Raw genomic sequence first — 108422 nt, forward strand, 5'->3', positions numbered from 1 at the left:
GACCTCATCGGCACCGAGGCGCTTGCTGGTGTTGGCGCCACCGGCACCAGGACCTCAGGCAGCTCGAAGAACTGCGTCAAGACGATCGGCTACAAGGGCGGCAAGCGCTACTGCAACATCAGCGTGAAATCGACCGTCACCGCAGCCACACCCGTCGCGGCAACTGCCTTCCTGGATCCGGCTAGCAAGCCGGCTTCTTGATCGCCGCCTACGCCTGGCGCGTCGGCCCCGTCGGCGCGCCGCCCCTCCCTGTCCGACAACAGGAAAACCAATGACCGATCTCAACAACGGCGAGCGCCAGGTCGCTCCGACGCTCGATGGAATTCGCCGCGATCACCGCGCACGCTACGAATTTGCAGCCAAGATCCTCGGCAAGAAAAAGCGGGTGCTCGATCTGGCGTGCGGTGTTGGCTATGGCTCCGCGATCCTGGCTGATGCCGGTCACTCCGTGGTCGGGATCGATCGCAGTGACGCCGCGATTGACTACGGTCGCCAGCATTTCAGGCGAAAAAACGTTGCGTTGCGCGCCGGCGATATCTCCGAAGCCGATGGCTATGAGCCGAACGCCTTCCAGGCCGCGGTATGTTTCGAAACGATCGAGCATTTGCTGGATCCGCTGGAAGCACTGAAGTCTCTGCGGAAAGCGGCGCCCACGCTCATCGCTAGTGTGCCGAATGAGACCGTTTTCCCGCATGGTGGCCGGTACAAATTCCACTATCGCCACTACACCAGGGCGGAATTCACGGCGCTGCTCGAGGAGGCCGGCTACCAGGTGACCGGTTGGTACGGCCAAGCCGGCACCGAATCGGAGGTGGAGCCCAACGTTGAAGGCCGCACCCTCGTCGTCACCGCGAAGAGATCATCGGTCAAACGGGCGGCGCCGGCACCGATAGTGTCGCCAACGGCCGTTCCTGCCGAGAATGCGCCGGAGCACGTCTGCATCCTCGGTCTTGGGCCCTCACTCGAAGCCTATGTGGATCTCGTAAAGCGGCTCGGCGGCCGCCACGCTTTTTGCGACGAGGTCTGGGGCATCAATGCCGTGGGCGGGGTGGTGCAGTGCGATCGCGTCTTCCACATGGACGACGTCCGCGTGCAGGAAGTCCGCGCCGCGGCGAAGCCGGATAGCAACATCGCCAGGATGCTGGAATGGCTGCGGGTTCATCCTGGCCCGATCTACACCAGCCAGGTGCACCGCCGATATCCCGGCCTGGTAGAGTACCCGCTCGAGGACGTCATCAACTCGTGCGGCTGGGCCTACTTCAACAGCACCGCGGCATATGCGGTCGCCTATGCCACCCACATCAGGGTGAAGAAGATCAGCATGTGGGGCTTCGACTTCACCTACGCGAACTCGCATCAGGCGGAAAAGGGTCGCGCCTGTGTCGAGTTCCATCTCGGCATCGCAGCGGAGCGCGGCATTGAGATCGGGTTCCCGGCGATGAGCTCGCTGATGGATGCCAACGCACCGCTCGCCGATCGCCTCTATGGCTACGACATGGTCGATCTCGCCTTCCAGGACACCGGGAAGCGCCACGTCGTCACCATGACGCCGCACGACCGACTACCAGCCGCCGAAGAGATCGAGGCGCGGTACGACCACGCCAGGCACCCCAACCCCCTTGTGCAAATAACCTGAAAGGAAATCCGATGTCTGGAATGAAGGCAGTTTCCGTCCTTATCTCCGTGCGCGTCGCCCAGGAGGGCAATGTGCACGGCCGCGAGATCATCAAGGGTACCGAGGACGAGATCCCGGAGGAGCTCTTCGAGAGTCTCCACGCTGCCGGCTACGTCGAGGCGATCAGCGGTAAAAAGGGCGGCAAGAAGACGAAGCCGACCGCCGACGAGGTCCGCGATGGCATGCTGGCCGACCTCGCAGGGCTGACTGACGACGACCTCGCCGGCATAATCAAGGCCGAGAAAATCGCCGTCGCGGACAGCGACAGCCGCGATGCCGTCATCGGCAAAATCGCCGACGCTCGCCTCGCCGCTTAAAGGGGTCATCCTCTTGCGTTCCTTCCTGGCCATCACCGAAGATGCCGGCGATCTTGCGCTGCTGTCGATCGACGAGCTGCGCGCCGCCGCCGGTGTCACCGGTGAAAGCCAGGATACCGCCTTGAAGGCGCTCGGCCTCAGTGTGGCCTCAGCGATCATGTCGGAGTGCAATGTGGCCGTCGGATCGAGCGCCGATGGCGTCGAGCCGACGCTGAAGCAGGAAACGCTGCAAGAGACGTTCTACCAGGTCGATTCCGACGATCTCTTGTTGTCGCGCAGGCACAATGTCGCCATCTCCAGCTTGGTCGAAGATGGCGTCACGCTCGAGGCTGACGACGACTTCATGGTCGACGCAGAATCCGGCATCGTCACCCGCCTGAGCGCGGACTTTCCGCGCCGGTGGTGCGCACGGAAGGTAATTGTTACCTACAAGGCCGGCTTCGAGACGATCCCCGGCGATCTCAAACAGGCCGCCACCGACTTCTTCCGCTTCGCCTACCTCGAATCGACCCGAGATCCCGCGCTGAAGAGCGAGGTCGTCGACATTCCCGGTGTCGAGCGCACCGAAAAGGCTTGGTGGGTGGGGTCGGTGCCCGGGCAATCGAATGAAGGCGCTGTGCCTGACGTCGTCGCCGGGCAGTTGAAGCGTTTCCGCAATTTCGCAATTGGGTAGCCAGACATGCATATCCTGACGCCGTCCGGCTACAGAGACATTGCCGACTGCGTCGTTGGCGACGAGGTCGCCGCGTTCGACATGGTGACCGGCGCGCCGCTCGTCAACACGATCGAGACGATCCAGTGGGTCGACGCCGACACCTACCGCTATTGGCAAAACCCGCGCTTCCTTATCAACGATGTAGCGCACCTCGTCCATTCATCGCTTTACGTCATGTGCCCGCCGCGAAATGCGCCGCAGCAAAGGCGCATTGCGGACCTCAAAGTCGGCGACGATGTCTATCGCATTGAGGGCGAGGACTTCGTTTTCGACTACACGATCACCAGCATCGTGCAGATCGACCCCTACGAGCCCTTCGCCTTTTACCGGGTCAACGGCCTGTTCGATCTCTTTGCCGAGCAGTCGATCTGGCGCAACGACAACAGCGTCTGCCATGCCAAGGACCTGGTGCTCGGCGACGTCATCTTCGACGATGCCGACCAGGACGTAACGATCACCAGCATCGAACAGGTGACCGTCGAGGGATGGTGGCGCTTCGATATCTCAGGCGATCATTCCTACATCGTCGATGGGCTGACCCTCCACAATGCGTCGCGTTTCTGGGTCGGTGGTTCCGGCGCCTGGGATGCCTCGACCACCACGCATTGGGCTGCGGTCACCAATGGCGCCGGCGGCCAGACCGTACCTGGCTCCGCCGACACCGTCACCCTGGACGGGTCGTCCGGCGGTGGCACCGTCACCGTCAACACCACCGTCACCGTCCAGTCGATCGCCTGCGGCGCCTTCACCGGCACACTGGATTTCAGCGCCAACAACAACAATGTGACGCTGAGTGCGTCAAACAACGCATTCAACGCCAGCGGTACAGGCACGCGAACGATCAATATCGGCAACGGGACGTGGAATTTCACCGGCACCGGCACCGGTACGGCCTGGAGCTTGGCGACAACCACAAATCTGACCTTCAATGCGAACGGCTCGACCATAAGGTTTAGCGGCGTGCTGGGCGCCGTGTCCAACACAAGGACGTTCACTGGCGGTGGTCTGACCTATAATGCACTCCAGATCGATGCCCAGGCAAATGGTGGTGTGACTGCTTTCGCCAGCGCCAATACATTTGCCAGCGTGACGGCTGCAGGGCTCAATGTTCTTGAATTGCAAACGACGCAGACCATAGCAACGCTAGCACTCAACGGCACGGCGAGCGCGCCCATCTTCGTTCGGTCATCATCCGATGGCGCCGCCCGCACGATCTCGGTGGCCAGCAACGCGCCGACAATGACCTATTGCGCTTTCCGCGATTTCACCGGCGCTGGTGGCGCCAGTTTCGTCGCATCGAACAGCTTCGATCTCGGCCACAACAGCGGCATCACCATTAATGGGCCAGGCGCAGTGGCGTCGTCCGGCCTTCATGCGATTGACCAGGGGATAGCAGCCTGATGCGTATACCCTCCGGAAAGACCGACCAGCTGATCTTCTTCGTGGCTCTCGATTCGACCGATCGCGTCACACGCAAGACCGGCCTGTCATCGTTCACCGTATATCGGTCGCGCAACGGCGGCACCGCCACGGTCTACACTACGCCGACTGTTGCGGAATTGTCGTCCGCCAACATGCCTGGCGTGTACTCGCTTACCGTCGACGAGGACACCACTATTGCTTCCGGCTCGGACAGCGAAGAATACTGTCTGCACATTACCTGCGCCACCATGGCGCCCGTGACGCGCACCATAGAGCTATACCGCCGCGACACGACGTCGGGTCGCACGCTGGACGTCTCGGCTGGTGGCGAGGCAGGTCTTGACTGGGCTAACGTCGGTTCGCCGACAACAACCGTTGATCTCAGCAACACAACCATCAAGACCACGCAGAAGGTAGACGTCGAAACCATCAAGACGAATCCGGTGGTCAACGGCGGGACCGCTACATTCCCGACGAATGCAACGCTGGCCTCTACGACCAACATCACCGCCGGCACAATTACAACGGCAACGAACGTAACCAATGCGCCGACAAACGGCGACCTAACGGCAACGATGAAGACCTCCGTCACGACGGCGGCGACGGCAGCAACGCCAACGGCAGCGGCCGTGACGGGTGCTGTCGGATCGGTCACCGGTGCCGTTGGTAGTATCGCGGCGGGAGGCATCTCGACATCATCGTTTGCGGACGGTGCGATCACTGCAGCCAAGTTCGCCGCCAATGCACTCGACGCGGTTTGGTCGGCTGCAACCCGCGTTCTAACAGCGGGGACCAACATCGCACTCGCGAAGGGGACCGGCGTTACGGGCTTCAACGATCCAAGCGCCGCGACCATAGCGCAAGCGGTGTGGGATGCGCTGACCTCGGCACTGACGACCGTGGGCAGCGTCGGCAAGCTACTGGTCGATAACGTCAACGCCACGATCTCCAGCCGCTCGTCGCACGCGGCAAGCGATATCTGGGCCGTCGGCACAAGGTTGCTGACAGCAGGCACCAACATCGTTCTGGCCAAGGATACGGGCGTCACAGGCTTCAACGATCTCAGCGCCGCCCAGGTCAATGCCGAGGCCGACCAGGCGCTGGCCGACGCCGGCGCGACCAGCGTTCGCATGGCGCATCTAGACGCCGACGTTTCGAGCCGCATGGCGTCGTTCAGTTATAGCGCGCCACTTGATGCCGCCGGTACACGCTCGGCGCTGGGCATGGCTTCGGCGAACCTTGACACCCAGATCGCGACGCTGGCGACTGCTGCTGCACTGTCTTCACTCTCATCCGGCATCTCGGCCAGCTTCACCGCGCTTGCGACCTATGGCGATGTCCATTGGACGACAGCGACCGGTTTTGCCTCGCAGACCAGCGTCGACGACCTGCCAACGAATGCCGAGTTTGCCTCGGGCCTGGCCGGGTCCGACGACGCGGTGCTGGCTGAGATCGCGGCTTTGACCATCCCAACGGCCGCTGCGAACGCTGCCGCGCTGCTGGCGACCGCCTTCGAAGGCGCTGAGACGGTGGAGGAGTTCCTGCGATTGTCACGCGCCGCGCTCTACGGCAAGGCCAACGGGCTTGCTGGCACCACGGTTCATTACCGCGATGCCGCCGACACTAAGAACCGCCTCACGGCCACGGTCGATGCCGATGGCAATCGCACCGCCGTCACGGTGGACGCGAGCTGATGTTCGGCCCGCGCTTCTTCGGCGGCCGCTATTTCGGGCGCCGCTACTTCGGTGGCGGCTTCGCGCCAATCGAACTGGTCTTCCCGACCGAAGCCGGGTTTTTCGTTGCGGCGGATGGGGTATCGCGCGTCGCGCCGGCAGCTGCCGGCACCAGAACAGTTGCTGTGGATGCCGTGACGCGCCTTGTAGCCGTCGATGCAGTGTCCAGGAACGGATGAGGCGACAATGGCGTGGGGACCGAAGGACAAGGATGCCATCCGCGATTTCGGCATCGACTGGACCGCCGATCTTCCCGATGGGGTCACGATTGAAGCCTCGACATGGTTGCTCGATGGGGAAGCTTGGGCCGGCGGTGGTGACCTGGTCAAGGAGGCGTCTTCCTTCACGGACACCAACACCACGGTCCGCATCTCGGGCGGCGTCAATGGCACCAGTTATGTCATCACCAACCACATCGTGATGTCAGACGGCGAGGAAGACGACTTCTCGCAAAAACTGAAGATCAAGGAACGTTGAGATGGCGGACGACAACAAGCCTACAATCGTTCCGATGCAGCCGAAGAACGAAATGAGGGCTGCCGGCGATTCGCTTAGGCGCCAGTTGCCCGAGATGATCGCGAACGTCCAAGCGATCGCCAAGCTTCGCCGCGCAGCTTACCTCGCCTACATCGAAGAGGGCTTTACCGAAGATCAGGCCCTGCAACTCTGCAGCCGCTAAGAGCAGAGTAGCGCTGATGCCGTTGACCCCACAAGAAATCAGGGACGCATATCGCGAGGCTCTGCTGCGCGTCGGCGAACTGAACCAGGACGGCACCAGGGCGGTGGCGATCCGGCGCTACACCGGCTCCGGAGCTGACCGGCCATTCACCGATACACCAGTCCTGGCGCGCGTCGTCGGCTACGAGGCCAAGGAGCTCGTCGATCCGATCGTCCAAGGCGACCGTCGTCTCATCGTTTATGGACCCGACCTCGAAGACGCCGGCTTCTCGTTCCCGGTGCGCAAGAACGACAAGGTCGTCATTCGGGGGAAGGAAGTGAACATTGAATCTCCGGATGACAACACTCGGCGCGTCGCCGGCGTGCTGATCGCGATCGAGATGCGGGTGAGAGGCTGATGCGGATGTTCGTAGCGGCCGCCATGCTAAGCGTAGCGTGGGGTTGCTCATACGCGCTTGCCATAGTTGGAGAGCCGCAATCGCATTGGCTTTGGTGCACCATGCTTGGGCTCTGCTGATGGCACGCCTTCAGCCCGGCTCGCTGACCTTCGCGATCGCGGCACAGCAGACCGTCGCTGCTACCCAGAAGATGGTCGTCGCCGTCGCGAAGCGCGAGCATGCCGTTGTCATGAACACGGCACCGCACCCATCGTCATTTATTCGCATCGTCGACGGCCAGCAGGGTGCGCCTGAGGAGGCAGTGAAGCCGTTCGGCGTCATCGTCTATCAGTACCCTCACCTTGAGGAAGTCATCCGTTTCGCGATGCAGACGCTCTACGACCTCTCGCCGGTGCTGTCGGGCGAGTATCGGGGTGCACACAGTCTTTTCATTAATGGCGCCGAGGCCGCCAATCTGGACGGCTATAGGCCCGGCGCCGACGTCGCTATCACAAACTATGTGCCTTACAGCCGGAAGATCGAGGTCGGCTCGATGACGATGCGGGTACCTGGTACCGACGAGGTCTACCAGCGCGCGCGGCGCGTCGTCATGGCCCGCTTTGGAAACATCGCCAAGATCCAGTTCACCTATCGCGGCATCGTCGGCGGCGCACAGATCAACCAGGCCATGGCGGCGTCGAACGGGCAACAATGGTGGCTCGGTGATGGTGTCGCCCGTCCGGCGTCAGGCGTTCTGGAAAGCGCCATCGGCAAGAAGCATGGCAAGACCGCCCACAACAAATCCGGTGCTCGCTTCCCTGCCCTGATCATCACGGAGCGCTGACATGGCCGATTACGCCGGCGCCAAGGCCGCGATCCGCTCGCGGTTCGATACCGGCTGGACGACGACCAGGAAGACTTACCAGAACGAGGATCCCGCGGAACCCTGGCCGCCAGTTCGCCCAAGCGGCAGCCCGGCACCCTGGACGCAGTTACGCATCCGCGACAGGGGCAGCGAGATCTGGACGTTCGGTACCGCTGGCAACAGGGGCTGGCGCTACGACGGCGACATCATCGTCCACGTCTTCACCCCGGTCGGGGAAGGCACCACCCAAGGCGATCAATACGCGGTGGCGATCGGCGAGCTCTTCCGCGCCGCCAAGTTCTATGACGACGGGTTGGGGTCCTACATCCGCACGCTGGCCCCAGAAGTCATTGGCGGCGACGACGCCGTCAAATCGGAAGACGGCAAGTGGTTCGGCATCACCATGACCGTCGAGTTCACCTACTGGCATCGCGGCTGATCCGCACCCCTTAAGGAGACCAACATGGGATATCAGGAACAGTGGAATGGCTACGCCGCGTTCAAGGTGCAGTCCGGCCTCGGCGTGCCGGCTTCCGGATCGGGTGCGAAGGTCCTCCGTCAGACCGGCGGCCAAGGCATCCGGATGACGAAGGCCTCGATCGGCAGCAAGGAGATCCGACGCGACGGCATGTCGACCCGCGGCCGACATGGTCTCCAGAAAACGGCGGGTTCCTACTCGCATGAGCTGTCGATCGGCGGCTTCGACGATATCCTTGAGGCCGTGATGCGCGGCACCTGGAGCGTTGCTGACCTGCAATTGGACGAGGGCGACTTCACTTCGATCACCACCGGCGCCCATACGATCGTGTTTGCCTCCGGCTCGCCGGTCTCGCTTGGCGTCAAGGTCGGCGATATCTGGAGACTGACAAATCATTCGTCGGCGGCAAACAACAACATCAACCTTCGCGTCACCGGGGTGTCCTCGACGACTGTAACCGTCGCTGAAACGCTGGTCGTCAATGCCGTAGCCGACACCGATTGCGAGCTCACCCGTACTGGCCGCGTCCTCGTCAACCCGGGCCCCGGAAACCTGGTGAAGCGCTACTTCACGGTCGAGGAATACGAATACGACACCGACCAGTCTGAGGTGTCGTCTGACGCCGTGTGGGGCTCCTACAAACTCACCATGGCTCCAAATGGCCTTCTGACGCTCGACACCTCGCTCGTCGGCACTGGCCAGTTCGATCCTTTGGCCTCCGGTTCTTCACCGATGTTTACCTCGCCGGTGACCTCGACTGGTGTCCCGCTGGCGGTAGTCGAGGCGAAGGTGCGCCTTGGCGTCGAGGACCTGGTGGCGCTGACGGCGTTCGACATCACGGTAGACATCAAGCCGTCCTCGCCGGACGTCATCAGCCCCAGCCCCTACGCGCCGGACGTCTTCAATGGCTCCGAAACGGTCATGATCAACATGACGATGCTGCGCAAGGATCTGCTGATGCTCGCCGACTTCGTCGACGAGACGCCGCTGTCGTTGCATGTCCTGGCCGAGGAAAACGAGAACTCGCCGAAGGACTTCTTCTCACTGTTCGTCGGCAACTTCACGCTGGGTTCCGTCGACAAGTCGGCGCTCGCCAAGGAAGGCGGTCCGCGCACGCAATCGGTGGCGATTCCGGCCGACCTCGTCGGCGTCGACAACACCGGCGCCGGCTACGACGCCACGCAGGTCAAGATCCAGGTCTCCAACGCGACCTGATAGGCCGCCAAACCCTGAAGGAAGGAAAACAGCATGGACCATCTCGAAAAGGCGGTGCGTGACGCCGCCGTGGCGCTGCGCGACGCAATCAAGGCCGCAACCGACGCCGGCTACCGCGTCGACATGCCGAGGCATGCCGAGCAGCTCGAGGCGATCGCGATCAGCAATACGGCGAAGAACATGAAGCCGAGCGATAAGCCGGCGGAGAAGACCGCCGAAAAGCCAAGTAAGCGCGCGCCGGCGGCCAAGGAAGACTGATCAGAGTTCCCGGCCGGCACCGGGACGATGTTGCGCGCAGCACGGCGGCGGGTTGTCGGACCCGCCGCCACCCCTCCGAACAAGGGATCTCCGACATGCTTCGGTTTGGAAACACCACCGGCTTCGGCAACGACACCAAGATAACCGATGCAGAGACGGGCGACGACATCACACAGATCCTCGCCATCGAAAGCGCTTCTTTCAAAATCGAGGCCAGGCAACCCGTCGAATGTCGCGTAAAACTGGCCTTCATCGCAATCGACCTCGTCCCGGGCAAAACGGTCTTTGAAACGAAGCATCCCGTCACCGGCGAATATCTGCCGGTTGCCGCCATCGAATTCAGCGATGGCACCCGCGTCGAGATCGCCGAGGACGGCACCCCGACCGTGATTTCCAACTAACCTTCCGACAAAGGATGAGACAAATGAGCAAAGATACCCCGATCGCCGAATTTGGTGCCGGCGATCTCGACGCCGCCGACGAATCCAAGATGACCGTCAAGGTTGGAGGTAAGCTGACCACCTGGGTGTGGACGTTTGCCGGCCCTGGCCATCCGAAAGCAGTAGAGCAGGCCAACCGCATCGGCAGGGAAAACCTGCATCTCGAGAAGGAGAAGATGCAGACACGCACCAACGGCAAGAAGTGGATCGAGCCCGAGGAAACCGTCGATGAAGCCCGGCAGCGCAACGTCAAGTTCGTCGTCGACCGCATCATCGACTGGTCGCCGGTCAAAATCGACGGCGAGATGCTGCCCTTCAGCCCCGAAGCCGCCACCAAGCTGCTGATTGATCCCCGCAAGGTCGACATCTATCTGCAGGCGCTCGAGTTCATCGGCGGCGAGCGGTCTTTTACGAAGAGCTCCGCGAAGATCTGATCACCTTCGCGGAGCGCGAGTTCGCGCTGTCTTCCGTCGACAAGGAAGGCTTCAGCTATCGCGATACACTACAGGGGCTGCTTGCCCGTCGCCTTCCTGAGGAACGCCGCGCAGAACTCGAGGCGGAATTGGCCTGCCCACCGATGCCCGAGGCGATGGACTATCTCTGGCGGGCCTTCGCCCGGCTCTCCAATCGTCGCGGCGCCGGCGGCATGTGGTCTTGGTCTGATCTCGATGCCTTCAACCGGCTGGCCGGCCTGCGTCTCGCGCCGTGGGAAGTCGATATCATCGAGCGGCTCGATCGCGCCTATCTTGTTGAAGCCAGTCGCAAGCGCGACGGCTGATCCTTACACCATTCCGGAGCAATCATGGCTGACGAAACGCGAAGCGTCGTCACCGAGCTGACCATTGACGCCCGCGGCGCCGAGGTTGGTTCGGCGACGTACGTGCGCGCCATGAAGGCGGCACAGGCGGCGACCGACAAGGTCATCGAGCGCGAGCAGGCCGCCACAGCCGCTATCGCGCGGCAAGGCGCGGTGATGACCGGCTCCGTCGGATCGATCACCTCGGCCTCCAGGGCGTGGGAACGGCTGCTCGCCACTGTGGATCCCGCCGCTCGATCGACCCAGGCGATGGAACGCGCGCTACTCGTTGCCGATACCGCAGCCAGGAAGCTTGGCGTCAGCGAAGCCGAGGTGGAACGCGTCCTCGGCAAGGTGAGGCTGCAGCATGACGCCGTGGCGCGTGCGGCTGAAGCTCAGGCGCAAAGCTATCGAGAGCTCGCCGCGGCGGGTCGCGAAGCCGCTGCCGCCGACCAGGCACAGTCCAGCATCAACAGGACGCTTGGCATCGGTGCTGCCGACGTCAACTCGGCGCGCGCCTCAGCTGCTGTCTTCGAGGCCGCCGGCCGTGAGGCCGACCAGATGGCGGCCAAGGTTGCAGTTCTGCGCGCCGAGCTGGATCCGCTCGCCGCGGCGCAGCAGCACCTCAACAGCGAGCTCGAGGAATATGCCGTTCTCGCCGCAAGAGGCGCTATTTCGACTGAGGAGCTCGCCGCCGCCCAAGGGCTAGCGCGCACCAGGTTCGACGTCACGGCGGCGTCGGTCGCGCGCGGGAGCAAACTGGCGTCGTTCGAGCTGCGCAATCTCCAGTTCCAGATGATCGACATCGCTCAGTCGATCCCGCTGGCGTTCCAGTCTCCGCTCTACTTCATGCAGAACCTCGGTTTCCAGTTCGCCCAGATCGGTCAGATCTTCATGGGTCGCGGCGGGTTGCGTGCCGGTCTGGTCGAAACGGGCAGCATGCTCGGCGGCATCGTCTCGCGCATGGCATCGTTCATCGCCAGTAGCGTCGCATTGCGCGCACTTGGAACCGCTGCCGGTTTTGCCGCCGCTGGGTTCGGCTCCATTCGCGATCGGGCAAGCGAGGCCGAACATCGCGTCGTCGGCTTCGGGGAAACCTTCAAGGCCATCTTCCAGACCATCGGCACGTACATCGACAATAGCTTTGTAGGCACCGTCTTGAATTCGGTTTCATCGGGATTCGGCTATGTGTTCAGCAAGCTTGGCTCCGCTGCCGTGGACATCGCTGAATTGGTCATCAATGCCTTCCATGCGGCCTTCTATGACATTGTCGCCTACTGGAAGAGCTTCCCCGATCAGCTCGGCGCCATCTTCATCGGGGCGGCGAACGCTGCGATCACGTCGCTCAACTACCTGGTCAAGAAGTCGTCGGATGCTGCCGACGACATCATCGCAGCCTTGAACCGGATCACCGGCAGCGAGATCCCGTTGCTCAACGCTCCGGATCAATCGATCGCACCGCTTGACAACAAGTATCTCGAGAACCTGAAGAGGGCCGTCGAGGATCGCAACGCGGCGGTCGAACAGATCATGCAATCGACGCCGCTGCGCGATTTTGCCAGCGACGTCGTCGACAAGATCGCGACGAACCATGCGCTGGAAGGTCTCGATGCTCTCGGCAACGTCAGCTTCGACAAATCGATCGGCGGCGCCAATGCTCTTGGCACCGCGATCGGTGGGGTTGGCAAGGCCGCAAGCGGCGTCACCGTCGAGTTTGGCGGCATCGGCCAGGAGGTAATCAACGTCACACGGCTGTTCGAAGACGCGAAGCGCTCCCAGTTCATCCAGCTCGAGCAGGCGACGCAACAGCTGCAGACGATGAAGAACCAGGCAGAGGACATCCAGAAGACGCTCAATGCCGCCTCCGAGGCATCGGTGACCGATGTCTTCGGCGCGTCCTTCAAGGGTAACGCCGATGCCGCCGCGGCCGCCATCGACCGCACAGTGACGTCGCTCGATAGGATGTTTTCGGCGATGGACACTGGCAACGTGTCGGTGCGGGACTTCCAGGAGAGCACGGACTTGCTCCGCGAAGCCCTGAAGCAGGTTGGTGGCGACCCCCGCGCCGTCGACGCCTTCATCAACAAGATCATCAACGGTCAGTTGAAGGTCCGAGAGCTGGAATCCGGTGTCGACAGCCTTTCGCAGAGCATCAAGTCGATCCCGAACAAGACGGTGACGATCACTGTCGTTACCAAGCAGGTCGGCAGCGGCACTCAGTCGCTCTATAGCGTCCCGAACAGCAATGGCGGCACGTCGACCGTCGGCGTCACCCGGTATGGCGGTGTGCCAGGCGAGCAGTCTGGCCCATCGATCTCGGCCAATTCGGTGCCACGCACCGGCGGCTTTGGCAGCCTGGGCGGTTCTGGCGATCTTGGCTCTACCACTGTCAATGTCACCCGCTTCGCCACTGGTGGCGTCATCCATCCCGGTGACACCCAGCGCGTCCAGTTCTTCAAGTCGCCAGAGGAGACCGTCGGAATCTTCACGCCGAAGCAGATGGGTGCGCTGGCGGATCCTCAATCCGCCTTCACCGGCCGCGAGGCGACCCGCGAGGAAGACCGCCTCTGGACCGTCCTTATGAACATCGAGGCGAACACCCGCAAGACCTACGAGGGTGTCGAGAAGTGGGCGACGACGAGTAGCTACAACGGCTCGGGCGGCGGTTACTCTGGTGGAGGCTCGTCCTCTGGCAGCAGCGGCGGGGAGCACACGCTTTCGGCGCAATACGCCAAGGTTCTCGCCGGCATCAGGTCGAACTTCCGCGCCGCCGGCATCGTTGGCAGCGGCAACATCGGATATGGCGCGCAAGGCCTGGGCGCCACGCCACAGCAGATCGCCCACAACATCGTCTATGGCGGTGGTGGCGGTCCGCTCGGAAGCGGTGGCGCCAACACCTACGAAAAGACGCTCGCTCAGACTGAGGCCTACCACCAATACATCGAATCCGAGCGGTACAAGCAGCGGTACGGCGGTTTCGCCACCGGCGGTATGATCGGCCCCGGCAACGGCGACACCCAAAAGGTCGAGTTCTTCAAGAGCCCCAGCGAGCGCGTCATCATCGCAAGGCCTGACCAGTATGAGGATCGCCGCGGCGGGTCGTCGGGCAGCGATAAACCGCCAGTGGTCATTTATTTCAGCCAAACGGTCCGCTCGGACGGCGCGCCGCCATCCAAGGAAAGCTCTGCCGAGATCCGCCGGCAGTCGGCGCTTGGCCTTCAAGACGCGCAGGGGTCCATCCTTGGTCGATAATCTCATCATGCCGGAAAGTGTGTCGATCGGCTTCAAGGGCGGTCCACGCTTTATCACCACCAAGGTGAGATCGGACAACCAGTCGATCCGCCGGCTACAGAACACGGTTGTGGCGCGGCACTACTATTCGTGGTCGCAGAAAAACAGGGACGCCGCCCTGATCGAGGTTCTTCGCAACTTCTTTTACGACCGCCGCGGCGACTTCAAGGTCTTTCTCATGAAGGACCACACCGACTTCCAGTGCGTGAACTGCCAGATCGGCATTGGCGACGGCGTCACCGCCGCCTTCCAGGCCGTCAAACCGTACACCGCCGGGTTCAACCCCTATATCCGAGTCATCCGGCACATCAAAGCCGGCACGCTGGTCGTCAAAGTCGACGGCGTCACGAAAACACTGACGACGCACTACACTGTGAGCGCAACCGGACTGATCACCTTCACCGGCGGTAACATTCCGACCGTGGGCCAGATCATCACGATCTCCTGCGATTTCTATGTTCCTGTCGCATTCGAGGGCGACGCGTTCGAACCGTCGATCCCTTATTCGCTGCCCGACGTCCTGGATCTCGACAGTCTGCAGGCGGTCGAGGATATCCCGTGAGGGACTGGTCGCCGACCCTTGTCGCCATGCTGGCGAGCAAGGAAGTCACGCGCTGCTTCCAGATCGAGCTTGTCAACAGCATTACCCTGTGCGGGACCGTGCGGCTGACCAATCTCGACCAGGACCTGCCGGTGTCAGGAAATACCTTCCTGAAGTCTCCCGGCTTCAACGTTACCAAGTTCACCGTGGCCAACGGCGGCCGCCCCGCCGGCCTCGACATCTCTCTGCCGTTCGATGCCGAAGGGCCCATCTATTCGGATCACGTCAAGCGCGGGGCGTGGCGCGGCGCCGCCGCGAAGGTCTGGCTGGCCGATTTTACCAATCCGACGGATCGCGAGATCATTCTGGATGGCTTCGTCGGCAAGACCGGCTTCACCGATCGCCTCGCTGGCAAATTCGAGCTCGTCACCCAGGGCGATGTCTTCGCCGATCTTATCCTGCCGACCGTGCAGCCGAAATGCTGGTATCACTTCGGCAGCGCTCCCTGCCCCGTAGATCTCGGACCGCTGACGCTCTCCGCTACTGTGGCGGCTGTGGTGAACAATGCGAAATTCACCATCACGGTCAGCAACCCCGACGCGCTCAAACTCACCCACGGCAAGGTCATATTCGCCTCGGGAGACAATGCCGGCGCCAAGGGCGAGACGCGCCGCTTCACTTCCGGTACCGGTCTTGTCGAGATGGTGCGAGCCTTTCCTTTTGATATCGAGGTAGGCGATACGTTGACAATCTCGGCAGGCTGCGCACAGGACCGCACGGATTGCGCCGCGTACGGCGCGATCAACAGCTATCCCGGCCAAGACTATACGCCCGGCGAACTTCTCGGTGATGCCTGATGGCGTGGTTCTCGACGCCCGGGCTGGGCACGGGTGGATCTTGGAGTTTCGCCCCCAGGCCGACCTCTGCCGTGCAGCCCGATCCGGTATCCGCCAGTTCGCCCTTTAACGTCGGCAAGGTGCTCGGGCGTCCGATCCCAATCGTAATCGGCACTTACCCTGTCGATGGCATGCCGGTCGTCGGCGGCGCCCTGACCGTATCGACGATCAGCGGCTACAACCAGGTCACGCTCAAGAATTACGAAGGGCTTTCCGACTATCCGCCGGGCTCGAAATGGCTGAACAACGATCCATTCAGCCGTGTCGCACTGGTGCCTATTCCGGGCTCACAGCAGGTTGCCGCCCTGGGCTATCTGCTTGCCTTCGATCCGTTCGGTGACGGCTACGAACTGATCCAGCTCTCGATCGACAACGAGGTCGTATTCGATGCGGAGAACGGCATCGGCGCCTCTGAAACCTTCCGCTTCTATGGCGGCAACCATACCGCCGTCGATCCGATCGCCAAGGGGGTGATTGGCTCCAAAGCCGGAGCATGGCGGCACTTCGCCATGGTCTATATCGACGGGCGGCCCTCAACCAGCGCGCCATCCGTCAAGGCGGTGATTTCGAACGCGGCGAGCAGCAGCCGCGGCAACGAGGAAATCGCCTGGATCACCGATGATGTATCCTCGCTTGCCAGCGATGGCGCCACCGGCGGCACCTTAGGCGCCGCCTACGACATCGCCGACGGCATCATCTACCAAACCCTCACCGCGTCGCAGGTGCCAGGTCTGACGCAGGTCTACCTCGTTGCCCTCGATGTCGATACTCACGTTGAGATCTATCGCGTGCCGCTCGCCGGCAGCGAGGAGTATGTCACCGGCGTCGCCAACACACTCGCCATTCGAGGATCCGGTTTCGTGTTGGTCCGCATGGCTGTGCCGTCGGAGGCGGATTCGCCCACTCGCATCTACAACGCCACAACGGGTGCCATCGTCGCCGAATGGCGTGAGGCCACCGGCGAGACGCTCGACTGGCGCGTCGGGATGCAGTTCGGTGCGAAATATGTCTTCGTCGGCGTCAGCTATAACGGCAGCAACTGGGTCGATTCGTTCTATGCCATTGCTGACCTTTCCCTCGGGACGCTCTTGGTTTCGTCGGACCCCTCTTTTGATATCGGCGTGGTTGTGCGCGGTCGCACCTTGGCCGGATCGATCTCTTTCTTTGTCAACGGCTCGGCAATAGGGGAGGTTGGCAACGTCTATGAACTAACCTTCGATGGCGACACCTGGACGCGTACGCTGGCCTACGACGCGGCCGGCGATGTCTACGGAATCGCCTTCGATCCCAAGACCGGCTATCTCGTCGCGTCGGTTGACGAGGGTGGCGGCACCCATCGCATCGCGTATGTAGATCCTGAGACCGCGACGCTAGTCGACAGCTTTACCGGCCCACAGTCTTACACCGGCGACGGCGGACTCAATGCCGAAGGCTATGAGCGGTTCTGGGCAAAGCCCGGTTTCGCGCTCTTCCAGAAAATGGGCACGAACCAGGTCTATCTGCTCAACATCGAGGCGAAAAGCTTTTCGCTCTATGCGACGATACCGGAAGCGACCACGGGCTACGTTCGCACCGGCATCTATGATCAGGGTCGGCAGGCCTGGTTCTATGGCCGCAATGATGACGTCTGGACGGAACATCGGCTACCGAACACGATCCCCGGCGCGATGGCTCTGGAGGACATTCTCACCAAGGCGGCATTTCTCGGCCGTTACACTCCGGAGCAACTAACGTTCGACGGCGACTTCGTCGGGCGTAAGGGCTACGGCGTCGGCATCCTCACGAATTCGAACATCAGGACTGTCATTCAGTCGATCGCCGACATCTTTGGCTTCAAGTTCGCGGACACCGGCGACGGCATGTACTTCAAACTGCCGGACCGAGACGACGCCTTTACGCTCGATGCTGTTCTGACCACTGCGGATCTGGTGTACGGCGAGACTTCAGCGGTTGAAAGTCAGGATGAAGCGGAAATCCGGCAGGTCTCCCGTGTCGAGCTTCAATACATCTCGAAGGATCAGGGCTATACCCAGCGACCGGCCTCATTCTCCATGCCGTCGATCACCAACGCGATCCGCGTCGAGCAGTTCTCGTCGCCGCTGGTGCTGACCGACGAAGACGCGCAGACCTTCGTCACTGAGAAATATTTCGAGCTGCAGGCCAGCCAGCGCACGCATGCATTTTCGATCACTGGGGAGTCTCGTTTCCTGCCCGGTGATGTCGTCTCCGTGCCGAGCGGGACGATCACCTACAGCGTCCAGATCGACAGCGTAGCTCTCAATCCCTCGGATATGTCGGTCGATATCGCGGCAACCGATTTCCAGACGGCGTTCTCGACGACGATCACGCCCGTTACCAACACCGGGTTCGGCTCGGTGATCGCGGTCAGTCTGGCGACGCAATACATCCATCTCGACGTGCCGCTGTTCCGCTATGCTGACGATCTCGGTGGAACCGGGTTGCGGCAGTACGGGGTGCTTATTGGCCGCGGCCAGGCCGGATGGACCGGCGGCACCCTGTTTCGCGGCAACACGCCGTCCGAGCAATCCGCGCTTTTCGACCAGGCGCCACACGGGGCGGTCATCGGGATTTGCACCGATGCGCTGGGCAACCCAGTTGATCCATTCGCGACGACAGACGCCTCGACGGTCACCTTCCGAAAGACAGCCGGTGATGCGTCTCTGCTGGTCGACAAGACGGAGGCTCAGGTTCTTGCTGGTGCGAACTTCGCCTATATCGGCGCTCCTGGGCGATGGGAGGGTATCGGCTACAAGACGGTCACCGACAACGGCAACGGCACTTTCACGCTCTCTGGCCTGACGATCAGAGGCTATCGCGGGACGGAGGTTTTTGCTGGCCTGCATCAGGCTGGAGACATCTTCCTGATGATTGATCCGGCATGGTTGAAGTCCGCCGTCCACCCGCTTAGCGATCTTGATGCGACCCGCTATTACAAGGCAGTCGGCATCGGGCAGGACCCGGCAACGGGCGTCGTCCTGCCGCGCACGATCATAGGCGCCGCAGAAACCCCGTATGCCAGCATCAATCTCGATGCGGTGGCAGGAACGCCGGACGGCATCGATCTGTCATGGGACTATCGTTCCCGGCTGGCAGCCGGCACCAATCCGGCGAATTTTGGCGAGGCCACGCTCGCCTTTGAAATCGACATCTATGCAACCGATGGCGTCACGTACAAGCGCACGCTGACGGCAACCACGAACTCGGTTCACTACGCCAGCGCGGACGTCGTGGCGGATCTTGGCTCGGATCCGCCGACTGAACTGTTCTTCCGCGTCTACATGATGAGCGCACTTGATATCCTCGTTCCAGGGCAGGACCGGCCAGTCTACGGGCGCGGCTACGAGGCTAGACACCACGTTTACTTCTCAGGGTTCGGCGAACCTCTCGGTCTCCTCCTCACGTTGACAAAGGCTTGATCTCATGGTCGACAACGTAGCAATCACCGCCGGCTCCGGCGTGACAATTGCGACAGACGATATTGGCGGCGGCGTTCAGGTCCAGCGCGTCAAGGCGACGTGGGGCCCGGACGGAACTGCCAACGATACTGACGTCGCCAGCGGCAAGGCGCTGCCGGTCCAGATCCGCAGCAGCGCTGGCTCGGATCTCCTGGCTGGCGAATATGAGACCGTCGCGGCGTCGGTGACCGCACAGGCGCTCGGCGCAACCGGAGCCGCTGGTGATTTCATTGCAGGCATCCTCGTCATCCCGGCCAACGTCAATCCGGGCAACGTCATCCTGCTCGACAACGCGACGTCGATCACCGTCTTCACCGGCGGCGCCGCCAGCGTCTCGAACCTCGTCCCGTTCTTTATCCCGCTTGGAATGATCAGCGTTTCCGGTGCCTGGAAGATCACGACTGGTGCGGACGTGCACTGCATCGCGATCGGGAATTTCACCTGATGCTGCATCTGATCCGCCGCGGCTGGCTCGGGTCACAGGTCGCCGCTCTATCGCCAGCTGCCGGTGGCGGTCCTGTCGGGCCGCTGCTTGCCTGGGCCGACGTTGGCCTCGATTCCTACGGTGTCGGCGAGACCGAATATACATCCAGCGATATCCTTGACCTCACTGGCGGTCCATCGGGCGGCGGCGCGGTCATCGTTCCGGGTCAGTGGCTGGCACATCCTGGTGGCGCAGGGCCAAAATCGTTCGAGTTCAAGACGCTGTTTTCGGATGTCGTCATCGGCCATGAAGTGATCCTGGTCGTCACATTTTATGTCGCCACCGGCGACACCGCCCAGACCAAGATCGCCGGCATCAGCGCCGGCGGCGGAAACAACTTTTCGATTGGCGCCGCCGACAGCAGCGGAGTGGAAGGCTCGGTGTTCGACGACAACGGACCGGATTCGGTCGACTTCTCCGGCGGTTCCCTCGACGCCGAACTCAAGGTCGCAACCGACTATACCGCGGTATCCTACCGCGCCTCCTACAACGGCGGCTCGATAGGGTCCGGAACGATGGGTAGCCCTGAAGTTCTCTTGGACGGCACACTTGCCGGTCGCTTCGGCGGTGCCGCCTCGCCGAAGATCGTCAGTGTCTACGTCTACGAATATGGCGGCGACCTGCAGGCGCTTTCGACCCCTTAGTCGCCGCAATTCCTGATCTTGGCGGAAAAGTCCTTGAGCGATTTTGCGTATTCGACCAGCGCAAATTGAGCCGACACCCTGGCATCGGCGACGTCAGCGGCCGGTGACTTAGCCTTCTCTGGCATGTACGGGATGGCGTTACGGAAGACATCGCCACTGAGGCTTTTGATGACCTCGTCGACCTTGGCGGCGGCAGTGTCAGCGGAAGCACTCAGAGCGTTGCAGCCGACCGGGCTCATCTGAGCGCCAGCCGGGGTTGAGACAAGCAGAATGGCGGCAAGTAGCAGTTTCATCGGTAGATCTGTGCCTCATCTCGCAGAAAGTTGTCGAGCGTTCCATTCCCGGCCCTTGTCGTGATGTCAACGATCTCGCCCCAGATATCGGCAGCCGGCGGGTCGCCTGCCGGCTCGGTAAGAAAGACGCTGGCGAAGGCTTGAACGGGGTAGTTTCCGCCTGAGCCGCGGACCTGATTGTTTACGCAATCGATGATTGCAACATAGATCATTCGGCGTTTCGGGTCCGTCATTGCCTGTTGCGGATTGCATTGCGGGGCCATAGCCTCGGGACCGTTGGCCAAGCCAGGGTGTGTGATCTCGTAGTTGTAGACGTCCCAGCGGCTGGCGTTGGGGTTGAGGTCACTCGGAAGCGTGGCCGTTCCATGGTTCTTGAGCCAATAGCCACTTCGATTCCATGCGCCATTCCCGATCCTGTCAGGGACAGTGGTGGGGCAGTTCGGAAAACATGTGTCTCTCGGAAGCGCCATATAGTTCGGCGCCTGCGCCGCCGTTGGCGCCACATAGGAACATACGCCCTTGACAACCTGCTTCACCATGCCCTTACGGACATTCGGAGCCGGCGGGTAGATCGACGGATTGTAGCCGTTTTTGGCATAGATATCGAAGCGGACGTTGATCCCCTCGTTGACCGGAGGAACGTTTCCAGGCTTCGTGTCGACACCATCATCCTTGTAGCAGGTCAGCGGTTTCGTCGAAGCGAACATGCCAGTCAATGCCGGTGTTGATTGGTCGCCATCTGGGGTTTGAAGAAAGCCGTAGTTACCCGGAGCGTATTGGGCATTATTGCCGCCGGTCTGCTTTTTGAGATAGACAGACGGCCGGCTAGCGCCGTGAAGGGTGGCGCCAAGCGCCTCGACGCTGCTGTACGGATTGCAGATGAACATCGGCGTGAAATCGCACACGCTTGAGGAGAAGCCTGCGACCGACACAGCGCCCATGGTCCACGAATCGGCGGAACCAGCCGACAGGAAGGACACAGGGAAGATTGCTGAGAACCCGACCGGGGTGACCTTGATCTCGACAAAGCGAGCAAGCGGCGCATCGACCGACTCATTGGTGATTACATTGGCGGCGACGATCGGAAGATTGTCGGTCGCCGGCAAGGATCTCAGATAGCGTCTCGTTATGCCGGCAGACTGCAAAGTCACCGGTCCGCCAGATCCCGCGAAGCTATATTGATTTCGGACTAGTGTAGCCAGGGCTCGATCGGCCCGGGTGATGCTATCCGGCTTCCCGTCGAGTTCGGCCGCCGCAGCGATGGAAAAGGCATCGGCGTCCTGCTGTAGATCGCTAGACAGGCTGTTGGCCCGGCTCATGTCGATCACCAGCAGCGAAAAGCCGATGATTGCCGGCAGCATGATGGCTACCAAAACCAACGCGACCCCGCGTTGGTCATTCCAGAATTTACGCAAAACGCGAAGCATAGCTGCGCTCCCCAAAAGCCTTGTGCCGCAAGCTTTCCCCTGCCTGGAAGCATAATCCCACCTTCCAGGTCCAGCAAGGGGCCCATTAGCAAACGGTTAACTGTCTCGAAAACCTGCCAGAGAAGGCGGAAAGGAACTGCCATGGACCGCAAGGCCTTCTACGACCATGCCCGCTCGACGCTCGGCGCGCTCTCGACGCCGAACGTGATGGGCTTCGAGCTTTTCCTCAACGAAGGCGAGCGGCGGCGTGAACCACTGGCCAAACTCGCCTATGTGCTGGCGACGGTATGGTGGGAAACCGCCAAGACCATGCAGCCGGTGCGCGAAGCCTACTGGGTTGGCAACGGCAACGAGGCGATCGCCGAGAACTGGCGCCGCACGCACCTGCGCTATTATCCGTTCTACGGCCGGTCCTATCCGCAGTTCACCTGGCAGCAGAACTACAAGAAGGCTTCCGACGTCTGGAATAGCCAGCACCGCGGCGACGGGCCGATGGTCGACTTCGTTGCCCACCCCGACGCCATCATGAACCCGGCCTATGGTGTGCCGCTGACCTTCGACGCCATGGAAGCTGGTTGGTTCACCGGCAAGAAGCTCGGCGACTACATCGACGACATCGACGAGGGTGCCGCCGAGGATCTGCGCGAGTTCATCAATGCGCGCCGCATCGTGAATGGTGTCGACAAGAACGTCGAGATCGGCCGTCTGGCGCTTGCATTCGAAGCGTCACTCAAGGCTGCCGGGTACTGACAGTGACCAAGAAGCCGTTCACGACAGGCTTCGGCGCCGGCTACAGCCGTTTCGGCAAGCCTTGGAACGTGCGCCGCCGGCTCGCTATTGCCGTCATCATCTGGGGCTGCGGGCTAATCACCTTCCTCGCTCTGTTCGGCAAGCCGGACAGCTTGCGCGAGACCATCGCCAGCTCGGTTGCGCTGCTTGTGGCGTCGACGGTCGGCTCCTTCATCTTCGGAGCCACATGGGACAACAATTCGGAGCGGCGTGCCGAGATCGATTACATGTCGGTCAACGCCGGCATGCCGCCGAACCTGACCGGCGGCGCCAATATCGTCCAACAGAACGTCGGCGGCCCTGCCATGCCAGAACCGCCGCCGGAGCAACAGCAATGACGGACCTTGTCATCGCTTGGCTGCGCGGCTTCGTCCGGGCGGCTGCGCCATTCTTCGTCATTGCTGCAGCCGCGCTGCTGATCTGGGTGCTGAAATGAGCGTGCTCCTCATCATTTGGAAGGTGGTGCGACCGATCCTCGTCTTCGGCATTACCCTGCCGATCTGGGTGTTCTTGGTCGCCGGCGCCTGGCTCTATTTCGACAGGACCTCTGCCGTCCGTGCCGCCGTCAACAGAGCGACCACCGAACTTGTCGCCGGCGCTCAGCTGGACGCCCTGCAGGCCCAGGTCGCGGAAGAGCGGCGGCTGCGCGCATGGACCGACGGCCATGCCGACGAGGCTCGCAGGATCGCCGATGCGGAGCGTGCAGCCCGAGCTGACCTCGAGGAACAGTTGAAAGAATCCGATGCCGACAGAAAGGCCAAGCAAGATGAACTCGATGCGATTGCGGCTGGCTCTCGTGACGGTGTTGGCCGTGTCGGCAAGCCTCAGCTTGACCGGTTGCGGAACCGATAAGGCAAAGCTGCTCGGCGACGCTTACACCGACAAGGCAAAGGTCGATGTCGCCAAGGAGGTGACCGCGGCCGCCGAGAAGATCGTCCAGGAAGCCAGGCGGATGCCGGTCTATCCAGCGCAGTGTCGCAGGCACGGCCATACCGGTGTCGCGCTGAATGACTGGTACGACGTCGCCAACCAGAAGGCCGACAACGCCATGGGCGAAATCAACAAGCAGATTGACTGGTGTGCCGCCTGGTACGACCGCAATCAGAAAGCGAGGGAGCCGAAATGATCATGGCTCACTTCAAGACCAGCTTCGCCGAGGCCTTCTTCCCGCGCTGGGCGGAATGGGCGGCGTCCGGCGTGTTGCTCTCACTGGGATGGATGCTCTGGTTCCACGAAATGCTGATGGCGACAGCAATCGCCGGCGGCTACGGGCAAGGCTATCTCCTCTTGCTGGAGATCACGGATCAGGCGACATGGTCGATGGTGCTCATCTTCTTCGGCGCCGTCCGTCTCTGCATCCTGCTTATCAACGGCGCCTGGCGGCGCAGCCCATGGGGTCGGGCCGGCGCCGCCTTCGTTTCCTGCTTTTTCTGGACACAGATCGTCCTGTCATTCGCGCCGACCTTCGGCTTCGCCTTCATCATGGCGTGCGGTTGGCTGGTGACTGACATGATCAATGTCATGCGCGCAATGAGGGATGCCCGCATCGTGGATGAGGCCTACGCGCGGGGGAAACAAGGTGGAACCATCGGGAAATGAATACTGGGTGCCGATCGGCGTCTTTCTCGGCACCGCGTTTGCCGCCTTCATAGGCTATTTTCGGAAGGTGCCACCGCCGAAGACACCGGATCCTGTCATCGCCGGCATTGCCGTTGGTTTCGGCGACAGAGAACAGTCGGAACGGGTGATCACGGAGATCCGCGCCATGACGGCCGAGGTCCGCGGCTGCAGGGTCGCACTCGAAGTGCTGGCGGACCGTCGCACCGAAGAGATCGAGGACATGCAGCAGAAGCTGCTGGAGCAGCTTGATCGCGCCGAGGCGCTGACCCGGCGGCCGCACCGGCCGACGCGACGGCGAACCTGACCACAAATCGCTCGCATTGAGTGATCCGCGCCGGGCGGTTCCTGGCACCCACTCATGGAGATGAAGAGATGGGCATTCGTGCAAAAATGCGACTTGAGAATGTGTTCGCGCAGGCCTGGGGCGGCGCGAAGGCTATATTCCGATGCGAGTATGATCAGAAGGTCGCTGAGGACGTTTCGTTTCAAAAAGCAACCCCTTCGGGTCACGCCGAATTTCAGATCGACAACCCCAAGGCAGCGGAACAGCTTGTGATCGGCAAAAGCTATTATGTCGACTTCACTCCCGTGCCGGATGCCGCGCCGGCCGCCTGATAAAAACCCGATTATAACCCGGTAATTACTCCCAAGACGGCCCCGTCGGCTCAACGCCGGCGGGGCTTTTTGCGTTTTGGGAACTATTTTAGCGAAAACTGATTGAATCCGCGTTCTCGGAGTTGCGTGCATGAGTGCTGACCGGCTGAAGTTCATCAAGCCGCAGGAGCCGATCCTGGTTGAGACGCCGCCGGTGAGCGATGAGTGGATCCACGAGATCAAGTATGACGGTTTCCGCACCCAGCTAATTCTCGACTGGGCAGGTGCCCGCGCCTTCACCAGAACCGGCATCGACTGGTCGAAACGCTACTGGCCGATCGTCACGGCGGCGGAGAACTTGCCGGCGAAATCGTTCATCCTCGACGGCGAGGTCATCGCGCCTGATCCGGACGGCACGCCGAACTTCCATGAAATGCATTCCCGCATGACCTGGAACGCCGAACTCCTCGCCTTTGTCGCCTTCGATATCATGCATCTGGATGACCAGGATCTCCGCTCACTGCCCGCCGTGGAGCGGCGCGCCATCCTCTGGGATCTTGTGAAGCCTGCCGATGGCATCATCCAGTATAGCCAGCATGTCGAAGGCGGCGGCGCCGAATTCTACGAAGCCGCCGACAAGATGGGGCTGGAGGGTGTCGTCTCGAAACGCCGGAACGCGCCTTATCGCAGCGGCAAAAGCGATTCGTGGGTGAAGATCAAATGCTGGGAGTTCGGCGAGTTCGAACTCCTCGGCGTGAAACGCCAGCCCGGGAAGCGCACCGAGGCGATCGTGGCCAAGGGCGGAAAGTATGCGGGGTCGCCGGCGATTTCGATGACGAGGGAGATCCGTGAACGGCTGCTCAAGCGCATGCGGGATGCGCAGCCGCCACCGGCGGGCCTACCCAGCGCCATCGCCCGCGCCGATGTCGAATGGCTGAAGCCAGGCCTCACCGCCACGGTGCGGTCGTTGCGCGGCGAAGCCAGGCTGCGACACGGCTCCGTCAAAGCGGTCAGGGAAGGAACCTAGTCCTATCTGCGACATTGAAGCTCCATGAGCACGCGCGGTACAAACTTCATCGATAAATGGATCCGAAACGAGGTTCCCGAAACGGTCGGCGCCGATGTCATCTCGGTCGCCGAACTGACGCAGAAGCTGTTTGCCGACGCAAAAGCCGTCGGCATCAGCGAGAAGGAGATCGAGGAGGACACAGGCAGCGTATATGAGGCCATCCTCGACGCCATCGTGCATCACGACGCCGGCTTGGTGGACTGACGCCGGCGTCCTATATCGGCCAGATGCCGTTCAAGCTACCCGAGATCACCTATCCATTGGCTATCGACACCATCGGCAAGATGCTGGCGATGGGGCATGAAGCCGACATCCATTGTCTGAACACCGGCTGCCACCACCAGAGCCGGCTCAACCTGGTCGCCCTGGGGCACCGCGTCGGCTTCGATCACTCGTGTCTCGTCCAGGATCTCGCTCGCTACTTCTACTGCCCGAAATGCCGCGCCGCTGGTCGACCCTACAAGCGCATCGGGATCATCCACCGCACCTTGACAGCCGATCACTGCGAGTGGCCGCGCCAACGCGAGGTGCGGCGGCAGGAGGTCATCAGATCGAGACCCGAATAGCGGACGCGAGTGGGACAGCCGGTCCGAAAAACATAATGAATTTGCACGACGTCGTACTGCCCACTTTTCGGCAAGCCGTTGGAATCTCTCGTTTCAGGTATTCCGTCCGGGGGCACCATCCTTCGCTCTTCGAGCTTCGGATGGCAGGCCACCCGAAGCTCGTTAGCCGTCCTCCGAAGCCTCGGCGAAGGAGGATGATCGGCTGGCAGCACCACAGCAGGCCAACTCGCAACCTTCGACCCAGCCGACCTAAGAGAATGTCGCGGCCTGAGCGGCTGCCGTATCGCCACTGAACGTATTCCTCACTCTCACCGATCTGTAGACATAAGCGGCCCAGATCCCTGTGACTATGAAGGATGCCAAAGGCGCAACCAGCGCCGTTCCGGCAAGCAAACGGTTTACCGGAACACCAAGCACGGTCGATATCCAAACTGTGTCCAGTACGAACAAGAGAGGAATCGCAAACCACAGACATACAAACAGCTGCGGGAAGCGGTGGCTTCGCCGCAACATCGAAACAAGCACGACCAGCTGAAGCGCCAGAAATGCCAGATTGAGGGCGGCCTCGCCATAGATAGCCAAGGCTCCGTTAGGCACGGTAACAAGCTGTTGGTAGGTTTTGACCAAACTGGCCATGTCGACAAGTGTGCGCAGCGGCGAAAGGGACAGACCGATCGCCAGCAGCATCAACCAGCCTCCGATCCCCACCAGTTCCGCCGGGTTCTGCGTCGGTTTGCGAGCAGACCGGACGGCAAGGAATGCAGGCACGCCAATCAGCAGCAGCAGGATTGCCCAATGCCACATTTTTCTCCCCCTAGATACACCTTTGAGTTGCCGAAATGCATCTTTAGATTGTATCTGATTTTCCCCATAGTCAAGGCACCTTGGAGGGATTAGGTTGGGTACGGCGCGTTTCAGCCCCTCTTGATCAGCCAGTCCCTCACCCGAAATCCCGAGGAAACGCCTGGTGCAACAAAAGCAGCATGGTCTTGCGCAGCACGTCGGTGTCGCGCCCGGACGGGTTGAGATGGTCCCAATACCAGGCGCCATGGACCAGATAGTTCAGGCTCTCCGACAGCGTGTCTATGTCGACGCCGGTGTAGCCGCCGTCACGCGCAATTTCGATCAGAAAATCGCGCGCTTCTGCGGTGTAGGCGAGATCGCTGGGCAGGCCGATTTCATTGTAGATCTGCATGCTCTTGCGGTCGCTGGAGAAGGCGACAAAGACCGACACCCATTTCGGGTGCTGCCTTGCGAAATCCTGCGCACAGCCGACCGCGCCCAGGACCCGTTCCACCATCGACAGGCCGGGCGCCCGCACCCGCGTCAGCCACAGCGCGTCATACTGGTCGCTGAGATACTGCAGGACAGCACGGAACAAATTCTCCTTGCTGCGAAAATGAAAGACCACCAGCGCGTTGGATGAGCCGACATGTTCGGCGATGCGCTGCATGGTGACGCTGGCCAGCCCCTCCTCCGCGATGAGCTCAATGGTGGCGTCGATAATGCGCTGGACGCTGGCTTCGCCGCGCTCGCGCCGACGATCCCGGGACGGCGCGGCATCGTTTGCCGCGCCTTTGGTCGTCGTCTTGCGTTTGCCCGCCTCCGCGGTCGCTTTGCGTTGCGCCATGATCGGCCTTTCCTCGGCGGCGGAACTATCCGCCGCTGCTTGACATTGGGCACGCCGGTCCATTGCGGACTCAGATCGACGGGCGTGTCCCGGCATTCGTGTACCATTGACCCTGAGCCGTCTCAAAGGCCATCGCGGCCCGGAAAACATCGGCGTCGCTATAGGTGCGGCCGACGATCTGGATGCCTGTCGGCACGCCATTGGCGGCGCGGCCCGACGGAACAGACAGAACCGGGCAGCGGCTCATCATGTTGAATGGCGTCGTCATCACCCAGCCCAGCGACGGGTCCACTTGCTTCCCGTTGATCTCTACCGTCCCATGGGTCTGATCGAACTCCGCCGGCACTGCGGGAAGCGCGTTGGTCGGGCAGATCAGCACATTGTAGGTCTCCAGCAACGGACCCAGCGTCTGATACATCCTGGCGGCTACGTCGAGGGTCGCGACAAAATCCGTGGCCTTCGACTTCTGCCCATCCTGTGCGAACCGCCTGGCATAGCTGGTCATGTCGCTGCTGTGCTCCGCCAGCAATTGCGACAGCGACGCGCCGAACAGATGCTCAAGATAGGCCATTCCGGCCTTCAGCACCCCGTCATCCCAGCCAAGGTCGACTTCCTCGACGGTGGCGCCGAGCGAGCGGAATACATCGCAGGCGGCGAGCGTGTTCTTGCGCACGTCAGGGTCGACCTCGAAGGAGCCAAGGTCCATCGAGAAGGCGACCTTCCAGCCCTTGATCGGCTTGTAGTCGAACGGCAGGCGCAGTTTGGGACGAAGCGTGGCGATGTCGAGCGGGCTCGGCCCGGCCATGACATTCTGCAGCAGGATCGCATCCCTGACGTTCCGGGCCAGCGGGCCGGTGTGGCAGTAGAAATCGAGGTTGAAGGGCGGTTCGTCCGGATTGCGGCCGTAGGGCGGCTTGAAGCCGACAAGGCCGCAGGCCGAGGCCGGAATGCGGATCGACCCGGCAATGTCGGAGCCGGTGGCGATCGACGACGTGCCGGAGGCCAGCGTCGCAGCGGCACCGCCGGACGATCCGCCCGGCGTAAAATCCGGGTTCCAGGGGTTGCGCGTCACGCCCCAGCGCTTCGACCAGGTATAGCCGGCGCAGCTGAATTCAGGCGTAGCCGTACGGGCGTGGACAATACCTCCAGCCCTCATTATGCGCTCGTTCATCGTCGAGGTATGGCCTCCAATGGCATCCCTGGACAGCAGCGAGCCATGCGATGTCGGCTTGCCCTTGATGTAGCTCTCGTCCTTGATGCCGATCGGCAGGCCTTCCAGCGTGCCGGTGCGGGCGCCCTTGGCGTATTTCGCCTCGGCTTTTCTGGCGAGAGCCATCGCCTCGTCGAAATGGGTGAAGGTGAGGCAGTTGACGACAGCTTTCGTCGCCTCGGCGCGATCGATGGTCGCCTGCATCAACTCGACGGGCGAAAGCTTCTTCGCCTTGAACAGCCGCAACACCTCGCTGGCCGGCATGTAGCAAAGGTCGAGATCGGACATCAAGGTTCTCCCGCGATCGGCGGACCGCTTTTGGCATGAAGGCCGGGCCGCGGCTTCGCGGCCCGATGGTTGTTCGTCAGGTTGGGCTGGCGGGCGATGCTATTTCTGCAGATCGGTCCAGATCTTGGTATACAGCGCCTGCACGTCGGCCGGACAGGCCGGCATGAACTGGCCCTTGGCTGCAAATTCGGCGGGAACATCCACTTCGGGCGCCCCCTTCATATCGTCCGGCAGGAAGGCCTCGGAGCCCTTGATGCCATTGGCGTAGCGCGCGAAGGCCGAAATCAGCGCGGCATTCTTCGGGTCCATGATGAAATTCTGGAAGAGCTTGGCGTTCTCGACGTTTTTGGCGTCCTTGAGCACCGCGACATTGTCCATCCAGATTGGAAAGCCTTCCTTGGGATAGCCGTAGACGATCTTGTCGTTCTCCAGCCGCTCGCGCAGCGATATGCCGTTCCAGTTGACACCCGCTGCAATGTCGCCTCTGCCGAGACCATCGACGGCGGCGTAATCGAGCGACAGCCATTTCGCCTTCGCCTCGACCAGCTTGTCATGCACCTTCTTCAGCACCTGCATGTCGTCGGTGCAGTACTTTCCGCCCTCATAGGCGATGGCGAGGAACATGATGTCCCCCATTTCGGGCACGACATTGATCTTGCCGACGAGCTCCGGCGGCGGGTCGAGGAAAAGTGCTGAGGTGTTCGGGTCGCCCGCATAGACCGATTTGTTGACCGAGATGCCGGTCGTGCCCCATTGCCACGGCACGGTGTATTTGCGGCCGGGGTCGAACGGCACGTCGACCCATTTCGGATCGACGTTTTTGAAGTTCTCCATCTGGTTGGGATCGGTTTCCAGGAGCAGGCCTTCGCTGATCCAGATCGGAATGACACTGGCCGAAGGCACGACGATGTCATAGCCGGAGGCGCCCTGGCGGACCTTGGCAAGTGCGGTGTCGTTGGAATCGTAGTCGGTGACGGTGACCTTGATCTTGTAGGTCTCTTCGAACTTCTTGATCAGCTCCGGGCTGGTATAGTTGCCCCAATTGTAGATCTGGAGTTCGCCATCGGCGCGGGCAATGCCGGTCATGGCCAGCAGCGATAGCGCCGCCGCAGTCAATTTCAGCTGCATGCTTAGTTCTCCCATTGTTGGGACCGGCGTTGCCGCCTCGAGTCCGTATGTTCCCTTCGTCCTGGTGGCCATTCACCGGCAAATGCCGGCTGACCAACTCGGTATGTTCGCAACGGTATTAATTACTAAACATACAGTCAATATCTTTTTGCTCGCATGGCGACAGCATCGGCCAAACGTCGACGACGCATGGTCGATGCCGTCAAAATCTTCAGATTGTCGCGCCCTAGTTCGCCACGGAGAACGAAATCAGGTTCCAGTGATGCAGCCAGTAATATTCGTTCTGTTCCGCGCGCGTGCCGGTCGGATTGCGGAAGATCGCGGCACAGGCCCTGGTGTCCCGGAAATAGAAGCAGACCCGGTTGCCCTCGAAATGCGCATGCCCGCCGCTGTCGGCGACATCGCCCCACGTATAGGCATAGGTCGATCCGTCCTCCGACGCCGTGACGCTCCACGGGACGCCGCCCTTGAAATCCTTCGCCTGCAGGGTGCCGGCGTTCGTCGCGCCGTCCAGCACACGCCCGGCGATCGTATGGCCGAACATCAGCCGGTGCATCTCGTCGCCGTTCAGCCTGTCCGGCGATCTCGGATCGAAGTCGAACGGCAGCTCCGGAATACCGGCCTTGAGCAGCCCTTCCTGAAAGCGCATGACGTCCTCGAGCTTCATGTAGGTCATGTATTGGGCGGCCAGGAGAACAGTCATTCCACCCCCGTCCCCATAGGCTTGCGAGTAAGCTAGGATCCTTGGCAGGAGGGAAGCGGCCTTGTCGGTCGCACCGAGATGTCCATAGGCAGACATGAGCGGCAGCAAGTCGCCGTATTCGGGGTTTGTCGCCAGCGCGACGTTCTTCTCCAGAGAGGTTACCGCCTCCGGATATTTTCCAAGCGAGAACGCGGCCAGGCCGCGCAGCCAGTTCGGCCATCCCCCGTCGCGCGGATCGACGCGAAGCGACGCCGCCACATAGGCGAGCCCCTCATCCGGGTTGCCGGCGAAGATCTGTGCCAACGCCATTTCGCGGTAGTTCCAGACGTCGCTCGGATCGAGCGCGATGGCGTGCTCCAGAGCGTCAATCGACGCGTCCGCCTGCCAACTGAACGTGTGCTTTCGAGCGATGAGTTGATAGGCGTTCGACGAAGGATGCTTCAGCGCTTCCTGAAGGGCGCCCCAGGCAAGATGCAAGGTCTCGATATGACCCGTGCCAAGCGCCCGCTCCCTCTCTTCGTTGCCGGCTGATTGATCATAGACCCAAGCAAGCTCGGCCAGGGCCTTGCCGTAACCCGGATCGAGTGCGATCGCCCGCTTGAAATGCGCTAGCGCGCCGGCGAAGTCCTGAGGCGAGCCGCGACCCTCGAGCTCCAGTCCCTGAAGATACGCTTCATAGGCCGCCGGATTGGCGGTGCTGCCAGGGGTCGTATCGCCCGCGGCCCGAACGAGGCGAAGCTCCAGTGCCATCGCGACATCGTCGACGACCCTGTTCTGCAGGGCGAGCACATCGCTCCAGGCGCCATCGAAGCGCTCGGCCCACAAATGCGTCCCGGTGGTCGCATCGATCAGCTGCGCATTGATGCGCAAATCGTCGCCCGCACGGCGAACGCTACCCTCCAGGATGTAACGGACGTGCATTTCCCTGGCGATCTGATCCGGTGGGGCCTTCCTGTCCTTGTAGTTGACTGCGGCCGTACGCGACATGACGAGAAGGCCAGGCACACGCGCCAGTTCAGTGGTCAGATCCTCGCTCATGCCATCGGCGAGGTAGCCCTGTTCCTTGTCGTCGCTCAGATTGTCGAAGGGCAGCACCATCATCGACGGCTTGGCGTCGACGGGCGTCGCCGGCCAGAACCACCACGCGCCACATGCCACTACGAGAGCAGCCAGGACCGCCACCGCGCCAGCCGGCAAGAGCCAGCGAGGCAAGCTCGATCTGCGTGGCAAGGCGTGCACCATGCCGTCGATCCGCGCACTGTAGACGTGCACAGGCCGGATGATGTTTTTCACCTGCTGCTTGCCGGCATCGTCGAACGCGATGTCGATCTTGCCTTGCAGCTGATCGTAGGCGGCGGCTGAGACCAGCAGGCCGCCGGACGGACAAATCTGTTCCAGCCGCGCCGCGATATTGACGCCGTCGCCCATCAGATCATCGCCCTCGACGACGACGTCGCCCAGATTGACACCGATGCGGTAGGCGATCCGGCGCTCCGGAAGCATGTCGCGTTGTTGTGCGCGCGCGTCGCGCTGGATGGTCACGGCACAAGCGACGGCATCGACCACCGAGCCGAATTCGACGATCGCGCCGTCGCCCATCAGCTTAACGATACGGCCGTTATGCTCGGCGATTGCGGGATCAATAACGTTGGAGCGGAGCGACCGGATCGCGGCGAGCGTCGCTTTCTCGTCCGCCTCGATCAGGCGCGAGTAGCCGACGATGTCGGTGGCCATGATGGCCGCCAGTCGCCTCGCTTCCCGACGTTCCTGCATCGCGGCCCTCCCACGGCGCGCCGCCAAGACGTGCATCATAGAGGTTTGAGGCCTCCGGCGCGACAGGCTTTCACGAGGCCGTCCTAAGTCCCGCAGGCAAGTCTGCATATTTCGGCAATGCATTATTTTCGAAATTTCGGAGGCAGGCACAGAGTTCCACGGCCACCTGCGCACAAAGCGACCCCGAACTTGTGCCAGCATCCGCGCCAACCGGAGCGATCCGTGTTGGGACGAGCGCGGGCAGGCAGGCGCGAAACTCAGCCGTCAAGCACTGGGTCCTGGGTCAGAATAGCGGCGTTCAGAGGCATGGCCCGGTAGCGCAGTCTGCCTTGCGCCCTAGCCATACAACTCGGCTCGCAACTCGTATCGCCATATGAATGCAGGAAGAGAATGTCGCCCCAGGATTGTCAACGCCATCCGAACGGCTGGAACGACGAGCTCCTGCCCCAGCCTACATCCGCACCCCGAAATTTAAGGCCGGGGCCTGAGAACACCGCTTAGCACCGCTTTGTTACAATGCCGGTTGCGGGCATGGCATGCCGGCGTCGCCGCAGCGTGAGGCCGTCGGCCTTGGCCTGGAGTCCTCGGACTGTCGCACAAGTTCGGCGAAGAGAAGTGCGAAACTTCCCAACACGAGGAAGACGATAATCAGGCGTGTCACCGGCAATAGACAGGTCTCGACTGGCTAGCCCCCCAGCCACCCATCCTCTGCCGGCTAACATGATCTATTGGGCTTTACGAGTGTTTAAGCTCCGCCTTAACCATCACATTCGCCGCTCCGGCGACATGAAGCGCGAGGGGCCGATTTTCGTTCCGGCGCAGCCGAAGTGCGACGGGACGCTGCCTCCCTTTGCAGATGCGCTTGCCCATGCTACCCCACGCAACCGCCGCCGACCGCCATCGGGAAGTCATGAGCAAAGCCAGTCTCGCCTTCGTCTCCTCAGACACCGCCGATGCCAAGGCGGCGATGGAAAGCCTGTCGGCCCGCTATGGCCAGGCCTCTCAAGAGGACGCCGAGGTGATCGTGGCGCTGGGTGGCGACGGTTTCCTGTTGCAGACCCTGCGCGACACGATGAGCACGGGAAAGAAGGTCTACGGCATGAACCGTGGCACCATCGGCTTCCTGATGAACGAATACCGCGTCGGCGGTCTCACCGAGCGCATCGCGGCCGCGGTCGCCGAGACGATCCGGCCGCTGGAGATGCTGGCGGTGACGCATGGGGGCGAAACGGTTTCGGCGCTGGCCATCAACGAAGTGGCGCTGTGGCGCCAGTCCTACCAGACGGCAAAGATCCGCATCACCGTAGACGAACAGGTACGCATCGAGGAACTGAACTGCGACGGCGTGATGATCGCAACACCGGCAGGCTCCACCGCCTACAATCTGTCGGCGCACGGGCCGATCCTGCCGCTCGACGCGCCGCTCCTGGCGCTCACCCCGGTCAGCCCGTTCCGGCCGCGCCGGTGGCGCGGCGCGCTGCTCTCCAACAAGGCGACCGTGCGCTTCGACATTCTGGAGCCGGAGAAGCGTCCGGTGAACGCCGCCGCCGACCATACTGAAGTGAAAGCGGTGGCGTCGGTGACGGTGAGGGAATCGCTGACGGCGACCGCCACGCTGCTCTTCGACCCCAATCATTCATGGAACGAGCGCATCCTCGCCGAACAGTTCCGGTACTGAGCCGGTACCCGAGATGCGCAGGCGCCAACAAAAAGGGCGCCGCCGCGACGCCCCTTTCAAGCGTTGCGAGACGCAATGCTAGAAATGATAGTTCACGCCGAACCGAACGGTGTTGAACTTGAACTTGGCCTCGAAACCATCGCCGCCATTTCCGGTGCCAAAATGGCCTGTGCCGAGATCGGTATAGAGATATTCCGCCTTGGCTGACCAGTTCTGATTGAAGGCCCATTCCAGGCCACCGCCGGCCGTCCAGCCAGTCTTGGTGTCACTGCCGCACCATTCATCACCGGGACAAAAACCTGACAGTTCTCCCTTTACCCTGCCAATGGCGAGGCCGCCTGTGACGTAGGGAAGGAAATTCTCTACCGCATATCCAACACGAGCACGCGCAGTGCCAAGCCATTGTGTGCTGAATGTGCAGGTATCGGTCGTCCCGCACCCCCAGCCAGTCCCGCCGTCGCCCGACCCCTTCAGTCCGGAGGCCGAAAAATCTGCCTCAACGCCTGCGACGATGTTGCCGAATTGCTTGTTGTAGCCAATGGCTATGCCACCCAGAACGCCATCGTACTTGATACCGTCGGAGGGAGATCCGTCGTCCAGGGCGTGCGTCGTGCCCCATCCATAACCAACAACGCCACCCAGATAGACGCCGGTCCAGTCATGGACCGCCGCTACAGGCGCTTCGACCAACGCATCCGCAGCAAGAGCAGGCGTCAGGGCAATCGCCGCGAATGCCACGGCAAGGAGAGCGCTTTTCATAGTCTTTGTCCTGAGAGAGTCACTGAAGCGAGCGAAATCAACTGTGCGGACTCTGGCTGCAGAAATATAGAAGTCAATTGCTTAGTCAGGTCTTTAGAGGTGCAAGGACTAGAGAACGCCCGCCAGCGTTGCAAGCTTGCATCACATCCGCCATCGGGCGAGTTGGCGCATCGGGGAGCGTACGGTCATCTGCAACGTTAAACACCGCGATTAAGCTTACGTTTTCACAATCGTGCCAATCCCGCCCGTTTCTGTTGACAAATCGCGGGCTTGCGCCTAATCGCAATACCAATCTTGCAGGCACGCTGTGCTTGCCGCGACGGATGCCGTTGCGCTTCCCCGAACCAGCCAAAGACAACAACACTTGTCCTCAGACACCACGACCGCTCCAGAAGCGTTGACCTTTTCAGACCTTGGCCTGTCGCCGAAGGTCCTTTCCGCAGTCACCGATGCCGGCTACACCCAGCCGACGCCGATCCAGGCCGGCGCTATCCCGCATGCGCTGCTCGGCAAGGATATTCTGGGCATCGCCCAGACCGGCACGGGCAAAACCGCCTCCTTCGTGCTGCCGATGCTGACCCGCCTCGAAAAAGGCCGGGCCCGCGCCCGCATGCCGCGCACGCTGATCCTCGAGCCGACACGCGAGCTTGCCGCGCAGGTCGAAGAGAATTTCGTTCGATACGGCAAGAACCACAAGCTCAACATCGCGCTTCTGATCGGCGGCGTCTCCTTCGACGAACAGGACAAGAAGCTGGAGCGCGGCGCCGATGTGCTGATCGCCACGCCAGGCCGCCTCCTTGACCACCGCGAACGCGGCAAGCTGTTGCTCAATGGCGTCGAGATCCTCGTCATTGACGAAGCCGACCGCATGCTCGACATGGGCTTCATCCCCGACATCGAGCGCATCTGCGAGATGATCCCGTTCACCAGGCAGACGCTGTTCTTCTCGGCGACGATGCCGCCGGAGATCACCAAGCTTACCGAGAAATTCCTGCATGCGCCGGTGCGCGTCGAGGTCTCCAAGGCCGCATCGACCGCCACCAGCATCATCCAGCGCCTGGTCAAGTCCGGCTCGAAGCCGTGGGACAAACGCGAGACGCTGCGCAATCTGATGAAGGCCGAAGACGCCGAGTTGAAGAACGCCATCATCTTCTGCAACCGCAAGGTCGAAGTGTCGGAGCTGTTCCGCTCGCTGCTGAAGTATGATTTCGATGCTGGCGCCCTGCATGGCGACATGGACCAGCGCGCCCGCATGCAGATGCTGGCCAATTTCCGCGACGGCAAATTGCGCTATCTCGTGGCGTCCGACGTCGCCGCGCGCGGCCTCGACATCCCCGATGTCAGCCACGTCTTCAACTACGATGTGCCTATCCACGCCGAGGACTATGTCCACCGCATCGGCCGCACCGGTCGCGCCGGACGCTCGGGCAAATCCTTCACCATCGCCACCAGGTCGGACACCAAATACATCGACGCCATCGAGCGGCTGATCGGCAACAAGATCGAGTGGCATGACGGCGACCTGTCGACGGTGGTCGCCAGCGAAGGCAGCGAGGACGAAGCGCCCCGCCGTGGCCGTGGCGCCCCGCGCCGCGCCGGCCGCAAGGATGACGACCGCAAGGCCCATGATCGCAAAGACAACGACGAGCGCAGGCCACGCGAGCGCCATGCCAAGCGCAGCGACGCGCCGGCGGCAGATGCCGCACGCGAGGAACAGCCGGTCGCAGCCGAAGCCGCGGTCGCCAACATCGGCGAACGGCATCAGCGCAAGGAAGCAATCCGCTCCGATAACAGCGAGCGCAAGGTCTCCGATCGCAACAACGAAAACCGCGCTCCGGAACGCGGCGATACGAGGCCGCAACGCGCCAGCAACAGCCGCCCTGCCCGCAGCAACCGCGGCGGCGAAGACAATGACGGCACCGTCGGCTTCGGCGATGACATGCCGGCCTTCATGAAGATCGTCGCCAAGGTCTGATTTCCGGTTTTCGGTTTCGCGAGGCAAGCCGATCACCCGGCTTGCCTGCCGCGATCATTTCCGTCCCGTCACATCGGGCCGGGCATCATCTTGGTCGGCTTTTCCAGCATCGGAAACTCGGCCTTGCTGCATTTCACCTTCGGGTTCGTCGGGCTGAACATGCCGTTCGGGTTGTCCCTGAACAACCAGGCGTGAAGGTCGTAGTGGACGAACTCCCTCGGAATGAGCGGATAGTGCCCTTCCATCGGTCCCATGAAGGTCTGACCAAATAGCTTTGGGGCTTCCTTGACGTCCGGCGTCAGTGGCACCAGCCATTCCACGCCCACCAGCTTCAAGCCTTTTTTGGTCGGCTCGTAGATCAAGACATTGGGTTTCATCGGGTCGAGCTTCTGGCCGACGCTGGGAACATTAACGAAATGGATGCCCATGGCGCCCTTTGGATAATCCATCGTGCCGGGTATCTTTTCGCCGCTGAAGTAGACGCAACCTTCGGTCGACAGATAAAGGTCGCGGATGGCGGCCGTGTAGTCCTCATATTTGGCGAGCGATTTCTTCAAGGCTTCGATATCTGCCTTGTTGGCGTCTTCGGCGCGAGCCGTGGCGGCCACGCACCAAGCAGAGACTAGACCTGTCAAAACGAGGACGCCGCAACGCCCAAGACGAGCTGTTCTTGTCATGCATTCCTCCCAGATTTCATGATCTGGCCGTGCAAGACCGGGGCCGAATAGATGATGACTGCGCGGCCGTTTGTACCCGCCCCATCCCCTCTCTGGAACGGTGTCAATGCTAATCCTTTCCAAGGTCTCCGGAAAGAGATTATTAGAAAACTCTAATGCTTTAGATCTTTTGGCGGACCACAGGAGCCAAAATGAAAACGGCCCCTTGCGGGGCCGCCTTCGCATTCGATGCTTTTTTCCTATTGGACCATGATCGTTTCCGAAAACCGGTACCCACTTTTCGGGATCATGGTGGCGATCAGGTAAGCGGCGAAAGCTGGATCTCTACACGCCGATTCTGCGCGCGGCCGGCCGACGTTGCGTTAGACGCGATCGGGCGGGTCTTGCCGAAGCCGGTGACGGCGAAGCGGCGCGAATCGACGCCCTGTCCCGACAGGTAGTTGGCGACCGCCAATGCACGGCGCTGCGACAGATCGAAATTGTGCTCGTCGCCACCGGTCGAATCGGTGTGGCCAAACACATCCACCGTCGTCTGCTTGAATTTCTTCAACACCAGCGCAACGGAGTTCAGCACCTGGTAGAAGCCTGGCTTCACCGCATCCTGGTCCACGTTGAACGTGATGTCGGACGGCATGTTGAGGATGATCTGGTCACCGGTGCGGGTAACGCTGACGCCGGTGCCCTCGAGCTGCCGGCGCAATTCCGCTTCGTTCTGGTCCATCGTGGCGCCGATCGCGCCGCCGGCCAATGCGCCGATGCCGGCGCCGATCAGCGCGTTGCGGCGGTCATTGCCGCCAGCAAGCAGACCAAGGCTGGCGCCGGCCAAGGCACCAAGGCCTGCACCCGCGGCGGTGTTGGAAATCTTCTGATCGCCAGTATACGGATCAGTGGTCGTGCAAGCGCTCACCAGCACAGCCGTCGCAACGGCGACGAGCACAGTCTTTTTCATAGAATCGTCCCTCTCCAAACCGCGGCCCTTGCGGCCGCGCACTTCAGCCCTTCCACGGGTCTTGTACCATGAAATACGGCGAAAAACCGAGCGGCGAAAGCGGCTTTTCCCCGCTTGCGCCACTCTTCTGCCTAAGCGGTTGGCGCCGGCCTACCAGAGGTTCTTGCCGTCGATGACGACCACCTCGACCTTGTCGAGGTCGAAATCGTCAAACAGCCGCGAATTGACTGAAATCTTGGGATTGTCGAAGTCCGGCTTGCCGGTCGACCAGTCCGGCGTTTGCGTGAAGGTGCCGCAGCCGCAAATGGCGCAGAACCCATGCTTGACGGTTTTCGATCCCCATTCATAGACGGAGACGTTCTCGGCCGGGCTGGTGAGCTTGAATTGCGAGGGAACGTAATAGGCCCAAAGCGACCCGCGCTTGGAGCAGAACGAGCAGGTGCATTGGGTCACAGTCTCGGGCGCCTGCGAAACCTCGAATGTCGTGGCCTTGCAGTGACAACTGGCCTTGATGGTCATGAACCGCTTTCCTCTCCGTTGCCGCCCTATGCGGCAAAGGCAACATAAAGGAACGCTCCTGACAACTGTCTGTCAGCAGGCTTGATCGATCGAGCCGAGCGGCGTTCTGGCTGAGCGGTCTGTCGCTACCTGCCGATATAGGCAGCCAGTTCGTCCGGCGTCCCATTTGGGAAAGCCTCTTTTAGAAAATCCAGGAACGCCGACACTCGTGCGCTGAGCAGCCGCCGCGATGGGTAGAGCGTCCACAGAGAGATCTCGGGACCGTCAATATCCCCCCAATTCACCAGTGTGCCGTCGGCCAGGTCGTGGGCCACCAACGAAATGGGAAGCCGTCCTGCGCCAACGCCGGCTCGCACCGCATCCCGCACCATGATGAGCGTTGACAAAGCTAGGACAGGTTCGATCCTGATTGTCGACCGGCCACCTTCTGTCTTCACCTGCCAAGTTTGCCGCTCACCTGTCCCGCGCGCAACGCCAGGAGCGGCGAGCCCAGCGGTCGTACGAGGAAGGTTGGGGCTCGCCACAACGACCAGGCGGTCACGGAGAAACGCTCGCCCAACCAGGCTTTCGTCGGGATCTGGATTGACCCGGATGACCAGATCGTAGCCTTCCTCGATCATGTCCACCTGCCGGTCCTCGGTCGTCACTTCAAGCCTCACCTCCGGATATTTGAGGGCAAACCCGGCAGCGATCCTCCCCATTGCGGTCTGCGAAAAATGCAAAGGCGCGCTGATCCGCAATCTACCCCTGGGTCTCTGACCGCCCGAGGCAATCGCCGAAGCCGTCTCGTCCAGTTCGGCAAGCAACGCCCCCGTCCGCTCGAAGAGCGCCCGTCCTTCTTCGGTCAGCTTCAGGTTACGCGCACCCCGTTCAAACAGGCGCAGATCAAGACTGCTTTCCAAGTCTCCAACGCGCCGGGACAGCGTTGCCTTGGGTCGGCCGGTGGCCCTTGCCGCCTTGCCGAAGCCACCATGGCGGGCAACGAGATTGAAATCGGCGAGGGCAAGAAGATCCATTGATGTTCCACCAGTGAGACGACGTGTCTAAAATTGCCGTCTACTGGACGCTTTGTGAGCCACTCATATTGGAGGTGTCAAGCAATCCAACAGGAGAAATTTCATGACTATTCTCGTTACCGGCGCCACCGGCAATATCGGCCGCCAAGTCGTCGAACACCTCGCCAAGCGCGGCGTCGATGTGCGTGCTCTCGTCCGCGACCCGTCGAAAGCCGGCTTCCCGGCTGGCGTATCCGTCGTGCAAGGCGACTTTCTCGACGTCGATTCGCTGCGCAAAGCCATGTCTGGGGTTTCCACCCTGTTCCTCTTGAACGCCGTGGTACCGGATGAATTCACCCAGGCTTTGATCGCACTGAACGTCGCCCGATCGGCCGACATCGAGCGGATCGTCTATCTGTCGGTGATCCACGCTGACGTCTATGTGAACGTGCCGCATTTCGCGGGCAAGTTCGGCGTCGAGCGGATGATCGAGCAGATGGACTTCAAGGCTACGATCTTGCGCCCGGCTTACTTCATCCAGAATGATCTGACGATCGAAGACATCATCACCGGCTATGGCACCTACCCAATGCCGATCGGCGCCAAGGGTCTCGCCATGATCGACGCCCGTGACATCGCCGAGATCGCAGCCCTTGAGCTGCTGCGCCGCGAACAGTCCAAGGAACCGCTTGCGCTCGACCGGATCAACCTCGTCGGTCCGCAGGCGCTGACCGGGACGGATATTGCCGCAATCTGGTCTGACGTGCTTGGCCGCCCAATCAGCTACGGCGGCGACAATACAGAGGGATTCGAGCAAAATCTCAAGCAGTTCTTGCCCGCCTGGATGGCCTACGACATGCGCCTGATGGGTGAGCGCTTCTTCACCGACGGGATGCTGCCTGAGCACGGCGACGTCGAGCGCCTGACTGCGCTTCTGGGCCGTCCACTGCGCCGATATCGCGACTTCGCCTCATCAGTCGTTGCTTCCGCCTGACGAAAGCACAAATACACCTAAACTGAGAAGCGCTTGCCAGTGCCGAGGATGTCCCCATGTCACATGCCAGCCTTCTCAGCAAAACGTTCTGGAACAACGGCCTGCCTTCCGATGAACCTTGTCAACAATACTCAGTAGGAACGCGGCGGCACGAACAGGCAGATCGTCTTGCCGGCGTCGAGACCAGCCTGGTGCGCGCACCAGTGGAAATCGCCGTCAGGTGAGTCCTTGACCCGCTTGTCGCTCATCGGAACGACCTCCCCCGTTCCGGCGATGACATAACCCTCGGGTTTTTCCAACACCTCGCCCGTGTGGGTGGCGCGGCAGTCATAGTTGGCGCAGCAGGCGAAGGGATAACTCCAGCCTTGCGGCTTCGCCGCCGTCGGCTTGGCGTCATGGGCGAAGGCGGGTGCGGTCAGCACCACGATCGCGCCGATCACAAACAGGGGAAAAAAGAGAAGTCGGCCAGCCGGTTGAACGGCTCTGGCCGATCGGACTGTGGCAGCAGACATGGAAACGTTCCTTTCAAGCGAGCATCAAGCGTTTGCTTGCCCGTTCTTGGAACGTGTCTTCCCCAGTGACCGAATCGTCAGCTCGCAGATATGCCGCGTCCGGCCATAAATGCTTTTTTCAACCCTCAGCCCGAGATGTTGGGCTGATTCCTTGGTCGGCGCAAGAAGTGCATGGGTACCACAGTGCCGCACCCCGAGCGCCGACATCTGCCGTCCAAAAGGGTGCGCCGGCTTGGTTAACAAGAGGTTAACGACGCGGTGCCCAGCAGGCATTAGCCGCCGGAGGCGTGCCCCTCATATTGCGGCAGGTCGTCGGCGATGGTGAACCACGGCGCCTTGGACCCGACGAAAATGTGCGCGGTCGGCCGTATGGTGGGATCGTCCACCAGCGTGCCCATGGCGACATGGACATAGGCGCCGTCGCGGACTAGCGAATAGAGCAGCGAGCCGCAGCGACTGCAATGCGCATCGTGGCCGCTGTCGTCGCCGAAATGGATGAGCCCGTGATGCCCTTCGGCAAGGGCGAACTTGTCGCGCTCGATCCCGGCGAACGGCTTGAAGGCCGAACCTGTGGTGCGCCGGCAATTTGAGCAATGACAGTTCGCGGCATAGACGAATTCGTCCGCCACCTCATAGTGGACCGCGCCGCAAAAGCACTTTCCGCTGAGCTTGCGAGTCATCGGCTCCTTCCTAGTCTAGATCGGCAACCGCTTCACCGGCACCGCCTTCTATGCGCTGCGACAGCGAAGCTTCCATGAAGTCGTCGAGATCGCCGTCGAGCACGCTCGACGGGCTGGTGCTTTCGACGCCGGTGCGCAGGTCCTTCACCAGCTGGTAGGGCTGCAGTACGTAGGAGCGGATCTGGTGTCCCCAGCCAATGTCGCTCTTCGACGCCTCGGTGGCGTTGGCGACCGCCTCGCGCTTCTTCAGCTCTTCCTCGTAGAGGCGCGAGCGCAGCATTTCCCAAGCCTTCGCCTTGTTCTTGTGCTGCGAGCGTTCTGCCTGGCAGGCGACCGCAATGCCCGTCGCGATATGGGTGATGCGGACTGCCGAGTCCGTCGTGTTGACGTGCTGGCCGCCCGAACCGGACGAGCGATAGGTGTCGATGCGCACGTCGGATTCGGAGACGTCGATCTCGATCCTGTCATCGACGACCGGATAGACCCAGATACTGGAGAAGGACGTGTGGCGGCGCGCATTGCTGTCATAGGGCGAAATCCGCACCAGGCGGTGGACGCCGGATTCGGTCTTCAGCCAGCCATAGGCGTTATGGCCCTTGATCAAGAGCGTGGCAGACTTGATGCCGGCCTCTTCGCCGTCATGCACTTCCAGCACCTCGACCTTGAAGCGGCGCCGTTCGGCCCAACGCGTATACATGCGCAACAGCATCGAGGCCCAGTCCTGGCTCTCGGTGCCGCCGGCGCCGGCATGGACTTCGAGATAGGTGTCGTTGGCGTCGGCTTCGCCTGACAGCAACGTCTCGACCTGGCGGGCCTTGGCCTCCCCTTGCATCGAGCGGATGGCGGCTTCGGCTTCGGCAATGACGCCTTCGTCTCTCTCTTCCTCGCCAAGCTCGATCAGGCCGATATTGTCTTCCAGCGCCTGGGTCAGGCCCTTGACCGCCGCAATGCCCTCTTCGAGGCCCTGGCGTTCTCGCATCAGCTTTTGCGCTTCCAGCGGTTCGTTCCAGAGGCTGGCGTCCTCGGCCCGTACGTTCAGGTATTCAAGCCGCTTTATGGCTTGATCCCAGTCAAAGATGCCTCCTCAGCAGGGTTATCGCCTGCCTGATCTCGTCGACAATGTTCTGCGTTTCCGCGCGCATGGCTGGTTGTTCTGTCCTGTTTTTAAAGTGGCGCTTGGGTCGGCGCGATACATAGGCACGGCATTGCTGCCTGTAAAGCGAAACGGGCCGGCTCAATAAGTCAGCCCACTCGACATGAGAAATCAGATCTCAGTAAAGCCCGCCGCCGGGCGCCTGGATGGCTTGCGAAGCCTCCGGCGATAGCGGTCCGCCGGCGCCGTTGGAGCCGTCGGCACCCATGCCGATCACCCAATAGCTGTCGGCGGGGCCGGTGCCGGGCTTGAAGGCTTCGATGATGGTGCCGGGATCACCCGACGCGGCACGCATGCCGGTCTTGCGGTTGATGGCGACCAGGTTCATGCCTTCAGGCACCTTGAAGTCGACATTGGGTGTACCGTCCAGCGCCACGCGCATGAAGTCCTTGAAGATAGGCGCCGCCAGACCACCACCGGTGGCGCCATGGCCGAGGCCGCGCGGTGTGTCGTAGCCCATGTAAAGGCCGACGACGAGGTTCGGCGTATAGCCGATGAACCAGGCGTCCTTCTCGTCATTGGTCGTGCCGGTCTTGCCGGCAATGTGACGGCCAAGTTCGGCGATGGTGGCGCCGGTACCGCGCTGGACGACGCCTTCCATCATCGAGGTGATCTGGTAGGCAGTCATCGGGTCGAGCACCTGCTCGGAATTGTCGACCAGTTCCGGTTCGGGCTGGTTGTTCCATTCGGACGCATTGCAGCCTTCGCAGCCGCGCTCGTCCTGCTTGAACACAGTCTTGCCATAGCGGTCCTGGATGCGGTCGATGAGCGAGGGTTTGATTGACTTGCCGCCATTGGCCATGATCGAATAGGCCGACACCATGCGCATGACGGTCGTCTCGCCGGAGCCCAGCGCCATCGGCAGATACGGCGCCAGATGATCGTAGACGCCGAACCGCTCTGCATATTCCACCACCAGCTTCATGCCCATGTCGTTGGCCAGTCGCACGGTCATCAAATTGCGCGACTTTTCGATGCCGGAGCGCAAGGTCGCTGGACCGGCCACCGTGCCGTCATAGTTCTTCGGCGTCCAGGTCGTGTTGCCGCTCTGGATGGTGATCGGTCCGTCCATGATCACCGAGGCCGGCGTATAGCCATTGTCGAGCGCTGCCGAATAGACGATTGGCTTGAACGACGAGCCCGGCTGGCGCATCGCCTGCGTGGCGCGGTTGAATTCAGACTGCGCATAGGAGAAGCCGCCGACCATGGCCAGCACGCGGCCGGTATGCGGATCCATGGCGATCAGGCCGCCTTCCACTTCCGGCGCCTGGCGCAAGGTGTAGGCGCCGTCCGAACCTTCGTTTTTCTGCACGAAGATGACATCGCCCGGCTGCAGCACGTCGGCTGGCGACTTGGCCTTGACCGTCTTGCCATCGACCACATGACGCATGGCAAAGCTCATGTCTTCCTTGCTGACGGTGCCTTCGACGCGTTCCTTGACGATCTCGCCTGAAATCTGCCGCGTCGGCTGCAGGCCGATGGAAAGGCCGGTCTCCGAGCTGTCGAGCACGACGGCAAGCGACCATTCCGGCACGTCCTCCAGCCCCTTCACGGCGCCCAGTGCCACGCCCCAATCACCGGAAGCATCGATATGCGTCACCGGTCCGCGATAGCCGCGCAGCGTATCGTATTTGAGCAAACCGTTCTGCATCGACTTGCGGGCGATGAGCTGGACCTTCGGATCGAGCGTCGTGCGCACCGACAGGCCGCCCTCATAGAGCGCGTTCTCGCCATAGCGGGAGATGATCTGGCGGCGCACTTCCTCGGTGAAGTATTCGCCCGCAAACAGATAGGAGCCGTTGCGGCGCGGTGTGACGCCGAGTGGTTCGGCCTTGGCCTTGTCGCCTTCCTCGCGCGTCACGTAGCCGTTCTCGACCATCTGGTCGATGACCCAGTTGCGGCGCTCGATGGCGCGGTCGGCATGCTTGAAGGGATGGTAGTTGTTGGGGCCTTTGGGCAGCGATGCCAGATAGGCGGCTTCCGCGACGGTGAGTTCGTTGACCGACTTGTCGAAATAGGTCAGTGCAGCGCCCGCCACGCCATAGGCGCCGAAGCCGAAGAAGATCTCGTTGAGATAGAGCTCGAGGATGCGGTCCTTCGAATAGGCCTGCTCGATGCGGAAGGCCAGGATCATCTCCTTGATCTTGCGCTCGTAGGTCTGGTCCGAGGACAGCAGGAAGTTCTTCGCCACCTGCTGGGTGATCGTCGAGGCGCCGACCTGGCGCCTGCCCGAGCCCATGTTCTGCAGGTTGACGTAGATGGCCCGGCCAAGCCCGGTGATGTCGATGCCGGGATGGTTGTAGAAATTCTTGTCCTCGGCCGACAGGAACGCTGCCTTGACCCGGTCCGGAACCGCCTGGATCGGCAGATAGAGCCGCCGTTCGCGCGCATATTCGGCCATCAGCGACCCGTCGGAAGCATGGATGCGGGTCGTCACCGGCGGCTCGTACTTGGCCAGCACTTCGTAGTCGGGTAAGTCCTTCGACAGATGGGCGATGTATATCGCCACGCCCGCGGCGACCAGAAGCGCCAGCGTCGTGCCGATACCAAAGAAATAGCCGATGAGACGAATCATGCCCGCTCCAGTCCGAGGTTCGGGAATTTCCTAGACGAAGCCGCCTTTCGCGCAAGCCTTCGCAACGGTCCCGATCCGTGATGGAAAACCCATGTCGCCACCATGTGGACAAAATGGGGCAGCGCGGGGTTTCGCCCACCAATGCCGCAAATAAAACCGGCTTGTGTTGTCGTCTTGCAACGCTGCCTCCGGTTGTGGGCGCCGGGCGGCCATCTCAGCCGCCGGTTCCCGTTCCCATCTTGGCGGAAGCAAACAAAGCGACGGCGTTGGTGATGCTCTGCGCCGCCTTGCCGCGCCAGTCGGCGTCGAGCAGTTGCGCCTCGTCCTTGGCGTTGGAGAGATAGCCGAGTTCGACCAGCACCGACGGCACATCGGGCGCCTTCAGCACCTTGAAGCCGGCCGAGCGCTGCGGATTGTTGATCAGGCCGACGCTGGTGGAGAGCTGGCCGACCAGAGTGTGGGCAAAGCTCATCGAGAAATTGTGCGTCTCGCGGCGGATCAGGTCGATCAGGATGTCGGTGACTTCCTTGTTGTCGTCCTTGATCACCATGCCGGCGAACTGGTCCGAGAGGTTTTCGCGATCGGCCAGCGCCTGCGCTTCCGGGTCGGATGCCTTGTCGGAGACGGTGTAGACGGTGGCGCCGCGAATGCCCTTGACGCTGATCGTGTCGGCATGGATCGAGATCAAGAGGTCCGCCTCGTGCTGGCGGGCGATGCGTACGCGGTCGTCGAGGCGCAGGAATTCGTCGGTCTCGCGCGTCATGAACACGTCGTAGTTGCCGACTGCGGCAAGCTTGGCGCGCAATTCGGTGGCGAAGGCCAGCGTGACATTTTTCTCGATGGTGCCGTTGAGGCCTTCGGCGCCGCCGTCAATGCCGCCATGGCCGGGATCGATGACGACGGTGAAGCGATGCCCCGGATTGGAGACCGGCCCGGTACCGACCCTGGCGCCCTTGTCGGTGGAGACGGTCGAGCCGGTGGTCAGCGCCTGGTTGGCAAGGGCTTCATCGAACTCGCGGTCGGAAGCCGCCGACATGTCGATGGCGATGCGGTAGCCGGTTCCGTCGTCATTCTTGAGCACGTCGAGCTTATCGACCGAGAACGGCCCTTTGCCGGTGAGGATCAGCCGCGATCCCTCGCCCTGATCGCCGTAGCGCACCGCCTTGACCAGGCCGCGCGCCTTGGCGTCCTTCGCGCTGATGGCGAATCGCGTGCGCGGCAGGTCCACGACCAGCCGGTTGGGACCGCGCAGCAGGAACCATTTGATATCGGGCTCGCGGTCGAAATCGATGACGATGCGCATCTTTGTGGCGTCGCCCGCCATCTTGTAGGCGGTGGCGCCGAGCGGCGCATCGGCCGCGCGTGAAACCGGCGCAAAGGCGAAGCAAAGCGCCAGCAGCAAAAGCACACAAGCAGCGCGCAGCAAAAGGCCTGCACGGCCATGGCCCTTGTCTGTGGTGCCCGCCAGTCCCATCTCTTTGCAGTCGCTCCCGGTTTGGCGCCTCGCGCCCGCGTGGTTGGTCTAAATGCCGGTCAGGCCGCAGACTCGATTAACGATTGGTATCCAGAGAAGGTTAACCAAGCCTTTTCATTGAGGATTAGGCCTGTGCTTCCGTTACGGCACCGCTTTTTGCCGGCATCCGAAATCGGGGTTGCCTTCCACCCCGTCAAATCATAAAAGCGATGGTGGATCACTGCAATCCTGGAACCGCTTCTCCCGCAGCTTCCCGCTACAGGTCAGATGAAAGGCGGCTCCTTTCGCTTCCAGCGAAAAGGCTTAGAGGTGATCGCGACGAATTTCGCAGGTGTGCGCCCGTGGCGGGGGAATCGCCTGCGTGAGGAAAACGGCCGGGTTTGTTCCCGTGCCGGCTCTGTATGAGCAAACAAGCTGGTCCGGTTCGTCCGGGCTTTGGTTCAAAAGGTTCTGCTGGTGACGATGGCTTCAAGCGCAATCATGGAAAGGTCCGCATCAAACCGCGCCATTATGGCTGCGGGCGGCACCGCCATGGCGCTCAAGCGGCGGCCAGCAACCATCCAGACATCCGGCACCCACACCCCAGACACGCAGCAGCGGGCTTTGCCTCGCAAGCTGCGGCTGACGGCTGCCGGGAGGAAACGTAATAATGCCCAACAAAATGCTGATAGACGCCTCCCACCCGGAGGAAACACGCGTTGTCGTTATCCGCGGTAACCGTATTGAAGAATTCGACTTTGAATCCCAGGACAAGAAGCAGCTCAAAGGAAACATCTACCTCGCCCGCGTAACGCGCGTCGAACCTTCCCTACAGGCAGCCTTTGTCGAATATGGCGGCAACCGTCACGGTTTCCTCGCCTTCAGTGAAATACACCCCGACTACTACCAGATCCCGGTCGCCGATCGTCAGGCTCTGCTGCGCGCCGAAGCGCAGGAAGCCGAGGACGAGGAGAACGAGGACAATGACGGTGACGACCGCCAGAGCCGCGATCGCGGCCGACGCGGCCGCCGGCGCGGCGGCAAAGGCCGAGAGCGCGGCGAACACAAGCGCGACGCCGGCACCGATGATGAAAACGGCGAACATGGCGACACCGGCGGGGGTGCAGTGGCCGAAGAGCCTGCTTCCGAGCATGCCGCCGCTGATTCCGCTGCGCACGACGATCACGCCGGGCACAGCGACAGCGGAACCTCCGAGACCGAGACATCCGACACCGAGCCATCCGAGACCGGACCGTCAGAAGGCGGCCCGACATCGATTGCGGCAAGCGTCGAAGCGGATGTGATCTCCGAAGCCGTCCCGCAGGCTGAGGCCGGCGACGAGGCGGCCTCCATGGCTAGCGGCGAAACTGTTTCAGCCGATCACAGCGGCGAAGCCACCTCCTCCGACAATGATCGCGGCATGCTGGAAGAGGTGCAGTCCTCGCATCCCGACGACCACGAGATTGAATCGGTCGGCGCCGAGGATGCGCTGGAAGAAGTGCGCAGCCGCCGCAAGCCAGTGCGCCGCCAGTACAAGATCCAGGAAGTCATCAAGCGCCGGCAGATCCTGCTGGTGCAGGTGGTCAAGGAAGAGCGCGGCAACAAGGGCGCGGCTCTCACCACCTATCTGTCGCTTGCCGGCCGCTATTCGGTGCTGATGCCCAACACGGCGCGCGGCGGCGGCATTTCGCGCAAGATCACCAGCGCGGTCGACCGCAAGCGCCTCAAGGAAGTCGTTGCCGATCTCGAAGTGCCGCAGGGCATGGGCGTCATCCTGCGCACCGCCGGCGAGAGCCGCACCAAGGCGGAGATCAAGCGCGACTACGAATATCTGATGCGGCTTTGGGAAAACGTCCGCAATCTGACGCTGCAATCCACCGCCCCTGCCCTCGTCTACGAGGAAGGCAGCCTGATCAAGCGCTCGGTGCGCGACCTCTACAACAAGGATATCGACGAGATTCTTGTCTCCGGCGAGGAAGGCTATCGCGAGGCCAAGGATTTCATGCGCATGCTGATGCCGAGCCACGCCAAGGTGGTTCAGCCGTTCCGCGACACGACGCCGATCTTCGTGCGCAACGGCATCGAGGCGCAGCTTGACCGCATGCTGCAGCCGCAGGTGACGCTGAAGAGCGGCGGCTACATCATCATCAACCAGACCGAGGCGCTGGTCGCCATCGACGTCAATTCGGGCCGCTCCACCAAGGAGCACTCGATCGAGGACACCGCGCTCCACACCAACCTCGAAGCGGCGGAAGAGGTCGCCCGGCAGTTGAGGCTGCGCGATCTCGCCGGCCTGATCGTTATCGACTTCATCGACATGGAGGAGAACCGCAACAACCGCTCCGTCGAGAAGCGGCTGAAGGATCACCTCAAGAACGACCGCGCGCGCATCCAGGTCGGCCGCATCTCGCATTTCGGCCTGATGGAGATGTCGCGCCAGCGCATCCGCGCCAGCGTGCTGGAATCGACCATGAAGCCCTGCCCGCATTGCGGCGGCACCGGCCATGTGCGCTCCGATTCTTCCGTCGCGTTGATGGTGGTCAGGGCCATCGAGGAATTCCTGCTCAAGGATTCGCGCAGCCACATCACGGTGCGGACACCGGCGGCAACCGCGCTCTACGTGCTCAACCACAAACGCGGCACGCTGGTGGAACTCGAAAGCCGCTTCGGCCTGACCATCACCGTCGAGGCCGATGACACGGTCGGTGTGCAGCACTATGCGATCTTCCGCGGCGCCATTGCCGAAAAGCCGGAAGGCTTTGTCGAGGCGCGCAGTTTTCCGGCCTATGTCGAGCCGGAAGAGCCCGAGGACGAGATCGTCATCGAGGAGGAAGACGACGAGGTTGTGGCGCAGGCAGAGCAGCCGCGCCAGGCGCAGCCACAGTCGCAGCAGCAGCCGAGATCGGCCGAGGACGGCGAAGGCCGCGACCGCAAGCGCCGCAAGCGCCGCAGACGGCGTGGCGGCAAGGATCGCGACCGCGAGCACGGCGAGCGCGAGCATGGCCATGCGGCCGAAGGCGCTTCGGTCTCTGTGGCAAGCGACGACTTTGCCTCTGAAACGGGCGGCGACAATACGGCACCGCAAGACGAAGCCCCGGTTGGCGCCGTCGAAACCGTGGAAGCATCAGACGACGCCCAGGGCAAGAAGCGCCGGCGCGGCAAGCGCGGCGGCAAGCGCAATCGCCGCGAGGACGGTGAAGGTGGCACGGAGACTGAAGGCGGCGAAACCGCAGACGTTTCGATGGCCGATGCCTCCGATGCGACGATCAGCGAGCCTGTCGCGGCAGTAGCGGTCGAAGAAGCCGCGGCCCCTGCGGCGGCGAACGACGATACTCCGACCGAAAAGCCGAAGAGGAAGCGCGCCTCTAGGGCGAAGAAGGCTGTAGCCGAAGTCGCTGCGGAGACGGTAGCTGACGTGCCGGCTGCTGCTGCTCCTGTCGATGACGTTGCAGCAGCTGAGCCGGAGACGCCTGTGCCTGCCGCCCCGGCCGCTGAGGAAGCGGCCCCTGCCCGGCCGACCCGACGCAAGGCCGTCGCGGCCGATGCTCCGGCCGTACCGGTGGTCTCCTCGACGGTCGCCGATGAGGCCAAGACCGAGGAAAAGCCAAAGCGGGCCGGCTGGTGGCAGCGGAAGGGCTTTTTCTAAGAATTTCAGCCAGTTGAACTGATTGCCTGACAAAAAATTCCCGCGCCTTCGAAAGACGGCGCGGGATTTTCGTATCTGGAGATGACCGAAACCGTCAGGGCGCGAAGATCGACCAGTTCATCATCCGGGCTAGTTTTTCCAAGGCGATCGAGCCCAGCTTTGAATTGCCGTTGGCGTTGAGACCTGGCGACCAAACGGCGAGCGAGGCTACGCCCGGCACGATCCCCAATATGCCGCCGCCGACGCCGCTTTTGCCGGGAATGCCGACGCGGAAGGCGAAGTCGCCGGAGCCGTCATAGTGGCCGCACGTCAGCATCATGGCGCCGATGCGGCGTGCGCGCTCGGCCGACACGACGGAGTGCCCGGTCGCCGGGTTCTTGCCGCCATTGGCGAGGAAGCGGCCGGCCAGCGCCAGTTGCCGGCAGCTCATGGCGATGGCGCAATGGTGGAAGTAGACGCCCAGCGCCAGTTCCGGCGCGTGGTTGAGATTACCGAAGGATTTCATGTAGTTGGCAAGCGCAAAGTTGCGATAGCCGGTGGCGCGCTCGGACGCCGCGACCTCGCGGTCGATGATGATGGTCTCGTCGTCGGCGAGGAACTGGATGAAGCGCAGGATCTCGCCGATCGCCTCGCGCGGCTGATGGCCGGCGAGCAGGATGTCGGAGACGACGATGGCGCCGGCATTGATGAACGGATTTCGCGGAATGCCGTTCTCATGCTCGAGCTGGACGATCGAGTTGAACGGATTGCCCGACGGCTCGCGTCCGACCCGCTGCCAGAGTGCGTCGCCGACATTGCCGAGCGCCAGCGTCAGCGTGAAAACCTTCGAGATGCTCTGGATCGAAAAAACCTGGTCAGCATCGCCGGCGACCAGCACGCGACCCTCATTGGTCACCGCCGCAATGCCGAATTTCTTCGGATCGACCTTGCCGAGTTGTGGAATGTAGGTGGCGACGTCGCCGCGATCGGTGCGCTCGGCCATCTCAGTGGCGACTTCAGACAGCGCTTGTTCGAGTTCCGGCATGCTCGTCCCCGCTATTTCAACCAGCGCTCGATGCGCGCCACCGCCTCGACCATGTCGTCATGGCTGCCGGCATAGGAAAAGCGCATCGTGCGGTGTCCGGCCAGCGGATCGAAATCGCGGCCGGGCGTCGCCGCCACATGCGCCTCGGCCAGCATTTTGCGCGCGAAGGCCATGCTGTCATTGGTGTGCCGGGTGACATCGCAGAAGGCATAGAAGGCGCCATCCATGGGCGCCGCCAGCGGAAATCCGAGCTCCGGCAGGCGCTGCATCAGAAGCTCCCGATTCCAGGCGTAGCGGGCCTTCACCGCCTCCAGCTCTTCCGTCGCCTTGAAGGCTTCGATCGCCGCGATCTGCGACAGCTCCGGCGGCGAGATGTAAAGGCTCTGGGCGACGCGATCGATTGGCCGCACCAGGGCCTCGGGCAGCACCATCCAGCCGATGCGCCAGCCGGTCATGCAATAGTATTTCGAGAAAGAATTGATCACCGTCACGCCCTTGCCGTAGGCCAGCGCCGTGGTGTCCGGCGCGGCATAGGCCAGCCGGTGATAGATTTCGTCCGATATCACCGCGATGCCCAGTTCTTCGGCAGTCCTTACCAGCGCCGACAGTTCGTCGGCGGGAATGACCGCGCCGGTTGGATTGGCGGGGCTGGCGAATAGCACGCCCTTCAACGGCTTCTCGCGATGCGCCGATTTCAAATGGTCGGCATGCAGATAGGCGTCCGAGCCCAACTCGATCTCTACGATCTCGATGCCCAGCGCCGCCATGATGTTGCGGTAGGCGGGATAGCCGGGTGCGGCGATGGCGACGCGGTCGCCCGGATCGAACATGGCCAGGAAGGCCAGATTGAAGGCTGCCGACGATCCCGTCGTCACGGCGATGCGGCCCGGCGCGACATCGATCCCATAGTGTTCGCCATAATGCGCGGCGATCGCCTTGCGCAGATCCGCCAGGCCGAGCGCGTCGGTATAGCCGATGCGGCCGATCTTGAGCGCATTTACGGCTGCTTCCCTCACCCCCACCGGCGCCGGATCGGATGGCTGGCCGACGGCCATGGACACGACAGGCACGCCTGTCGCCTTCAGCCGGTTGGCCTCGGCCAGAATGTCCATGGCGTGAAACGGCTCGACTTCACCGCGGCGCGACAGCGAAACAACCATTTGACCTCACTCTTTCCGCACGATCCCGCCGCTCCAGGCCATCAACCCGGATGGCAGCGCCGCACAAATGCCCGATTGATGTGAGGATCACAAGTTCACCTAGTTTCGGTGCCGTGACTTTTCATCGTTCGCCCACTCGTTTACCAGTGGACCTCATGCTGAGCCGACCCAAATCGACGATTTCCAAATCTTCCATCGCGAAGACAGCGCGGGGCTTCGCGACGCTTTTGCTTGCCGCCGCCGTTGCCATCTCCGGTTCGGTGACAGCGTTTGCGCAGGGCGTGCCGGTGGTGCGCGATGCCGAGATCGAGGCGCTGGTGCGCGACTATGCGCGGCCGATCTTCAAGGCGGCTGGTCTTGCCAATGACGGCGTCGATATCGTTCTGGTCAACGATCAAAGCTTCAACGCCTTCGTCACGGGGCGCCGGCTGTTCATCAACACCGGCGCGCTGATGCAGGCCGAAACGCCCAACGAGATCATCGGCGTCATCGCCCACGAAGCCGGCCACATCGCCGGCGGCCACCAGCAGAAATTGCGTGACCAGCTCGAGCGCGCCAAGACGATGGCCATCATCGCCACGCTGCTTGGCGCCGGCGCCATCGTTGCGGGCGCCACCACCAACAGCCGCGGCCTTGCCGGCGCAGGCATGGGCGTCGCTGCCGGTGGCGGCGAGATGGCGCAGCGCAGCATTCTTGCCTACCAGCGCACCGAAGAGTCGACCGCCGACCGCTCGGCCATCACCTATCTCAATGCCACCGGGCAGTCCGGCATGGGCATGCTGAAGACCTTCGCCCGCTTCCAGAACGCACTGTCGCTATCCGGCACGCAGGTCGATCCCTACCGGATCAGCCATCCCATGCCGCAGGAGCGCATCGCCAATCTCGAAGTGCTGGTCAAGCAAAGCCCCAATGTCGACAAGGTCGATCCGCCGGCGCTGCAGCAGCGCCACGACATGATGCGCATCAAGATCGCCGCTTATATGGGCGGCCAGGCCGCCGCGACGCGGTTGATCCGCAAGGCCCCGGGCAGCCTCCCATCGCGCTATGGCGAAGCGCAGATGGCCTACCTCTACGGCAATCTGGGCGCAGCACTGACCAAGACCAACGCGCTGATCAAGGAACAGCCGAAGAACCCCTATTTCCAGGAATTGCGCGGCGACATCCTGATGAAGGCAAACAAGCCGAAGGACGCCGCGGACGCCTATGCCAAGGCGGTCAGCCTCGATCCGGTGAAGTCTGGCCTGCTGCCCGTTTCCCTCGGCCAGGCGCTGATGGCCGTCGGCACGCCGGATTCGCTGAAGAAGGCGGTGGTGCAGATCAACAACGGCCTCGGGCGCGACAAGGAAAATACCGACGGATACCGCTATCTGGCTCAGGCCTATGGCGAGCTCGGAAACATCCCGTCGGCGGAGCTCGCCACGGCCGAGGGCCATTTCTATTCCGGCGACTACAAGAATGCGAAAATCTTTGCCATGCGCGCGCAAAAGGACTTGAAGCGCGGCGAGCCCGGCTGGATTCGCGCGCAGGACATCATAAACTACAACCCTTCAGGCAAACTCAAGAAGTGAACCTTACGGTCGCCTGTAGCGACTAGGATAGACCAGAACCGGCAAGAGGATGAGATGATGAACAAGGCAATACTGCTCGGCACGACAGGAGTGGCGGCTGCTCTTGCCATGCTGGCTTTCGGGTTCGTCGCCGGCAGTCCGCAGGCCGCCAAGGCCGATACGGCGCAGATCGTGCAGGTAGCATCCTCGGACACCAAGATTGATCGGGCCGAGGTCGAGGGCATCATCCGCGACTATCTGTTGAAGAACCCGGAAGTGCTCCTCGAAGTGCAGGACGCGCTGGAGGCCAAGCAGAAGGAAGAACAGCGGATCGCCGCGCTCCACGTCATCGAGAAGGCCAAGGATGAGATTTTCAACTCGACCTTCGACGGCGTCGTCGGCAATCCGAAGGGCAAGGTCACCATCGTCGAGTTCTACGACTACAATTGCGCCTTCTGCAAACGCGCCATCGAAGACATGCGTGAGCTGACCAAGTCCGATCCGGACCTGCGCTTCGTTCTCAAGGAATTCCCGATCCTCGGTCCGGATTCGCAGAAGGCCAGCGTCGTCTCAATGGCCTTCCACCTCATGAAGCCGGAGAAGTACGGCGAGTTCCACAATGCACTGCTCGGCGGCCAGGGCCGCGCCACAGAGGCGGCGGCCATCAAGGTGGCGCTGTCTCTCGGCGCCGATGAGACGAAATTGCGTGAGAAGATGAAGGACCCGACCATTACCGAGGCTTTCTCCAAGACCTTCGACCTCGCCAACAAGCTGGCCATCACCGGAACGCCGTCCTACGTGGTCGGCAATGAAGTGGTGTTCGGCGCGCTCGGCCAGCAAGTGCTGGCGGAAAAGATCGAGGCGGCGAAAGCCGCGCTCTGATCTTGCGCGCGAGCCTATTTCTCACCGGCAGATTTCCGCCTGTTGTGGACAGTGAAAGATCGCACTTTGTGCTCTTTCCGCGGGCAGCTATGCCCATTATAGAAGGCCCTGCGCGCCGGCTTGAGGCCGGCGCCGGAAAAGGTCGGCATTTTTGAAAACGATTTTCGTCCTGAACGGTCCCAACCTGAACGCGCTCGGCAAGCGCGAGCCTGGCATCTATGGCGGCAAGACGCTTGCCGCGATCGCCGACGACTGCAGGCAGGCGGGCGCCGCACTTGGCCTCGAGATCGATTTTCGCCAGTCGAACCATGAGGGCGACCTCGTCGACTGGATCCAGGAGGCCGGCGACAAGGCAGCCGGCATCGTCATCAATCCGGGTGCCTACAGCCATACCTCGATCGCCATTCACGACGCCATCCGCGCCATCGCGCCGTTGCCCGTCGCCGAAGTTCACCTCTCCAACATCCACGCGCGGGAACCATTCCGCCACGTCTCCATGGTCGCGCCGGTCGCTGTCGGCATGATCTGCGGGTTCGGGCCGCTTGGCTACTCGCTGGCGCTGCAGGCGCTGGCGGCACGCCTATGACCGACCAACAAACAGAAGGCTCGAAAATGTCGATAAAGAAGACCGGTGTTGACCAGCAACTGATCCGCGATCTGGCGGGCATACTGAACGACACCAACCTCACCGAGATCGAGGTCGAGCTCGGCGACCTGAAGGTGCGCGTATCACGCCAGGCGCCGGCGGCCGTCCACGCCATTGCAGCACCTCAAGCAGGCTATGCGCCGGCAGCGCAGCCCGCGGCGAGCGCAGCTGCCGCACCCGCGGCGGCCGATCCGTCCAAGAACGCGGTCCCCTCGCCGATGGTCGGCACTGCCTATCTCGCTCCCTCGCCAGACGCCAAGGCCTTCATCGAAGTCGGCCAGACGGTCAAGGAAGGCCAGACGCTGCTGATCATCGAGGCGATGAAGACGATGAACCAGATTCCTTCGCCGCGCGCCGGCACGGTGACGGCGATCCTGTTCGAGGACGGCCAGCCGGTCGAATACGGCATGCCGCTCGTCGTGATCGAGTAGAGCGGGCCGGATGTTCCAGAAGATCCTCATCGCCAATCGCGGCGAAATCGCGCTTCGGGTGCTGCGCGCCTGCAAGGAACTCGGTATCCAGACCGTGGTGGTGCATTCGACCGCCGACGCTGACGCCATGCATGTCAGGCTTGCCGACGAGAGCGTGTGCATCGGCCCGCCGCCATCACGCGACAGCTATCTCAACATCCACCAGATCGTCGCCGCCTGCGAGATCACCGGCGCCGACGCCGTGCATCCGGGCTACGGCTTCCTGTCGGAGAACGCCAAGTTCGCCGACATCCTTGCCGCCCACAACATTACCTTCATCGGTCCGTCCGGCGACCATATCCGCATCATGGGCGACAAGATCGAGGCCAAGCGCACGGCAAAGCGGCTCGGCATCCCGGTGGTGCCCGGTTCGGACGGCGCCGTCACCGATCAAAAGGAAGCCAGGCGCATTGCCGCCGAGATCGGTTATCCCGTGATCATCAAGGCATCGGCGGGTGGTGGCGGGCGCGGTATGAAGGTCGCCCTTACCGAGGCTGACCTTGAGATCGCCTTGCAGACGGCGAGCACGGAAGCCGGTGCCGCCTTCGGCGACGATGCCGTCTACATCGAAAAATACCTGCAAAAGCCGCGCCACATCGAGGTGCAGGTGTTCGGCGACGGCGCCGGCCGCGGCGTGCATTTCGGCGAACGCGACTGTTCGCTGCAACGCCGTCACCAGAAGGTCTGGGAAGAGGCGCCCTCGCCGGCCCTCAATGCCGAGGAGCGCGCCCGTATCGGCGGTATCTGTGCCAAGGCCATCGCCGACCTCGGCTACTCCGGCGCCGGTACCATCGAGTTCCTCTACGAGAACGGCGAGTTCTATTTCATCGAGATGAACACCCGCCTGCAGGTCGAGCATCCGGTGACGGAAGCGATCACCGGCATCGATCTCGTGCATGAGCAGATCCGCGTCGCCTCCGGCGGCGGGCTTTCGGTGCGCCAGGAGGACATCAAGTTCAATGGCCACGCCATCGAATGCCGCATCAACGCCGAGGATCCGCGCACCTTCACGCCCTCACCCGGCACGATCACGCATTTCCACACGCCTGGTGGCCTCGGCATTCGCGTCGATTCCGGTGTCTATTCCGGCTACAAGATCCCGCCTTATTATGACAGCCTGATCGGCAAGCTGATCGTGCACGGACGCAACCGCGTCGAATGCATGATGCGGCTGCGCCGGGCGCTCGACGAATTCGTCGTCGACGGCATCAAGACGACGCTGCCGCTGTTTCGCGACCTCGTCGGCAATGCAGACATCGCCAATGGCGACTACGACATCCACTGGCTGGAAAAGTATCTGGCCCAAGAGGAATAGCGCCCAAATTACCGGTATGATGCCGCGATGACCCGCCCCTACGCGCCCGGCTATCGCATTCCGACCGACCTTTTGCTCAAGGCCTATGCCTCGGGCGTCTTCCCGATGGCCGAGAGCGCTTCGGACCCTGAAGTGTTCTGGGTGCGTCCGGAAACGCGCGGCATCATCCCGCTCGACGGTTTCCACACGCCTAAAAGCCTTAAGAAGACGATCCGCAAGCACCCGTTCGACATCCGCTTCGACTTCGATTTCGAGGCGACGATCGACGGCTGCGCAGAAAAGCGCGAGGAGCGGCGCTCGACCTGGATCAACGCGCCGATCCGCGAAGCCTATGTCGAACTGCACCGTCTCGGGCATTGCCACTCGGTCGAAGCATGGCGCGAGGAACGGCTGGTCGGCGGCCTCTATGGTGTCTCGCTCGGCCGGGTGTTCTTCGGCGAAAGCATGTTCGCCCGGGAGACCGACGCGTCCAAGACCTGCCTCTATCATCTGGTCGAGCGGCTGAAGGCGCGCGGCTTCGCGCTGCTCGACACCCAATTCACCACCGAACACCTCAAGCGCTTCGGTGCGGTCGACGTGCCGCGCGGCAAGTATGAGAACATGCTGGCCGATGCGCTGAAGGGGGAAGCGATCTTTTTCCCCTGACCGGAGAGGCCTGAGATATTTTTGCAGCCCTTGCCGAGCACGGGCTACACGTCACGGAGTGTGGCCGGTCAGCTTTTCACGCTGATCAGCTCTTGGCCTCCAGCGGCGTCTGCGAATGGAACATCATCTTCCAGCCGTTGACGCGATGGACATAGCCGGTGCTGACCAGGGCGTCATAGGCTTCCCCGTTTTCGCGTGTCGCGTGCGCTTCGTAGGTCAGCATGACGATGTCGCTGCCCGGCTCGACCATGCCCTTGAGTTTGATATCGAGGTCGCGCCAGCGCCTGGGCTTGGTCGCCGTCTTGGCAAGATCGGCATTGTCCATCGCCTTCGCCATGTCGGGGAATGCCACCAGGCATTCCACGTCGGCATTGGCCGCATAGTAAGCCGCATCGCCTGTCCAGAACCCTTTTTCGAGCTCGAGCAGGTCCTTTTTGCTGGCCGTGATCGGCTTGCTGGCTGACATCGGGAACCTCCATGCGCATTGATTGCGCTTCTCCGTCATCCAACGGATGGCGGGCAAGACGGTTCCGGAGGATCAGTTGGTGGTGTTGGTGGCGTTCGGCTCGGTTGCATCCGGCTCAGTCGTGTCCGGAGTGGCCTCGGCCTTCGGCTTCGAGGTGTCGACCTTGGGTGTTTCGGCCTTGGCCGCGTCAGGTGGCGGCACGTCCGACTTCTGCTTGCAGCCCTTCAGCCACACGTCATAGACGGCATGCTCGACGGCATTGAGGCCAGGACTTTCGGCAAACATCCAGCCGGTGAAGATGCGGCGGATCTTGCGGTCGAGCGTGATCTCGTCGACCTCGACGAAGGAATCGGTCTTCGGTTCCTCGTTCTCCGGCCGCGAATAGCAGATGCGCGGCGTCACCTGCAAAGCGCCGAACTGCACGGTTTCGTCGATATAGACATCGAAGGTGATGATGCGGCCGGTGATCTTGTCGATACCGGCGAATTCGGCGACCGGGTTGGTGATGCGATCGGAGATTGCCGGCGCCGCGGTAGGCGCCTGGGCTGCCGCAAACGCGGTCGGCCACATGGCAACAGCGGCAACTGCCGTCAGTCCGGCCATCGATGTCAGGCTCAAAATGTTCATGCTGATATACCGGTGGTTTGGGCCCGGGTGATTCTCTCACGCCCAAGGCTATTCGCCGTTGTCATACCAGCAAGCAGCTAAACGCCAATTGTGGCGACAAAAGACCGGCCGGTGGTCAAGAACCAGGCGTCCACGCATCATAGTCGCCCGTCACCTGCGGACGGTGCTGATTGGTGAGCACGGAACCCTTCGGCCGATAGGCCGCCGGAGTACCCGTGAGGTTCGGCTCGTGCGACTTTTCCCATTCGCGCGGGCGATAGTCGTCGCTCGGCGGCGCGACATCGACGCGGTGATGGATCCAGCCGTGCCAGCCCGGGGGAATCGCCGAGGCTTCCGAATAGTTGGCGTAGACGACCCAGCGGCGGGTGCGGCCTTCCGAATCGACGCCGCCTTCATAGTAGACATTGCCGACAGCGTCCTGGCCGACCTTGCTGCCGTGACGCCAGGTGTTGAAACGCGTTCCCAGGGTCTGACCGTTCCACCAGGTGAAAAACTGCGTAAGGAAGGTTTTCATCAAAAATCCTCGCGGCGCGCGGGGCGGTGCCCGCTTCCCTGCTTATGGCGTCAGGCCATCGCGAAGGCAAGGGTTTTGCGCTGCCTGCGGCACTGACGGCACACCGAACGCATGGGCGGCGGTCGATCCATTTCGCACCTGCGAACACCACACTTGCCAAGCCGGCTGCGTCTTCCTAAAGCTCTGACTGCCCGGCGCTGGTCAACGCCGGGTGCGGGAGGTGAGGAATGGCCCCAGACGCGTCGGTCGCCAGGATCAGCGCGGAGACGATACGCACCCGCAAGGGCGGCGTGCCGATCGTCTGCCTGACCGCTTACACCTATCCCGTCGCCCGCCTGCTCGACGACCATGTCGACCTTCTTCTGGTCGGCGACAGCGTTGCCATGGTGCTGCATGGCCACGAGACCACGCTCGGCGCCTCGCTGGAGATGATGATCGCCCATGGCCAGGCCGTGATGCGCGGCTCGGCAAAGGCCTGCGTGGTGGTCGACATGCCGGCCGGCAGCTATGAGAATTCGGCCGCGCAAGCCGTTGCCTCGGCGCGCCGCATTTCCGAAGCTACCGGCTGCCAGGCCGTGAAGCTGGAAGGCGGCGTCGACGTCGCCGGTCAGATCGCGGCGATCGTCGCCGCCGGCATTCCGGTGATGGGCCATATCGGCTTGCAGCCGCAATCGGTGGAAAAGGACGGCGGCTACAAGATCAAGGGCCGTACGCCGGAGAATGTGGCAGCCCTCATGCGCGACGCCGATGCGGTCGAAAAGGCCGGCGCATTTTCGCTCGTCATCGAAGGTACCGTCGAGACTGTGGCCGCCGATCTCACCCGGCATATCGCCATTCCGACCATCGGCATCGGCGCCAGCAGCGATTGCGACGGCCAGATCCTGGTGATCGACGACATGATCGGCCTGACCGTCGACAGGGTGCCGAAATTCGTCAAGGAATACGCTGACTTGCGCGGCGTGGTCGCCGATGCCGCCGCTCGTTACGCGGCGGAGGTGCGCAATCGCACCTTTCCCGGACCGGGCCATGTCTTTTCAGCCAAAGCGGGCAAGGACAACGCATGAACCAGCCTGTCGTTGTCGACACTGTGCTTGCCCTTCGCGCCGTGATCCGCGACTGGCGGCGCGACGGGCTCAGCGTTGCCCTGGTGCCGACCATGGGCGCGCTGCATGACGGCCATATCTCGCTGGTCAGGGCCGCGCTTTCGACCGCCGATCGCTGCATCGTCTCGATCTTCGTCAATCCGGCCCAGTTCGCGCCCACCGAAGACCTCGACAAGTATCCTCGCCAGTTGGCCCGAGACCTCGACCAGCTGGCGCAAGCCGGCGCCCATCTTGCCTTCACCCCGACGGTCTCCGAAATGTACCCGGCGGGTTTCGCCACCAGGATTTCGGTCGGCGGCCCGTCTTCGGGGCTGGAATCGGATTTCAGGCCGACCTTCTTCGAGGGCGTCGCCGCGGTTGTGGCCAAGCTCTTCCTGCAGGCGGCGCCCGATTTCGCGGTGTTCGGCGAAAAGGACTACCAGCAGCTTTGCGTCGTCAGGCAGCTCTGCCGCGATCTCGACCTGCCCGTCGAGATCGTCGGCGCCCTGACCGTGCGGGACGCGCACGGCCTCGCCATGTCGTCGCGCAATGCCTATCTCGGCGAGGCCGAGCTCGACATCGCGCGCCAGCTCAACATAATCCTGCGCCGCACGGCGGCGGCGCTTTCGGCCGGCGCGGACGAGGCCGGCGCCACCGATGCCGCCGCAAAGGCGCTTATCTCCGCCGGCTTCCGGAAAGTCGATTACGTCGCGGCCCGCGCGAGCGTCACGCTCGCGACCTGGCAGCAAGACCGCGACGGCCGCCTGCTTGCGGCAGCCTGGCTCGGCACCACCCGGCTGATCGACAATGTGGAAATTCCCTCCGCCTGAGCGCCTGCGGTCCGATCGGCTGCCGATCCGCGAGCTGTCGCCGCAGGACGCGCCACCGAAGTTATCGGGTTGCTCATGTGTCACTGGAACACGCGGTGGGTTTCACACCCCGCGCTTCTTGAGGCCGTCGGTGAGAATCTTCATCACCGTGCCGAACATGGCGTCAATTTGCGCGGCGTCTGCCCGCAGGCTGTCGGTGCGCCACATCAGGCTCAATACGCCATTCATCATGGTCCATAGGGCGGTGGAAGTGAGTTCAGGGGCGAACCCGCCATCGATGACCGCCTCGTCAATGCCCCGGCGGATCAAGGCGCCCAACTTGGCATTTTGCTCCCGGATCAAGTTCGCGATCCGCGTCAGCGCCTCAGGCTCGTTCGGCGGCTCGACCAGGATACGAAACTGGTGCGGGCGTTCCTTGGCGAAGTTGGTATAGGCCGCCGCCACCGCGTACAAGCGATCTTCCACCCCGCCCGGCGAGGCATACGCGGCATCCATGTATTGCCGATTCTCTTCCAGCGCGCGCTCGGCCACGGCGATTAACAGCGCCGAGAGACCGCCGACCCGGTTGTATAAGGTCTGCACCGCCACGTCGGCACGTGTTGCGACCGCCTCCAGGGTGACCGCTTCGCGCCCCCCTTCCGCTAGCAAAGTCTCCGCAGCTTCCAGGATCGACAACCGGGTAGCCTTGGCCTTGCGCTGGGTTCGAGTCTCCTTTTCCCGGCCCGCTTCGTTCTTTATTGGATTGACTTCCATGTTTGGAACCTATTACAATATCGTGTTGCAATTTTGTTGGTGACCCTAATGTTCTCATACATCGACATATCGGGGGAAGAATGAGGCGCCGAGCGAACGTAGAGTTCTTTTCTGGCCAGCGAAGAGAGCGGTGCCGGGGCTGGCTTTATGAACCGGAGGGGAACGGGCCCTTCCCCGTCATTGTCATGGCGCACGGCCTGGGCGGCATCAAGGAGATGCGCCTAGATGCGTTTGCCGAACGCTTTTCCGACGCCGGCTACGCATGCTTGGTCTTCGACTACCGCAATTTCGGGGCGAGCGAGGGGGCTCCCCGGCAGTTGCTGGACATCGGCAGTTGGAAGACTGGTCCAGCGCAATTGCCTTTGCACGGCAGCAGCCCAACCTAATGCGCAACAAGGTAGTCCTGTGGGGCACCTCCTTCGGCGGCGGCCATGTCATTGCCTCCGCCGCGCGCGACCAGAAAGTGGCGGCTGCCATTGCCCAATGTCCCTTCACCGACGGCATCGCCTCCGCCCTTGCGATGGATTTGCGCAGCAGCCTCAAAGTGACGGCGATGGCCATCTTGGACAAGCTGCGCGGCACAGTCGGAATGACACCCTTGATGGTGGCCACTTCCGGCCCGCCACATTCCGCCGCCCTCATGACCGCGCCCGACGCTCATGGCGGCTATCTGGCCCTGGTGCCGAGCGAATTTTCCTTCCGCAACCACGTCGCAGCGCGCTTCGCGGTGAACATCCTTCGCTACCGTCCCGGTCGCCGGGCAGCAAAGGTCTCCTGCCCGATTCTTTTCTGCATCTGCGAGACCGACTCTGTCGCGCCCGCCGGGCCGACCCAGCGCTATGCCAAGAAGGCGCCGCGCGGCGTAGTGCGCCTGTATCGGGCCGGCCATTTCGACATCTACGTCGGCGAAGCCTTCGAACGGGTGGTGGCCGATCAGCTCGATTTCCTCAAGCGCCATATCCCCACTGAAAGGATGAACCTTGTCGAAATATGATTTGATCAATCGGGTCGTGGCCATCACCGGCGCCACCGGCGGCTTAGGATCAGCGCTCGCCGCGGCACTGCTCGCCAAGGGTGCCCGCCTGGCATTGTTCGACCTGGACTTGGCCAGGGTCGAGGTGCAGGCAAAGACCTTGGGCGGCCTCTCCCTAGCCCGCGGCTGGACCGCCAACGTGCGCAGCATGGAGAGCCTGGAGGCGGCCATGGCGGAAGCCGCGGCGCATTTCGGCCACATCGACGTGGTGATCGCCAACGCAGGCATCGACACCATGGCGCCCATGGCCACGCTCAATCCGGAGGCATTCGAGCGCGTCGTCGACATCAACCTTAACGGCGTCTGGCGCACCTTCCGCGCCGGCCTGCCTTATGTGCAGAAGCGGCAGGGCTACCTCTTGGGCGTTTCGTCGATGGCTGCCTTCGTCCATTCGCCGCTCCAGGCGTCCTACACTTCCAGCAAGGCAGGAGTTTGGGCCCTGTGCGATAGCGTCCGCCTGGAATTGCAGCATCTGGGAGTCGGCGTCGGCAGCGTGCATCCCACCTTTTTCCCAACACCGATGATGGACGGCGTAGTGGCCGATCCCGCCGGCCGTGCCTTGTGGGGTGGAAATGACAAGGGCGTTTGGAAAATGGTTTCGCGCGAAGCAGTCGTGCGCGACATTGTGGCTGGCATCGAGCGGCGCGCGGACATGGTGGTCGTGCCCAAGCGAAATACCATCATCGCAAAAGCGCCCGGACTCTTTCGGCGCTTTATCGAGCGCGCCGGGTTCCGTGGCACAAACATCCAGCAAGCCATCAAGCTGGCATCGTCCACCGGATGGAACTTGCCCGCAAAAGCTCATGAGGGTCATTCCGGCAATGTTGACGTATCGATGAGCACCACTAAGCGCAGCAGCGTTGGATGAATCGGCGAGGAGGTGAAGGGCCTCATCGCGCCACGCACTCCGCCCAGCGCTTCCAGGGGGCGAGGCGGGCTATTTGTCAGCGGTTTATTTGTAGGCAGTCTATCAAACACGCCTGTCCGGCAGGAATTGATACCCCCTGATACGCCGAACTAGACGCGGCCCGTCTTCGGAGCTGGAATCGGATTTCAGGCCGACCTTCTTCGAGGGCGTCGCCACAGTTGTGGCCAAGCTGTTTCTGCAAGCCCTGCCCGATTGCGCCGTCTTCGGCGAAAAGGACTACCAGCAGCTTTGCGTCGTCCGAAAACTCTGCCGCGATCTCGACCTGCCGGTGGATATTGTCGGCGCGCCATCCGTGCGCGATGCGCACGGCCTCGCAATGTCGTCGCGCAACGCCTATCTTGGCGCCGCCGAACTCGGCGTCGCGCGCCAGCTCAATGTCATCCTGCGCCAGGCGGCGGCGGCACTTGCATCCGGCACCGACGAAAGCAGCGTGACGGCCAAGGCCGCCGCCGCGCTTCTCGATGCAGGCTTCGACAGGGTCGACTATGTCGCGGCGCGCGAGAGCCTGACCCTCGCCCCCTGGCGGCGTGACAGCGACGGCCGCCTCCTCACTGCGGCCTGGCTTGGCAAGACCAGGCTGATCGACAATGTGGAAGTTTCCCCATTTATTCCCTGAAAAATTCCAAAACCATTCACTTTGATTTTTATCGCAGATTGGCGCGAGCGCCCGTAAACAGCGATCATTCAGGGTCATATCGGCTGGTCTGATAGCGATAACACACCAAAACGTCGTTGTGAGATGTTTCACAGACGCGGCGTACCCGGCAATGTTGTGTTACCTCAGGCGGAGATAATGTGTGACCTGCCACTACGCTGCGATGCAAACGAGGCTCCATGTCTATCCAGCCCAACATCAACGGTCGCGCTCTGCCGCAGATCGTCGAGGCAATTTACGATTCGATTGCCGATGTCGGCCGGTGGCAGTCGACGCTTGAATCAATCTGCAAATTGGCGATCGGCCGGCTTGCCATGCTGGCGGTCGTCGACACATCAAGCAATTCGGCGCGGTTTTCGGTGTGTTGCGGCGACCCCGCCATGCTCGAGGCGTTGCAACGCGATTACGCCTCCGAAGTGCCTTTCTTCAAGGCGGTGCCGAAAATGGACATAGACGTGCCGTTCACCGTCGATAGCGTCTATGCGCTGCAAGGCCCCGATGCCCGGCAGACCTGGATCGAAAGCCGCATCGTGCGCGAGTGGGTGGAACCCAATCGTCTCGACGATTTCTTCTGGGTGGCGCTGATGAAGCAGCCGGCGCGCACCGGCATGCTGATGGTGGTGACCGACAAGGACAGGCCGCAGATCTCAACCCGGGATCTCGATCTGATTTCCACGCTCGCACCCCATGTCCGGCGTGCGGTGACCATCGGCGACCTGTTCGAGGCCGAGCGGCGCAAGTCCGACGTCTTTCGCTCGATCATCGAGAGCCTCGACCATCCGGTGCTGATCGTCGCTGACGACATGCAGATCATCTTCGCCAACCCGGCGGCCGAGGCACTGCTCGCGCAAAACACCTCGGTGTCCTCGGTACGCGGCCAGCTTTGGTTCACCTGTGCCAATGCCAACACGGCGATCGGCAACGCCGTCCACCTCGGCAACCGCAACGAATTCGCGCTCGGACCTTCCGGCATCAACATTCCCTTGGTGCGGGCCATGGCTCCGGCGGTGGCGCATGTCATGCCGCTGGCCCGGCGTGACATTTCGGCCCGCATGTCGCAGCGCGCCGCCGCCGCCATCTTCATCGCCGCCGCCGGCGCAACACCCGTGCCGGCGCTGGAAGCGATCGCAGCGCTGTTCGCATTGACCGCGGCGGAAAAGCGCGTCGCCGGCCACGTCGCCGCCGGTCTGACGCGCCGCGAAATCGCGGCAGCCAACGGCGTCTCGGACGGCACCGTCAAATCACAGCTGGCGACGATCTTCGACAAGACCGCCACCGGCGACCAACGAGAGCTGGCGCTACTGATGCGCGAATTGACGCCGCCGCTGCGCGCGATCTGAGCCACACACAAGGCTAATCGGCATATTTTTCAAGTATTTGCCGGCAAGGCGGCATAATCCACAATACTAAGCCGGCATTGTTGCAATTCGGCCAAAATCATGGTGCGGTCCTGTCCCGACCCGGAGACGGCGCGCATCGTGCCCGACCGGACGTGACAACAATCTCTGGCACGGTTCCCGAGTTGATAGCGACACGCATAGAACAGCTGCTGCCTTACCTTTTTTTGCTGACCCTGCTTTGCATCGCACTCGCTTTGCGCCCGCTATTGCCGGTCGACGAGACGCGCTATCTCACCGTCGCGTGGGAAATGCATATCAGCGGCCATGCCTTCGTGCCGACGATGAACTTCGCACCCTATCTGCAAAAGCCGCCGCTGCTGTTTTGGCTCATCGACCTCGCCTGGAGCCTCTTCGGCGTCAGCCGTGCAGCGGCGATGCTCGTCGTGTTCGCTGCCTCGTCACTGGTCATCTGGTTGACGACCTTGCTCGCCAAAACCCTCTTTCCAGAGCGCCCGGATATATCGAGCTGCATCCCCTGGCTGATTGCCGGCAGCACGGTGTTCGTCATTTATTCAACCCTCATCCTCTTCGACATGCTGCTCACGGCCTGTGTGCTGGCTGCCCTGCTGTCATTGCTGGCCTTTGCCAGGAGCGGCAACCTTTGGAAGGCGGTGCTGGCGGGTCTGTTCATCGGGCTCGGCGTGCTGGCCAAGGGCCCGGTCGTGCTCATCCATATCGGCGCGCCCATCCTGCTCTATCCCCTTTGGCGCGATCGGCGCGCCGGCCTTGCCCCTTTGCAGTTCTTTGCCGGAGCGGGCCTTGCAGTTCTCGCCGCTCTCATTCCGGTGTCCATCTGGCTGGTGCCGGCGACCATTCTGACCAAGGGGTCTTTCGTTTACGATCTTGTCTGGAACCAGTCGGCGGGCCGGGTGACCGGAAACCTGCACAATGCGCATGGCCGGCCATTTTATTTTTATCTGTTGCTGCTGCCGCTCATTTTTGTGCCCTGGGCCTTTATCCCACCGGTGTGGCGACTGAGACCGATCACCGGGATACGCAAGCTGATCGACACAACGTCGCCGGATCTGCGCGCCCTGCGCCTGCTTTCATTCTCTTTCATTGCGGTGCTGCTGGTCTTCAGCGCCATATCCGGCAAGCAGCCGCACTATCTGGTGCCGGCACTGCCCTTTGCAACCATCCTGCTTGGCTATTTCATGGCCGAGATTTCACTCTTCAGGCTGAAAGGCACGGCCTTGATCATGCTTGCCATTTTCGGCATCGGCCACGCCGTCGCCTCGGCGACCGCGTTCAAACGCTACGATCTGACGCCGCTGGCGAACTTCATCGATGAGCGAAAGGACGCGGACTGGGCCGTCGCATTCGACTATCAGGGCGAGGTCGGTTTCCTTGCAGGCATGGAGAAGCCGTTCGAGAACGCCGACAAACCTGAGGAGTGGCTCAAATCCCACCCCGGCGGCTATGTCATTGAAAAGCAGCCAAATGATCCAGGCGCCTCCGAGCAGATCGCCTTTCGACAGCCGGTGGAGCGCGGCTATCTGGTCGTCCTGAAAGGACAGCACTGAGTCAGTCCGACGCTTCTCCCAGCGGCTTCTCGAAGATCAGCGCAGGCAATCCCGAACCGCCGCCGCAATCGGCGGTGCTGCCTGCCGGCAGAAATCCGTTCGAGCGGTAGAAGGCGATGGCCTGCTTGTTGGCCTCCTCCACCTCGACGCGCAACGTGTTCGCCTCCGGAAAGCTGGCCTCGACCTCTTCCAGCAGGGCTTGGCCGATGCCTTGCCGCTGGCAGGCGGGCAACACATAGAGCTGGTTCAACAGCACGATCTTCGCATCCGTCGTGGCGGCGGCGAAAGCCATGCCGCCGAGCCGCTTGCCATCGTCGGCGACCAGGAATTCCGAGTTCGGCCTGGTCAGCCGCGCTTTGAGCGAGGCGATCGAATGCCAGTCGTCGGTGATCTCAGTCACCCGCTCGACGCCATAAATGGCGTCATACGTCGCGTGCCAGGTTTCGACCAGCAGCGCGCGGATGGCGGCAAGGTCGCGTTCCCCAGCGGTGCGGACGAACATCGTTTTACTCGATGCCGAGCTTGGTCTTGACCAGATCGTTGACCGCCTGCGGGTTGGCCTTGCCGCCGGTTGCCTTCATCACCTGGCCAACGAACCAGCCGGCCATTGTCGGCTTCGCCCGCGCCTGCTCGACCTTGTCGGGGTTGGCGGCAATAACCTCGTCTACCGCCTTCTCGATGGCGCCGGTGTCGGTAACCTGCTTCATGCCGCGGCTTTCGACCAGCTGGCGCGGATCGCCGCCCTCGTTCCAGACGATCTCGAACAGGTCCTTGGCGATCTTGCCGGAGATGGTGCCTTCCTTGATCAGATCGATGACAGCCCCGAGTTGCTCCGGCGAAACCGGAGCGTTTTCAATGTCTTTTCCGGCTTTGTTGAGCTGCCCGAGCAGATCGTTGATGACCCAGTTGGCGGCAAGCTTGCCATCGCGACCGCTGGCCACCTGCTCGAAATAGTCGGCGATCGGCTTTTCCGACACCAGGATCGAGGCGTCGTAGGTCGACAGCCCGAGCGAAGAGACCAGCCGCGCCTTCTTGTCGTCGGGCAGTTCCGGCAGGTCCTTGGCCAGCGCATCGACATAGGCCTGGTCGAATTCCAGCGGCAAAAGATCCGGGTCGGGGAAATAGCGGTAGTCGTGCGCCTCTTCCTTCGAACGCATGGAGCGCGTCTCGCCCTTGACCGCATCGTACAGCCGCGTTTCCTGCTCGATCTTGCCGCCGTCCTCCAGGATGGCGATCTGGCGGCGCGCCTCATAGTCGATGGCCTGGCCGATGAAGCGGATCGAGTTCATGTTCTTGATCTCGCAGCGCGTGCCGAACTCGCCACCGGGCCGGCGTACCGAGACGTTGACGTCGGCGCGCATCGAGCCTTCGTCCATGTTGCCGTCGCAGGTGCCGAGATAACGCATGATGGTGCGCAGCTTGGTGACATAGGCCTTGGCCTCGTCACCGGAACGCAGATCAGGCTTGGAGACGATCTCCATCAGCGCCACGCCAGAACGGTTGAGGTCGACATAGGACATGGTCGGATGCTGGTCGTGCATCGACTTGCCCGCATCCTGCTCGAGGTGCAGCCGCTCGATGCCGACCTCGATGTCCTCGAATTCGCCCTGGCGGTCGGGGCCGACAGAAACGATCACCGTGCCTTCGCCGACGATCGGCTGCTTGAACTGGGAGATCTGATAGCCCTGCGGCAGATCGGGATAGAAATAGTTCTTCCGGTCGAAAACCGACTTGTGGTTGATCTGCGCCTTCAGCCCGAGACCGGTGCGGATCGCCTGCTTGACGCATTCCTCATTGATGACCGGCAGCATGCCCGGCATGGCCGCATCGACCAGGCTGACATTGGCGTTGGGGGCCGCGCCGAAGGCGGTCGATGCGCCGGAAAACAATTTTGCTTCCGAAATGACCTGCGCGTGCACTTCGAGACCAATGATGATTTCCCAATCGCCGGTGGCGCCGGGGATCAGGCGCTTGGCGTCGGGCGTGCGGGTGTCGATGAGGGTCATGGTGGCCTGCGGTTCTAGCTCGCGAGTATTGCGAATTTCGCGAATTTGGGTGTTGGCCTTCGCTAGTGCAAACCGCTTCGCGAGACAAGCGCCCAAAGAAGCGCATAGCCGCAGTCTGGCCTTTTCAGCTGCTTTCGCCTATAGGACGCCCATCCCAATAGAGAGTGTATGTCCACTCACGCTCAGTCCCGGTAAGGCCCTGACCTCGTAGCGAGGCAGGGCAAGAAGACCTGAAACCCCGTGCCGTGAAGCTTTGCGGCGGCGGCATTTTTCGTTTTCCCGGGAATTTCTCCAATGGAAATTTCGCGCAGCACATGACCCCGAAAATCGGAACCGATTTTCGGAAAGGATCATGTGCCAATTATAAATGCCACAGCGTCCTTTGCGCGTCCAAAAGGACGCGCGGCGCTCTGGAACAGCGCATCCTGCACCTGCTCGCGCAGGGCGGGCGCATCGAAGTCGAAAAGAACAACACGAAACGCATTGCAAACGTCAAGTGCATGACGCGCGACGGCTGGCACTATCCAGGCGTCGATCTCGATCTGTTTCGAAAACTGAGGCGAAGGAAAGCGGTTTCATCTTGCGATGGCGGTCCCTACCGCATCACAAGGCGCGGGCTGCAGCTCGTCCGCTCCGAACTCGACAACCGATAAGATAAGCCCCGCCGGCCGGTATTCCCGGTCGGCGGTCTCTTTCGCGGGTCAGGCCGTCGCAATATAGGCCCTGATTTCTTCGGCCTCGCGCTCGACATCCTCGATGCGGCGCTTGACCACGTCGCCGATCGACACGATGCCGTCGAGCATCCCATCCTTTTCCACCGGCAGATGGCGGAACCGGCCTCGGGTCATGATCTCCATCACCTCGTTGACCGTGTGGTTCTCGTTGCAGATCTTCACTTTCGGCGTCATCGCCGAGCGCACCGCGATATCAAGTGCGGCAGCGCCTTCCTTGGCAACCACCCGCACGATGTCACGCTCGGAAAGGATACCGACGATCTTGCGATCGCCATTGGTGATGACCAGTGCACCAATCTTGTGGTCGACCAGGATTCGAATGGCCTCGCTCAGCTTTTCATTCGGCCCGAGCGTGAACACGTCATGGCCTTTTTTCTCGAGAATTGCCTTAACCGTCATGGCGTCCTCCTCCTCCTGCTTGGCTAGCCAGCTCCCGCCCTGACCGGCTTCACATAAGAGTGAACATCGTGCGCCGTGATCGGTTGCTTTTCAAGTGCGCCAGCGGGTGCGCTAGTCGGGAGTGCTCTGGTCCTCGGGAATTTCCCATTCAGGCGCCTGCCAGCGCCGGTCGAACCAGCGCAATCCGAAGAAGCCGGCAACAAGGCCGCCAATATGCGCCTCCCAGGCGATCTGGCCGGCCTCGCCGAGCCCGAGACCGTAAAGGCCGGTGACAAGATTGATGACCATCCAGGCACCGAGAAAATTGACGACGCCGCGCATGCGCAGAACGATTGCGATCGGCAGCACGGGACTGGCAAAGGCAGCCCTGCCGGACGAGCGGTCGGTACGGAACCCGAAACGCGCCGCCGCACCCATCATGCCCGATATCGCACCGGAGGCGCCGACCAGCGGCGCCTCGCCAAATGGGTGAACCGCCCAGAACAGCACCACCGCGGCCAATCCGGTGGCGGCGAAAAACAATGCGAACCGGAACCAGCCGAGACGGTTGGCCAGTGGCGAGCCGAAGGCGGCCAGCGCAACCATGTTGATGGCAATGTGGGCAAGGCCGCCATGCATGAAGGCATAGGTGAAAGGACGGGTGAAGAGGAACCAGTCGAAGCCGTATTGGCCGGTGTAGAGGACGGGAATGAAGGCCCCGTCGGTGAGCAATGTTATCTGCTGCTCTTCGGTCAGCACATATTGCTGCAGCAGGAAGACGGCGACGCAGATGCCGATCACCGCCAGCACCACCGGTGGCAGGTTGAACACCGGCTCGCGGCGCGGCGGCGGCGCCTCCTCGGTCTGTTCGGTCTCGATGGGGCTTGTCGGTTCGCTCATTCACTTGGGTCCAGGGATTCGTTGCGCGAGCTTTAGAGCAAGGATGCTTCGGTTGAAACTGCCCTGCATCCTCCAACACCTCGCATGGCGCGCTTCAGCGCGGCGTCAGGTGATGACAGCAGAAATCGCGCTGTCCTCGATGGAAGAGCCAGGGAGGCGGCATATCTTCTCACCTTGGCCTCAACGGGTTTAGACTAAAAAATCGTTGGCCCTGTCGGCCAGGCCGGCGCTCCGCCGTCCTTGATGAAAGGAACGCAATCGGGAGGAGAAAATGCCAGAAAAAATCCTCGTGCTCATCGGCACGAAAAAAGGCGCCTTCATCGCCGAGAGCGGTGGCAAGCGCGGGTCGTGGAAGCTGCGCGGTCCGTTCTGCGAGCACTGGCCGATGAACCATGTCGTCGGCGACCCCGAAACCGGCGCGATCTACGGCGCCGGCGGCAACGAATGGTTCGGTCCGGCGGTCTGGAAGTCGGACGACCTTGGCCAGACCTGGACGCATTCCAGCGAGGGCTTGGCCTATGCGGCTGGCGAGGAACCGATCAAGGCGGTGTGGAGCCTCGCCAGGCGCAACGGCAGCCTCTATGCCGGCGTGCAGCCGGCCGGCCTGTTTCGCTCCGACGACGGCGGGGCCACCTGGGGCCACATCGAGGGCCTGCAGCATCACCCAAGCCGCAAGGACTGGAACCCAGGTGGCGCGGGCCTCATCCTTCATTCCATCGTCACGCACCCCAGAGACGAGAAGCAAATCTGGGTGGGCATCTCGTCCGCAGGCGTGTTCTACACCTGGGACGGCGGCAAGACGTGGGAGCCACGTAACCGTGGCACCCGCGCCGACTTCCTGCCCGAAGGACAAAACTATCCAGAATTCGGCCAGTGCGTGCACTGTCTGGTGATGGCGCCCAGCAAGCCCGACCGGCTCTACCAGCAGAACCATTGCGGCATGTACCGCTCCGACGATGGCGGCAAGAACTGGCAGAGCATCGAGAAGGGCCTCCCCTCGACCTTCGGTTTTCCTGCGGCCACGCATCCGCGCGACGCCGACACGCTCTTCCTCCTGCCGCTCAATGGCGACAGCGCCGGCCGTTACGTGCCGGACGCAAAGGCGGCGGTCTGGAAGACGGAGGATGCGGGCGCCACATGGCTCGACGAGCGCAGGGGTCTGCCGCAGGAGAACTGCTATGCCGGCGTGTTGCGGCAGGCTATGGCGACCGACAGCCTCGAGCCGGCCGGAGTTTATTTCGGCACCAGCGGCGGCTCGCTCTTTGCCAGTGCCAACGAAGGCGAAGACTGGTCGGAGATCGCTCAGCATCTGCCCACGATTCTGTCCGTCGAGACGATGGTGGTGGGCGAGTAGGGCAAATGTCGAACAACCCCGCCCGCAGTGTGCACCTTGTCATCGCACGGCTCCCGGGCGTGCTTATCGACCTGTTTCCTGGCGCGCGCCGCCGGGTCGAACTGCCGGCCTCGACTGTGAAGGAAATGATCGACGGGCTGGACGCGCTCTGGCCCGGCATGCGCGACCGGATGTGCGATTCCCGCCCTGCCATCCGCCGTCATATGAACGTTTTCGTCGATGGCGAGAAGGCAACCCTGGAAACCAGGCTCGCGCCCGGCACCGAGGTTTTTATCCTAACAGCAATCAGCGGCGGTTAGGCCAGGGATATCTCCTGGGGACCAGCTGGTGGCAGCCACGTTCATCGCTCGGCGACGGCAGGAAGCTTGACGTCGGGATCCTCGACCGTTTCGCCATTGCCAAATGTTGCTGCTGGCTGACCGCAACACGCCTCGACCGCGAATCACCAGGCGCGAATCAAAAAAAGAAACCGTCCAAGGTTTCCCTTGAACGGCCGGTCGAGCCCCCTGCTCCCCCTAAAACTCCTGACTGAAGTGCTGCCGATCGTCGCGAAACGACCGCTTCTGGAGTGGTTTTTGTGTGCCACGACGACCGTCGGCGCGCAACGTAAACCACTTGTTAACCTTAACGTCCCCGACCCGTGAACAAGTGTTAACGACGCTGGCACGCATCCTGCTCCGGAACGCATGTAGGTCATCGGAGGGCGCCCTTTCTGTTCACCGATGGGACCATCAGAAGGCAGATTGCGCGGAGTTGCATAGCATGAACCAGAACGGATCAATCACGCTGTTCCATTATTGGAACCGACTGCGTGATGGACGTCCTGCCCCAAAGCGTTCGGAGGTCGAACCGGCCGATATCAAGACGCTTTTGGCCGACACGTTCATCCTGGAAAGGGATACGCGCGGCGAAGCTGTGTTTCGGCTTGCCGGCACCAGGCTTTGCGCCGGCTACGGCCGCGAGCTCAAGGGTTTTTCGTTTCCCTCGCTGTGGCGCGACAAGGACCAGCGGCTGATGTCGCGGCTCATTCACGGCGTCTTCGAGCAAAAATCCGTGGTGCTCATCACCTATGAAGGGCTCAGCCGCAACGGCCGTTCCAACCGCTTCGAACTGCTTGCGCTGCCGCTCGACGGCGGCGTCGAGAACCCGCGCTGCCTCGGCGTCATCAGCGCCGTCGAAAAGCCGTTTTGGCTGGGCGCCGACCCGATCACCGACGCGCTGATCGACGCCATCCGCGTCATCGATCCCGACAAGGAACCGATATTCCTGAAAAACCGGCCGGAAATATCCGTTCCTTCGCTGGCGCCTACCGAGCTCGAAGCGCCGGAGACCATCTCGGCGCTCGGTCGGTCGCGACGCATCCGCCACCTCGTGGTGTTCGACGGTGGGCGTGGGGAATAATGCATATCGCTCAAAAGTGGCCCTGATTTTGAGAAAACGACATGCACAAGAACAAAGGCAGGACGCGCGTCGCCTGAATCCGTTCGGACGGGACGCGCTCTAGGCTCAAATCCAGGGCCTGATCTTAAGTATAGGCGGCCCGCTTTTCCCCTTTGTTAACCTGATTTGCTGTAGCGTTTTGGCGTGAAGTTCCACGCACGACGCGGGAATGCCAACGGGGTGTAGGCAGTCATGAGGTCAGCGGCGGTCGAATATGCGCCGTCCCGCGCCGAAAGGCGTAACTTTCAGCGCGTCCGGGTCAAGATCTACGGGCGCTTCATGCTGGAGGACCGCACCGAACACCCGTGCCAGGTGGTCGACATGTCGCCGGGCAATGTAGCGCTGCGCACCGAGCGCGTCGGCATGCCGGGCGAAAAAATCATTGCCTATATCGATCATATCGGCCGCATTGAGGGCGTGGTGACGCGCACCTCGCAGGACGGCTTTGCCATGACCGTCATTGCCTCGGATCGCAAGAAGGACAAGCTTGCCGCGCAATTGACCTGGCTCGCCAACAAGCATGAGCTCGACCTGCCGGAAGATCGCCGCCACGAACGCGTGGCGCCGCGCAACCCGACCAGCGTGCTGCAGCTTACCGACGGCCGCCAGTACCAGTGCCGCATCATCGACCTGTCATTGTCGGGTGCGGCAATCGAAATCGACGTCAAGCCGGCGATCGGCATTCAGGTGATGCTCGGCACCATGCGCGGCCAGGTGGTGCGCCATTTCGAAGATGGCGTCGCCATCGAATTCGCTGTCATCCAGCGCCCGGAAACGCTCGATTCCGAGTTCAACGCCCCGCGCGCCTGAACGAGCAGCAACACGCACTAAAAACGAACCGGCCCTTGGCGGCCGGTTTTTTGTTGCCCGGCATTCCGTCTGGTTCTCCTTGTCGCAGTGCGCCACGTCCGCCCTCTACGCCGCGGTTTTGCGCCGAGACCTGAACGATTTTATATTAAAAAAGATCAAATTTTACGCTTATTCTATTGGGGTTTTACTCAATGTCTACTTCGGGTTTTTGCGTGAAATAAATCGACCGGTGTCATTGTCTCCTCAAACGGGGAGACTGACCAAATGGCGAAGACGTGGGGCAAGCTGTTGCTCTTGGCAATGGCGATGCAGCTTTCCGCTTGGGGAATGGCGCAAGCAGCGGGACCGGCCTACATGCACACTGGCGGCCGCACCACACAGCCTGTGGGCCACTACGAATTCTGCCAGAAGCTGCCGCAGGAATGCGCGCAGCGCACGCCCAAGCAGGCGCCGGTCGAACTGACCCGCAAGCTGTGGGCGTCGATCGTCAGCATCAACAATTCGGTCAACACCCGGGTCGTGCCGCGCACCGACATGGAAATGTGGGGCAAGGAAGAGGTCTGGTCCTACCCCGACAGCGGCTTCGGCGATTGCGAGGACTATGCGCTGGAGAAGCGCCGCGAATTGATGGCGCTTGGCGTTCCCGCCGGCAATCTCTTGATGACCGTGGCGCGCCAGCCGAATGGCGACGGCCATGCGGTGCTGACCGTGCGCACCAGCCTCGGTGAGTTCATCCTCGACAATCTGGAGTCCAAGGTGCTGTCCTGGACCGACACCGATTACACTTACCTGAAGCGCCAATCCGACCAGAATTCCGGCTTGTGGGTAACGATCAATGACGGCCGCGCCGACGCGGTTGCCAGCGTCCGTTAGGACGCGGAAACAAGAAACACGTCCGCTCAGGACGCGACGAGAAAGCCCGGTCGAGTCCCCACCCTCCCCGTCCCCAACGACCGGGTTTTAGGAGCCGGCCCCGTCCCCGGGCCGGCTCCACCATTTCCACCGCAAGGCAGACGCCAGGCGCACCTGAAGATTGCGACACGCCTTTTCACGCGCAGAAGATCGAAGCACTATGCCGTTGGTTTCACCTTCTGGATCACGGCGATGTTGGAAATCCCGGAAGATCGGTGCGAGCGTCATCGCCTGTTCAAGGCGATCGACGATGCCTTCAAAGCCGGCGATTTCGAGGGACTCGGCGTGGCATTGGGCGGCTCGCACCGCTGGTTCGACGAGCGCATGCCATTCGAGCTCGGCCTCGGGCATCCGCTGGAATATGCGATTTATTGGAGCCCGGTCGGGTTCATTTCGACTTTGCTGGATGCAGGCTCGGATCCGAATTACCAGGATCACGGCGGGTTTCCAGCAATCATTGCTGCACTGTCCACCGACCGATCCGATAGACTGGAAATCGTCAGGGTGCTGATCGACGGTGGCGCCGACCCGAATATGCGGGGCGTGAATGACTGGACGCCGCTTCACTATGCGGTGGCCATCCGCAGTGTTGATGCGATCAGCCTGCTTTTGGCGGCGGGCGCCGACCCGGCGCTGGAAACCCGCATCGATGACTATACGACGCCCCTTGAGGAAGCCGACAATGCCGGCTTTGAGGCTGGCGCTTCATTGCTGCGCGATGCGATGGCCGGGCGCCGCTAGGACTAACAGTGGTTGGACCGCAATTCCCCCGCGACACGCGGTCGTTTATGCTGGCCTCAAACCTTCTTCAGTCCCGCCTTGAACCTTTTGCCGTTGGCGACATAGTGCGCGGCAGAGGCGCGCAGCCTGGCGACCGCGGCGTCGTCCAGCGTCCTGATCACCCGCGCGGGCGAGCCGACGATCAACGAATTGTCGGGGAATTCCTTGCCTTCTGTGACCAGCGCGCCGGCGCCGACCAGTGAGTTCTTGCCGATCCTGGCGCCGTTCAGCACGATGGCGCCCATGCCGATCAGGCTGTTGTCGCCGATCGTGCAGCCATGCAGCAAAGCGCGGTGGCCGATGGTGCAGCCTTGCCCGATCGTCAGAGGAAAGCCGGGGTCGGTGTGCATCACCGTGTGTTCCTGGACATTGCTGTCGGCGCCGATGACGATCGCCTCGTTGTCGCCACGAATGACCACGCCGAACCAGAATCCGGCATTGCGGCCGACCTCGATGTCGCCGATCAACGTGGCGTCCGCCGCGATCCAGTTGCTGTCGGCTTCCTCGAAACGAGGCGCCTTTCCGTCAATCGCATAGGTCGGCATTTTCGTCTCCGATTCGTCCCGGGCCGGGACGAACCCTAAAACAATCCGGAAAAAATCGCGTAGCGGTTTCTCCTGGGAAAACCACGCAGCGTTTTCCGTTCAAGACAGATAGCGGGCCAGCGACTCGACCAAAAGCTGAACCGCTCCAGGAGAACCGACGCCCCACGAGGCAATGGCGATCAGCACGATGCCCAGCGCCAGCGCCCAGGCCATCACGGTACAGCCGCAGGACATCAGCATAAGCGTCGAAATACGGCCCTCACGCCGCGCATCAAGGGCATCGTTGGCGAGCATGAACGGCCCGGCGCAGGCGGTTGCGGCCAGCGAGCGCAGGATGTGCGCCGGCGACACATAGGGCTCGGAAAAGGCAAGCCGGCGGCCGGCCGCCAGTTCCATCACGGATCCGGTGAGCCCACAGGCAGTGAGCCCGACGGCAAAAGCGAAGAGAACAGGCATCAGCAGACTCATCTTTACCTTCCGTTTACCATGAAATCGCACAGTCGCATCCGACAGCCGCGCAGCAAGAGCCATGCCGCGGCATGTGTGCCGTCCAAGGACAGAAGCGGCGATTATGGGGATTGCGATGAAGCAGGCAGCGGCCGCCGAAGAATTCAACGTCGTCGATTCCGTGCTGATGAAGCGGGTGTTTTATGCCTTTGCCGCACTGGCGCTGCTGTCGCTGGCGATCAGCCTCGGCGGCAAATGGTTCGGCCGCTCGATCGCCATGGCCGGCTATACCGACGACACCACGGTCCACCGGGTGGTGATCGGCAACAATGTCATTGCCGTGCCGGCCAATGCCATCCGCTTCCTGCAGGCGCGCCGCGACGGCATCGCTTCGCGCCTCGACCTCTATCTGCGCTATCCCCAGATGGAGGGTTACAGCGAAGCCGCCCGCGACGATTTCAACCACACGGGAACAGCCAAAAACATCATCTTCCTGTCGTTCGAGCCGCAGATGATGTCGCGCGACATGAGCGGCCGTTTCGCGCCGATCTACAGCGCGCTGATCAGCCAGCCTGGAACGCCCGGGCCCGGCGGCACGATGATTTACGGCTTCGGCGAAAAATCAGGCTATCTCAACGAGGTGCTTGCGGTCGCCGGCCGCCCCGGCAAGGATCCGTTCGTCGCCCGCTGCCTGAGCGGACCGACTGCTGAGGAATCGCTGGCGCCCTGCGAGCGCGATATCCAGGTCGGCGACAGCCTCAGCCTGACCTATCGCTTTCCCCGCGAATTTCTGGGCAATTGGCAGGCGCTCGACGCAGCAATCGTCGCCGAGGCCGCGCGCGTCCTCAAGGCAGCGAGATAGCTGGCTGAATTCGTTGCATATTTTCTGAATATGAAAGGCTGCCGGCCTGCACCATGGCAGGTCCGGTCAGCCGCAAGGCCCTAGCTCAGGCCAGATCGATGTCGAGGATCGCCATCGAGAAATTGTAATCGCCGTCGTCTTCGTCCTTGAAGACGATGCCGAGGAACTCGTCGCCGACATAGACCTCGGCCGAATCTTCCTTGCGCGGCCGCGCCTTCACTTCGAGTTTGGGATTCTGGAAGACGCGCTTGAAATAGGCGTCCAGCTTTCTGATTTCGTCCGGCTTCAAAAGTCTTCTCCGATCGTCGGGCTTGCTCGTTGGAACGCGCTTCTGGCACGTCGACAATGGCGATGTAAAGGCAAGCCGGCTGGATAGAGCGAGAACTGGCGGTTGCCGGCGCGGCAGCCGGCCTCGGCCCGGCCTGCCGGAAGCATGTGAAATTCAGATGTCGAAGCTGACGACCTGGTCCATCGACTGCGACGGCAAAAGCTGGTCCATCTGGCGCGAAGGCTGGTCGCAGCCGGTCTCGCCGACGACGCGGGCCGGCACACCTGCAACCGTCTTGTTGTGCGGCACCGGTGACAGCACCACCGAGCCTGCCGCGATCTTCGAGCAATGGCCGACCTCGATATTGCCGAGGATCTTGGCGCCGGCGCCGATCAGCACGCCGTAGCGGATCTTCGGGTGACGGTCGCCGCCGGCCTTGCCGGTGCCGCCCAGCGTCACGCCGTGCAGGATCGACACATCGTCCTCGATCACAGCCGTCTCGCCGACGACAAGGCCGGTGGCGTGGTCGATGAAGATGCCCTTGCCGATACGGGCGGCCGGGTTGATGTCGGTCTGGAACACCGAGGACGATCGGCTTTGCAGATAGAGCGCGAAATCCTTGCGGCCCTGGTTCCATAGCCAATGCGCCAGCCGGTGCGTCTGGATGGCGTGGAAACCCTTGAAATAGAGCACCGGCATGATGAAGCGGTCGCAGGCCGGGTCGCGGTCGTAATAGGCCTGGATGTCGACGCGCACGATCGACGACCATTCCTTGTCGTCGGCCAGCATCGACTTGAAGGTCTGGCGGATGAGGTCGGAACCGATGTCCTGATGCGCAAGCCGCTCGGCCAGCCGGTGGATGACCGCCTCTTCCAGGCTCTCCTGGTTGAGGATGGTCGAATAGAGGAACGCCGCCAGAAGCGGGTCACGGTTGACCGCGTCCATCGCCTCGTCGCGGATCGAGCGCCAGATCGGATCGACCGGCTGCACCATTGTGGGGCGGGCAATCGTAATGCTGTTCATCGACGTCTCCGGCCTGCCGGCTTGTTGTCCGGCCGAACATATAGGCCAGATCATAGCACGATTGAACTCAATTTTCCTTAGTGCTTCATCAAATGGATTTGGTTCACGCCGATTCAAGCCGCCATGGAAAACGAACCCTTGATCACCGCCCCGCCGCAAAACGGACGCGCGCGACGCCCGTGCGCTGTGGCCTTTCAGGTCGGCAGCGGCTTTCCCGCCTGTTCCGCCACCATGTATTCGGCATACCAGTCGGGCCAGTTCACATCATACTGTCCGCCGGTCCGCTTCTCGTGCTCGCCATGTGCCGCCGCCGCGCGTCGTAGCGCCGCGGCAAGTTCGCCCGACGAGGTGAATATCGTGTCGCTGGCGTCCACGCGCCCCGGCAAGCGTTGGGTGATCTCCTGCAGGATGAAGCTGTTGCCGTCCGGATCGCTGAACGTGGCATAGGAGGAATAGCTGCGCCCTTCCGGATGCCTGCCGCTGACCGGCGGCTGCCCGGGCCCGGTACGGTGGAACACCTCGCTCGCCTCGACGCCGCGCGCCACGAGTTCGGCATGCGCCGCCACGATATCGGATACGACGAGATAAAGCCCCTTTGCCGAGCCCGGCGCGGCTGATGTCAGGCCCTCGCCGAAATGAATCGAGCATGGCGAACCCGGCGGCGTGAACTGCACCACCCGAAACGCATCGCCGACGACGAAGTCGGCGTCGAGCCGCCAACCCAGATCGCCATAAAAACGCTTGGACCGCTCGGCATCGGCAACGGCGATGATGATGGCCTCCAGCTTCATGTCGATCGTCCCCGGCACGGTATTCGTCATGTCAGCCTCCTTGGTTGAATGGAATGGCAACATTCCCCAGAGGCCCGGCCCGCGCAAGGTTTGAAATGATTGGTTTTGACTCCGAGGGGTTGAGATCGGTTAACTGGACGGATGACAAACTTGAAAGACCAGTCCTTGATCGACGAACCACTGAAGCGGGCACTCTCAGGCTTCTATCGGGCCGAAGACCGCCACTACCACAACCTCGGACATATCGAGGCGATGCTGGCGCTGGCCGGCGACTATCGCGCGTCGCTGCACGATCCCGAAGCCGTCGAGGCCGCGATCTGGTTCCACGATGCCATCTACGACAGCAAGGCCAAGGACAATGAGGCGCAAAGTGCCGCTCTAGCCGAAAAGATGCTGGCCGGGCGCGCCGATCCCGTGCGGCTCAGCCGCATTGCCGCGATGATCCTCGCCACCGCCACGCACCAGCTGCCGTCGTTTGACGATGCGGCGGCGATGCGGGACGCCAGCCTGTTCCTCGACATGGACCTGTCGATCCTGGGCACCGCGCCGGATGCGTTCGACGACTACGAGCGTGCCGTCCGACAGGAATATGCCTGGGTCGAGGAGCCGATGTGGCGCGCCGGCCGCAGCGCCGTCCTGAAGAGTTTTCTCGTCCGCGACCACATCTTCCATACCGATGAATTCCGGCGCCGGTTCGAACCGCAAGCCAGGCAAAACATCGCGCGCTCGATCGAAGCTCTCGCGGCTGGCTGACCAGAAACTCTGGAGGGAGGCCCCGGCTAGTCTGGAAAGGTTTCCATGCGCTGCTCATACGGCTTGAAGCCTGCCCGCCCGTAGACCGATTGCGCGGACGGATGGTCATAGGTGTCCGTATGCAGCCAGACCCTTTGCGGTGCATGCGACCAGACGGCACGAAGCGCCTGGTCGAGCAGGAATGGCCCCAGCCGGCGGCCCTGGAAAGCGGGAACCAGCCCGAAATGGGTCAACTCGACGTCAGGTTGGCCGACGCCGTTGAATTCGCACAGGCCGGCGGCTTCGTCCTCGACGCGCAGCACATGGATATGCGTCGACGATAACGCCAGCAGGCGCTTGAGGTCTTCGGCCGCCATGCGCAACCGCTGGTCCCATTGCACGGGCTCGCCGACGGCACGGTAGAGGCTGAGATAGGCGGCGCGGTCCAGCCTTTCACGCGCAACCGTGGCGCCGGCTGCCGGGCTGGCACGGGAAGGCGCCTGATCGGCCTGGCGCATCTCCATGTAGGTGACAAGAAGATCAACCACGGCGGCACCTGTACCGCGACAAGCAGCAACGCGGCAGCTCGCGCAGGATCACGTAAAAGCGCCGATCGTCGACGCCATCGCCGCCAGCAGCGCCAGGCCTCCCGCCACCGACAGCCCGTTCAGGACAATCCCCAGCAGTCCGAGCCCGCGCCTGTCGTTGGACCGCACCAGCGCCATCACGCCGAAGACCACGCCGGTGATGTGCGCCACCGGGGCTGCGAGCAGAAACACCAGCATGAAGAAACCCGTCGCAACGCTCTGCGTAAGCTCCGATGCGTTGCTCGGCATCGCCACCATGATGGCGATCGCCACGGCTCCTGCACCGAAGGCAGCCAGCGCCAGTATAACTGAACGTTTGCCGAGTTTAGTCTGCACGACCTCGCCTGGAACGGCGGCCGCGACCCTTCCCCACTGTGCCACATTACCCCCTTGCCATCCGCCTCAGAGCGGATTTTCGGCATAAAACTCCAGCACGCGCTGCTTGAAGGTTTTGTCGCCGACCGCCAGCATATGGTCGCGTCCCTCGATGTGAAACGCCCTGGCGTTCGGCATCAGCGCGGCAAGCTGGTCGGGCGAACCGCCGATATCGTCTGTCGTCCCAACCGCAATCAACGTCGGCTGGGCGATGCGCGTCATGTCTTCTTCGCTGAGCAATTCACGCGACTTTGCGATGCAGGCCGCCAGCGCCCGGCGGTCGCTGCGCGTCTGATCGGCAAAGGCACGAAACGAGCGGCCGCGCGGATGGCTGGTGGCGGCCGGATCGTCGGCCAGCAGCGCTTCGGCGATCGGGTCCCAGTCGCCGACGCCGTCGACCATGCCGATGCCGAGGCCGCCGAAGACCAGCGTCGCGACCTTGTCAGGATCGGACAGCGCCAGGAACGCCGAGATGCGCGCGCCCATCGAATAGCCCATGACATGCGCACGCCCGATGCCGAGATGGTCGAGCAGCGCTGCCGCATCCGAGGCCATCTTCGCCGGCGTGTAGTCGGCCTCGTCATAGCTCTTCGACGACGAACCATGGCCGCGATTGTCGAAGGCGATGGCGCGGTAGCCGGCATCGTTCAGCGTCTTGAACCAGCCCGGCGACACCCAGTTCACATAGTGGCTGGAGGCGAAGCCGTGGATCATCAGCACCGGATCACCCTCGCCCGACGCCGGCTGGCGGTCGAGGAAGGCGAGATCGAACCCATTATGCGAGAAGAACTGCATCAGCACCCCTCACCCGGCGCCGGGTGTGGGCGCATCACCCTTGTCCGCCGGCGGCATGCCCGGGCCAGAGACCGTACCGACGGCCGGATGGCGCAGCAGATTGCCATATTCGATGCCGTTCTTGGCGGCGGTGCCGGCCTTGAGCTCAAGCACGAAACGCACAGGCACCCCTGGCGAGATGACTGCATCGGAGAACGGATCGCCGTGCTTGACGGCGCGGATCTTGCCGTCCTGGCCGACAAAGACCAGGTCGAGCGGCATCGGCGTGTTGTGCATCCAGAAACCGACCTGCTTCTGCATCTCGAAGACGAAGAGCATGCCGTGGTCGTCGGCCATGTCTTGCCGATACATCAGCCCAGCCTCGCGCTCGGAGTCGGTGTCGGCGATTTCGATCGAAAAGGACTTGTCTCCGCCCTTCGTCGCCACAACCAGCGGCGTCGGATCGACAGGAAGGATCATCGCCTGGCCGCCAGCGATGGTCTGCTGTGATGCGGTCGGCAGCCCGGAATAGAAGTAAGCGCCGGCGGCCACGGCAACGATGACGCTGAGCGCGCCCGCAGTCAGCCAGTTCCTGTGCGCCATTGGAAATCCTCGACCGAAGACCATGATCCCGAAAAATGGTCTCAGGTATTCGGATAAGATCGTGGTGAAACCAAGAAAACAACGTAAAGACAGCCGTCCCGAATTTTATCGGGATGGCTCGCGTCCTAGTGCGCGACCGGCAAGGTGCCCATATCGGGATGAATCTCGGCCGCCATAAGGCCTTTGTCACCGCGTCCGAAACGCACCAGCACGACCTGTCCGGGTCTGAGCTCGGTGATGCCGTAGCGGCGCAGCGTCTCCATATGGACGAAGATATCCTCGGTGCCCTCGCCCCTGGTCAGGAAGCCGAAGCCCTTGGTGCGGTTGAACCACTTCACCAGCGCCCGTTCGAGACCGCTTTCCGGTGTCACCGACACGTGGGTGCGCTGTTCCTGCATCTCGGCCGGATGGATCGCCGTGGTGGTGTCCATCGACAGCACCCGGAATGCCTGCAAGCCGCGGTCGCCATGCTTGACGAGGCACACGACGCGCGCGCCCTCCAATGCAGTCTGGAAACCGTCCTTTCGAAGACAGGTCACATGGAGGAGGATGTCGCCCGAAGAACCGTCATCGGGAAGGATGAAGCCGTAGCCCTTGGCCACGTCGAACCATTTGATGGCGCCGGCGATTTCGACCAGACCGGCGGTATCGCCGCCACTGTCGCGCGTCAGGGCGTCGTCAAGGTTCTCATCCCGCCTCGTGAAAGAGGCCCTATCCCCCATAAGAATGCCCCCTTTTTTTCAAGAAAACCGCAAGTGATTCTTGACATCAGATTAACACCGCCGCTTCCGGTGTGTGCAAGACCTGCCGTGCCTTTTTTCATAGTTGGATACAGGAATAGCTGATTTGTTGTTTGCCGGCGTTGCTGCCGGCCGCAATAACGATCCCGTCAGGCCGTCAACCGGTCGGCAATCTGCGTAGGATTTTGCCGGAATCGGCAACCACTTTGCGTCCAACGCTTTTGTCAGAGCAATCTGACTTTTCCAAAATCGGCGACCACTTTTTCAGTCCGATGCTCGTTGCCCTTCGGCGGGGTGGACCCTATGTTGCCTCGCAACCCAAATATCCCCGAGGAAATCCCATGCGCTACCTCCACACAATGGTCCGTGTCGCCGACGTCGATGTCTCGCTCGATTTCTATGTCAACAAACTCGGCCTGAAGGAAGTGCGCCGCTATGAAAACGAGCAGGGCCGCTTCACGCTGATCTTCCTCGCCGCCTCCGAGGACGTAGAGAGCGGCATTGCCGACAAGGCGCCGCTGATCGAGCTGACCTACAATTGGGATCCTGAGGACTACAAGGGCGGCCGCAATTTCGGCCACCTCGCCTATGAGGTCGACGACATCTACGCCACCTGCCAGCATCTGATGGACAATGGCGTCATCATCAACCGGCCGCCGCGCGACGGCAACATGGCTTTCGTCAAGTCGCCGGATGGAATCTCGTTTGAGCTGCTGCAGAAGGGACCGGCCAAGCCCAAGGCCGAGCCGTGGGCGTCGATGCCCAACACCGGCACCTGGTAGCGATCGCGCCATCTTGAGCAGGGCGGCCGCGCGGACAAGCCGGCCGCCTTTGCCGTTTCGGGCGACCGCACCTATTTACCTGGCTGACGCGCCAGCCAGACAAAGCCAGCGCCCCGTCCAGGAGAATTCATTCATGCCGACCAGCCGTGTCGATGTCACCACCGCCTATGCCAGCCGTTATCTGCAACAGTTGTGCAAGCACTGGGCACACAAATTTCCCGTCGAGTTCGATCCGAACCACGGCACCATCGATCTGTCGCTGGGCCGCACGGTTCTCGACGCCGATGCGGCGGCGCTGCATATCACCGTGTCGACGGATGAAGCTGGATCGCTGGAGCGCCTGGAAAGCGTCGTTGCAGATCACATCAAGCGCTTTGCCTTCCGCGAGGAGCTAACCTTCGACTGGAAGCCCGCTCCGGCGGCGTAACGCTATTTTGCGCCGGCCTCGCCGGCCATCTCCAGCAATGCCAGCACCGAACGCCAGTTGCGCGCGGTGCCCGGCACTTTCAGCACGCGCGGAATAAGGTTGGCGAACACCGATTTGCCGAGCCCGTCCGGCGCCTTGAGGTAGAGCACGTCGCCCTTGACCTCAAAGCTTTCGGGCCCGGTGCACTTTTCGGCAAGCCTGGCGATCTCGTCGGCCGTCGGCTGGCGCTCCAGCGTGTAGGCATGCAACTTGGTCGGATCGCCGGCCACTTCGGGATAGGGATTTCCACTCACCAGCCGTTCGAACCAGTCGCGATCGCGCACCATGATGCGCGAATGAAAGCCCCATTTTTTCTCGAAGGCGGCTTCGATCTGTTTGGTCAGCGCGGCTGCGTCGCCCTTCTTCGCCCGGAACACGACGTTGCCGCTCTGCACGTAGCTGGCGATGTCGGTGAAGCCGAGTTCGTCGAAAAACGCCCGCAACTCAGCCATCTTGACGATGCGGTTGCCGCCGACATTGATGCCGGAAAACAGCGCGACGAAAACCGTGCCGCTCATATGATGAACCCCGCCAGGGTCTCGTTGTCGGTGATGTCCTGGTAGTGCACGCCCTCGGCCTCGAAATTCGCCTTCAGCAGGTCGAAATTGCGCCGGTCCTTGGTTTCGATGCCGATCAGCACCGACCCGAAATTGCGCGCCGATTTCTTCAGATATTCGAAGCGGGCGATATCGTCGTCAGGACCGAGCATTTCGAGGAAGTCGCGCAACGCACCGGGCCGCTGCGGGAAACGGATGATGAAGTATTTCTTCAGGCCCTCGAAACGCAGCGCCCGCTCCTTCACGTCGGGCAGTCGCTCGAAATCGAAATTGCCGCCCGACACCACCGCAACAATGGTCTTGCCGCGGATTTCTTTCCGCGAAAAATCCTTTAGCGCATCGATCGCCAACGCGCCGGCCGGCTCCAGCACCACGCCTTCGATGTTGAGCATTTCGATCATGGTGGCGCAGAGCCGATTCTCCGGGATCAGCCGCACGGCGTCAGCGGCAAACTCCCTGAGATGCCGCAACGGCTCGCGGCCGATCTCGGCCACCGCCGCGCCGTCGACGAAATTGTCGACATTGGCGAGCTTGATACGCTTGCCGCTGGCCAGGCTCTCATGCAGGCTCGGCGCCCCGGCCGGCTCGCAGAAGACGTAGCGGGCTTCGCGCTGCTGGTCGGCGAAATAGTGCGTCACCCCGGCGGCGAGACCGCCGCCGCCGACCGGCAGCATGATGATGTCGGGCATGCGCGCGCCAGGCATCTGGTCGGCGATCTCATAGGCGACGGTGGCCTGCCCCTCGATGATATCCTTGTGGTCGAAGGGCGGCACCATATGCGCGCCCGAATTTTCGGTGAACTCGAAGGCGGCGCGATAGCAGTCGTCGAAGAAATCGCCGACCAGCCTGATTTCGACGAAATCGCCGCCGAACAATCGCGTCTTGTCGATCTTCTGCTGTGGTGTCGTTACCGGCATGAAGACCACGCCCTTTTTGCCGAAATGGCGGCATACGAAAGCAAAGCCCTGCGCATGGTTGCCGGCCGAGGCGCAGACGAACAGTTCGGCCTGGTTGCCGGCGGCCAGCGCCTTGCGGAAGAAGTTGAACGCGCCGCGGATCTTGTAGGAGCGCACCGGAGAAAGATCCTCGCGCTTCAACAGCACCCGCGCTCCTGTCTTCTTCGACAGATAGTCGTTTTCCTGTAGCGGCGTCTCGGGAAAGATTTGACGGATCGCAGCAGCAGCAGTGGCGACGCGGGAGGAAAAGCTGTTCATGGCGCGGTCACCTCTGGATCGAATGGTTCGAGCGCGAAGCCTATTGCACAAATCGCCGTTTGCAGCCACCGATGCGATCGCTCGATGCTTCATCGATGCGCCATCAAATAGACTGGAGCGCCTTTCCATGCCTGTTTCGGCTGTCGCCCTGAAGACCGTCGCGCTTCCTGAATTCGGCGAGCCGACTGACATGCCGCTGCTTCAGCGCCGGACCTACGAAGCGCGCATCGAGGCTCTGCTGGCACGCGGCGCCGAGGCCGGGCTCGACGCGTTCGCCGTCTATGGCGACCGCGAGCATGCGGCCAATGTCGCCTATCTCAGTGGTTACGATCCTCGTTTCGAGGAGACGCTGCTGGTTATCGTTCCAGGCAACCAGCCCAAACTTCTCGTCGGCAATGAGGGCTGGGGCTATGCCGAGATCTGCGACGGGCCATATGAGCGCGTCCTCTACCAGACGTTCTCGCTGCCGGCGCAGCCGCGCGACCGCTCCGCCTCCCTGTCCGACACGCTTGCTGCCTGCGGCCTGAAGACCGGCCAGACAATCGGCGCCATTGGATGGAAGCCGTTCGGCGTCGGCGATGCCGGTTTTGGTGAGACGACGCTCGACCTGCCCTCCTTCATTGCCGATACGCTGCGCACACTGGCCGGCGACAGAGGCGCGGTGGTCAATGCCGCAAACCTTCTGATGAACCCGGCGGACGGTCTGCGCGCCATCAATGAGGCTGACCAGCTGACAGCCTTCGAATTCGCCGCGACCTTTTCCTCGCAAGGCCTGCGCAACGTGCTCAGAGGCATCGAGCCTGGCATGAGTGAACTGCAGGCGGCCCGACTGATGGGCATCAACGGCCTGCCCTTGTGCTGCCACCCGATGCTGTCCACCGGCAAGCGCGCGGCCTACGGACTGCCGAGCCCTCGCCTCGACATCGTCGAGCGCGGCGACCCCATCACCATGGCCTATGGCATCCAGGGCTCGCTCAACGCCCGCGCCGGCTTCCTCGTCGAGAGCGCGGCGGAACTGCCGCGCGAGATAAACGATTATGTCGACAAGCTGGTCGCGCCCTATTTCGCCGCCGTCGTCGACTGGTACGAGACCATCGGCATTGGTGTCACCGGCGGTGCCCTGTGGAAAGCGGTGCATGACCGCATCGGCGATCCGTTCTTCGGCGTCTCGCTCAATCCCGGCCATCTCGTCCATATCGACGAATGGATGCATTCGCCGGTGTTTTCCGGCTCGGATATCAGGCTGCGATCGGGCATGGCGCTGCAGGTCGACATCATCCCGGCGACCGGAACCGCCTATTTCACCACCAACATCGAGGACGGCATTGCGCTCGCCGACGAGGCGTTGCGCGAGGAGATCGCGGCCCGCTATCCCGAGGCCTGGCGCCGCATCGAGGCGCGTCGCGCCTTCATGGTGGACGTGCTCGGCATCAGGCTGAAGCCCGAAGTGCTGCCCTTTTCAAACATCCCGGCGTTCCTGCCGCCGTTCTGGCTTTCGCGCAACAGTGCGATGACTGTCTCCCGGCGCTGACCACATTTCGGCTGGACACGACTTACTTCTGCCGCACTTGGCCTGTCCGGGAGGTGTCGCGGAGGGTGACGGGCTGTTGCCCCAAAGTGAATTCGAAGTGAATTCATCTTTCGATGGAACTTTTGACGTGCGTTTGAAGACGATTTGCATTCTTGCACTTGCCCTGTTGACCGCCGGCTGCGGCGGCCGCAAAACCGAGGAACTGCTCGGCAGCGCCGTCATGTCAACGCCGGTGACTGAAATCTCGGGCAATCACTCGATCTTCATCACCACGACACGCAAGAAATCCGACGATCCCAACAAGGTTTTCGACGGCGAACGCTCGGCGACGTTGAACTATGCCCGCGTCAACGTCACCGTTCCCGGCATTCACCAGACCGGCCAGATCGAACGCCGCTCGCGCGGCAAGTCCAACGACCCGGCGAAGTATTTCATGGCGTCCGAGGTTGTCGGCTATGACGCGCAGCCCAAATTCTCCAGTGCGCTCAATGCCGACATCGCAGCGCGTGGCGGCCGCGTCATGGTCTTCGTGCATGGCTACAACACCGGCTTCGACGACGCCGTCTACCGCCTGACCCAGATCGTCCACGATTCCGGCTATCCCGGCACCCCGGTGCTGTTTTCCTGGGCTTCAGGCGCCAAGACCACCGACTATGTCTATGACAAGGAAAGCGCCAGCGCCGCCCGCGACCAGCTGGAAGTGACGCTGCGGATGCTGCAGCAGTCCGGCGCGCGGCGCATCGACATCGTCGCCCATTCGCTCGGAACCTGGGTGACCATGGAAACGCTGCGCCAAATGGCCATTACCGGCGACCGCGATCTCGGCGGCAAGCTCGGCGACGTCGTGCTGGCCTCGCCCGATATCGATGTCGACGTGTTCAAGAGCCAGATGCGCCGCTACGGCAAGCCGGACAAGCCGTTCATCCTGCTGCTCTCTGACGATGACCGTGCGCTCAGGCTCTCCGGGCTGATCGCCGGCTCGCGGCCGCGCGTCGGCGACTACAAGGACGCCGCCGACCTTGCGGCCTATGGCGTCACGGTGGTCGATCTGTCCAAGGTCAAGGGAATCGACAGCTTCAACCACACCAAATTCGCCGACAATCCCGAACTGGTGAAGATGATCGGCCAGCGGCTGCGCGAGGATGACGGCTTTGCCAGCGACCAGACGGTGACCGACCGCATCAGCGCGCTCGGACAATAAGGCTGTTGCCTTGCGGCGACTGTCGCGCCGAGAGTTCGCGAATGCCGGGCGCCCGGATCAATTTCAACTGGACCGGGCCGGTCTCTGCCTCTATCGACATTGAAATCGGCGCTATGCGCCAGCGGGAGCCCGCGTGACCGTGCGTTGGAAGACTGCCCTCGTCCTTGCGTTCGCGCTCGCTGTCGCCGGCTGCGCCGGCCGGAACACGCATGACCTCCTGAACAGCACGACGGTTTCGGTGCCTGCCTTCGACATAGCCGCGACGCATGAAATTTTCGTCGCCACCACCCGCCAGCAGGCGACCAAGGATCCGCGCCAGGTGTTCGACGGCGATCGCTCGCTGACCACCAGCTATGCCCGTGTCGACGTCACCGTTCCCAAAGTGCATCAGATCGGCGCCATCGAGCGCGCGAAGGGTTCGGCCAACTCCAACCCGGCCAAGCAGTTCACCGCCACCGATGTCGTCCACTATGGCGACGCGCAGCAATTCGCCAAGGCGGTGGGCGCCAACATCGCCATCAGTGGCGAACGCGCACTGGTCTTCGTGCACGGCTTCAACAACGGTTTCGACGACGGCGTCTACCGGCTGACGCAGATCGCCCACGACACCGAATATCCGGGCACGCCGGTGCTGTTTTCCTGGGCTTCGAGCGGCAAGACCACCGGCTACATCTACGACAAGGAAAGCGCCAACGCCGCGCGCGACGATCTCGAGGCGACGCTGAGGATGCTCGCCAAGACCAAGGTCAAGAGCATAGACGTCATTGCGCACTCGATGGGAACCTGGGTGACGATGGAGGCGTTGCGCCAGCTCGCCATCACCGGCGACCGCGATCTCGGCGGCAAGCTCGGCTATGTCGTCCTCGCTTCGCCAGACATCGATGTCGACGTCTTCAAAAAACAGATGATCCGCTACGGCAAACCCGACAAGCCGTTCGCCATCCTGCTTTCGGGAGACGACCGCGCGCTGAAGCTGTCGTCCCTGATCTCCGGCGACAAGCCGCGCGTCGGCGACTACGGCAATGCGGCCGACCTCGCCAGCTATGGTGTGGTCGTAGCGGATCTGACAAAGACCAAGGGCGGTGACCGTTTGAACCATGCCAAGTTCGCCGACAATCCGATCCTGGTGCAATTGCTCGGTGACCGACTGCGCACACCAGCCGCCCTGCGATCGAACGATCCGGGTGAGTTTGACGATATCGGCCAAGGGATTGGCAAGGCGGTCGGCTCCATGGCCGAAGTCGTCATCACCACGCCGTTCAAGGTGCTGACGGTCGCCACGGGCGGCGGCGGCTGATCAACCCAGCGCCGGGGTATCGATATACCTAAACAAACAGATCGACCTTCTGGAACGTCGTCACGTCGATCAGGCCGACATCGGAAATCCTGAGTTCCGGAATGACGACCAGCGCCAAGAGCGAATGCTGCATGTAGGCGTTGTTCAGGGAACAACCCATCTTGCGCATCGCCTCGGTCAGCTTTTCGGCCTTGGCGGCGACGATCTCGGCGCGTTCGTCCGACATCAGCCCGGCGATCGGCATTTCGACCAGCGCCAGTTCCTTGCCTTTTGAGAACAACACCACGCCGCCGCCGACCTCGCCCAGCCGGTTGACGGCAAGCGCCATGTCTTCCTTGTTGGTGCCGACGCAAATGATGTGGTGGGCATCGTGCGCCACGCTCGACGCCAGAGCGCAGTCGCCCATATAGCCGAAGCCGGAGACGAAGGCGTTGGTGACGCCGCCTGTGCCCCTGTGACGCTCGACCAGCGCGATCTGGCAGACATCGTTGCGGCGATCCATGGCGACCAGCCCATCCTCCACAGGCAAATCGGCCTCCAGCGCCCGCGTCGGCGCCTGGTTCTCGATGACGCCGATGACCCGCACCCGCACCTCGTTGGCGCCCTTGGGCGCGACGATGTCGAAATCATCTGCCTTGAGCTTCTTGCCGAGCTTGACCGTGTTCTTCGCCGTCTTCGGATAGTCATAGGCTGGGATGTCGATCTCGAGCTTGCCGCCCCTGGCCAGCCTGACGCCACGTCCATAGACCTCGTCGATGGTCATTTCGGCAAGATCGGAAACGATCAGCAGATCGGCGAGCCGCCCCGGCGCGATCGAACCGATCTCGCGCTCCAGCTTGAAATGCTGGGCAGTGTTGAGCGTCGCCATCTGGATCGCCGTCACCGGCTTCAAGCCCTGTTGAATGGCGTGGCGCACCACCCGGTCCATATGGCCTTCATGCACCAGCGTGCCGGAATGGCTGTCGTCGGTGCACAAGATGAAATTGCGCGGGTCGAGGCCGCTCTCGGTCACCGCCTTGATCTGCGAGGCGACATCGTACCAGGCCGAGCCCAGCCGCAGCATCGCCTTCATGCCCTGGCGTACGCGGGCAATCGCATCCTCGGCCCGGGTGCCCTCGTGGTCGTCCTCCGGTCCGCCGGCGACATAACCGTGGAACGGCAGGCCGAGATCGCGCGAGGCATAGTGGCCGCCGACCGTCTTGCCGGCCTTGACCGTCGCGGCGATCTCGCCCGACATCACCGGATCGTTGGCCACGACACCGGGGAAATTCATCACTTCGCCGAGGCCGATGATGTTCTCCCAGGTCATCGCCTCGGTAACGTCGGCGACAGTCAGTTCGGCGCCGGCATGTTCGAGCCCCGGTGCCGACGGTACGCAGGACGGCATCTGGACATGCACGTTGATCGGCATGGCGACAGCCTCGTCATGCATCAGCCGTACGCCCGGCAGTCCCAGTACATTGGCAATTTCGTGCGGGTCGATGAACATCGAGGTGGTGCCGTGCGGAATGACGGCGCGGCAAAACTCGGTCACCGTCACCATGCCGCTCTCGACATGCATATGCGCATCGCAAAGGCCGGGCACGAGATAGCGGCCGCCGGCATCGACCACCTTGGTGCCCTGGCCGATGGCGTGGCTGGCGTTCGGCCCGCAATAGGCAAAGCGGCCGCCGGCTATGGCAATGTCGGTGCCGGCGATGATCTCGCCCGAATGCACGTTCACCCAGCGCCCGTTGCGGATAACCAGATCGGCCGGTTTGCGCCCGGTCGCGACATCGACCAGATGCGTCGCCATCTCGGTCCATGGTTTTGGCTTGGTCGCCGATGACTGCTTGGCCATGAAAGACTCCTGTTTGCCCGACTGTGCCAAGCCGGCAAGGTTTTGACCAGCGATTGCGGACGAAATCCGCTCGATGAGATGCATTGGCGAATGCGCCGCACCCGCTCACCCTGGCGATGGCAAGCGTCAACGGCGCGATCATTCAACGTGATTTGTGGCGGCAGTTATGCTATAGTGTTGGGCATGGTGCTGATTTGCGCCGACAACCCGCCGCGAGGCGGGTTTTTTGTTGCGATTGCCGTCACGGACGCGTTGCCGCAATGGCGACATGAAATTTCAATTCATGTCACCAAGTCGAACCTGCGTTCGTTGACTCCGCGCTCGGGAAGGCCGTTAAATCGACCCCCGAGACCGAAACAGCCCGAGGCCGAAACCTCCTGAGGGGAAGTCATGACCCGGATCCTGCAAGCATTCGCCTTCGTCACCCTGTTCCTGATCTCGGCCGGCTTTGCATCCGCCGAGGAGCGCTGGCTGACGCTACCGGAACCGGCAGCGATGCCCAAACCCGAGCAGAGCGGCTATGCTCCGGTCAACGGCATCCAGATGTACTACGCCGTTTTCGGCAAGGGCGATCCGGTTCTGCTCATCCACGGCGGCCTTGGCCATGCCGACATCTGGGCGAGCCAGGTGGCGACGATGTCCAAGACCCACAAGGTGATCGTCGCCGACAGCCGCGGCCATGGTCGCTCCACCCGCACCGAGCAGCCTTATGGCTATGACCTCATGGCGTCCGACTATCTGGCCCTGCTCGACTACCTCAAGATCGACAAGACCGCTCTTGTCGGCTGGAGCGATGGCGGCATTATCGGCATCGACATCGCGCTGCATCATCCGGAGCGGTTGACCAGGCTCTTTGCGCAAGCCGCCAATGTCACCACCGATGGCGTCGATCCCGGCGTGATGACCAACAAGACCTTTGCCGCCTACATCGAACGCTCGGGGCGCGACTACAAGAAGATGTCGAAGACGCCGGACCAGTACGATGCTTTCGTGGCGCAGATCAGCCACATGTGGGAGTCGGAGCCGGCCTGGACCAAGGAACAGCTCGGCAAGATCACCACGCCGACGGCGATCGTCGCTGGCGATCATGACGAGGCGATCAAGCGCGAACACACCGAATACATGGCCTCCGTCATTCCGGGCGCCAAGCTTATCATCCTGCCCAACGCCAGCCACTTCGCCATGCTTCAGGCGCCGGATGAATATAGCCAGGCGGCGCTGGACTTCATCGACGCCAAATAGAGCATAGCGCGCAGCAACAGGCGCATTTCGATTGTTGAACAATGGGTTCCGTTTTACAGCGAATAGAGCTACCTTGCTGCAAGGAGTCTTCTGAACCGCCATTTCGGAGAGTTCGATGCGTGGTCTGGCGATAACCAGTGCCGGATTTCTGATCGCTCTGGCCGCGCCGGCTTTTGCCGCCGACCCGATGACGGTACCGATGACCGAACCGGGCTTCGACTGGACCGGCTACTATGCCGGTCTGCAAGCGGGTTATGGCTGGGGCCAGTCCGACATTACGGGAACGGAAGGCGCGCCGTTTTCCATCACGCCCGACATAGACGGCGGTTTCGTCGGCGGCCATGTCGCCGGCCTGTGGCAGTTCGACCAGGCGGTGCTCGGCGCCGAGGCGGAGCTGAACTATTCCTCGATCGACGGTACGTCGGTATCGGGCCTGGGAAGCACATTTGGCGCCGACATCAAGTGGTTCGGGTCGGTCAACGCCAAGGCGGGCTTCGCCATGGACCGCCTGCTGGTCTATGGCGTTGGCGGCGTCGCCTTTGCCGGCATCGAAACGTCGCAAGTCGCGGGGGCGTCGTTCGCCAGCACGCGTACGAACGTCGGCTGGACCGTGGGTGCTGGCGTCGACTACGCGCTGACCGACAAGTTCGTCGTCGGCGCGCAATATCGCTACTATGATTTCGGCTCCGAGCACTATGACGTGCCGGCACCCTTCACCGATCGCGACCAGGACGTGAAGCTGAACGCGGTCGGCATCAATTTGAGCTACAAGTTCTGATCGTCCTCAGCGACTGAGATTTTCCTCGCAACCTGTTGTTTTAAAATAGCGAAGCATCCGTTGTAGGCCCGAACGGCGATCGCCGGCAAAAGATGGCTTGACGGGTTTTCGCTGGCGTCTGAAAAGGGCTGGCCTGCGGACGTGGCGGAATTGGTAGACGCAAGGGACTTAAAATCCCTCGATCTCTGATCGTACGGGTTCGATTCCCGTCGTCCGCACCACATTGAAATCAATCTTGTTGGCTACCTCAAAACCGCTTCTCGGTCGGCAGGCCGGCCGTCAGGACTTTTTATCGCCGTTTGGATTTGGCGCCGGCGCCTCGCGCACATCTCGCGGTGGCGGGTCGATATGTTGAGGCTCCGGCGATGCGTCCTTGTCTGGACGGACAGTCGTCTTCCTCGGGCTGGGTTTCGGCGGCGGATCTTTGATTTTGCCTTGCATGCCCAAAGAACCAACATAGCCACTCTCTTGTTCCCAAACGCGCTGATATTTTAGCAGTTGCGAAACAAAGTCCCCATTCCGGCGTTGAGATTTCGTCCACAATGGGAGGAATCCGCACATGGATCCGGCAACTGCCGCAATGATGGTTCTGCTGTCGTGCAGCCCAGGCCAGGCTGTCTGCAAACCGCTCGATCCGTCACAGGCCATGATGTTTGCATCCGTTGACGAATGCCGGGTTGCGTTGGCCAACAGGCTCGCCGGCGCCCCCAACGGGGAGATCGTCGGGCGATGCAATTCTGTCGACCCAACCGCTACAGCTTCCCTACCCGCGGGATACAGGACGGTTGTCGTCACACGGGGCATGGGCGCGAATGCGGTGAGCAGTCGCTACATCGTCTTGCACAAGGATTGAAGCCCGCCACCGCAAGGCAGCCGGCACGGCCGCCCGAGCTACTCCGAAGGCGGCGGCTCTTCGCTTGGTGGAGTCAAAACGGTAATATCCATTCTGGCGATCGTCGATGCGGCGCGCCCCTGCGCACCAGGATCTGTGTCGCCACTTTCTGCCACCATAGCTTTGGCGCGATGTCCTACGCTATCTGCGCTTTTGCCTGGAGCAAATACCTCGCCCGGTTCTGTCTTTGCGGGTTTCGGTTGAGTTTCCTGCCGATGTTGATTTCCAATCGCCGAGACCATCGATACCTCCGCTTGGTAAGGCCGTGAGGATACCTGTCAAGGCTGTAGCGAGCCTGACCATTCTAAACAGTCGGCTACCCGTGAGGCGGCGGGCTTCAAGTCGCCAACTGGCAAGCTGATCCGAAGTGGTCGGGTTGGTCCCGCTCGTCGTCGCCTTCCCGGGCGCCTACGACGTCGGTCTTGGGATATCTCGTCGGTTCAACCTCAGCCCCCCTTGATGCGGCACCGGTTTCGCCCGACAATAGGGAACGATTTCGCCCGTTATGTGTTAGGAGCTCATGAATCCCGCGGACCCCGGACCCAGAATGGCAGCCGATCCTCTGACCACGCAACTCGCCGATGCCCAGCAGCAGCGCATCAGACAAACCGAGCTTGCGCTTGTACTCAGCGAGAAAATGGTGGCTGAGAACCTCGCTTTGTCCAGCAGGATACGATCTGCGCGGCAGCGGGTCGTAAAGTCCGGAGGGCTTTTGACGAAAATCGACCCCACAGCCCTGAACCAGTTCGCACAATAATCGCGCTCCACTGCGGATCGTGTGTGGAGGTTGTTGGCAGCCTTGATCGGCCAATACGTCGCAGGAACCAAAGCGTTCGGCAGGGGTTGGTGTTGCGAAGGGACCGCAACCCAAAGGAAGCGGAACAATGGACCTGATGAACTTGGAACTGGCCAGAGCACGACAGCGCGTGGGCCAGGCGAAGTTAGATCTCGAACGCGCTGAAAACTTGCTCGATGAAGACTGCGGCGTCGCCATGAATCTCGCTTTGTGTTGCCGAATCCGCTCAGCGCAACGGCGCGTGGTCGAGGCCAAGAAGCGGCTCACGAAGATCGATCCCAGCAAGACAAACTGATCGGTCATTTCGACCCCCGAGAGTGCCCCCGTCTATCGCCAAGCGCGGCTCGCGCTGCTCCGCATCAGTTGATGCAGCAGCACTTCGAAAGGCAGGCTACCGAAGGACTCAAATGTCGAGATAACGGCGGCCACAAGCATTGCCTTTGTATCGTCGGGCAAATCGGCTGGGCAAACGACTGAGGTATCCGGAGGCGCCAATATCCCAATGCGCGCCCAGTTCGCTAGGATTCGCGGGCCAAGCCCGATAGTGCAAGCGCCGGAATGGAGCCATGGTTCAGCCGAAAGCGGCTCAGCTTCAGGTGCCGGATCAGAGTTTTATTACCCGCGACGTCGCTACAGTCGCATCAATCGGCGATTCCATCGTCATGATGCATCGCGCTTGTGAGGTACGGAGCCACGAGCAAGGTTCTCACCAGCCTTTCGAGCGACCCAACAGCGCTTGCGCAACCGCAACGCTATTTTCGGAACGACCAATGACAATAACGATCGACAAAAACGCCAGCTGGCGCGACATCGCGCAGGTGAGCGAGGGCGAATCCCTGGCGCTCAGTCCGGCAGCGTGGGAGAGGATCGCCTTTGCGAACCGGATCGTAGCGGCCATCGTCGAAAAAGGCATCCGCGCCTATGGCGTGAACACCGGGGTTGGCGCATTGGCAAGCAAGGTTGTGGCGCCTGCGCTGCAAAAGAAGCTGTCGCGCAACATCATTCGCAGTCACGCATGCGGCGTCGGTGACCTGGTGCCGCGACGCGGCGTGCGCGCCATCATTGCCGCTCAAGTGGCAAATTTCGCGCATGGCCATTCCGGCGTAAGCTCTCAGATCGTTCGCAATCTGCTCACCTTTATCGAGCGCGACTGCGTTCCCGACGTGCCATCCAGGGGATCGGCCGGCTATTTGACGCACAACGCGCATGTGGCCCTGGTCTTGATTGGTGAAGGCAGCGCAACCGTGGCAGGCCGCTCGATGAGCGGTCTGGAAGCGCTTGCCGAAATGGGTCTGGAGCCCCTCGAGCTTGGCGCGAAGGAAGGCTTGAGCCTCGTCAATGGCACGGCGTGCGCGACCGGCCTGACAAGCATCGCCGTTCAGCGCGCGGAGCGCCTGTTGGGATGGGCTGATGCCGCGGCCGCTTTGACGCTTGAAGCCGCGGGCGCACAAATGCCGGCTTTTGGCGAAGCCATCCTTGCGATGCGGCCGTCGCCCGGCATTCAGGATGTCGGCAAAGCGCTGCGAGGCTGGCTTCACGGCAGCGAGCTTATCGCGCTTGCTCACGGCAGTCGCACGCAAGACGCACTCAGTCTTCGAGCCGTGCCGCATGTTCATGGCGCCGCCCGCGAGGTGTTGGACCGGTCCGCTGTGTTGGTCGACCGTGAATTGGCTGCCGTCACCGACAATCCCGCTGTATTCGGATCGTTGAACGATCCCCAGGTTGTTTCAGAGGCACATGCGGTGGCGCCGGCGCTCGGACAGGCCGCTGACGGCCTGACGATCGCGTTGGCGCAGGTGGCCGGCATGAGCGAGCGGCGGATCGACCGTCTCGTCAATCCTCTGGTCAACAATCTGCCTGCCTTCCTTGCCGATGAGGACGGCAGCAATTCCGGCTTCATGATTGCCCAATACACCGCCACGTCGCTGAGCAACGTCAACCGGCGCCTGGCCGCCCCGGCGGCGACCGACGGTGGCGTCACATCCGGCCTGCAAGAGGACTTTCTTGCTCACCCTACCGTCGCCGCCAACAAGCTGCTCGCCGTTATCGACAACGCGGAATACATTCTGGCAATCGAGCTCATGGCTGCCGCGCAGGCCCATGATTTCCTGGCGGGGCGCGGTGCACGGGCGTCCGGCACCGACACCATCTACCGTATGGTCCGGGAAAATATCGCGCACTATTCCGACGATCGGCCTTTGTCCGGGGACATGGAGGAATTGCGCAACTTCATCCGCGAAATGGACGTGCCGCCCTGTCCGCAGCAGCATACCGAGTGAGGCACGTCGAGCTTCGCGGAGCTAGCCCTTCATCGGGTTCAGTTTGAGATGCTGGATCAGGATAATCGTCTTGGCGTCGATGATGCGGCCGTCGGCGATGCCGGCCAGCGCCTCATCGAGCGGCATTTCCAGCACTTCGATATCCTCGCCCTCATCCGCCGCGCCGCCGCCGGCCGAAATGCGGTCGGCCGGTGAATAGCGCGCCACGAAGAACCACAGCCGTTCGGTTACGCTGCCCGGGCTCATATAAGGCGCAAACAGCCGCTCGATGTTCTTCAAGTGATAGCCAAGCTCTTCCTCAGCCTCCTTCAGAATAGCGGTTTCCGGATCGTTTTCGTCGAGCAGGCCGGCGCAGGCCTCGATCAGCGGTTCGCGATGACCGGTGACATAGGCGGGATAGCGGAACTGCCGCACCAGAAGCACCGTCTGGCGCTCGGGATCATAAGGCAGGATCACCGCGCCGTCGCCGCGATCGTAGGTCTGGCGAATCTGCGTCTCCCACTGCCCGTCGCGCCGGCGATAGTCGAGAACGGTCTTCTTCAGGACCGCCCAGTCGTCGGACAGGACTTCCTCCGAACGGATACGGATGCGATCTTCCATGCGTGAACTCCATGCTGTCAGCGCCATGGCGTAACCGCGAACCGTTTTCTGCGCAACCGAAACGGCGAAGCTTTCACCGCCTCGTGTCTGGTGCCGGCAACTGCCATCGCCTACATAGCTGCAGCCCCCTTCCCGGAGTTTTTTGATGACCGCAGCGCTTTTCCAGCCGATCACCCTCGATGGCCTGACCTTTCCGAACCGCATCGCAGTGGCGCCGATGTGCCAATATTCCGCCGACGATGGCTCGGCCAGCGACTGGCACCTCTATCACTGGATGAACCTGGCAATGTCGGGCGCCGGCATGGTCACCGTCGAAATGACCGATGTCGAGCGGCGCGGCCGCATCACCCATGGTTGCCACGGCCTCTATTCCGACGACAACGAGGCCGCTGCCCGGCGCACGCTGGATGCAGCCAGGCGCGTCGCCGCCCCGGAGACAAAATTCGGGATCCAGCTTGCCCATGCCGGGCGCAAGGCGTCCAACCGAAAGCCCTGGGAAGGCGGCGGTCCGCTGCAGCCGGGCGAGGATCCCTGGCAGACCGTCTCGGCTTCGGCTATCGCCTATGACACCGGCTGGAACGTGCCGCATGCGCTGGAGGAGGATGAAATCCTGCAGCTCATCGAGCGCTTCACTCAAGCCGCAAAGCGGGCCGAGCGAGCCGGCTTCGACTTCCTCGAACTGCACGCCGCGCACGGCTATCTGATCTTCCAGTTCCTGTCGCCGCTTTCCAACCAACGCACTGACCGCTGGGGCGGGTCGTTGGAGAACCGCATGCGTTTCCTCCTCGAGATCGCCAAATCGGTGAGGAAAGCCGTTCCAGACCTGATGCTTGGCGCACGCCTGTCGGTAAAGGACTGGGTCGATGGCGGCTTCGACGTCGCGGACGCGATCGAGGTGGCCAAGGCGTTGAAAGCGCTGGGCATTGCCTATCTCTGCTGCTCGAGTGGCGGCAATTCGCCGTTGCAGAAGTTGCCGATCGGCCCCGGCTACCAGGTGCATCTGGCCGAAGCGGTGCGCAAGGGCGCCGGCATCCCGACGCGGGCTGTCGGCATGATCGACGATCCCGCCCAGGCCGAAGCGATCGTCGCCGACGGCCGCGCCGATATGGTGGCGCTGGCCCGCGCTTTCCTTGCCGACCCGCGCTGGGGCTGGCGCGCCGCCGCCACCTTTGACGAGAAAATCCATCCGGCGCCGCAGCTCGCCCGCTCGGTAACGACGATGCAGCACTGGATGAAGGACTGAGAAGCCTGTACCGACGGACGCAAACGCATCCGCTGGACAGGTTGCCGCAGCTTCGCTTTAATCCATCCCGCAATAGTCCCTGGGGTAAGGCCGCCTTGGCGGCCGGGGTTGGGAGCAAAGTCATGGCATCAAGGGCAATATATCCCGTGGCCGCCGCTCTGGTGGTCGCGCTGTCGTTCGCCGCGTCGTCTCCGGTCGGCGCGCAATATTGCGAAGGCACGGTGCACGGCCTGTCCAGGCACTACGATCTGGATACGGGCAGCGGGTTTCTCGCCGTTCGGGCGCGGCCGAACTCGTCGTCGCGCATGATCGGCCAATTGTTCAACGGCGATCACACCGAAATCTTCGACCGGCGCGGCAACTGGTACCAGATCGACTTCAAGGGCCGGACCGGCTGGGCCAACGCACGCTGGCTGCGCAACGATTGCGGTTACTGAGAGGCCTCTGAGACGTTTGGGCGCAGGCTGACCGCCACTTTTGCAACCAAATTGGCTGCTTTGCGTTGCGGCCATCATGGATAACAAACCTTTTGAAACGCCCGTCGTGGTCGAACTCGGCCATGTCGGCAAATATCGCCAGATCCGCAGCACCCAGGAAGCGGCGGAGTGCCTGATGACGGTCTGGCCGCTCAATCGCGGCCCGCGCCATCGTGATGCTCTCGACACTTGCCTCAAAGTGCTGGAAGGTTATCGTTCGACGGCCGATGCGCGCCGGGCATTGATCGAAGCGGCCAAGGAATCGGAAGTGCTGGTTCCGGAAGACCGGCTGCCCGACGCCAAATTGCATTGAAGAACGGACCGCATTGAACGAACGGACGAACCGGAGGATTTCATGGCGAAGCTGACTTACAAGATCGTCGAGCATGACGGGGGCTGGGCCTACCAGGTCGGTTCGACATTCTCGGAGACATTCCCCACCCACCAGGACGCGCTGCGCGCCGCCGAGATCGCCTCGGCCGAGCAGCAGGTCGCCGGCACCACGGACGGCATCCAGTATGAGGACGCCGACGGCAAGTGGCACGACGAACTGGCCGACGGCCGCGACCGGCCGCAGACCGAAGTTTCCGACTGATTTCTTCTCGTCGCCAGCAGCCTGACGGGCTCAATCCGGCGCGAATGCTCGCTCGGCGATACGCTTGATGAAAGCGATGACGCGGTCCGGCTCGACGAATTGCGGCATATGGCCGAGGCCGTCGACGGCCTCGAAATCGAGCCCTTCGATCCTGTCCTTCATCGGCTCTCCATGGGTGCGCACATCAATGACGCGGTCGACGGTTCCGAAGAAAATGCCGGCCGGTATGGCGATCTCACCATAACGCCGCTCGAAGCGGCCAAGATCCTCTTCGACCGCCACGAAATCGGTAGAGGTCGCATGGAAATGGCTTGGCCTCAGCCCGAGCCATCCGCCTCCATCGACCATGTAGTCGGCGGGAACAGGTTGCGGCGCGAAGATGAACTCCATTGTCGGCCGCGCATATCTGAGACTTGTCGGTATCGCGACCGTATAGGCCATGATCCAGCGCCACAGGGGCGAACGGATGTAGAGCAGGCCCGCCTTTTCGCGCACGCCGGCTTCCAGATGCGTCAGCGGCGCCAGCAAGGCGATTCCGGAAATCGCGTCGGGATGTTCCACAGCCATGGTCAATGCGACGGCGCCGCCCAGTGAGTGCCCGACAACAAGCGGCCTTTCCAGGCCGAGCGTTTCGATGAAGCGCCTGATGATCTCGGCCTGCTCAGGCAAGCGGCCGCTGGCTCCTCTCGCCCGCACCGAATAGCCCGATCCCGGGCGGTCGATTGCAATCAGCCGGTAGCCCGGGCCAAAGCGTCCAAACAAAGTGTGCCTGAAATGATGGAGCTGGGCGCCAAGTCCGTGCACGAATACGATCGGCCTGCCCTCGCCCTCGTCCACATAGTGGATGCGGTTGCCGTCGATCTCGACGAACCGTCCATTGGCCGGCACCAGCCTTTCGGCCTTGACGGCGATCCAGAGCGTTGCCGCCACGAGACAGGCGACGATGACGAGAGCCAGCACGAACAGGCCGGCGACAAGCCATGGCAGAATCGATACCAGCATTTTTCACCCGGGAGCGGACCGGCGCACACCATCACCCACTGCCGAACGCACGGCAAGGCAGGTGGCGGCTTCCGTCGGCATTGCCGCTCGTTCCATGTCGCGCTATCTCAGGCAATCTTGTTTGACCAAGACGGTCCTGCCTGTCCTGCGCCCTCACCGGAGCCTTCCATGCCTGAAATCGTCACTGCCGCCATGCTCGTCATCGGCGACGAGATTCTCTCCGGCCGCACCAAGGACAGGAACATCGGCCACCTCGCCGACATCATGACGGCCATCGGCATCGACCTGAAGGAAGTGCGCATCGTTCCCGACGAGGAGGACGAGATTGTCGCGGCGGTGAACGCCGTGCGCGCGCGCTACACCTATGTCTTCACCACCGGCGGCATTGGCCCGACGCATGACGACATCACCGCGGATTCGATCTCCAAGGCCTTTGGCGTGCCCTGCGAATACGACGCCAAGGCCTATGCGATGCTGGGCGAGAGCTATGCCGCGCGCGGCATCGAATACACCGAAGCGCGCAAGCGCATGTCGCGCATGCCGCGCGGCGCCGACCATATCGACAACCCGGTCTCCGTCGCGCCCGGCTTTCGCATCGGCAATGTCCATGTCATGGCCGGTGTGCCGGCGATCTTCCAGGCCATGCTCGACAATGTCGTGCCGACGCTGAAGGCCGGCACAAAGATGCTGTCAGCCACTGTCCATTGTCCGTTCGGTGAAGGCCTGATCGGCGGCCCCCTGGGCGACATCCAGAAGGCGCATCCCGACACGATCATCGGTTCCTACCCGAAATATGGCGACGGCAAATTCTGGACGGAATTGGTCGTGCGCGCCCGCAGCCAGGAGGCGCTGGATTCGGCGCGTGCCGATGTCGAAGCGATGGTGGCCGGCTTCACTGCCGCCAATTGACCTTCGGGTTTGCGGCCCATCGCCGAGCCGGAACCAAGCGCCGTACTCTGACGTTTTCTTTCGGGCGCGCCATGCGCCGCCAGATTTGAGGGATTCCCGATGCGCTTCAAGACCATCGTCGCCATATTGCAGAACGAACAGGATGCCGAGCGCGTGCTCGACTGCGCCATTCCGCTTGCCGATCGGTTCGAGAGCCATCTCATCGGCATCCATGCCGAAGCGCTTCCCGTTCCCTACACCTCGGCCACCGGTTTCCCCGACACCGAATTCCTACAGGTTTCCGCCGACATGAACCGCGAGCGCGCCGAAAAACTGCAGGCGCTTTTCCTCGGACAGATCGAAAAATCCGGCCTGTCCTTTGAATGGCGCAGCCTCGAGAGTTTTTCCGGCGACAGCGCGCTGACCGGCATTTCCAGCGTGCGCGCCGCCGACCTGATCATTGCCGCGCAGCGCGAGACCGGCGGCTATCCGAGCGCCGATGTCGACACGCTGGTCTACGATGCCGGCCGTCCGGTGCTGGTGGTGCCGCACGAAGGTCCGCTGATCACAACTTTCAAGCATGTGCTGCTGGCCTGGAACGGCAGCAAGGAGGCCGCCCGCGCCGCCTTCGACGCCCTGCCCTTCATCATCGAGGCCGAGAAGACCGATATTCTGGTCATCGATCCGCCGGATACGCTGGACGACAATCCGGAAGCCGCCGGCGCGGAAATCGCGGCCGCACTCTCCAGGCATGGCGCGACGGTCAGTGTGTCGGTGCAGACATCGGGCGGCGACTCTGTCGATGACGTCATCCAGAACCGGATCGCCGAGACAGGGGCCGACCTTCTGGTGCTCGGCGCCTACAGTCATTCCTGGCTGCGCCAGCTTTTGTTCGGCGGCGTGACGCGCACCGTGTTGCGCACCGTGCCGGTGGCGGCTTTCCTGTCGCGCTAAATCGATCGCCCTTGCCAAGGCCAAGGCTTTCCGGCTAATTCCGCGCGCATTCGGCTCTGAATTAAAAATAGAGCATGATGTCGTCCGAAAACCGCGTCGCACTTTTTCGGCATCATGCTCGCGCGCGGAGTGCACCAGCAATGTCCCTTCCTGAAAAAGCCTTTCCGGTCTCCTGGGACCAGTTCCACCGCGACGCCCGTGCGCTCGCCTGGCGGCTTGCCGGCGCCAACAAGGGTCAGTGGAAGGCGATCGTCTGCATCACCCGCGGTGGACTTGTCCCTGCCGCCATCATCTCGCGCGAACTCGGCATCCGCGTCATCGAGACGGTTTGCGTGGCCTCCTATCACGACTACACCAGCCAGGGGCAATTGCAGGTGCTGAAGGAAATCACGCCGGCGCTGCTCACCGATGACGGCGCCGGCGTGCTGATCATCGACGACCTCACCGACACCGGCAAGACCGCAGGGATCGTGCGCGCCATGATGCCCAAGGCGCATTTCGCCACCGTCTACGCCAAGCCGAAAGGCCGGCCGCTGGTCGACACCTTCGTCACCGAAGTCAGCCAGGACACCTGGATCTACTTTCCCTGGGACATGGGTTTTACCTACCAGAAGCCGATCGCCGACGATCACGCCGGCTGATTCGCAGCCCCCCTTTATCTGCCCAAGGGGCAAGGCCCGCGCAGTTTGCTGTGGAAACTGGCGCGCCAAGACACAATATTCTGTTGAATCGACACCTGTTGGCGGATTTTGACGGGTTGGTGTGACGTTTTTTACTTTTATAACTTACACTCCGCCGTAAGATTCGTATGACGGCAAACGATTCTGAGGGCTGGGGTAGCTTCTCCGATGCTGACGAGACCAACGACGCACAACCACATGGCCGAAAGGGTCCAGCGACTCTTCGGCACCGCGCCGTGCCGTCTGCAGGTTGCCGCGCTACCTTGGCGCACCACCGAAAACGGCATCGAAATCATGCTGATCACCAGCCGCGACACTGGCCGCTGGGTACTGCCGAAAGGCTGGCCCGAAGCCAGGGAGCCGCTCTGCGAGGCTGCTGCGCGTGAGGCCGGCGAGGAAGCCGGATTGCGCGGCAAGATTTCGCATTTCGAGGCTGGCCGCTATTTCTACGCCAAGGCATTGGCGTCCGGCGAGGAAGTGCCTTGCGAAGTGCTGGTATTTCCAATGCAGGTCGAGCGCGTTTCCGACCGCTGGAAGGAAAAGCGCGCGCGCACCCGCAAATGGGTCAACGCGGCCGATGCCGTGCGCATGA

Annotated in this window: 120 protein-coding genes, 1 tRNA gene and 1 pseudogene (2 of these 122 cut by a window edge); 79 read left to right on the forward strand and 43 right to left on the reverse strand. The window is 62.1% G+C overall.

The window, feature by feature from the left end:
- The 23 genes from ACWTU9_RS20210 to ACWTU9_RS20320 all read left to right on the forward strand — a co-directional run.
- Window positions 1-201, forward strand: partial view of a hypothetical protein gene (locus ACWTU9_RS20210; RefSeq protein ID WP_455859812.1) — the 3' end only. Its footprint begins 225 nt before the window's first position; the window shows 201 of its 426 coding nt (coding positions 226-426); its start codon lies beyond the left edge, outside the window; it ends in the stop codon at window positions 199-201.
- A 70-nt stretch (window positions 202-271) separates the two neighbouring features.
- Entirely contained in the window at window positions 272-1636 is a 1365-nt protein-coding gene (locus tag ACWTU9_RS20215; protein ID WP_455859813.1) for a class I SAM-dependent methyltransferase, read from the forward strand.
- A gap of 11 nt (window positions 1637-1647) precedes the next feature.
- On the forward strand, window positions 1648-1992 hold the full coding sequence (locus ACWTU9_RS20220) for a hypothetical protein (protein WP_455859814.1): 345 nt from the start codon (window positions 1648-1650) through the stop codon (window positions 1990-1992).
- The gene (locus ACWTU9_RS20225) at window positions 1949-2665 is read left to right on the forward strand and encodes a hypothetical protein (RefSeq protein WP_455859815.1); all 717 of its coding nucleotides are present in this window, start codon (window positions 1949-1951) and stop codon (window positions 2663-2665) included. The genes ACWTU9_RS20220 and ACWTU9_RS20225 overlap by 44 nt, the downstream gene beginning before the upstream one ends.
- Before the next feature lie 6 nt (window positions 2666-2671).
- Window positions 2672-4108 (forward strand): hypothetical protein, encoded by a 1437-nt coding sequence (locus tag ACWTU9_RS20230; RefSeq protein ID WP_455859816.1) that lies wholly within the window; start codon window positions 2672-2674, stop codon window positions 4106-4108.
- On the forward strand, window positions 4108-5823 hold the full coding sequence (locus ACWTU9_RS20235) for a hypothetical protein (protein WP_455859817.1): 1716 nt from the start codon (window positions 4108-4110) through the stop codon (window positions 5821-5823). The genes ACWTU9_RS20230 and ACWTU9_RS20235 overlap by 1 nt, the downstream gene beginning before the upstream one ends.
- Window positions 5823-6041: a hypothetical protein gene (locus ACWTU9_RS20240; RefSeq protein ID WP_455859818.1), complete on the forward strand. Its 219-nt coding sequence runs from the start codon at window positions 5823-5825 to the stop codon at window positions 6039-6041. The genes ACWTU9_RS20235 and ACWTU9_RS20240 overlap by 1 nt, the downstream gene beginning before the upstream one ends.
- Window positions 6042-6048: 7 nt before the next feature.
- A complete protein-coding gene (locus ACWTU9_RS20245) occupies window positions 6049-6339 on the forward strand; it encodes a phage fiber-tail adaptor protein (RefSeq protein ID WP_455859819.1) in 291 nt (96 codons plus the stop codon).
- A 1-nt stretch (window position 6340) separates the two neighbouring features.
- On the forward strand, window positions 6341-6541 hold the full coding sequence (locus ACWTU9_RS20250) for a hypothetical protein (RefSeq protein ID WP_455859820.1): 201 nt from the start codon (window positions 6341-6343) through the stop codon (window positions 6539-6541).
- Between the two features lie 16 nt (window positions 6542-6557).
- Window positions 6558-6938 carry a hypothetical protein gene (locus ACWTU9_RS20255; protein ID WP_455859821.1) on the forward strand — a complete coding sequence of 127 codons (381 nt, stop codon included), beginning with the start codon at window positions 6558-6560 and terminating at the stop codon, window positions 6936-6938.
- A gap of 118 nt (window positions 6939-7056) precedes the next feature.
- Complete coding sequence (locus tag ACWTU9_RS20260) at window positions 7057-7761, forward strand: hypothetical protein (RefSeq protein ID WP_455859822.1); 705 nt, start codon at window positions 7057-7059, stop codon at window positions 7759-7761.
- A gap of 1 nt (window position 7762) precedes the next feature.
- Window positions 7763-8221 (forward strand): hypothetical protein, encoded by a 459-nt coding sequence (locus ACWTU9_RS20265; RefSeq protein WP_455859823.1) that lies wholly within the window; start codon window positions 7763-7765, stop codon window positions 8219-8221.
- 24 nt (window positions 8222-8245) lie between these two features.
- Window positions 8246-9475 (forward strand): phage tail tube protein, encoded by a 1230-nt coding sequence (locus ACWTU9_RS20270; protein WP_455859824.1) that lies wholly within the window; start codon window positions 8246-8248, stop codon window positions 9473-9475.
- 33 nt (window positions 9476-9508) lie between these two features.
- Window positions 9509-9733, forward strand: a complete 225-nt coding sequence (locus ACWTU9_RS20275) for a hypothetical protein (RefSeq protein WP_455859825.1) — start codon at window positions 9509-9511, stop codon at window positions 9731-9733.
- Between the two features lie 95 nt (window positions 9734-9828).
- Window positions 9829-10134 (forward strand): hypothetical protein, encoded by a 306-nt coding sequence (locus ACWTU9_RS20280; RefSeq protein WP_455859826.1) that lies wholly within the window; start codon window positions 9829-9831, stop codon window positions 10132-10134.
- Between the two features lie 23 nt (window positions 10135-10157).
- On the forward strand, window positions 10158-10607 hold the full coding sequence (locus ACWTU9_RS20285; RefSeq protein WP_455859827.1) for a branched-chain amino acid ABC transporter: 450 nt from the start codon (window positions 10158-10160) through the stop codon (window positions 10605-10607).
- A gap of 77 nt (window positions 10608-10684) precedes the next feature.
- Window positions 10685-10951, forward strand: a complete 267-nt coding sequence (locus ACWTU9_RS20290; RefSeq protein WP_455859946.1) for a phage tail assembly chaperone — start codon at window positions 10685-10687, stop codon at window positions 10949-10951.
- Between the two features lie 24 nt (window positions 10952-10975).
- A complete protein-coding gene (locus ACWTU9_RS20295) occupies window positions 10976-14221 on the forward strand; it encodes a hypothetical protein (protein ID WP_455859828.1) in 3246 nt (1081 codons plus the stop codon).
- Complete coding sequence (locus ACWTU9_RS20300) at window positions 14211-14822, forward strand: DUF2460 domain-containing protein (protein ID WP_455859829.1); 612 nt, start codon at window positions 14211-14213, stop codon at window positions 14820-14822. Before ACWTU9_RS20295 ends, ACWTU9_RS20300 begins: the two co-directional genes overlap by 11 nt.
- Window positions 14819-15658: a DUF2163 domain-containing protein gene (locus ACWTU9_RS20305; protein ID WP_455859830.1), complete on the forward strand. Its 840-nt coding sequence runs from the start codon at window positions 14819-14821 to the stop codon at window positions 15656-15658. Before ACWTU9_RS20300 ends, ACWTU9_RS20305 begins: the two co-directional genes overlap by 4 nt.
- Window positions 15658-19134 (forward strand): phage tail protein, encoded by a 3477-nt coding sequence (locus ACWTU9_RS20310; RefSeq protein WP_455859831.1) that lies wholly within the window; start codon window positions 15658-15660, stop codon window positions 19132-19134. The genes ACWTU9_RS20305 and ACWTU9_RS20310 overlap by 1 nt, the downstream gene beginning before the upstream one ends.
- A gap of 4 nt (window positions 19135-19138) precedes the next feature.
- Complete coding sequence (locus ACWTU9_RS20315; protein WP_455859832.1) at window positions 19139-19618, forward strand: hypothetical protein; 480 nt, start codon at window positions 19139-19141, stop codon at window positions 19616-19618.
- Window positions 19618-20301, forward strand: a complete 684-nt coding sequence (locus tag ACWTU9_RS20320; RefSeq protein WP_455859833.1) for a hypothetical protein — start codon at window positions 19618-19620, stop codon at window positions 20299-20301. Before ACWTU9_RS20315 ends, ACWTU9_RS20320 begins: the two co-directional genes overlap by 1 nt.
- Here the strand turns inward: ACWTU9_RS20320 and ACWTU9_RS20325 are convergent.
- Together ACWTU9_RS20325 and ACWTU9_RS20330 are read right to left on the reverse strand one after the other, a co-directional pair.
- Window positions 20298-20594, reverse strand: a complete 297-nt coding sequence (locus tag ACWTU9_RS20325) for a hypothetical protein (RefSeq protein WP_455859834.1) — start codon at window positions 20592-20594, stop codon at window positions 20298-20300. The two genes, ACWTU9_RS20320 and ACWTU9_RS20325, sit on opposite strands and share 4 nt — an antisense overlap.
- Window positions 20591-22021, reverse strand: coding sequence for a TadE/TadG family type IV pilus assembly protein (locus tag ACWTU9_RS20330; protein ID WP_455859835.1), 1431 nt, complete (start codon window positions 22019-22021; stop codon window positions 20591-20593). Before ACWTU9_RS20330 ends, ACWTU9_RS20325 begins: the two co-directional genes overlap by 4 nt.
- Before the next feature lie 141 nt (window positions 22022-22162).
- Between ACWTU9_RS20330 and ACWTU9_RS20335 the strand changes: the two genes are divergently transcribed.
- From ACWTU9_RS20335 to ACWTU9_RS20380, 10 genes are all read left to right on the forward strand, one after another.
- Window positions 22163-22771, forward strand: a complete 609-nt coding sequence (locus tag ACWTU9_RS20335; RefSeq protein WP_455859836.1) for a hypothetical protein — start codon at window positions 22163-22165, stop codon at window positions 22769-22771.
- Between the two features lie 2 nt (window positions 22772-22773).
- Window positions 22774-23148 (forward strand): hypothetical protein, encoded by a 375-nt coding sequence (locus tag ACWTU9_RS20340; RefSeq protein ID WP_455859837.1) that lies wholly within the window; start codon window positions 22774-22776, stop codon window positions 23146-23148.
- A gap of 94 nt (window positions 23149-23242) precedes the next feature.
- Window positions 23243-23662 carry a hypothetical protein gene (locus ACWTU9_RS20345; protein ID WP_455859838.1) on the forward strand — a complete coding sequence of 140 codons (420 nt, stop codon included), beginning with the start codon at window positions 23243-23245 and terminating at the stop codon, window positions 23660-23662.
- Window positions 23640-23936, forward strand: coding sequence for a hypothetical protein (locus ACWTU9_RS20350; protein ID WP_455859839.1), 297 nt, complete (start codon window positions 23640-23642; stop codon window positions 23934-23936). Before ACWTU9_RS20345 ends, ACWTU9_RS20350 begins: the two co-directional genes overlap by 23 nt.
- Entirely contained in the window at window positions 23933-24409 is a 477-nt protein-coding gene (locus tag ACWTU9_RS20355; protein WP_455859840.1) for a hypothetical protein, read from the forward strand. Before ACWTU9_RS20350 ends, ACWTU9_RS20355 begins: the two co-directional genes overlap by 4 nt.
- Complete coding sequence (locus tag ACWTU9_RS20360; RefSeq protein WP_455859841.1) at window positions 24390-24734, forward strand: hypothetical protein; 345 nt, start codon at window positions 24390-24392, stop codon at window positions 24732-24734. The genes ACWTU9_RS20355 and ACWTU9_RS20360 overlap by 20 nt, the downstream gene beginning before the upstream one ends.
- A gap of 68 nt (window positions 24735-24802) precedes the next feature.
- Window positions 24803-25045, forward strand: coding sequence for a hypothetical protein (locus ACWTU9_RS20365; RefSeq protein WP_455859842.1), 243 nt, complete (start codon window positions 24803-24805; stop codon window positions 25043-25045).
- Window positions 25046-25175: 130 nt separating this feature from the next.
- Complete coding sequence (locus ACWTU9_RS20370) at window positions 25176-26051, forward strand: ATP-dependent DNA ligase (protein ID WP_455859843.1); 876 nt, start codon at window positions 25176-25178, stop codon at window positions 26049-26051.
- A 24-nt stretch (window positions 26052-26075) separates the two neighbouring features.
- The gene (locus ACWTU9_RS20375) at window positions 26076-26297 is read left to right on the forward strand and encodes a DUF768 domain-containing protein (protein WP_455859844.1); all 222 of its coding nucleotides are present in this window, start codon (window positions 26076-26078) and stop codon (window positions 26295-26297) included.
- A gap of 56 nt (window positions 26298-26353) precedes the next feature.
- Complete coding sequence (locus tag ACWTU9_RS20380; protein ID WP_455859845.1) at window positions 26354-26659, forward strand: hypothetical protein; 306 nt, start codon at window positions 26354-26356, stop codon at window positions 26657-26659.
- Between the two features lie 249 nt (window positions 26660-26908).
- On the opposite strand, the gene ACWTU9_RS20385 is transcribed toward ACWTU9_RS20380, so the two are convergent.
- The 5 genes from ACWTU9_RS20385 to ACWTU9_RS20405 form a co-directional block, all read right to left on the reverse strand.
- A complete protein-coding gene (locus ACWTU9_RS20385) occupies window positions 26909-27463 on the reverse strand; it encodes a DUF2569 family protein (RefSeq protein ID WP_455859846.1) in 555 nt (184 codons plus the stop codon).
- A 136-nt stretch (window positions 27464-27599) separates the two neighbouring features.
- A complete protein-coding gene (locus tag ACWTU9_RS20390) occupies window positions 27600-28289 on the reverse strand; it encodes a TetR/AcrR family transcriptional regulator (RefSeq protein WP_455859847.1) in 690 nt (229 codons plus the stop codon).
- Between the two features lie 70 nt (window positions 28290-28359).
- Complete coding sequence (locus ACWTU9_RS20395; RefSeq protein WP_455859848.1) at window positions 28360-29787, reverse strand: amidase; 1428 nt, start codon at window positions 29785-29787, stop codon at window positions 28360-28362.
- Between the two features lie 99 nt (window positions 29788-29886).
- On the reverse strand, window positions 29887-30915 hold the full coding sequence (locus ACWTU9_RS20400; protein ID WP_454588577.1) for an extracellular solute-binding protein: 1029 nt from the start codon (window positions 30913-30915) through the stop codon (window positions 29887-29889).
- A 226-nt stretch (window positions 30916-31141) separates the two neighbouring features.
- Complete coding sequence (locus ACWTU9_RS20405; protein WP_455859947.1) at window positions 31142-33592, reverse strand: adenylate/guanylate cyclase domain-containing protein; 2451 nt, start codon at window positions 33590-33592, stop codon at window positions 31142-31144.
- Between the two features lie 709 nt (window positions 33593-34301).
- Between ACWTU9_RS20405 and ACWTU9_RS20410 the strand changes: the two genes are divergently transcribed.
- Window positions 34302-35069 carry an NAD kinase gene (locus ACWTU9_RS20410; RefSeq protein WP_455859849.1) on the forward strand — a complete coding sequence of 256 codons (768 nt, stop codon included), beginning with the start codon at window positions 34302-34304 and terminating at the stop codon, window positions 35067-35069.
- Between the two features lie 78 nt (window positions 35070-35147).
- Here the strand turns inward: ACWTU9_RS20410 and ACWTU9_RS20415 are convergent, their stop codons facing one another.
- Window positions 35148-35828 carry an outer membrane protein gene (locus ACWTU9_RS20415; RefSeq protein WP_455859850.1) on the reverse strand — a complete coding sequence of 227 codons (681 nt, stop codon included), beginning with the start codon at window positions 35826-35828 and terminating at the stop codon, window positions 35148-35150.
- Between the two features lie 364 nt (window positions 35829-36192).
- Here ACWTU9_RS20415 and ACWTU9_RS20420 point away from each other — a divergent pair, with 364 nt between their 5' ends.
- Complete coding sequence (locus ACWTU9_RS20420) at window positions 36193-37803, forward strand: DEAD/DEAH box helicase (RefSeq protein ID WP_455859851.1); 1611 nt, start codon at window positions 36193-36195, stop codon at window positions 37801-37803.
- Between the two features lie 68 nt (window positions 37804-37871).
- Here ACWTU9_RS20420 and ACWTU9_RS20425 read toward each other — a convergent pair whose 3' ends face one another.
- From ACWTU9_RS20425 to ACWTU9_RS20440, 4 genes are all read right to left on the reverse strand, one after another.
- Complete coding sequence (locus ACWTU9_RS20425; RefSeq protein ID WP_455859852.1) at window positions 37872-38480, reverse strand: hypothetical protein; 609 nt, start codon at window positions 38478-38480, stop codon at window positions 37872-37874.
- 298 nt (window positions 38481-38778) lie between these two features.
- Window positions 38779-39429, reverse strand: a complete 651-nt coding sequence (locus ACWTU9_RS20430) for an OmpA family protein (protein ID WP_454588572.1) — start codon at window positions 39427-39429, stop codon at window positions 38779-38781.
- A 150-nt stretch (window positions 39430-39579) separates the two neighbouring features.
- On the reverse strand, window positions 39580-39948 hold the full coding sequence (locus ACWTU9_RS20435; protein WP_454588571.1) for a GFA family protein: 369 nt from the start codon (window positions 39946-39948) through the stop codon (window positions 39580-39582).
- Window positions 39949-40073: 125 nt separating this feature from the next.
- Window positions 40074-40964 (reverse strand): LysR family transcriptional regulator, encoded by an 891-nt coding sequence (locus tag ACWTU9_RS20440; protein WP_455859853.1) that lies wholly within the window; start codon window positions 40962-40964, stop codon window positions 40074-40076.
- A gap of 103 nt (window positions 40965-41067) precedes the next feature.
- On the opposite strand from ACWTU9_RS20440, the gene ACWTU9_RS20445 reads away from it, so the two are divergent.
- Window positions 41068-41937, forward strand: coding sequence for an NmrA/HSCARG family protein (locus ACWTU9_RS20445; protein WP_455859854.1), 870 nt, complete (start codon window positions 41068-41070; stop codon window positions 41935-41937).
- 131 nt (window positions 41938-42068) lie between these two features.
- On the opposite strand, the gene ACWTU9_RS20450 is transcribed toward ACWTU9_RS20445, so the two are convergent.
- From ACWTU9_RS20450 to ACWTU9_RS20470, 5 genes are all read right to left on the reverse strand, one after another.
- Window positions 42069-42449, reverse strand: coding sequence for a hypothetical protein (locus tag ACWTU9_RS20450; protein WP_455859855.1), 381 nt, complete (start codon window positions 42447-42449; stop codon window positions 42069-42071).
- A gap of 272 nt (window positions 42450-42721) precedes the next feature.
- The gene (locus ACWTU9_RS20455) at window positions 42722-43129 is read right to left on the reverse strand and encodes a GFA family protein (RefSeq protein WP_454588567.1); all 408 of its coding nucleotides are present in this window, start codon (window positions 43127-43129) and stop codon (window positions 42722-42724) included.
- 10 nt (window positions 43130-43139) lie between these two features.
- A protein-coding gene (gene prfB / locus ACWTU9_RS20460) for a peptide chain release factor 2 (protein WP_455859856.1) occupies window positions 43140-44271 on the reverse strand; the annotation gives its coding sequence in 2 pieces (ribosomal slippage) (window positions 43140-44204 and window positions 44206-44271; 1131 coding nt in all).
- Between the two features lie 129 nt (window positions 44272-44400).
- Entirely contained in the window at window positions 44401-46857 is a 2457-nt protein-coding gene (locus ACWTU9_RS20465; RefSeq protein ID WP_455859857.1) for a penicillin-binding protein 1A, read from the reverse strand.
- 214 nt (window positions 46858-47071) lie between these two features.
- Entirely contained in the window at window positions 47072-48331 is a 1260-nt protein-coding gene (locus ACWTU9_RS20470) for an N-acetylmuramoyl-L-alanine amidase (RefSeq protein ID WP_455859858.1), read from the reverse strand.
- 649 nt (window positions 48332-48980) lie between these two features.
- On the opposite strand from ACWTU9_RS20470, the gene ACWTU9_RS20475 reads away from it, so the two are divergent.
- Window positions 48981-51956 (forward strand): Rne/Rng family ribonuclease, encoded by a 2976-nt coding sequence (locus ACWTU9_RS20475; RefSeq protein WP_455859859.1) that lies wholly within the window; start codon window positions 48981-48983, stop codon window positions 51954-51956.
- Window positions 51957-52050: 94 nt separating this feature from the next.
- Here ACWTU9_RS20475 and ACWTU9_RS20480 read toward each other — a convergent pair whose 3' ends face one another.
- Window positions 52051-52980 carry a glutaminase gene (locus ACWTU9_RS20480; RefSeq protein WP_455859860.1) on the reverse strand — a complete coding sequence of 310 codons (930 nt, stop codon included), beginning with the start codon at window positions 52978-52980 and terminating at the stop codon, window positions 52051-52053.
- An 11-nt stretch (window positions 52981-52991) separates the two neighbouring features.
- On the reverse strand, window positions 52992-54140 hold the full coding sequence (locus tag ACWTU9_RS20485; RefSeq protein ID WP_455859861.1) for a pyridoxal phosphate-dependent aminotransferase: 1149 nt from the start codon (window positions 54138-54140) through the stop codon (window positions 52992-52994).
- Between the two features lie 155 nt (window positions 54141-54295).
- On the opposite strand from ACWTU9_RS20485, the gene ACWTU9_RS20490 reads away from it, so the two are divergent.
- The 6 genes from ACWTU9_RS20490 to aat all read left to right on the forward strand — a co-directional run bounded on the left by ACWTU9_RS20490 (window position 54296) and on the right by aat (window position 59645).
- Window positions 54296-55708, forward strand: coding sequence for a M48 family metalloprotease (locus ACWTU9_RS20490; protein WP_455859862.1), 1413 nt, complete (start codon window positions 54296-54298; stop codon window positions 55706-55708).
- A 57-nt stretch (window positions 55709-55765) separates the two neighbouring features.
- Window positions 55766-56569 carry a DsbA family protein gene (locus ACWTU9_RS20495; protein WP_455859863.1) on the forward strand — a complete coding sequence of 268 codons (804 nt, stop codon included), beginning with the start codon at window positions 55766-55768 and terminating at the stop codon, window positions 56567-56569.
- Window positions 56570-56720: 151 nt separating this feature from the next.
- Window positions 56721-57155 carry a type II 3-dehydroquinate dehydratase gene (aroQ, locus tag ACWTU9_RS20500; RefSeq protein WP_454574034.1) on the forward strand — a complete coding sequence of 145 codons (435 nt, stop codon included), beginning with the start codon at window positions 56721-56723 and terminating at the stop codon, window positions 57153-57155.
- 26 nt (window positions 57156-57181) lie between these two features.
- Window positions 57182-57646: an acetyl-CoA carboxylase biotin carboxyl carrier protein gene (gene accB / locus ACWTU9_RS20505; protein ID WP_454588560.1), complete on the forward strand. Its 465-nt coding sequence runs from the start codon at window positions 57182-57184 to the stop codon at window positions 57644-57646.
- 10 nt (window positions 57647-57656) lie between these two features.
- On the forward strand, window positions 57657-59000 hold the full coding sequence (gene accC / locus ACWTU9_RS20510) for an acetyl-CoA carboxylase biotin carboxylase subunit (protein ID WP_454574036.1): 1344 nt from the start codon (window positions 57657-57659) through the stop codon (window positions 58998-59000).
- Window positions 59001-59027: 27 nt separating this feature from the next.
- Entirely contained in the window at window positions 59028-59645 is a 618-nt protein-coding gene (gene aat, locus ACWTU9_RS20515; RefSeq protein WP_455859864.1) for a leucyl/phenylalanyl-tRNA--protein transferase, read from the forward strand.
- 85 nt (window positions 59646-59730) lie between these two features.
- On the opposite strand, the gene ACWTU9_RS20520 is transcribed toward aat, so the two are convergent.
- The 3 genes from ACWTU9_RS20520 to ACWTU9_RS20530 all read right to left on the reverse strand — a co-directional run bounded on the left by ACWTU9_RS20520 (window position 59731) and on the right by ACWTU9_RS20530 (window position 61252).
- The gene (locus ACWTU9_RS20520) at window positions 59731-60111 is read right to left on the reverse strand and encodes a hypothetical protein (protein ID WP_455859865.1); all 381 of its coding nucleotides are present in this window, start codon (window positions 60109-60111) and stop codon (window positions 59731-59733) included.
- Window positions 60112-60183: 72 nt separating this feature from the next.
- The gene (locus tag ACWTU9_RS20525) at window positions 60184-60738 is read right to left on the reverse strand and encodes a DUF2155 domain-containing protein (protein WP_455859866.1); all 555 of its coding nucleotides are present in this window, start codon (window positions 60736-60738) and stop codon (window positions 60184-60186) included.
- A 115-nt stretch (window positions 60739-60853) separates the two neighbouring features.
- Window positions 60854-61252, reverse strand: a complete 399-nt coding sequence (locus ACWTU9_RS20530) for an NADH:ubiquinone oxidoreductase subunit NDUFA12 (RefSeq protein WP_455859867.1) — start codon at window positions 61250-61252, stop codon at window positions 60854-60856.
- Between the two features lie 227 nt (window positions 61253-61479).
- On the opposite strand from ACWTU9_RS20530, the gene panB reads away from it, so the two are divergent.
- Together panB and panC are read left to right on the forward strand one after the other, a co-directional pair.
- Window positions 61480-62316, forward strand: a complete 837-nt coding sequence (gene panB / locus ACWTU9_RS20535) for a 3-methyl-2-oxobutanoate hydroxymethyltransferase (protein WP_455859868.1) — start codon at window positions 61480-61482, stop codon at window positions 62314-62316.
- On the forward strand, window positions 62313-63164 hold the full coding sequence (gene panC, locus ACWTU9_RS20540; RefSeq protein ID WP_455859869.1) for a pantoate--beta-alanine ligase: 852 nt from the start codon (window positions 62313-62315) through the stop codon (window positions 63162-63164). The genes panB and panC overlap by 4 nt, the downstream gene beginning before the upstream one ends.
- 102 nt (window positions 63165-63266) lie before the next feature.
- Here panC and ACWTU9_RS20545 read toward each other — a convergent pair whose 3' ends face one another.
- Window positions 63267-63917 (reverse strand): TetR/AcrR family transcriptional regulator, encoded by a 651-nt coding sequence (locus ACWTU9_RS20545; RefSeq protein ID WP_455859870.1) that lies wholly within the window; start codon window positions 63915-63917, stop codon window positions 63267-63269.
- A gap of 185 nt (window positions 63918-64102) precedes the next feature.
- Here ACWTU9_RS20545 and ACWTU9_RS20550 point away from each other — a divergent pair, with 185 nt between their 5' ends.
- The 6 genes and pseudogenes from ACWTU9_RS20550 (at window position 64103) to ACWTU9_RS20575 (ending at window position 69456) form a co-directional block, all read left to right on the forward strand.
- Window positions 64103-64303 carry a hypothetical protein gene (locus ACWTU9_RS20550; RefSeq protein WP_455859871.1) on the forward strand — a complete coding sequence of 67 codons (201 nt, stop codon included), beginning with the start codon at window positions 64103-64105 and terminating at the stop codon, window positions 64301-64303.
- The gene (locus ACWTU9_RS20555; protein ID WP_455859872.1) at window positions 64252-64911 is read left to right on the forward strand and encodes an alpha/beta hydrolase; all 660 of its coding nucleotides are present in this window, start codon (window positions 64252-64254) and stop codon (window positions 64909-64911) included. Before ACWTU9_RS20550 ends, ACWTU9_RS20555 begins: the two co-directional genes overlap by 52 nt.
- Window positions 64898-65818, forward strand: coding sequence for an SDR family NAD(P)-dependent oxidoreductase (locus ACWTU9_RS20560; RefSeq protein ID WP_455859873.1), 921 nt, complete (start codon window positions 64898-64900; stop codon window positions 65816-65818). The genes ACWTU9_RS20555 and ACWTU9_RS20560 overlap by 14 nt, the downstream gene beginning before the upstream one ends.
- A 157-nt stretch (window positions 65819-65975) precedes the next feature.
- Window positions 65976-66494 (forward strand): annotated as a pseudogene (locus tag ACWTU9_RS20565) (pantoate--beta-alanine ligase); the annotation flags it as partial.
- A gap of 218 nt (window positions 66495-66712) precedes the next feature.
- On the forward strand, window positions 66713-67873 hold the full coding sequence (locus ACWTU9_RS20570) for a helix-turn-helix transcriptional regulator (RefSeq protein ID WP_455859874.1): 1161 nt from the start codon (window positions 66713-66715) through the stop codon (window positions 67871-67873).
- A gap of 152 nt (window positions 67874-68025) precedes the next feature.
- Entirely contained in the window at window positions 68026-69456 is a 1431-nt protein-coding gene (locus ACWTU9_RS20575) for an ArnT family glycosyltransferase (RefSeq protein ID WP_455859875.1), read from the forward strand.
- 1 nt (window position 69457) lies between these two features.
- Here the strand turns inward: ACWTU9_RS20575 and ACWTU9_RS20580 are convergent, their stop codons facing one another.
- Window positions 69458-69958 carry an N-acetyltransferase family protein gene (locus tag ACWTU9_RS20580; protein WP_455859876.1) on the reverse strand — a complete coding sequence of 167 codons (501 nt, stop codon included), beginning with the start codon at window positions 69956-69958 and terminating at the stop codon, window positions 69458-69460.
- A 4-nt stretch (window positions 69959-69962) separates the two neighbouring features.
- A complete protein-coding gene (gene gatB, locus ACWTU9_RS20585) occupies window positions 69963-71462 on the reverse strand; it encodes an Asp-tRNA(Asn)/Glu-tRNA(Gln) amidotransferase subunit GatB (RefSeq protein ID WP_454588550.1) in 1500 nt (499 codons plus the stop codon).
- 410 nt (window positions 71463-71872) lie between these two features.
- Between gatB and ACWTU9_RS20590 the strand changes: the two genes are divergently transcribed.
- Window positions 71873-72115 (forward strand): YjhX family toxin, encoded by a 243-nt coding sequence (locus ACWTU9_RS20590; protein ID WP_455859948.1) that lies wholly within the window; start codon window positions 71873-71875, stop codon window positions 72113-72115.
- A 48-nt stretch (window positions 72116-72163) separates the two neighbouring features.
- On the opposite strand, the gene ACWTU9_RS20595 is transcribed toward ACWTU9_RS20590, so the two are convergent.
- Together ACWTU9_RS20595 and ACWTU9_RS20600 are read right to left on the reverse strand one after the other, a co-directional pair.
- The gene (locus ACWTU9_RS20595; protein ID WP_454574048.1) at window positions 72164-72595 is read right to left on the reverse strand and encodes a CBS domain-containing protein; all 432 of its coding nucleotides are present in this window, start codon (window positions 72593-72595) and stop codon (window positions 72164-72166) included.
- A 111-nt stretch (window positions 72596-72706) separates the two neighbouring features.
- Window positions 72707-73474, reverse strand: a complete 768-nt coding sequence (locus ACWTU9_RS20600; protein ID WP_455859877.1) for a rhomboid family intramembrane serine protease — start codon at window positions 73472-73474, stop codon at window positions 72707-72709.
- A gap of 271 nt (window positions 73475-73745) precedes the next feature.
- On the opposite strand from ACWTU9_RS20600, the gene ACWTU9_RS20605 reads away from it, so the two are divergent.
- From ACWTU9_RS20605 to ACWTU9_RS20630, 6 genes are all read left to right on the forward strand, one after another.
- Window positions 73746-74828, forward strand: a complete 1083-nt coding sequence (locus tag ACWTU9_RS20605; RefSeq protein ID WP_455859878.1) for a WD40/YVTN/BNR-like repeat-containing protein — start codon at window positions 73746-73748, stop codon at window positions 74826-74828.
- 5 nt (window positions 74829-74833) lie between these two features.
- Window positions 74834-75127: a MoaD/ThiS family protein gene (locus tag ACWTU9_RS20610; protein WP_455859879.1), complete on the forward strand. Its 294-nt coding sequence runs from the start codon at window positions 74834-74836 to the stop codon at window positions 75125-75127.
- Between the two features lie 463 nt (window positions 75128-75590).
- Window positions 75591-76229, forward strand: a complete 639-nt coding sequence (locus ACWTU9_RS20615; protein WP_455859880.1) for a PAS domain-containing protein — start codon at window positions 75591-75593, stop codon at window positions 76227-76229.
- Window positions 76230-76460: 231 nt separating this feature from the next.
- Window positions 76461-77078, forward strand: a complete 618-nt coding sequence (locus tag ACWTU9_RS20620) for a PilZ domain-containing protein (protein WP_454574054.1) — start codon at window positions 76461-76463, stop codon at window positions 77076-77078.
- A gap of 264 nt (window positions 77079-77342) precedes the next feature.
- Complete coding sequence (locus ACWTU9_RS20625) at window positions 77343-77951, forward strand: transglutaminase-like cysteine peptidase (protein WP_455859881.1); 609 nt, start codon at window positions 77343-77345, stop codon at window positions 77949-77951.
- Between the two features lie 231 nt (window positions 77952-78182).
- Entirely contained in the window at window positions 78183-78731 is a 549-nt protein-coding gene (locus ACWTU9_RS20630; protein WP_455859882.1) for an ankyrin repeat domain-containing protein, read from the forward strand.
- Window positions 78732-78787: 56 nt separating this feature from the next.
- On the opposite strand, the gene ACWTU9_RS20635 is transcribed toward ACWTU9_RS20630, so the two are convergent.
- Together ACWTU9_RS20635 and ACWTU9_RS20640 are read right to left on the reverse strand one after the other, a co-directional pair.
- Complete coding sequence (locus ACWTU9_RS20635) at window positions 78788-79315, reverse strand: gamma carbonic anhydrase family protein (protein ID WP_455859883.1); 528 nt, start codon at window positions 79313-79315, stop codon at window positions 78788-78790.
- Between the two features lie 99 nt (window positions 79316-79414).
- The gene (locus ACWTU9_RS20640; RefSeq protein WP_455859884.1) at window positions 79415-79771 is read right to left on the reverse strand and encodes a DUF6949 family protein; all 357 of its coding nucleotides are present in this window, start codon (window positions 79769-79771) and stop codon (window positions 79415-79417) included.
- Window positions 79772-79898: 127 nt separating this feature from the next.
- Here ACWTU9_RS20640 and ACWTU9_RS20645 point away from each other — a divergent pair, with 127 nt between their 5' ends.
- On the forward strand, window positions 79899-80624 hold the full coding sequence (locus ACWTU9_RS20645; RefSeq protein ID WP_455859885.1) for a hypothetical protein: 726 nt from the start codon (window positions 79899-79901) through the stop codon (window positions 80622-80624).
- 85 nt (window positions 80625-80709) lie between these two features.
- Here ACWTU9_RS20645 and ACWTU9_RS20650 read toward each other — a convergent pair whose 3' ends face one another.
- From ACWTU9_RS20650 to ACWTU9_RS20660, 3 genes are all read right to left on the reverse strand, one after another.
- Window positions 80710-80913: a DUF3126 family protein gene (locus ACWTU9_RS20650; protein ID WP_006200852.1), complete on the reverse strand. Its 204-nt coding sequence runs from the start codon at window positions 80911-80913 to the stop codon at window positions 80710-80712.
- Window positions 80914-81066: 153 nt separating this feature from the next.
- Window positions 81067-81915: a serine O-acetyltransferase gene (gene cysE / locus ACWTU9_RS20655; RefSeq protein ID WP_454574060.1), complete on the reverse strand. Its 849-nt coding sequence runs from the start codon at window positions 81913-81915 to the stop codon at window positions 81067-81069.
- 194 nt (window positions 81916-82109) lie between these two features.
- On the reverse strand, window positions 82110-82736 hold the full coding sequence (locus tag ACWTU9_RS20660; RefSeq protein WP_455859886.1) for a VOC family protein: 627 nt from the start codon (window positions 82734-82736) through the stop codon (window positions 82110-82112).
- 111 nt (window positions 82737-82847) lie between these two features.
- On the opposite strand from ACWTU9_RS20660, the gene ACWTU9_RS20665 reads away from it, so the two are divergent.
- Window positions 82848-83459, forward strand: a complete 612-nt coding sequence (locus tag ACWTU9_RS20665) for an HD domain-containing protein (RefSeq protein WP_455859887.1) — start codon at window positions 82848-82850, stop codon at window positions 83457-83459.
- A 26-nt stretch (window positions 83460-83485) separates the two neighbouring features.
- Here the strand turns inward: ACWTU9_RS20665 and ACWTU9_RS20670 are convergent, their stop codons facing one another.
- The 5 genes from ACWTU9_RS20670 to ACWTU9_RS20690 all read right to left on the reverse strand — a co-directional run bounded on the left by ACWTU9_RS20670 (window position 83486) and on the right by ACWTU9_RS20690 (window position 86499).
- Entirely contained in the window at window positions 83486-83986 is a 501-nt protein-coding gene (locus ACWTU9_RS20670; RefSeq protein ID WP_455859888.1) for a GNAT family N-acetyltransferase, read from the reverse strand.
- Between the two features lie 48 nt (window positions 83987-84034).
- The gene (locus ACWTU9_RS20675) at window positions 84035-84361 is read right to left on the reverse strand and encodes a hypothetical protein (protein WP_455859889.1); all 327 of its coding nucleotides are present in this window, start codon (window positions 84359-84361) and stop codon (window positions 84035-84037) included.
- Between the two features lie 66 nt (window positions 84362-84427).
- Complete coding sequence (locus ACWTU9_RS20680) at window positions 84428-85195, reverse strand: alpha/beta fold hydrolase (protein ID WP_454588534.1); 768 nt, start codon at window positions 85193-85195, stop codon at window positions 84428-84430.
- 9 nt (window positions 85196-85204) lie between these two features.
- Window positions 85205-85777 carry a DUF192 domain-containing protein gene (locus tag ACWTU9_RS20685; RefSeq protein ID WP_454574066.1) on the reverse strand — a complete coding sequence of 191 codons (573 nt, stop codon included), beginning with the start codon at window positions 85775-85777 and terminating at the stop codon, window positions 85205-85207.
- Window positions 85778-85902: 125 nt separating this feature from the next.
- Window positions 85903-86499 (reverse strand): cold-shock protein, encoded by a 597-nt coding sequence (locus ACWTU9_RS20690; RefSeq protein WP_454588532.1) that lies wholly within the window; start codon window positions 86497-86499, stop codon window positions 85903-85905.
- Window positions 86500-86858: 359 nt separating this feature from the next.
- On the opposite strand from ACWTU9_RS20690, the gene ACWTU9_RS20695 reads away from it, so the two are divergent.
- Together ACWTU9_RS20695 and ACWTU9_RS20700 are read left to right on the forward strand one after the other, a co-directional pair.
- Window positions 86859-87299: a VOC family protein gene (locus ACWTU9_RS20695; RefSeq protein ID WP_454588531.1), complete on the forward strand. Its 441-nt coding sequence runs from the start codon at window positions 86859-86861 to the stop codon at window positions 87297-87299.
- Window positions 87300-87432: 133 nt separating this feature from the next.
- Complete coding sequence (locus tag ACWTU9_RS20700) at window positions 87433-87726, forward strand: DUF2218 domain-containing protein (protein ID WP_455859890.1); 294 nt, start codon at window positions 87433-87435, stop codon at window positions 87724-87726.
- 2 nt (window positions 87727-87728) lie between these two features.
- Here the strand turns inward: ACWTU9_RS20700 and ACWTU9_RS20705 are convergent, their stop codons facing one another.
- Together ACWTU9_RS20705 and ilvA are read right to left on the reverse strand one after the other, a co-directional pair.
- Window positions 87729-88283, reverse strand: a complete 555-nt coding sequence (locus tag ACWTU9_RS20705) for a DUF1697 domain-containing protein (RefSeq protein WP_455859891.1) — start codon at window positions 88281-88283, stop codon at window positions 87729-87731.
- On the reverse strand, window positions 88280-89536 hold the full coding sequence (gene ilvA, locus ACWTU9_RS20710; protein ID WP_455859892.1) for a threonine ammonia-lyase IlvA: 1257 nt from the start codon (window positions 89534-89536) through the stop codon (window positions 88280-88282). Before ilvA ends, ACWTU9_RS20705 begins: the two co-directional genes overlap by 4 nt.
- Before the next feature lie 127 nt (window positions 89537-89663).
- Here ilvA and ACWTU9_RS20715 point away from each other — a divergent pair, with 127 nt between their 5' ends.
- The 3 genes from ACWTU9_RS20715 (at window position 89664) to ACWTU9_RS20725 (ending at window position 93565) form a co-directional block, all read left to right on the forward strand.
- The gene (locus ACWTU9_RS20715; RefSeq protein ID WP_455859893.1) at window positions 89664-91067 is read left to right on the forward strand and encodes an aminopeptidase P family N-terminal domain-containing protein; all 1404 of its coding nucleotides are present in this window, start codon (window positions 89664-89666) and stop codon (window positions 91065-91067) included.
- A gap of 127 nt (window positions 91068-91194) precedes the next feature.
- Window positions 91195-92268 (forward strand): alpha/beta hydrolase, encoded by a 1074-nt coding sequence (locus tag ACWTU9_RS20720; RefSeq protein ID WP_455859894.1) that lies wholly within the window; start codon window positions 91195-91197, stop codon window positions 92266-92268.
- Window positions 92269-92401: 133 nt separating this feature from the next.
- Entirely contained in the window at window positions 92402-93565 is a 1164-nt protein-coding gene (locus ACWTU9_RS20725) for an alpha/beta hydrolase (protein WP_455859895.1), read from the forward strand.
- Between the two features lie 28 nt (window positions 93566-93593).
- On the opposite strand, the gene ade is transcribed toward ACWTU9_RS20725, so the two are convergent.
- A complete protein-coding gene (gene ade, locus ACWTU9_RS20730) occupies window positions 93594-95405 on the reverse strand; it encodes an adenine deaminase (protein WP_455859896.1) in 1812 nt (603 codons plus the stop codon).
- 390 nt (window positions 95406-95795) lie between these two features.
- Between ade and ACWTU9_RS20735 the strand changes: the two genes are divergently transcribed.
- From ACWTU9_RS20735 to ACWTU9_RS20745, 3 genes are all read left to right on the forward strand, one after another.
- On the forward strand, window positions 95796-96647 hold the full coding sequence (locus ACWTU9_RS20735) for an alpha/beta fold hydrolase (protein ID WP_454588524.1): 852 nt from the start codon (window positions 95796-95798) through the stop codon (window positions 96645-96647).
- 115 nt (window positions 96648-96762) lie between these two features.
- Window positions 96763-97425 (forward strand): outer membrane protein, encoded by a 663-nt coding sequence (locus ACWTU9_RS20740; RefSeq protein WP_455859897.1) that lies wholly within the window; start codon window positions 96763-96765, stop codon window positions 97423-97425.
- Between the two features lie 135 nt (window positions 97426-97560).
- Window positions 97561-97646, forward strand: a tRNA-Leu gene (locus ACWTU9_RS20745).
- Between the two features lie 58 nt (window positions 97647-97704).
- On the opposite strand, the gene ACWTU9_RS20750 is transcribed toward ACWTU9_RS20745, so the two are convergent.
- Window positions 97705-98115, reverse strand: coding sequence for a hypothetical protein (locus ACWTU9_RS20750; RefSeq protein WP_455859898.1), 411 nt, complete (start codon window positions 98113-98115; stop codon window positions 97705-97707).
- A gap of 749 nt (window positions 98116-98864) precedes the next feature.
- On the opposite strand from ACWTU9_RS20750, the gene ACWTU9_RS20755 reads away from it, so the two are divergent.
- The 3 genes from ACWTU9_RS20755 (at window position 98865) to ACWTU9_RS20765 (ending at window position 101392) form a co-directional block, all read left to right on the forward strand.
- Window positions 98865-99074, forward strand: coding sequence for a hypothetical protein (locus ACWTU9_RS20755; RefSeq protein WP_455859899.1), 210 nt, complete (start codon window positions 98865-98867; stop codon window positions 99072-99074).
- Window positions 99075-99201: 127 nt separating this feature from the next.
- Window positions 99202-99408 (forward strand): hypothetical protein, encoded by a 207-nt coding sequence (locus tag ACWTU9_RS20760; RefSeq protein ID WP_455859900.1) that lies wholly within the window; start codon window positions 99202-99204, stop codon window positions 99406-99408.
- Window positions 99409-99883: 475 nt separating this feature from the next.
- Window positions 99884-101392, forward strand: a complete 1509-nt coding sequence (locus ACWTU9_RS20765) for an HAL/PAL/TAL family ammonia-lyase (protein WP_455859901.1) — start codon at window positions 99884-99886, stop codon at window positions 101390-101392.
- A gap of 21 nt (window positions 101393-101413) precedes the next feature.
- On the opposite strand, the gene ACWTU9_RS20770 is transcribed toward ACWTU9_RS20765, so the two are convergent.
- Window positions 101414-101992, reverse strand: coding sequence for an NUDIX domain-containing protein (locus ACWTU9_RS20770; RefSeq protein ID WP_455859902.1), 579 nt, complete (start codon window positions 101990-101992; stop codon window positions 101414-101416).
- A 145-nt stretch (window positions 101993-102137) separates the two neighbouring features.
- On the opposite strand from ACWTU9_RS20770, the gene ACWTU9_RS20775 reads away from it, so the two are divergent.
- The 4 genes from ACWTU9_RS20775 (at window position 102138) to ACWTU9_RS20790 (ending at window position 104306) form a co-directional block, all read left to right on the forward strand.
- Complete coding sequence (locus ACWTU9_RS20775) at window positions 102138-103235, forward strand: NADH:flavin oxidoreductase/NADH oxidase (protein ID WP_455859903.1); 1098 nt, start codon at window positions 102138-102140, stop codon at window positions 103233-103235.
- Window positions 103236-103357: 122 nt separating this feature from the next.
- Window positions 103358-103672 (forward strand): SH3 domain-containing protein, encoded by a 315-nt coding sequence (locus ACWTU9_RS20780; RefSeq protein ID WP_454574084.1) that lies wholly within the window; start codon window positions 103358-103360, stop codon window positions 103670-103672.
- Between the two features lie 73 nt (window positions 103673-103745).
- Window positions 103746-104024, forward strand: a complete 279-nt coding sequence (locus ACWTU9_RS20785) for a DUF982 domain-containing protein (protein WP_032891817.1) — start codon at window positions 103746-103748, stop codon at window positions 104022-104024.
- A 42-nt stretch (window positions 104025-104066) separates the two neighbouring features.
- A complete protein-coding gene (locus tag ACWTU9_RS20790) occupies window positions 104067-104306 on the forward strand; it encodes a DUF2188 domain-containing protein (RefSeq protein WP_454574085.1) in 240 nt (79 codons plus the stop codon).
- A 30-nt stretch (window positions 104307-104336) separates the two neighbouring features.
- On the opposite strand, the gene ACWTU9_RS20795 is transcribed toward ACWTU9_RS20790, so the two are convergent.
- Window positions 104337-105308, reverse strand: a complete 972-nt coding sequence (locus ACWTU9_RS20795; protein WP_455859904.1) for an alpha/beta fold hydrolase — start codon at window positions 105306-105308, stop codon at window positions 104337-104339.
- 168 nt (window positions 105309-105476) lie between these two features.
- Here ACWTU9_RS20795 and ACWTU9_RS20800 point away from each other — a divergent pair, with 168 nt between their 5' ends.
- The 4 genes from ACWTU9_RS20800 to ACWTU9_RS20815 form a co-directional block, all read left to right on the forward strand.
- Complete coding sequence (locus tag ACWTU9_RS20800) at window positions 105477-106217, forward strand: competence/damage-inducible protein A (protein WP_454588513.1); 741 nt, start codon at window positions 105477-105479, stop codon at window positions 106215-106217.
- Window positions 106218-106316: 99 nt separating this feature from the next.
- Window positions 106317-107150, forward strand: a complete 834-nt coding sequence (locus ACWTU9_RS20805; RefSeq protein WP_455859905.1) for a universal stress protein — start codon at window positions 106317-106319, stop codon at window positions 107148-107150.
- Between the two features lie 140 nt (window positions 107151-107290).
- On the forward strand, window positions 107291-107791 hold the full coding sequence (gene gpt, locus ACWTU9_RS20810; protein WP_181061551.1) for a xanthine phosphoribosyltransferase: 501 nt from the start codon (window positions 107291-107293) through the stop codon (window positions 107789-107791).
- A 207-nt stretch (window positions 107792-107998) separates the two neighbouring features.
- Window positions 107999-108422, forward strand: the 5' portion of a protein-coding gene (locus ACWTU9_RS20815) for an NUDIX hydrolase (RefSeq protein WP_455859906.1). The gene runs 74 nt beyond the window's last position; 424 of the gene's 498 nt are visible here — the first part of the coding sequence; it begins with the start codon at window positions 107999-108001; the stop codon falls past the right edge of the window.

Source organism: Mesorhizobium sp. 128a, from assembly GCF_053848025.1.

What these genes read in the sequence shown, in the direction of transcription:
- ACWTU9_RS20430 (WP_454588572.1), bottom strand. Translation starts at nt 39,429, where the DNA reads ATGAAAAAGACTGTGCTCGTCGCCGTTGCGACGGCTGTGCTGGTGAGC.
- ACWTU9_RS20220 (WP_455859814.1), top strand. Translation starts at nt 1,648, where the DNA reads ATGTCTGGAATGAAGGCAGTTTCCGTCCTTATCTCCGTGCGCGTCGCC.
- ACWTU9_RS20470 (WP_455859858.1), bottom strand. Translation starts at nt 48,331, where the DNA reads ATGGGACTGGCGGGCACCACAGACAAGGGCCATGGCCGTGCAGGCCTT.
- ACWTU9_RS20475 (WP_455859859.1), top strand. Translation starts at nt 48,981, where the DNA reads ATGCCCAACAAAATGCTGATAGACGCCTCCCACCCGGAGGAAACACGC.
- ACWTU9_RS20330 (WP_455859835.1), bottom strand. Translation starts at nt 22,021, where the DNA reads ATGCTTCGCGTTTTGCGTAAATTCTGGAATGACCAACGCGGGGTCGCG.
- ACWTU9_RS20335 (WP_455859836.1), top strand. Translation starts at nt 22,163, where the DNA reads ATGGACCGCAAGGCCTTCTACGACCATGCCCGCTCGACGCTCGGCGCG.
- ACWTU9_RS20235 (WP_455859817.1), top strand. Translation starts at nt 4,108, where the DNA reads ATGCGTATACCCTCCGGAAAGACCGACCAGCTGATCTTCTTCGTGGCT.
- ACWTU9_RS20240 (WP_455859818.1), top strand. Translation starts at nt 5,823, where the DNA reads ATGTTCGGCCCGCGCTTCTTCGGCGGCCGCTATTTCGGGCGCCGCTAC.
- cysE (WP_454574060.1), bottom strand. Translation starts at nt 81,915, where the DNA reads ATGAACAGCATTACGATTGCCCGCCCCACAATGGTGCAGCCGGTCGAT.
- ACWTU9_RS20525 (WP_455859866.1), bottom strand. Translation starts at nt 60,738, where the DNA reads ATGAACATTTTGAGCCTGACATCGATGGCCGGACTGACGGCAGTTGCC.
- ACWTU9_RS20280 (WP_455859826.1), top strand. Translation starts at nt 9,829, where the DNA reads ATGCTTCGGTTTGGAAACACCACCGGCTTCGGCAACGACACCAAGATA.
- ACWTU9_RS20370 (WP_455859843.1), top strand. Translation starts at nt 25,176, where the DNA reads ATGAGTGCTGACCGGCTGAAGTTCATCAAGCCGCAGGAGCCGATCCTG.
- ACWTU9_RS20395 (WP_455859848.1), bottom strand. Translation starts at nt 29,787, where the DNA reads ATGTCCGATCTCGACCTTTGCTACATGCCGGCCAGCGAGGTGTTGCGG.
- ACWTU9_RS20705 (WP_455859891.1), bottom strand. Translation starts at nt 88,283, where the DNA reads ATGAGCGGCACGGTTTTCGTCGCGCTGTTTTCCGGCATCAATGTCGGC.
- accB (WP_454588560.1), top strand. Translation starts at nt 57,182, where the DNA reads ATGTCGATAAAGAAGACCGGTGTTGACCAGCAACTGATCCGCGATCTG.
- ACWTU9_RS20230 (WP_455859816.1), top strand. Translation starts at nt 2,672, where the DNA reads ATGCATATCCTGACGCCGTCCGGCTACAGAGACATTGCCGACTGCGTC.
- aat (WP_455859864.1), top strand. Translation starts at nt 59,028, where the DNA reads ATGACCCGCCCCTACGCGCCCGGCTATCGCATTCCGACCGACCTTTTG.
- ACWTU9_RS20485 (WP_455859861.1), bottom strand. Translation starts at nt 54,140, where the DNA reads ATGGTTGTTTCGCTGTCGCGCCGCGGTGAAGTCGAGCCGTTTCACGCC.
- ACWTU9_RS20315 (WP_455859832.1), top strand. Translation starts at nt 19,139, where the DNA reads ATGGTCGACAACGTAGCAATCACCGCCGGCTCCGGCGTGACAATTGCG.
- ACWTU9_RS20285 (WP_455859827.1), top strand. Translation starts at nt 10,158, where the DNA reads ATGAGCAAAGATACCCCGATCGCCGAATTTGGTGCCGGCGATCTCGAC.
- ACWTU9_RS20225 (WP_455859815.1), top strand. Translation starts at nt 1,949, where the DNA reads ATGCCGTCATCGGCAAAATCGCCGACGCTCGCCTCGCCGCTTAAAGGG.
- ACWTU9_RS20405 (WP_455859947.1), bottom strand. Translation starts at nt 33,592, where the DNA reads ATGCTGGCACAAGTTCGGGGTCGCTTTGTGCGCAGGTGGCCGTGGAAC.
- ACWTU9_RS20435 (WP_454588571.1), bottom strand. Translation starts at nt 39,948, where the DNA reads ATGACCATCAAGGCCAGTTGTCACTGCAAGGCCACGACATTCGAGGTT.
- ACWTU9_RS20295 (WP_455859828.1), top strand. Translation starts at nt 10,976, where the DNA reads ATGGCTGACGAAACGCGAAGCGTCGTCACCGAGCTGACCATTGACGCC.
- ACWTU9_RS20250 (WP_455859820.1), top strand. Translation starts at nt 6,341, where the DNA reads ATGGCGGACGACAACAAGCCTACAATCGTTCCGATGCAGCCGAAGAAC.
- ACWTU9_RS20375 (WP_455859844.1), top strand. Translation starts at nt 26,076, where the DNA reads ATGAGCACGCGCGGTACAAACTTCATCGATAAATGGATCCGAAACGAG.
- ACWTU9_RS20625 (WP_455859881.1), top strand. Translation starts at nt 77,343, where the DNA reads ATGGCGAAGACGTGGGGCAAGCTGTTGCTCTTGGCAATGGCGATGCAG.
- ACWTU9_RS20490 (WP_455859862.1), top strand. Translation starts at nt 54,296, where the DNA reads ATGCTGAGCCGACCCAAATCGACGATTTCCAAATCTTCCATCGCGAAG.
- ACWTU9_RS20630 (WP_455859882.1), top strand. Translation starts at nt 78,183, where the DNA reads ATGTTGGAAATCCCGGAAGATCGGTGCGAGCGTCATCGCCTGTTCAAG.
- ACWTU9_RS20790 (WP_454574085.1), top strand. Translation starts at nt 104,067, where the DNA reads ATGGCGAAGCTGACTTACAAGATCGTCGAGCATGACGGGGGCTGGGCC.
- ACWTU9_RS20410 (WP_455859849.1), top strand. Translation starts at nt 34,302, where the DNA reads ATGAGCAAAGCCAGTCTCGCCTTCGTCTCCTCAGACACCGCCGATGCC.
- ACWTU9_RS20530 (WP_455859867.1), bottom strand. Translation starts at nt 61,252, where the DNA reads ATGAAAACCTTCCTTACGCAGTTTTTCACCTGGTGGAACGGTCAGACC.
- ACWTU9_RS20580 (WP_455859876.1), bottom strand. Translation starts at nt 69,958, where the DNA reads ATGTTCGTCCGCACCGCTGGGGAACGCGACCTTGCCGCCATCCGCGCG.
- ACWTU9_RS20735 (WP_454588524.1), top strand. Translation starts at nt 95,796, where the DNA reads ATGACCCGGATCCTGCAAGCATTCGCCTTCGTCACCCTGTTCCTGATC.
- ACWTU9_RS20660 (WP_455859886.1), bottom strand. Translation starts at nt 82,736, where the DNA reads ATGACGAATACCGTGCCGGGGACGATCGACATGAAGCTGGAGGCCATC.
- ACWTU9_RS20800 (WP_454588513.1), top strand. Translation starts at nt 105,477, where the DNA reads ATGCCTGAAATCGTCACTGCCGCCATGCTCGTCATCGGCGACGAGATT.
- ACWTU9_RS20465 (WP_455859857.1), bottom strand. Translation starts at nt 46,857, where the DNA reads ATGATTCGTCTCATCGGCTATTTCTTTGGTATCGGCACGACGCTGGCG.
- ACWTU9_RS20795 (WP_455859904.1), bottom strand. Translation starts at nt 105,308, where the DNA reads ATGCTGGTATCGATTCTGCCATGGCTTGTCGCCGGCCTGTTCGTGCTG.
- ACWTU9_RS20310 (WP_455859831.1), top strand. Translation starts at nt 15,658, where the DNA reads ATGGCGTGGTTCTCGACGCCCGGGCTGGGCACGGGTGGATCTTGGAGT.
- ACWTU9_RS20570 (WP_455859874.1), top strand. Translation starts at nt 66,713, where the DNA reads ATGTCTATCCAGCCCAACATCAACGGTCGCGCTCTGCCGCAGATCGTC.
- ACWTU9_RS20620 (WP_454574054.1), top strand. Translation starts at nt 76,461, where the DNA reads ATGAGGTCAGCGGCGGTCGAATATGCGCCGTCCCGCGCCGAAAGGCGT.
- ACWTU9_RS20760 (WP_455859900.1), top strand. Translation starts at nt 99,202, where the DNA reads ATGGACCTGATGAACTTGGAACTGGCCAGAGCACGACAGCGCGTGGGC.
- ACWTU9_RS20780 (WP_454574084.1), top strand. Translation starts at nt 103,358, where the DNA reads ATGGCATCAAGGGCAATATATCCCGTGGCCGCCGCTCTGGTGGTCGCG.
- ACWTU9_RS20805 (WP_455859905.1), top strand. Translation starts at nt 106,317, where the DNA reads ATGCGCTTCAAGACCATCGTCGCCATATTGCAGAACGAACAGGATGCC.
- ACWTU9_RS20425 (WP_455859852.1), bottom strand. Translation starts at nt 38,480, where the DNA reads ATGACAAGAACAGCTCGTCTTGGGCGTTGCGGCGTCCTCGTTTTGACA.
- ACWTU9_RS20325 (WP_455859834.1), bottom strand. Translation starts at nt 20,594, where the DNA reads ATGAAACTGCTACTTGCCGCCATTCTGCTTGTCTCAACCCCGGCTGGC.
- ACWTU9_RS20355 (WP_455859840.1), top strand. Translation starts at nt 23,933, where the DNA reads ATGATCATGGCTCACTTCAAGACCAGCTTCGCCGAGGCCTTCTTCCCG.
- ACWTU9_RS20455 (WP_454588567.1), bottom strand. Translation starts at nt 43,129, where the DNA reads ATGACTCGCAAGCTCAGCGGAAAGTGCTTTTGCGGCGCGGTCCACTAT.
- ACWTU9_RS20390 (WP_455859847.1), bottom strand. Translation starts at nt 28,289, where the DNA reads ATGGCGCAACGCAAAGCGACCGCGGAGGCGGGCAAACGCAAGACGACG.
- ACWTU9_RS20365 (WP_455859842.1), top strand. Translation starts at nt 24,803, where the DNA reads ATGGGCATTCGTGCAAAAATGCGACTTGAGAATGTGTTCGCGCAGGCC.
- ACWTU9_RS20275 (WP_455859825.1), top strand. Translation starts at nt 9,509, where the DNA reads ATGGACCATCTCGAAAAGGCGGTGCGTGACGCCGCCGTGGCGCTGCGC.
- accC (WP_454574036.1), top strand. Translation starts at nt 57,657, where the DNA reads ATGTTCCAGAAGATCCTCATCGCCAATCGCGGCGAAATCGCGCTTCGG.
- ACWTU9_RS20775 (WP_455859903.1), top strand. Translation starts at nt 102,138, where the DNA reads ATGACCGCAGCGCTTTTCCAGCCGATCACCCTCGATGGCCTGACCTTT.
- gatB (WP_454588550.1), bottom strand. Translation starts at nt 71,462, where the DNA reads ATGACCCTCATCGACACCCGCACGCCCGACGCCAAGCGCCTGATCCCC.
- ACWTU9_RS20610 (WP_455859879.1), top strand. Translation starts at nt 74,834, where the DNA reads ATGTCGAACAACCCCGCCCGCAGTGTGCACCTTGTCATCGCACGGCTC.
- ilvA (WP_455859892.1), bottom strand. Translation starts at nt 89,536, where the DNA reads ATGAACAGCTTTTCCTCCCGCGTCGCCACTGCTGCTGCTGCGATCCGT.
- ade (WP_455859896.1), bottom strand. Translation starts at nt 95,405, where the DNA reads ATGGCCAAGCAGTCATCGGCGACCAAGCCAAAACCATGGACCGAGATG.
- panB (WP_455859868.1), top strand. Translation starts at nt 61,480, where the DNA reads ATGGCCCCAGACGCGTCGGTCGCCAGGATCAGCGCGGAGACGATACGC.
- ACWTU9_RS20480 (WP_455859860.1), bottom strand. Translation starts at nt 52,980, where the DNA reads ATGCCGGAACTCGAACAAGCGCTGTCTGAAGTCGCCACTGAGATGGCC.
- ACWTU9_RS20700 (WP_455859890.1), top strand. Translation starts at nt 87,433, where the DNA reads ATGCCGACCAGCCGTGTCGATGTCACCACCGCCTATGCCAGCCGTTAT.
- ACWTU9_RS20265 (WP_455859823.1), top strand. Translation starts at nt 7,763, where the DNA reads ATGGCCGATTACGCCGGCGCCAAGGCCGCGATCCGCTCGCGGTTCGAT.
- ACWTU9_RS20385 (WP_455859846.1), bottom strand. Translation starts at nt 27,463, where the DNA reads ATGTGGCATTGGGCAATCCTGCTGCTGCTGATTGGCGTGCCTGCATTC.
- ACWTU9_RS20495 (WP_455859863.1), top strand. Translation starts at nt 55,766, where the DNA reads ATGAACAAGGCAATACTGCTCGGCACGACAGGAGTGGCGGCTGCTCTT.
- ACWTU9_RS20415 (WP_455859850.1), bottom strand. Translation starts at nt 35,828, where the DNA reads ATGAAAAGCGCTCTCCTTGCCGTGGCATTCGCGGCGATTGCCCTGACG.
- ACWTU9_RS20685 (WP_454574066.1), bottom strand. Translation starts at nt 85,777, where the DNA reads ATGGCGCACAGGAACTGGCTGACTGCGGGCGCGCTCAGCGTCATCGTT.
- ACWTU9_RS20740 (WP_455859897.1), top strand. Translation starts at nt 96,763, where the DNA reads ATGCGTGGTCTGGCGATAACCAGTGCCGGATTTCTGATCGCTCTGGCC.
- ACWTU9_RS20320 (WP_455859833.1), top strand. Translation starts at nt 19,618, where the DNA reads ATGCTGCATCTGATCCGCCGCGGCTGGCTCGGGTCACAGGTCGCCGCT.
- ACWTU9_RS20595 (WP_454574048.1), bottom strand. Translation starts at nt 72,595, where the DNA reads ATGACGGTTAAGGCAATTCTCGAGAAAAAAGGCCATGACGTGTTCACG.
- ACWTU9_RS20260 (WP_455859822.1), top strand. Translation starts at nt 7,057, where the DNA reads ATGGCACGCCTTCAGCCCGGCTCGCTGACCTTCGCGATCGCGGCACAG.
- ACWTU9_RS20770 (WP_455859902.1), bottom strand. Translation starts at nt 101,992, where the DNA reads ATGGAAGATCGCATCCGTATCCGTTCGGAGGAAGTCCTGTCCGACGAC.
- ACWTU9_RS20245 (WP_455859819.1), top strand. Translation starts at nt 6,049, where the DNA reads ATGGCGTGGGGACCGAAGGACAAGGATGCCATCCGCGATTTCGGCATC.
- ACWTU9_RS20520 (WP_455859865.1), bottom strand. Translation starts at nt 60,111, where the DNA reads ATGTCAGCCAGCAAGCCGATCACGGCCAGCAAAAAGGACCTGCTCGAG.
- ACWTU9_RS20550 (WP_455859871.1), top strand. Translation starts at nt 64,103, where the DNA reads ATGGCGCACGGCCTGGGCGGCATCAAGGAGATGCGCCTAGATGCGTTT.
- ACWTU9_RS20665 (WP_455859887.1), top strand. Translation starts at nt 82,848, where the DNA reads ATGACAAACTTGAAAGACCAGTCCTTGATCGACGAACCACTGAAGCGG.
- ACWTU9_RS20215 (WP_455859813.1), top strand. Translation starts at nt 272, where the DNA reads ATGACCGATCTCAACAACGGCGAGCGCCAGGTCGCTCCGACGCTCGAT.
- ACWTU9_RS20605 (WP_455859878.1), top strand. Translation starts at nt 73,746, where the DNA reads ATGCCAGAAAAAATCCTCGTGCTCATCGGCACGAAAAAAGGCGCCTTC.
- ACWTU9_RS20635 (WP_455859883.1), bottom strand. Translation starts at nt 79,315, where the DNA reads ATGCCGACCTATGCGATTGACGGAAAGGCGCCTCGTTTCGAGGAAGCC.
- ACWTU9_RS20545 (WP_455859870.1), bottom strand. Translation starts at nt 63,917, where the DNA reads ATGGAAGTCAATCCAATAAAGAACGAAGCGGGCCGGGAAAAGGAGACT.
- ACWTU9_RS20640 (WP_455859884.1), bottom strand. Translation starts at nt 79,771, where the DNA reads ATGCCTGTTCTCTTCGCTTTTGCCGTCGGGCTCACTGCCTGTGGGCTC.
- ACWTU9_RS20400 (WP_454588577.1), bottom strand. Translation starts at nt 30,915, where the DNA reads ATGCAGCTGAAATTGACTGCGGCGGCGCTATCGCTGCTGGCCATGACC.
- ACWTU9_RS20755 (WP_455859899.1), top strand. Translation starts at nt 98,865, where the DNA reads ATGGCAGCCGATCCTCTGACCACGCAACTCGCCGATGCCCAGCAGCAG.
- gpt (WP_181061551.1), top strand. Translation starts at nt 107,291, where the DNA reads ATGTCCCTTCCTGAAAAAGCCTTTCCGGTCTCCTGGGACCAGTTCCAC.
- ACWTU9_RS20715 (WP_455859893.1), top strand. Translation starts at nt 89,664, where the DNA reads ATGCCTGTTTCGGCTGTCGCCCTGAAGACCGTCGCGCTTCCTGAATTC.
- ACWTU9_RS20645 (WP_455859885.1), top strand. Translation starts at nt 79,899, where the DNA reads ATGAAGCAGGCAGCGGCCGCCGAAGAATTCAACGTCGTCGATTCCGTG.
- ACWTU9_RS20345 (WP_455859838.1), top strand. Translation starts at nt 23,243, where the DNA reads ATGAGCGTGCTCCTCATCATTTGGAAGGTGGTGCGACCGATCCTCGTC.
- ACWTU9_RS20255 (WP_455859821.1), top strand. Translation starts at nt 6,558, where the DNA reads ATGCCGTTGACCCCACAAGAAATCAGGGACGCATATCGCGAGGCTCTG.
- ACWTU9_RS20450 (WP_455859855.1), bottom strand. Translation starts at nt 42,449, where the DNA reads ATGTCTGCTGCCACAGTCCGATCGGCCAGAGCCGTTCAACCGGCTGGC.
- ACWTU9_RS20600 (WP_455859877.1), bottom strand. Translation starts at nt 73,474, where the DNA reads ATGAGCGAACCGACAAGCCCCATCGAGACCGAACAGACCGAGGAGGCG.
- ACWTU9_RS20615 (WP_455859880.1), top strand. Translation starts at nt 75,591, where the DNA reads ATGAACCAGAACGGATCAATCACGCTGTTCCATTATTGGAACCGACTG.
- ACWTU9_RS20690 (WP_454588532.1), bottom strand. Translation starts at nt 86,499, where the DNA reads ATGGGGGATAGGGCCTCTTTCACGAGGCGGGATGAGAACCTTGACGAC.
- ACWTU9_RS20270 (WP_455859824.1), top strand. Translation starts at nt 8,246, where the DNA reads ATGGGATATCAGGAACAGTGGAATGGCTACGCCGCGTTCAAGGTGCAG.
- ACWTU9_RS20440 (WP_455859853.1), bottom strand. Translation starts at nt 40,964, where the DNA reads ATGGATCTTCTTGCCCTCGCCGATTTCAATCTCGTTGCCCGCCATGGT.
- ACWTU9_RS20445 (WP_455859854.1), top strand. Translation starts at nt 41,068, where the DNA reads ATGACTATTCTCGTTACCGGCGCCACCGGCAATATCGGCCGCCAAGTC.
- ACWTU9_RS20695 (WP_454588531.1), top strand. Translation starts at nt 86,859, where the DNA reads ATGCGCTACCTCCACACAATGGTCCGTGTCGCCGACGTCGATGTCTCG.
- ACWTU9_RS20765 (WP_455859901.1), top strand. Translation starts at nt 99,884, where the DNA reads ATGACAATAACGATCGACAAAAACGCCAGCTGGCGCGACATCGCGCAG.
- ACWTU9_RS20680 (WP_454588534.1), bottom strand. Translation starts at nt 85,195, where the DNA reads ATGCAGTTCTTCTCGCATAATGGGTTCGATCTCGCCTTCCTCGACCGC.
- panC (WP_455859869.1), top strand. Translation starts at nt 62,313, where the DNA reads ATGAACCAGCCTGTCGTTGTCGACACTGTGCTTGCCCTTCGCGCCGTG.